The organism is Achromobacter aloeverae (assembly GCF_004121055.1).
Lineage (GTDB): Bacteria > Pseudomonadota > Gammaproteobacteria > Burkholderiales > Burkholderiaceae_B > Bordetella_C > Bordetella_C aloeverae.
The window spans coordinates 513,213-600,780 of record NZ_PYAL01000004.1 but is presented as its reverse complement, the minus strand read 5'-3'; the positions used below and the strand labels follow the sequence as shown (position 1 = coordinate 600,780).

Genomic DNA, 87,568 nt, shown 5'->3' with positions numbered 1-87,568 from the left:
CCTGGCCGCGCGCGGCGGCCGCAGCGCCGGCAGGGCCGGCCGGTCGCATGGCGGCGCCGGCCGTGCCGGGAGCGCCCGGCGACCCGGCGGAGGCCGGCGCGCCGGCCCCGTGCGCGGCAACCTGGGCCGCTTGGCCTGCCGGACCGCCCGGACCTCCCTGCCCACGTTGCATCCCCAGGTCCCGTCGGACCGCTTCAGCCTGGTCGGCCTGCGCCGATGCCGGCGCGCCAGCCGCCGTGGCCGGCATCCCGGCCGTCGCGGCGCCGCCCGCGGGCAATGGCGCGACCCGTCCGGCAGCGCCGGCAAGCATGCCACCCGTCGCCGAACGGCCGGCGGCCGCCTGCCCGGCGCCCGCCTCCAGCTCGCCCGCTTCCTGGCGCGCCCATACTTTCTCGATGCCGATCTCGCGCAGCCAGGCCCGTTGCAGGGCGTTGACGCGCAACGGCGCCGGCGCTCCGCCCGCTTCAGTCATTGCCTGCCTCTTCGTCATGCGCCAAGCGCTTCTGCATCACCACGGCGTCCTCGCGCTGTCCCTTGCCGGCGGGATAATAACCGCGCCGCACCCCTATCCTCAGAAAACCGTGCCGCTCGTAGAACGCCAGCGCGCGGGTATTGGTCGGCCGGACCTCCAGCAGCAGGCCGCCGATCCCGCGCGCCGCCGTACGGGCCTCGCACCAGCGCATCAGGTGCGAACCCAGGCCCTGGCCGTGCAGGGATTTCTCGACGGCGATCACCAGCAGATGGGAAACATCGGGGGCATGCATAAGGATGCAAAAGCCCACCAGGCGGCCGTCGCGGCGCACGCCGCAGGTGTCGTAGCCGGACGCCAGGGCGTCGGCGAAATTGCCGCGCGACCACGGGAAGGCCTGCACCGCGGCCTCGATGCGGGCCATCTCGTCCAGGTCATCGCTATGCAGGGGCCCCAGTTCGGCGGGCGCCCCCTCCGAGGTCCGCAGCGTCGGGGCCTCGGGCGCCGGCGGCAGATGCTGGGCCAGGGACGAGGCCGGCTCCGCCTTGGGATTGCCGCCCTGCCCCTGCATGCGCTCGGCCGTCGTGAACGCCACCTTGTCGCGCACGTACAGGGGCGCCGCCAGCTCCGCCGCCACCGCCTCGCCCCGGCGCCACGCCTGCGCGGCCAGCCGCGCCACCTGGCGCGCCTCGGGCCGGGTGGCATCGAAACGGGGCCAGTCCGCCGGGGGCGCCATGTGCGCGGCCAGCGTATCCCAGGCGTCGCCCGCGATCACCACCGACAAGGGCGCCCCGCAGCGGTCGCTCCAGCCGCCCAGCTGGGCCTCTGTCCAGGGCACCGCCTCCGCCGCGGCAATCAGCATGGGGGCCTGCAAGACTTCCCACCGGGTATCGTCGGCGGCGCCGTCCAGGCGCCTATAGACCGCCAGGTAGACTTCGTCCATCCGCGCATCCAAGGCCACCATCACCGCCTGGTCCGGACGCGCGGGCACCAAGGCCGCGACCGCCTGGTGCGACACCACGGGCAGCACGGGAATATCCCGCGCCAGGGCTATTCCCTGGGCCACGCCACACGCCACCCGCAAGCCGGTAAAGCCCCCGGGCCCCTGGCCGAAGGCCACCGCGTCCAGGTCCGCCACGTCCAGGCCGGCTTGCGCCAGCAGTTCGCGCGCCATGGGCAAGAGCCGCTCCGCGTGCTCCTGGGCGCCCTCATGCTCCCGGATGAGGATGTGGGGATTGCCGGCGTCGCCATGAAGAAGGGCGACGCCGCAGCGCGAAGAGGACGTTTCCAGAGCCAAAAGGGTGAGATTCATGGAGAAAGATTGTACGGAAAACCCGCATTTGCCTCGTTTGTAAGGGGGATTTCAACCGATATTCCCAATGTGTAATATCTTGTGAACGCCCACTAGCGGTCCAAAATCCCCGCTGTTACATTTGCCGCCATGAACACGCAAAACACTACCCCCACCCGTAAGGTCCTGGTCGTCGATGACGATCCCCGCTTGCGCGACCTGCTGCGGCGATACCTGTCCGAACAGGGATTCAACGTATTCGTGGCCGAGGACGCCAAGGAGATGGGCAAGCTCTGGCAGCGCGAACACTTCGACCTGCTGGTGCTGGACCTGATGCTGCCCGGCGAGGACGGATTATCCATCTGCCGCCGCCTGCGTGGGGGCCATGACAATACGCCCATCATCATGCTGACGGCGAAGGCGGAAGAAATCGACCGTATCGTCGGGCTGGAAATGGGCGCCGACGATTACCTGTCCAAGCCCTTCAATCCGCGAGAGCTGCTGGCCCGGATCAATGCGATCCTGCGCCGCCGCGGCACCGAAGAGCACCCGGGCGCGCCCAGCCAGGAAAACGAATCCATCGCGTTCGGGCCGTATGTCCTGAACCTGTCCACGCGCACCCTCACTCGCAACAACGAGCAAGTGCCCATCACGACCGGCGAATTCTCGGTCCTGAAGGTCTTTGCGCGTCATCCGAAAATCCCGTTGTCCCGCGACAAGTTGATGGAATTGGCGCGTGGCCGCGAGTACGAAGCCTTCGACCGTAGCCTGGACGTTCAGATTTCGCGCCTGCGCAAGCTGATCGAACCCAATCCATCGAAGCCGGTATTCATCCAGACCGTGTGGGGACTGGGTTACGTCTTCGTTCCGGACGGCGGCAGCTGATCCACTTTCCCGGTCCGGGGCATGAGGGGCGACGTCCCTGCCCCGCCCGCGCAGGATCCTCTCAAGCATGGCGTCGCGTATACGTCTAGGGCTGTTCGGCCGTACTTTTCTCCTGCTTGCCGCCTTGATGCTGGTCAGTCTGGGCGCCTGGCTGCAGGTGTTTTTCAGTATGGAGCTGGGACCGCGCGCCAATCAAATGGCGCAGCGGGTGATCACGGCCGTCAATATCACGCGTACGGCCTTGGTCTATTCCCAGGCCGACGAGCGCAGCAAGCTGCTGCTGGACCTGGCTACCAATGAAGGTATCCAGGTCTATCCGCGCGAGGTCACCGACTTCGCCGAACCCCTGCCCCACGACGATTACTGGCAGCGCGTGGCAGACCATATCCGTTCGCGCTTCGGTCCGGAGACGCAGATTTCCTGGGGCGTGAACCAGGTTCCCGGCTTCTGGGTCAGTTTCCAGATCGACCACGATCTTTATTGGCTGGTGTTCGAGCGCGAGCAGATAGGCCTGACCGGCGGCATCGAATGGCTGGGCTGGGGCGCGACCGCGCTGCTACTGTCCCTGGTGGGCGCAGCCGTCAGCGTGGGATTCGTGAACCGGCCGCTGTCGCGCCTGGCCAAGGCGGCGCAGATCCTGTCGCGGGGCGAAACGCCCGCCCCCCTGCCTGAAAACGGGCCAGCCGAAATCCGCGACCTGAACGCCTCCTTCAACCGCATGGCGAAGGACATCCGGCAGACCGAAGCGGACCGGGAACTGATGCTGGCCGGCATTTCGCACGACCTGCGCACGCCGCTGGCGCGCATGCGCCTGGAAATCGAGATGAGCGGCGTGTCGGAAGACGCGCGCCAGGCCATCGACGAGGACCTGGCCCAGATCGACCACAGCATCGGCCAACTGATGGAATATGCGCGGCCCGCCGGCACCCTGCCGCAGATGGCGACGGATATCTCCAGCGTGCTCACCGAACTGCTGGAGCGCGAGCGCAGCCATACCGCGTCCACGGGTGGCGAGTTGGAAGCCTTCATCACGCCGGGCCTGCGCGCCCGCATCACCGCGCTGGACCTCAAGCGCATCGTCAGCAACCTTATCGAAAACGCGCGCCGCTACGGCCGTTCCGGCGACGGCCAGGCGCACCTGGTCATGGCGGTGCAACCAGAGGGCAATATCATCGCCATCGAGGTTTCCGACCGTGGCCCGGGTATCGCCAGCGACGACGTCGAGCGGCTGCTGCGCCCCTTCTCGCGCGGCGAGGCGGCGCGCACGGGCGTCAGCGGCGCGGGATTGGGATTGGCTATCGTCGAGCGCCTGCTCAAGCACGTCGGCGGTTCGCTGAAGATGATGCCCCGGCAGGGCGGCGGGCTGACGGCGCGGATAGAATTGCCCAAAACAAAGATTAGGAATTATCAATTAGACAGTGAAAACCAATAGCGTAAAATTTAACGCTTACAAGGTTTCCCCAACCCAACAAACCAGGAGTTCACATGAAAACTGTTGGCGACAAGCTCGAGCCCTTCAAGGTTGCCGGCGTCAAGCCCGGCTTCAATCAGCACGAGGAAAACGGCGTCTCGGCCTTCGAAGACATCACCGAAAGCTCGTTTCCTGGCAAGTGGAAAGTGATCTACTTCTACCCGAAGGATTTCACGTTCGTGTGCCCGACCGAAATCGTTGGCTTCAACAAGCTGGCCAAGGACTTCGAGGATCGCGACGCCGTTCTGCTGGGTGGCTCCACCGATAACGAATTCGTCAAGCTGGCCTGGCGTCGTGAGCATCCGGACCTGAACAAGCTGGGTCATTACCAGTTCGGCGACACCACCGGCGCCCTGGTGGACCAGCTGGGCATCCGCGAAAAGTCGGCCGGCGTTGCGCTACGCGCGACCTTCATCGTCGATCCCGACAACGTCATCCAGCACGTGTCGGTGAACAACCTGAACGTGGGCCGCAACCCTGAAGAAGTGCTGCGCCTGCTGGACGGTCTGCAAACCGACGAGCTGTGCGCCTGCAACCGCTCGGTCGGCGGCGCGACGCTGTAATTCGCATGGGGGCCTGGCACTCCGATGGAGTACGCAGGCCGCTACCAGCCCGGTTCGCCGGGCTTTAACAGCCCTGGATTATAGGTAAAAACTATGGAATTCCTCCAAGCCATCAAGGAACTCGTGCCTGACTGGGCCAAGGACATCCGCCTGAATCTGGATTCGGTGATCGGCCGTTCCACCCTGCCCGCGGAAGATGCCGTCGGCGCCGCCCTGGCCGCCGCCTTCGCCGCGCGCAGCCCGGTGCTGGTCGAAGCCTTCAAGAAGGGCCTGTCCGAGACCGATGCGAACGGCGCGCTCACCGCGGCGTCGCTGATGGGCATGAACAATGTCTGGTACCCGTATGTCGAGATGTCGGGCGACGACCAGCTCAAGGGCCTGCCGGCGCAATTGCGCATGAACGCCTATGCGACCAGCGGCGGCGTGGAGAAAAAGCGCTTCGAGCTGTTTGCCCTGACCGCGTCCATCATCGGCAAGTGCCATTTCTGCATCCAGTCGCACTATGCCCTGCTGAAGCAGGAAGGCTACAGCACCGAACAGTTGCGCGACGTCGGCCGCATCGCGGCGGTCGTGAACGCCACCGCCCAGGTACTGGCGGCCCAGGGCAAGTAAGCGCCTGGCGATACGCCTTGCCCGAAAGCGCCGACGAAGCCCGTCGGCTCTTTTGGCCCTACCCCGCCCGAAAGCGCCGACGAAACCCGTCGGCTCTTTTGGCCCTACCCCGCCCGAAAGCGCCGACGAAGCCGTCGGCGCTTTTCACACGCGCGCCAGCAGCGTCACGACGGTCGCCGCGATGCCTTCCTTGCGCCCCAGGTATCCCAATCCTTCGTTCGTCTTGGCCTTGACGTTGACCGTGTCCGCCGCGATGCCCAGGTCCGCGGCGATATTGGCCACCATGGCGGCGGCATGGGGGCCGATCTTCGGCGCCTGGGCATGCACCGTCGCGTCCACGTTGACGACCTGCCAGCCGGCGTCCGCCACCTTCCCCATGGCGGCCCGCAGCAGCACGCGGCTGTCGGCGCCCTTGTAGGCCGCATCGGTGTCCGGGAAATGCCGTCCGATATCCCCCAGGCCCGCCGCGCCGAGCACGGCGTCGGTGACCGCGTGCAGCAGGACATCGGCATCGGAGTGGCCGAGCAGGCCATGGGTATGGGGTATGGTCACGCCGCCGATGACCAGCGGGCGGCCCTCCACCAGCGCGTGGACATCGAAGCCCTGTCCTACACGGAACGGGATAGTCATAGCCATTTTTCCATCAAGTCGAAATCATCGGGCCAGGTCACCTTGAAATTGCGCAAGGCGCCCGGCACCAGCAAAGGTGCGTGGCCGGCCGCTTCCAGGGCCGACGCCTCGTCGGTGACCGGCACGCCAGCCCGCGCGGCGGCGCGCAGGGCATCGGCGAGCATGCCGGCGCGGAACATCTGCGGCGTCTGGGCCAGCCAAAGGCCGTCACGGTCCAGCGTACGGGTAACACGCACCCGCGCGGGTGAGGCAGTGTCCAAGCGCCCGCCCTTGACCGTGTCGGCGACCGGCAAGGCCAGCAGCCCGCCCACCGCGTCGCCCAGGCAGGCATCGATCAGGCGCCCCAGGGCGTCGGCGGGCAGGCCGGGACGGGCGGCATCGTGCACCAGCACCCAGTCGTCGGCCGCCGCGCCGCTGTCGGCCAGGGCATGAGCCACGGTAGCCGCGCGCGTATCTCCGCCACAGTGGCTTACGACGGTGCGGGGCAGCCCGGCCAGCGCCTGGGCAGCCCAGGGATCATCGGGCGCCACGGCCACGCGCACCTCGCGGATGCGCGGGTCCGCCAGCAAGGCGAGCACCGCGTGGCGCAGCATGGGCTGGCCACGCAGCAGCCGATATTGTTTCGGCAGCGGGCCGGCAGGCGGGGCAACGGGCGCGGGCAAGGCGGTTGCGGAGGCAGCGTCCAGGCCGGATCGCGGCGCGGCCCCGGACCCGAGGGGCTCGAACCCAAGGGATCCAGACCGGAGGGGTTCAGACCGAAGGGGCTCGGCCTTGGAAGGCTGGGCGCGGGCGCCGACACCGGCGGCGGGAACGAGAGCAAGAAGAGACACGGACATAGGCCAGAGATTTTATAATCCTTCCACTCATGTCAGCTGAATCCTCCCCCACGATGGCGGCCGCAACGCCCCCCCTGGTCCCGGCGACCGCCCCCCTGCTTGCCGCACTCAAACCTGGCACCCGCTACGCGCATCCGCGCCCCCCGGGGTCCGGCGATGCGTGGCTGCTGGCCGACCTCGCCCGGCAGGCGGGCAAGCCCCTGGTCATCCTCACTGCCGACCCGCTGGAAGCCCAGCGCCTGGCCGAGGAAATCCATCTTTTCGCGCCCACCTTGCGCGTGCGCCAGCTGCCCGACTGGGAAACCCTGCCCTACGACGCCTTCTCGCCGCATCACGACCTGATCTCCCAGCGCCTGCAAACGCTGGACGCGCTGATGCATCGCGCGGTCGACGTGCTTACCGTGCCCATCACCACGGCCTTGTACCGGCTGCCGCCGCCAAGCTTCATGGCGGCCTATACGTTTTCGTTCAAGCAGCGCGACAAGCTGGACGAAGCCGGCCTGCGCGCCCAGTTGACCCTGGCCAACTACACCCACGTCACGCAGGTCACCGCGCCGGGCGAATTCTGCCTGCGCGGCGGCCTGATCGACCTGTTCCCCATGGGCTCGGTGGTGCCGTATCGCATCGACCTGTTCGACGACGAGATCGAATCGATCCGCGCGTTCGACGTCGATACGCAGCGCAGCCTGTACCCCGTCAACCAGGTACAGCTGCTGCCTGGCCGGGAATTTCCCATGGACGAGGACGCGCGCAACCGGTTCCGGGCGCGTTTTCGCGAAGTCTTCGAAGGCGATCCTTCGCGCGCCGTGCCCTACCGCGACATCGGCACCGGCATCGCCTTCGCCGGCGTGGAGTACTACCTGCCGTTGTTCTTCGAGGAAGTCGCCACGCTCTTCGATTACCTGGCGCCCGGCACCATCACCGTCACGCTGGGCGATATCGACGAGGCCATGCGCCGCTTCGGCCAGGATACGGCCAGCCGCTACGACTTTCTCAAGAGCGACCGCGAGCGTCCCGTGCTGCCGCCCGCCAGCCTGTTCCTGGACGGCGAAGACCTGTTCGGCCACCTCAAGGCCTTCGAGCGCCTGGCCTTGACGGCTGACGACAAGCATCCGGACATCGGCCCGGCGCCCGACGTGGCCGTCACGCGGCGCGCCGACGATCCGGTCAACCGCCTGCGCGCCGTGGTCGAAAGCGGCCGCTGGCGCGTGCTGCTGTGCGCGGACTCGGCCGGCCGGCGCGAGACGCTGAGCCAGATGCTGGGCGAGTTCGACCTGCGGCCCGACGCCGAGCCCGCGTCCATCGACGACTTCCGTGCGTCGAACAGCGAGCTGGCCCTGCTGGCCGCGCCGTTGACGACCGGCTTCAGCCTGCCCGGCGTACGCATCGCCTTCATCACGGAAAACGACCTTTACCCCGGCCAGACCACCACGGCCCGCCGCGGCCACCGCGCCCAGGAACGCGCCAGCAATGTCGAAGCCATGGTGCGCGACCTGTCGGAACTGCGCGAGGGCGACCCGGTGGTGCATGCCCAGCATGGCATCGGCCGCTACCACGGCCTGGTCAACATGGACATGGGCGAAGGCGAGATGGAATTCCTGCATCTCGAATACGCCAACGGCAGCACGCTGTACGTGCCGGTATCGCAGCTGCACGTGATCGCCCGCTATAGCGGCGCCGATCCCGAGGCCGCGCCGCTGCACCAGCTGGGCTCGGGGCAATGGGACAAGGCGCGCCGCAAGGCGGCGAAGCAGGTGCGCGACACCGCCGCCGAGCTGCTGGACCTCTACGCCAAGCGCGCCGCCCGCGAAGGCTATTCCTTCAAGCTGCCCTTGAACGACTACGAGGCCTTCGCCGAAGGCTTCGGCTTCGAGGAAACCGCCGACCAGGCGGCCGCCATCCAGGCCGTGATCCTGGACATGACCTCGGGCAAGCCCATGGACCGGCTGGTGTGCGGCGACGTCGGCTTCGGCAAGACCGAAGTCGCCTTGCGCGCGGCCTTCCTGGCGGTGGCCAACGGCAAGCAGGTGGCCTTGCTGTGCCCGACGACACTGCTGGCCGAGCAGCATGCGCAAACCTTCGCGGACCGCTTCGCCGACTGGCCGGTGCGCGTGGTGGAACTGTCGCGCTTCCGTTCGGCCAAGGAAATCTCGGCCGCCATCCAGGGCATCAACAGCGGCGGCGTCGATATCGTCATCGGCACCCACAAGATCCTCTCCAAGGATGTCCAGTTCAAGCAGCTGGGGCTGGTCATCATCGACGAGGAACACCGCTTCGGCGTGCGCCAGAAGGAAGCGCTGAAATCCCTGCGCGCCGAGGTCGACGTGCTGACACTGACGGCCACCCCCATCCCGCGCACACTGGGCATGTCGCTGGAGGGCATCCGCGACTTCTCCGTCATCGCCACCGCGCCGCAGAAACGCCTGGCCATCAAGACCTTCGTGCGGCGCGAGGACGGCAGCACCATACGCGAGGCCCTGCTGCGCGAACTCAAGCGCGGCGGCCAGGCCTATTTCCTGCACAACGAAGTGGAGACCATCCACAACCGCCGCGCGCGCCTGGAAGAGCTGGTCCCCGAGGCGCGCATCGCGGTGGCGCACGGCCAGATGGCCGAGCGCGAACTGGAACAGGTGATGAAGGGCTTCTACCAGCAGCGCTATAACGTGCTGCTGTGCACCACCATCATCGAAACCGGCATCGACGTGCCCAGCGCCAATACCATCGTCATCCATCGCGCCGACCGCTTCGGCCTGGCGCAGCTGCACCAGCTGCGCGGCCGGGTCGGTCGCTCGCACCACCAGGCCTATGCCTATCTGCTGACGCCGGGCGAGGACGCGATCACCAGCAACGCGAAGAAGCGGCTGGAGGCGATCCAGGCGATGGAGGAACTGGGTTCCGGCTTCTACCTGGCCATGCACGACCTGGAGATCCGCGGCACGGGAGAAGTGCTGGGCGAATCGCAGTCCGGCAATATCCAGGAGGTGGGCTTCTCCATGTACACCGAAATGCTCAACGAAGCCGTGCGTGCGCTCAAGGCAGGGGAAGAGCCCGACCTGGACGCCCCTTTCAATACGGCCTGCGAAGTCAATTTGCACACGCCTGCCCTGCTGCCATCGGACTATTGCGCCGACGTGCACGCGCGCCTGGCGGTCTACAAGCGCCTCTCGCACGCGGAGAACGACGACGAGGTCATCCGCATCCAGGAGGAATTGATAGACCGCTTCGGCAAGTTGCCCGAAGCCGCCACGACGCTGCTGGCCACGCACCGCCTGCGCCTGGCCGCGCTGGCGCTGGGCATCGTCAAGATCGATGCCAGCGAAAGCCAGGCCCTGGTCCAGTTTGGTCCCAAGCCCGCGGTGGACCCGATACGCATCATCGAACTGGTGCAGAAACAGCGCCACATCAAGCTGGCGGGCCAGGACAAGCTGCGCGTGGAGATCAAGGGCCAGCAGGTGCCGGCACGCGTCGACGCCGTGCGCACCGTGTTGCGCGCCCTGGCGTGACCGCAATGAAACGGCCGCCGCGAACCCGACCCTAATCCGGCCGCCGGCCCCGCCCCATGTTGCACCAGGGGCCGGGCCGGCGGCCATCATCGCATCCACATCCCTTCATAGCCATGACGATTCATCACCTGGTCCTGCAATCGCTTTCCCTCTCGTCCGAACAGGCCGAGCAAGTCGCCGCGCTGGCGCAGGCCCAGGGCCTGCAACGCCTCAGTGCCACCGCCGCGCGCCTGCTCGACGTACAGACCGACGCCGCCACCCGCGCCGAGGTCCGCGACTGGTGCGACCGCAACGGCATCGACCAGGCCTTCGTGCCCAAGGGCAGCCGCCTGTCCGACTGCAAGGTGCTGGTCATGGACATGGATTCGACGCTGATCAACATCGAGTGCATCGATGAAATCGCCGACATCGCGGGCGTCAAGCCCAAGGTGGCGGAGATCACCGAGGCCGCCATGCGCGGGGAAATCACCGATTTTTCCGAAAGCCTGCGCCGCCGCGTGGCGCTGTTGGCCGGCCTGCCGGCGCGCGCGCTGGAACAGGTCTACGAGGAACGCCTGCGCCTGAACCCGGGCGCCGAGCGGCTGATAGAGACCGCGCAGGCGGCGGGCATCAAGGTCATGCTGGTGTCGGGAGGCTTCACCTTCTTCACCGATCGTCTGCGCGAGCGGCTGAAGCTGGACAACGCCCAGGCCAATGATCTGGAAATCGAGAACGGCGTGCTGACCGGCAAGGTACGGGGTGAGATCATCGACGCCCAGGGCAAGGCCGCGCGCCTGCGCGAATTCGCCCGCCAGCACGGCGCGGCGCCGGAGCAGGTCATCGCCATGGGCGATGGCGCCAACGACCTGAAGATGCTGGGAGCCGCCGGCTGGTCCGTGGCCTATCACGCCAAGCCCATCGTGCGCGAGCAGACGCGCTATGCGTTGAATGTGTCGGGGCTGGATGGGGTGTTGAACTGGTTCGAGGGCTGAGGTATGGGAGGCACGGGCGATAGCCGCGCCGGCTCGGTCGCCGCGCTATCCGGCCGAGCCGCCTCGGAGGCAACGCTGTTCGGCCGCGCCTGCGCCCCCGCCCGCACGGCGACATCGAGCCGTTCCAACACGCCTCGCGCCGCCAGCAGGTCGGCCGAGGTCTGCACCACCGTGTAGGCGCCCAGGGCGATCTGCGCGGACCGCGACAGCATCAGGCGGGCGTCCGCAAGGTCGGCCGATGTCCCGGAAACCGTCATCGCCTGCATGGAGAGGTCCAGCGTCCGGGTTTCCAAGCGGGCGGCATATCCCCTCAACTCGGCGGCGGCCAAGGCCAGCGCCCGAGCGGCCTCCGGGATCGCGTTCGAGAAATCGGCTTGCGGAATATCGAAGACATGCGGGTCGATCAGCAACGGCGGCACCGGCGCGATGCCGGCAGGCATGGCGCCGGCCCACTCCGCGGGCTGTGGCTGCCCCGCTCTCATGCCAGGCGGCATGGGCATGGGGGAAAGCATAGGCATCGATAGTGGCATCGCCGGAGGTGCTGACGGAGGCACTTGCATTGATCGTGGCAGCGACGTCGACGCCGACCGGGACATCGGTATCTGCGGCGGCATTGCCGCCAACGCTGGTATTTGCGGCATTCGAGAACCGGCGCTGCCGAGCAGGCCCGTCATCATCTGGGCATACACGTCGAGCGTCATGGCGCCGCCCACTTGCGGGTTGGCGGCGTGGGTAGCGCGCCGTGCCTGGCTTTCCTGGGCCCGCACCGCACTCGGCTCGTAGGGGCCCGTATTCCTCCGCAAGGACAAGGTTTGCCTTCCGCGCGCGCGCTGGGCGCGCAGGCCATGGACGCCACGGCCGCTCGCCTGGGTAATCGGTAGCGCGGCCGCGGTCGCGGGACCGCCAGCGTCATTGGGAGCCGTGTTCGAAGATGAAACGAAGATAGCTGAGGGGTTGGCGGCGGGGATCATATTCCTTTCCTCACAATGTCCGAAGGCTTAAGCAGCACGCTCGAAGCCCGATGACCGGTGACCGGCGCTTGATGGCCAGCGCCCAGGTCCAAGCCCAAAAGCCCAAGTCCAAGCCTTGGTAGTGGGAAATCATCCGCCGCGGTTCCCTCGCGCCTGGCGTCCACGCCGTCTCGATACGCCCGCGGTTCAGCGCCGGGGCCCGGGGCCGAGCCGGCGCATCATGCCCCGACCATCAAACCTCCGTCCACTCCCGCAGCAGGTTGTGATAGTGATTCGTCAAGGCCAGCGTGTGCTCGGTCTCGCCGTGCTGCGCGCGCAGCGCCTGGATGGTCTGGTCCAGGTCGAACAGCATCTGCCGGCGGCCGTGCTCGCGCACCATGCTCTGGACCCAGAAGAAACAGGCACTGCGTTCCCCCTGCGTGACAGGCGTCACGCAATGCAGGCTGCTGGCGGGATACAGCACCATGTCGCCGGCGGGCAGCTTGACGGCATGCTCGCCATACGTGTCGCGGACGGTCAACTCCCCGCCTTCGTACTCGTCGGGATCGCAAAGGAACAACGTGGCCGACAGGTCGGTGCGCAGCCACCCCGGCGCACCGGGAAAGGTCCGCACCGCGCCATCCACATGGAAACCGTAGGTCTCGGCCGATGCGTACCGATTGAACAAGGGGCGTACCGTGCGCAAGGGCAAGGCCGCCGCGAAATAGGTAGGACTGCGGGCCAATGCGCGCAAGACGTATTCGCCCAGCGACTGCGCAAGCGGCGAGTTCTCGTCAAGCTGCCGGTTGCGCTTGACCGCGGCGCCCTGCCCCCCCACGGTCGCCCGTCCATCCACCCAGGGGCCGGCATCCAGCTGGCCGCGTACCTCCCGGACTTCATCGGGCTGCAGGATCTGGGGTATGTGCAGCATCATGTCGGTTGCCTCGTGTAGGGATAAGACGGACAGCGGGCGCGCGCCGTCGCGGAAAGCAACAGCCGCCGGCGCCAGGCTCGCGGGATATCTCCGCGAGCCTGGCGCCGGCGGCCGGCCCGGCCTGGCGTACGTCCGCTCAGAAGTGGATATTCGCCGTCAGCAGCACCGTGCGCGGCGCGCCCGGGAAGTAACGATATCCGCTCTTGTTGATCGCCGCCACATACTCCTTGTTGAACAGGTTATAGACGTTGAACTGGAAATCCAGGTTCTTGTTCACCGTGTAGCCCGCCATGGCGTCGAAGACCCAGTAGGACTGGACGTGGTCGGGCGTACCCACCGCCCCGTCGGTGCCGCGGTCCATGCTGCCTACGTAACGCGCGCCGCCGCCCAGGCGAAAGCCGTAGGGAAGTTGGTAGGTCGTCCACGCCGTGAAGGCATGCTTGGGCGTGTAGCTCAGGTTGTTGCCGCCGTTCTGGCTGACGGCGGGACCATTTTCCACCGTGGCGTTCTGGATCGTGTACCCGGCCGTGGCGGACCAGTTCTGCGTGATCTGGCCGCCCAGCCCCAGCTCCAGGCCTTGCACGCGCTTCTTCGCGGTTTGCGAGATGGTGCCGTCCGACTCGGTCTGCACGTCATTCTCGACGTCCGTGCGGAACAGCGCGGCGGTGGCCAGCAGGTTGCGGTCGAAGAACTCCCACTTGGTGCCCAGTTCCGCCGTCTTGGCCTTTTGCGGCTTGAAATCGGGGCTGTTGGCATTGGTGCCGTCGGCCGCCAGCGTGAAGGTCGCGCCGCCCGGGGGCTGCTGCGACACCGCGTAGTTGACATAGATGTTGCCATTGGGCGCCACGCGGAACAGGGTGCCCAGCTTCCAGTCGACCAGGTTGCCCGACTTCTTGGTGTCGATCGTGCCGATCGGCGATCCCGTCGGCGCGCCTGCGCACGGCACGGCATTGCGGCCCGTGCCGCCGCATGCGGTGGCGCTGTCATAGGTCGTGCGGTAGTGGTCCAGGCGGATGCCGCCGTTGACCTGCCACCAGTCGTTCATCTCGACGGTGTCGAAGATATAGGCGGCAACGGTATCCGTCTGCGCGTGCGCATCGGCGCCGTTGCTGTGGATGCCCTGCGCGCTGACGCTGCTGTCCGGGTTGTACAGGCTGACCGCCGGTTCCACCGCCGCGCTCAGTCCGTAGTTGTACTGGGTCTCGCGCGTCAGTTCGAAGCCGGCGCTGATGTCGTGCTTCAGGGACCCGGTGGAGAACTTGCTGGTGAGATTGGTCTGGTTGGTGAGGATGCGGTTGCTGACATTCTTCTGGTTGGGCGAACGCGCGACGTACCAGGTCGACGGGTCGGCCGCGTTGTAGCCCGGCTGCAGGCCCGACGTATAGGGCGACGCCGGCGCGGAAACCAGGAAGGACGTCAACAGGTAGTTTTCCTTGGTGCGCGCCCAGCGGGTGGTATTGCGCAGCGTCGTGTTGGCGTTGAAGTCGTGCTCCAGCCGCAGCGTCGCCATGTCGGTGGTCACGTAGTCGTGGTCCGAGGACGTGCCATAGAAATTATTGGTGTCGACCCGCGGGGCGTTGTTCATGAAGCCCAGCGCCGCGCTCGGCGCGCTGTAGCCGGGCAGGCCGATGGTGGGCACGCCGCCATCGGGCACATTGGTCTGCTTGATGTGCATGAAGTCGACATACACGCGATTTTCGGTGCCCAGGCCCCAGGCGAACGACGGGGCGACGCCCCAGCGGTTGTTCTCGATCTGGTTGCGGCCCGCCTGGTCGGAATCCAGTCCCATCAGGTTCAGGCGGAAGGCCGTCGTATCGCCCAGTTGGCGGTTCCAGTCCAGGGTGCTCCGCTTGTAGCGGGCGCTGCCGATACCGAAGCTGGCGTCGAAGCTGTCTTCCAGCTTGGGCTGCTTGGTATTCAGGTTGATTGAGCCGCTGGGCGCGCTGCGGCCATAGTCCGAGCCGGAAGGCCCCTTGATGACTTCGACCGAGTCGTAGTTGAACATGTCGCGCTTGACCGAGGCCGTGTCGCGGATGCCGTCGATATAAATGCTGTTCGAGGTATCGAAGCCGCGCAGGTAGATCGTATCGCCGGTGCTGGTCGCGCCGTTCTCTCCCGCGAAGAAGGTGCCGGCGCCGGCGACGTTGCGCATGGCATCCGTCAGCGTGGTGGCCTGCTGGTCCTTCATCATCTGCTTCGTGATGACCTGCACCGTCTGCGTCGTATCGACCAGGGGCTGGGTGAACTTGGGCGACTCCAGCCGGTCCGCCTTGTAGTCGTTACCGCGGTCGCCCGTGGTCTGGACCGGAGCGAGCGTGGTGACGCCGGACGTGCCGGCGCTTTGCGCCATCGCCGGCGCGGCCTGCCCCAGCATCACGGTGGCCAGGACGGAGGCGGCAGCCGTACCCACGGCGCTACCTTGGGCCAACGCCCTTGCCGGCGCGCCCTTGCGGTTTTTTATGTATGACATGGCTCTTTAAATAACGATAACGACAATGATTCTTGTTTTTGATTGATTTACGAATCATACATACCGTTAAAAGCCTGCACAATCTTCATAAAGACGCGCTGGAACTCATGTCGTCAAAACGCTACACGCTGATCAGCGGCCCATGACGGGCGACGACAATAAAAAATGCGGAATTCCCCCGGGGGGAATTCCGCCTTTTCCTGGCCTGTCCGAGCGTCCGGCAATCAAGCCGGGCGTATTGCCATCTCAGTCGCGGGTAGCGCGGCCATGCCTTTTATGTAGATAACGAATCACGAATCCCGGGTAGCCCAGCACCAGGAACAGGCACAGCCCGATTACGTAGAACTGCCAGCCTTGCGGGAACGGATTGCCCAGCGCCGATTCGAAAGCGAAACCGATCAGGCCCACGATCACGTAGAAGACCAGCACCTCGACCATGCGCAGCCAGAACGGCTTGGTCGCGGGCTCCCCTGCCCTGCGCCAGGCAAAGAGGGCGAACACGCGTTCATTCAGGAAGGGAAGATTGGCGCTGATCGCGGCTAGCGCGATCAGCAACCATACAGCCAGGGTCTGGTTCATGGAGGACCGGGGGACAAGTCGGCGGTCGCCGCTTGCCCCTGCCTACAGGCCCAGGGAGGTCTGGACGGCGCGGATGCAAGCCGCCATCAGGCCGCCGGGCACCAGGCCCAGGATCAACAGCAGGGCGCCGTTGATGGACATCAGGCCGCGCTGGGCGCAGGTCGCGCGCAGCGGCTGGCTCTCACCCACGGGCTCGTCGAAGTAGACGACCTTGACCACGCGCAGGTAGTAGAACGCGCCGATCAGCGAGAACAGCACCGCGATCACGGCGATGGTCACATGCCCCGCCTGGATCAGCGGTTGCAGCACGGCCAGCTTCGCGTAGAAGCCGACGGTGGGCGGCAGGCCGGTCAGCGAGACCATCAGCAGCAGCACGATGAACGCATGCCACGGGCTGCGACGGTTCAGGCCCTTCAGGTCGTCGATGTTCTCGCACTCGAAACCGTCGCGCGAGAGCAGCAGCACGATGCCGAAGCTGCCCAGCGTGGTCAGCACATAGGTGACCATGTAGAACAGCGCGGCGCCGTAGGCGCCGGCCGAACCTTCGCGGCCCGCGACCACGCCGGCGCTCAGGCCCAGCAGGACGAAGCCCATGTGCGAAATGGTCGAGTACGCCAGCATGCGCTTGAAGTTGGACTGGGCGATGGCGGTGATATTGCCGATGGCCAGCGACAGCACCGCCAGGATCAGCAGCATGGGCTGCCAGTCCGTGGCCAGGCCGTGCAAGGCTTCGATCAGCACGCGCAGCGTCATGGCGAATGCCGCCAGCTTGGGCGCGGCGCCCAACAGCAGGGTCACCGCGGTCGGCGAACCGTGATAGACGTCCGGCACCCACATATGGAAAGGCGCTGCGCCCAGCTTGAACGCCAGGCCGGCGACAATGAAGACCACGCCGAACACCAGCGCCAGCTTGTGGGCCTTGCCGGCGGCGATGACCGCGCCGACCTGCTGCAGGTCCAGATGGCCCGTCGAGCCGTAGATCATGGACATGCCGTACAGCAGGAAGCCCGATGCCAGCGCGCCCAGCACGAAGTACTTCATCGCGGCCTCGGTGGCCGTGGTGTCGTCGCGGCGCAGGGCGATCAGGGCATACAGGGCCAGCGACATCAGTTCCAGGCCCAGGTAGATCGACAGCAGGTTGCCCGCCGAGATCATCACCATCTGGCCCAGCAGGGCGAACAGCGCCAGCACATACAGCTCGCCGCCGCGCAGCATGTCGCGGCTTTGCGAATAGAGACGGCCGTACACCAGCGTGACGCCGACGGCGATGTAGGACGCGATCTTCAGCAGGTGGCTGAGGCCGTCGGTGACGAACAGGCCGTCGAACGTGCGCCCGGTCACGCCATTGCTCCACTGGAGCGCCGACACGATGGTCAACACCACCAGCGTCGCCAGCGACAGCAGGTAGGTGAAGAAGCGCGTCGGGTGATCGCTGACCGCATCGATCAGCAGGACGACCGCACCCATCACCAGCAGGATGATCTCAGGTGCCGCCAAGGCAAAGTCGATAGAGGTTTGCATAGGGGTCTAAGTCTTACAGTTTCGACACGGCGACGTGTTGCATCAGGGCCTGCACCGACGCGTGCATGACGTCGGTAAAGGGCTTGGGATAGATACCCATGTACAACACGGCAATGGCCATCACGCCCAGGATCAGGAATTCGCGGGGATTGATGTCGGTCAGTTGGCGCACATGATCGTTGGCGATTTCGCCGAAGGCCACGCGCTTGACCATCCACAGCGAGTACGACGCGCCCAGGATCAGGGCAGTGGCGGCCAGCAGGCCGACCCAGAAGTTGTGCTCGACCGCGCCCATGATCACCATGAATTCGCCGACGAAACCACTGGTGGCCGGCAGGCCGCTGTTGGCCATGGAGAACAGGACGAAGAAGGTCACGAAACGGGGCATGGTGTTCACCACGCCGCCGTAGTCGGCGATGCGGCGGCTGTGCACGCGGTCGTACAGCACGCCGATACACATGAACATGGCGCCCGAGACGAAGCCGTGCGAAATCATTTGCACGATCGCGCCTTCGATGCCGGCGGTGTTGAAGATGAAGAAACCCAGGGTGACGAAGCCCATGTGCGCCACGGACGAGTACGCCACCAGCTTCTTCATGTCTTCCTGGACGATCGCCACCAGGCCGATGTAGATCACGGCGATCAGCGACAGCGTGATCATCAGGCCGGCCAGGCTATGCGAGGCATCCGGCGCGATCGGCAGCGAGAAGCGCAGGAAACCGTACGCGCCCAGCTTCAGCATGATGGCGGCCAGCACGATCGAACCGCCGGTGGGCGCTTCCACGTGGGCATCCGGCAGCCAGGTGTGCACCGGCCACATCGGGACCTTGACGGCGAAGGCCGCCAGCAAGGCCACGAAGATCAGGATCTGCGGCGTCATGCCCAGCTTCAGGTTCTGCCAGGCGACGATGTCGAAGGAACCGCCCGACGCATTCCACAGGTAGATGAAGGCGATCAGGGTGAGCAGCGAGCCGAGCAGCGTGTACAGGAAGAACTTGAAGGCCGCGTAGACGCGGTTGGGGCCGCCCCACACGCCGACGATGATGTACATCGGGATCAGCGTGGCTTCGAAGAACACGTAGAACAACAGGCCGTCCAGCGCCACGAACACGCCGACCATCAAGCCGGAGAGGATCAGGAAGGCCCCCATGTACTGCGCCACGCGGCTGGTGATCACTTCCCAGCCGGCCAGCACCACGATGATGGTGATGAAGGCGGTCAGCAGCACGAACCACAGCGAGATGCCGTCGATGCCAAGGTGGTAGTTGACGTTGAAGGAGGAAATCCAGGAGGCCTTCTCGACGAACTGCATGGCCGCCGAGGACGACTGGAAGCCGGTGTACAGCGGAATCGTCACCAGGAAACCGACGATCGCGCCGATCAGCGACAGTCCGAGCGTCAGGCCGCGCTTGTTGTCACCGCCCACGGCCAGCACCAGCAGGCCGAAGACGATGGGCACAAAGACCGCGAGCGTAAGCCAGGGGAAAGTTTGGGATGCCATCTCGCTAGCCATTATTGGGGAATCAGTACGAAGAAGGTCACCAGGGCCAGGATGCCGATGATCATGGCGAAGGCGTAGTGGTAGATGTAGCCGGACTGCAGGTAGCGGCTGACACCCGCCACCCAGCCCACCAGCTTGGCGCTGCCGTTGATGATCACGCCGTCGATGAGGCCGCGGTCACCCGCCTGCCACAAGCCGCGGCCCAGGCAACGCGCGCCGCGCGCGATCACCTGCTCGTTGAACCAGTCGACGAAGTACTTGTTCTCGAGGATGCGGTTGATGCCGGACAGGCCGTTGTAGATCTTCGCCGGAACCTTCGGGTTGATCAGGTAGCAGTACCAGGCCAGGACCGCGCCGGCCACCACCAGCCAGAACGGCAGCGTGGTGAAGGCGTGCACGCCGAAGTCGACCCAGCCGTGCCATTCCTCGGCCAGCTCATGCATGGCCGGGTGTTGCGGCAGCACGGTGATGGCGCCGTTGAAGTACTTGCCGAACAGCATCGGATCGACCACCAGCGCGCCGATAATGACGGACGGGATGGCCAGCAGGATCAGGGGCAGCGTGACCACCCAGGGCGACTCGTGCGGTGGGCCGCCGTGGTGCCCGTGGCCGTGGTCGTCATGGCCGTGCGCGTGGTCGTCATGGCCATGGCCATGTGCGTCATGCGCGTGCGTGTCGAAGCGCGGCTTGCCGTGGAAGACCAGGAAATAGACCCGGAAGGAATACAGCGAGGTGACGAACACGCCGATCAGCGTGGCGTAGTGAGCAAAGCTCGCGCCCCAGACATCGGCGGCGCCGGCGGCCTCGATGATGTGTTCCTTCGAGTAGAAGCCCGAGAAGAACGGCGTGCCGACCAGGGCCAGCGTGCCGATCAGGAAGGTGATCCACGTAATGGGCATGTACTTGCGCAGGCCGCCCATGTTGCGGATGTCCTGGTCATGGTGCATGCCGATGATGACGGAGCCGGCGCCCAGGAACAGCAGGGCCTTGAAGAAGGCGTGGGTCATCAGGTGGAAGATCGCCACCGAGTAGGCCGAAGCGCCCAGCGCCACCGTCATGTAGCCTAGCTGCGACAGCGTCGAGTACGCGACCACGCGCTTGATGTCGTTCTGGATGATGCCCAGGATGCCCAGGAACAGCGCGCCGATCGCGCCGATCACGATGATGAAGGACAGCGCGGTATCCGAGTGCTCGAACAGGGGCGAGAAACGCGCCACCATGAAGATACCCGCGGTCACCATGGTCGCCGCGTGGATCAGCGCCGAGATCGGGGTCGGGCCTTCCATCGAGTCTGGCAGCCAGGCGTGCAGCGGCACTTGCGCCGACTTGCCCATGGCGCCGATGAACAGGCAGATGCACGCCACCGTGATCATCATCCAGTCGGTGCCGGGGAAGGTCAGGCCGGCCAGCTTGTCGGCTTGCGAGAACACGTCGCCGTACTGCATGGAGCCGGCGTAGTGGAACAGCAGGCCGATGCCCAGCACGAAACCGAAGTCCCCTACCCGGTTGATCAGGAAGGCCTTCATGTTGGCGAAGATGGCGGTCTTGCGCGTGTACCAGAAGCCGATCAGCAGATACGACACCAGGCCCACGGCCTCCCAGCCGAAGAACAGCTGCACCATGTTGTTCGACATCACCAGCATCAGCATGGAGAAGGTGAACAGCGAGATGTAGGCGAAGAAGCGCTGGTAGCCGGGATCGTCGGCCATGTAGCCGATGGTGTAGATGTGCACCATCAGCGATACCGACGTCACCACGACCATCATCATGGCCGACAGCGGGTCGATCAGGAAGCCGATGTTCAGCTGGGTGTTGCCGATCATGCTCCAGGTGTAGACCACGCCGTCGTAGCGATTGCCGTTGAGCACGTCGCCCAGCACCACGAAGGCGCCGATGGTGGAGATCAGGACACCGAGAATGGTGATCAGGTGCGCGCCGCGGCGTCCGATGGGACGGCCCAGGAAGCCGGTGCCGAACAGGCCGGCCAGGATGGCGCCTGCCAGCGGCGCCAGCGCGATGAGCAGGTACAGATTGGGTGAGCTAGACATTTTTTTCCCGGACTCCGTCAGCCCTTCAGGCGATCGAGTTCGTCAACGTTGATCGTGTTCAGGTTGCGGAACAGCAGCACCAGAATCGCCAGACCGATCGCCGCTTCCGCGGCTGCGACCGTGAGGATGAAGAACACGAAGACCTGGCCGGCGGTGTCGCCGCTCCACGTCGAAAACGCCACGAAGTTCATGTTGACGGCCAGCAGCACCAGCTCGATGGACATCAACAGGATGATCAGGTTGCGGCGGTTCAGGAAGATGCCGAAGATGCCGATGGCGAACAGGATCGCCCCCAGTATCAGGTAATGGGCCAGCGTCAGCGTCATTCTTGTTCTCCTTGGGCGGGGGCGGAGGCGGCCTTGCCGGCCTGGGCCCGCTCGCTCTGCGCCTGCATCTTCACGATGCGGAAGCGGTCCTGGGCGCGCACCTTGACGGCCGCGCTGGGGCTGAAGTACTTGACGTCGCGGCGGCGGCGCAGGGTCAGCGCGATGGCCGAGACCATGCCGACCAGCAGGATCACCGCGCCGACTTCGACGGCGTACACATATTGCGTGTACATGGCGGTGCCCAGCGCGCGCGCGTTGTTGTAGTCCGCGGCCACGGCGGCGGGACCGCCCGGCTGGTTCCAGGTGGAGCTCAGCACGAAGGCCATTTCCAGCACCAGGACCAGGCCGATGACCAGGCCCAGCGGCAGGTACTTCTTCAGGCCGGCGCGCAGGTCGCCCATGCGGATGTCCAGCATCATCACCACGAACAGGAACAGCACCATCACCGCGCCCACGTAGACGAGCACCAGCAGCAGGGCCAGGAACTCGGCGCCGAGCAGCATCCACAACAGGGCGGCGTTGAAGAAGACGAGGATCAGGTGCAGCACGGCGGTAACCGGACTGCGCGCCGTGATCACGCGGAAGGCGGCCACCACCAGGACGATGGCCAGCAGATAAAAGAGAACGGTCGTGAAAGTCATGGAGTCGTACCAGGCATCAACGGTATGGCGCGTCTTCGGCGCGACGACGGGCGATTTCGGGTTCGAACTGGTCTCCCACCGCCAGCAGCATGTCCTTGGTGAAGTACAGGTCGCCGCGTTTTTCGCCGTGATATTCGTGGATGTGCGTTTCCACGATGGAGTCCACCGGACAGCTTTCTTCGCAGAAGCCGCAGAAGATGCACTTGGTCAGGTCGATGTCGTAGCGCGAGGTGCGGCGCGTGCCGTCGTCGCGCACTTCCGACTCGATGGTGATGGCCAGCGCCGGACACACCGCTTCGCACAGCTTGCAGGCGATGCAGCGCTCTTCCCCATTGGGATAGCGGCGCAGCGCGTGCAGGCCCCGGAAACGCGGCGAAGCCGGCGTCTTTTCGTAGGGGTAACGCAGGGTCACCTTACGCTTGAAAAAATACTTACCCGTCAGGCGCAGGCCCTTGAGCAATTCGGTCAGCAACAGACTGCCGAAGAAATCCTTGATCGCTTCCATATCCAGCCTTTTCCTAATGCTCAGCGCCAAATATTCCAGGGCGTCTGCATCCAGATCGCCACCACCAGCAGCCACACGCCGGTCAGCGGGATGAAAATCTTCCAACCCAGACGCATGATCTGGTCGTAGCGGTAACGCGGGAACGATGCGCGGAACCACACGAACATCGAGACCACGACGAAGGTCTTCAGGCCCAGCCAGATCCAGCCGGGAATCCACGTCAGCGGCGCGACGTCGATCGGCGGCATCCAGCCACCCAGGAACATGATGGACGCCAGGGCCGACAACAGGATCATGTTGGCGTATTCACCCAGGAAGAACAGGGCGAAGGCCATGCCCGAGTACTCGACCATGTGGCCGGCCACGATTTCCGATTCGCCTTCCACCACGTCGAACGGGTGGCGGTTGGTTTCGGCGACCGCCGAAATCACGTAGATGACGAAGAGCGGCAGCAGCGGCAGCCAGTTCCAGGACAGGAAGCTCAGGCCGTGCGAAGCGAACCAGCCCTTGCTCTGTCCCAGCACGATTTCGCTCATGTTCAGGCTGCCGGACACCAGCAGCACCGTCACCAGCACGAAACCGATGGCCAGTTCGTACGACACCATCTGCGCGGCGGCGCGCAGGGCGCCCAGGAACGCATACTTGGAGTTCGAGGCCCAGCCGGCCACGATCACGCCGTACACGCCCACCGAGGTGATGGCCATGATGTACAGCAGGCCGGCGTTGACGTTGGCCAGCACCACCTGCGGGCCGAAGGGCACCACGGCCCAGGCGGCCAGGGCCGGCATCAGCGTGACCACGGGGGCCAGGATGAAGAGGACCCGGTTCGCCTCGGTCGGCAGCACCACTTCCTTGGTCAGCAGCTTGAACACGTCCGCGAACGGTTGCGCCAGGCCCTTGAAGCCCACGCGATTGGGGCCGAGGCGGATGTGCATGAAGCCGATCATCTTGCGTTCCCACAACGTGAGATAGGCCACGCAAAGAATGATGGGCACCGCGATGACGACGATCTTGACGAGCGTCCAGATGATCAGCCAGGGCGTCGCGCCCAACAAGGCCTGTCCCTGCGCTTCCAGGGTGTTGAGCCATTCCATCAGGCACGCTCCACGCTAATTTGACCAAAGGCGCCGCCGAGGGCGGCGGTTTTCTCGAAGCCGGCGGCGACGCGCACGGCGCGATCGGCAACGGCGTCGTCCTGCACGGTTTCCAGCTCGACGCTGCCCGTGGCGGTGGCGACCTTCACCTTGACGCCGGCGGTCAGGCCCAGGCCGGCCAGGGTGCGGCCGTTCATGCGCGCGGCCGGCGCGCGCGACGCGGGCGCCGCTTGCAGCGGTTCGGAGCGGCGCACGATGGCGTCGGTGCGGTAGATCGGCACATCGGCGACGCGCTCCAGGCCCGACAGCGCCTGGCCCACGCCGACGGCGGCCTCGATGCGGTTCGACAAGCGGCCTTCGATGCCGCCGGACAACACGGCGTCACGCACCGATTCCGAGGTCTCGTCATCGAAGCCGGGCAACTGCAGCACGTTGCCCAGCACGCGCAGCACCTTCCAGCCCGGGCGGCTTTCGCCGTGCGGGGCCACGGTGCCCTTGAAGCTCTGGGCCAGGCCCTGGGCATTGACGAAGGTACCCGAGGTTTCGGTGAAAGGCGCCACGGGCAGCATGACATCGGCCCAGTCGGCGGCGGCCGAGCGGTACGAGGTCAGCGCCACGGTGAATTGCGCGTCGCGCAGCGCGGCCACGGCTTGCGCGCCGTTGTCGGCGTCCAGCAGGGGCTCGGCATGCAGCACGACATAGGCCTTCAGCGGATCGGCCAGCATGGCGGCCGCGGTCTTGCCGCCCTTGCCCGGCACGGCGCCGGCCAGGTAGCCGCCGACGGTGTTGCCGCCGGAGGTCAGGAAACCGAAGCGCGCGCCAGCCAGGGTGGCGATGGCCTGGGCATTGGCGGCCAGCACCGAAGCCTGCGCGGATGCGACGGCCAGGTTGCCCAGGAACACGCCGGCATTGGCGCCGGAGGTCAGGCTGGCGGCGATCAGCTTGGCGTTTTCGCCCGGCGTCACCGAGGCGAATTCGGCGGGCGCGGCCTGGCCCTTGAGCTGGGCCAGCGCGACGGCGACTTCGGCCAGGGCGCGCGGCAGTTCCGACGGCGCCACCGTCAGGCGGCCGGCCACCGGCAGCAGCGGGTCATCGGCGGCGCTGTCGACCAGCAGCACCTGCGTGCCGCGCTTGGCGGCCTGGCGCAGGCGTTGCGCGAACAAGGGGTGGTCCTTGCGCAGGAAGGAACCGACGACCAGCACGCGGTCCAGCGCGTCGAGGTCGGCGATCGGCATGCCCAGCCACGGCGCGCCGGTCAGCGCGGCGTCGAAGGCCGGGTCGGTCTGGCGCAGGCGGAAGTCGATGTTTTCCGAACCCAGGGCGCGCACCAGGCGGCCCAGCAGCGCGTATTCCTCGGTGGTGGCGTACTCGGTCGCCAGCGCGCCGATCTGGCCGGCGCCGAAGCTGTCGCGCACGCGCGCCAGGCCCTGGCCCACGGCCTGCAGCGCATCGGCCCACGAGGCTTCGCGCCACGTGCCGTCGGCGTTGCGGATCATGGGCACGCCCAGGCGGTCTTCGCTGTTCAGGCCTTCATACGAGAAGCGGTCGCGGTCGCTGATCCAGCACTCGTTGACGGCTTCGTTCTCGAAGGGCACCACGCGCATGACGTGCTCGCCCTTGACTTGCACCACCAGGTTGGCGCCCACGCTGTCATGCGGGCTGACCGAACGGCGGCGCGCCAGCTCCCAGGTACGGGCGCTGTAGCGGAACGGCTTGGAGGTCAGCGCGCCGACGGGACAGAGATCGATCATGTTGCCGGACAGTTCCGACTCGATCGAACGGCCGACGAAGGTGGTGATTTCGGAATGCTCGCCGCGATTGAGCATGCCCAGTTCCATGACGCCGGCGATTTCCTGGCCGAAGCGCACGCAACGGGTGCAGTGGATGCAGCGGGTCATTTCCTCGGCCGACACCAGCGGGCCGAGATCCTTGTGGAACACCACGCGCTTTTCTTCGTGATAGCGCGAAGCCGAGCCGCCGTAGCCGACGGCCAGGTCCTGCAGCTGGCACTCGCCGCCCTGGTCGCAGATCGGGCAGTCCAGCGGGTGGTTGATCAGCAGGAACTCCATGACCGACTTTTGCGCGGCCTTGGCTTTTTCCGAATTGGTGAAGACCACCATGCCGTTGGTCACGGGGGTGGCGCAGGCCGGCAGGGCCTTGGGCGCCTTCTCCACTTCGACCAGGCACATGCGGCAGTTCGCCGCGATGGAGAGCTTCTTGTGGTAGCAGAAATGCGGCACGTACTGCCCGACTTTCTGGGCCGCATGCATCACCATGCTGCCTTCGGGCACTTCTACCTTGTTGCCGTCGACGGTTAGTTCAACCATTGCTGTTCCTGAGACCTACAGATATTGCGGGACCACACACGACTTGTGCTCGATGTGGTGCGCGAATTCGTCACGAAAATGCTTCAGAAAGCCTCTTACGGGCATGGCGGCCGCGTCGCCCAGGGCGCAGATGGTGCGGCCCATGATGTTGCCGGCGACGTTGTCCAGCAGGTCCAGGTCTTCCGGACGGCCGTGGCCGTGCTCGATGCGGTGGACCATGCGGTACAGCCAGCCCGTGCCTTCGCGGCAGGGCGTGCACTGGCCGCAGCTTTCCTCGAAGTAGAAATAGGACAGGCGCAGCAGCGACTTGACCATGCAGCGCGTATCGTCCATGACGATGACCGCGCCCGAACCCAGCATGGAGCCCGCCTTGGCGATGGCGTCATAGTCCATGGTGGTTTCCATCATGATGTTCGCGGGCAGCACCGGGGCGCTGGAGCCGCCGGGGATCACGGCCTTCAACTGGCGGCCGCCGCGCATGCCGCCGGCCAGTTCCAGCAGCTTGGAAAACGGCGTGCCCAGCGGGATCTCGTAGTTGCCGGGACGCTCCACGTCGCCGGTGATCGAAAAGATCTTGGTGCCGCCGTTATTGGGCTTGCCCACTTCCAGGTACTGCTGGCCGCCGTTGCGGATGATCCAGGGCACCGCCGCGAACGTCTCGGTGTTGTTGATCGTGGTGGGCTTGCCGTACAGGCCGAAGCTGGCGGGGAACGGCGGCTTGAAGCGCGGCTGGCCTTTCTTGCCTTCCAGCGATTCGAGCAGCGCGGTTTCCTCGCCGCAGATATAGGCGCCGTAGCCATGGAAGGCATGCAGCTGGAAGCTGAATTCCGACCCCAGCAGCTTGTCGCCCAGGAAGCCGGCGGCGCGCGCCTCTTCCAGCGCTTCCTCGAAGCGGTCATAGACCTCGAAGATTTCGCCGTGGATGTAGTTGTAGCCTACCGAGATGCCCATCGCGTAGGCGGCGATGGCCATGCCTTCGATGACGATGTGCGGGTTGAAGCGCAGGATGTCGCGGTCCTTGAACGTACCCGGCTCGCCCTCGTCCGAATTGCAGACGAGATACTTCTGGCCCGGGAACGTGCGCGGCATGAAGCTCCACTTCAGGCCGGTGGGGAAGCCGGCGCCGCCACGGCCGCGCAGGCCCGACGCCTTGACTTCGGCGATGACGTCCTCCGGCTTCATGCCGGTGGTCAGGATCTTGCGCAGGGCCTCGTAGCCGCCGCGCTTGACGTAGTCTTCCAGGCGCCAGTTCTGGCCGTCCAGCCCGTCCAGGATCTGCGGGCCGAGATGGCGGCCGTGCAGGCACATGGACTGCGACAGGTCGTGCAGGGGGTTGGGATCCAGGCCCTGCGAAAATTGACGATACAGGTCCGGCGCGTTCATGCCGACTCTCCTTGCGCCTTCAAACTGCTCACCAGCGCATCCAGCTTCTCTTCGGACATGCGCACGCACATGTGCTTGTTATTCACGATCAGCACCGGCGCGTCGCCACAGGCGCCCATGCACTCGCCTTCGACCAGGGTGAACAAGCCGTCGGCGGTGGTGCCGCGATAGTCGACGCCCAGCTTGCGCTTGAGGTATTCGCCGGCTTTTTCGCCATCGCGCAGCGCGCAAGGCAGGTTGGTGCAGACGCTGATCTTGTGCTTGCCGACCTTGCTCACGTCGAACATGTTGTAGAAGGTCGCGACCTCCTGCACGGCGATGGGCGGCACGCCAAGATAATTGGCCACGTCCTCGATGATCTCGGTCGACAACCAACCCTGCTCGTCCTGGGCGATCGCCAGGGAAGCCATGATGGCCGACTGCTTCTGATCAGCCGGGAACTTGGTCAGTTCCCGGTCGATTTTCTGGTAAGCCTGTTCGGAAAGCAGCATAAGTTTGAATCCGGATTGAGCGGGAGGCCCGTACGACTACGGCGTGGGCGGGTCTCTCGGTTCGGGTCTTTCTTCTAAGTCCTGGCGACGCCCTTAGCGGTCGATCTCGCCAAACACGATGTCCTGCGTGCCGATGATCGTGACGGCGTCGGCGATCATGTGGCCGCGCGACATCTCGTCCAGCGCATGCAAATGGGGGAAACCGGGCGCGCGGATCTTGAGGCGGTACGGCTTGTTGGCGCCGTCGGACACCAGGTAGATGCCGAATTCGCCCTTGGGATGCTCGACCGCGGAATACGCCTCGCCCGGCGGCACATGGAAACCTTCGGTGAAGAGCTTGAAGTGGTGAATCAACTCTTCCATGTTGGTCTTCATGGCGGTGCGCTTGGGCGGCGCCACCTTGTGGTTGTCTATCATCACCGGACCCGGGTTGTTGCGCAGCCACTCGACGCACTGGCGGATGATGCGGTTGCTCTGGCGCAACTCGTTCACGCGCACCAGGTAGCGGTCGTAGCAATCGCCGTTGACGCCGACGGGGATGTCGAAGTCCAGCAGGTCGTAGACCTCATATGGCTGGGTCTTGCGCAGGTCCCAGGCCACGCCCGAGCCGCGCAGCATCGGGCCGGTGAAGCCCAGCGCCTTGGCGCGGTCCGGATCGACGACGCCGATACCGACCAGGCGCTGCTTCCAGATGCGGTTGTCGGTGAGCAGGGTTTCGTACTCGTCGACGCAGGCCGGGAAGCGGTTGGTGAAATCCTCGATGAAATCCAGCAGCGAGCCCGAACGCGCCTCGTTCCACTGGCGCATTTCCTTCTCGCTGCGGTACTTGCTGCCGGCCTGCTGCGGCATGGTGTCCGGCAGGTCGCGGTACACGCCGCCCGGACGGTAGTAGGCCGCGTGCATGCGCGCGCCCGACACGGCTTCGTAGCAGTCCATCAGGTCTTCGCGCTCGCGGAAGGCGTACAGGAAGACCGCCATGGCGCCCACGTCCAGTGCGTGCGAACCCAGCGACATCAGGTGGTTCAGGATGCGGGTGATCTCGTCGAACATCACCCGGATGTATTGGGCGCGCAGCGGCGCCTCGACGCCCAGCAGCTTCTCGATGGCCATGACATAGGCGTGCTCGTTGCACATCATGGACACGTAGTCCAGGCGGTCCATGTAGGGCAGCGCCTGGATGAAGGTCTTGTGCTCGGCGAGCTTTTCCGTCGCGCGGTGCAGCAGGCCGATGTGCGGGTCGGCGCGCTGGATCACTTCGCCATCCAGCTCCAGAACCAGGCGCAGCACACCGTGCGCGGCCGGGTGCTGCGGACCGAAGTTGAGCGTGTAGTTCTTGATTTCAGCCATGATCAGCGACCGGCTCCGTAAGTATCTTCGCGCACGACGCGCGGCGTGATTTCACGCGGATCGATGGTGACCGGTTGGTAAATGACGCGGCGCTGCTCGGGGTCGTAGCGCATCTCCACGTTGCCGGACAGCGGGAAATCCTTGCGGAAGGGGTGGCCGATGAAGCCATAGTCCGTCAGGATGCGGCGCAGGTCGGGATGGCCTTCGAACACGATGCCGTAGAGATCGAACGCTTCGCGCTCGTACCAGTTCACGCCCGGCCAGCACTCGACCAGCGACGACACCATGGGGAAATCGTCCTGGGCGGCCCAGGTGCGCACGCGCAGGCGCCAGTTGTGCTCGATCGACAGCAGGTGCACGACGACCGCGTAGCGGTTGCCCTGGCTGCGGCCGGCCTTTTCGTCGGCCTGCTGGCGCGAGCCATTGCCCCACGTCAGATAGTCGACGCCGCAAAGGTCGATACAGGTTTCGAAGCGCAGCGTGGATTCGGTACGCAGCTTATTGCAGACCGACACCCATTGCGCCGGCGGGACTTCGAGGGTCAGTTCACCCAGGGCCTCGTTCAGCACGATTGCGTCGCCAAACGCGGCCAGCAGGTTGTTTTTCAGGGTTTCGAGCCTGGTCATCATCTTCAACGAGTAGGTGAGCCACGCAACACAGGTGCGCGGCCAAGGCCGCGCTCAGCGCGCGATGGTGTTGGTCCGACGGATCTTGTCCTGCATCTGCAGCAGACCGTAGACCAGCGCCTCCGCCGTGGGCGGGCAACCCGGCACATAAACATCGACCGGCACGATACGGTCGCAGCCACGCACGACCGAATACGAGTAGTGGTAGTAGCCGCCACCGTTGGCACAGGAGCCCATCGACACGACCCAGCGCGGTTCCGGCATCTGGTCATAGACCTTGCGCAGCGCCGGCGCCATCTTGTTGCACAGCGTGCCCGCGACGATCATCAAGTCGGACTGACGGGGACTGGGGCGGAAGATGATCCCGAACTGGTCCAGGTCATAGCGGGCGGCGCCCGCGTGCATCATCTCCACCGCGCAACAGGCCAGGCCGAACGTCATCGGCCACATCGAACCGGTCTTTGCCCAGTTGATGAACTTGTCGGCGCTGGTGGTGATAAAGCCTTGCTTGTGTAAGCCTTCTTCAATAGCCATATTCGTCTCAGCTAGCGTGATCGGGACGAGGGAGGATTACTCCCAGTCGAGCGCGCCCTTCTTCCATTCGTAAATGAAACCCACCGTCAGCACGGCCAGGAAAATCATGACTGTCCAGAAACCCACCATGCCGACCGCGCCGTGCGCGATGGCCCAGGGGAACAGGAAGGCGATCTCGAGGTCGAACAGGATGAAAAGGATGGCGACGAGGTAGTAACGCACGTCGAACTTCATGCGGGCGTCTTCGAAAGCCTCGAAGCCGCACTCGTAGGGAGCGAGTTTTTCCGCGTACGGGCGGCGGGGGCCAAGCAGCGAGCCTGCGGTGAGCAGCGCAAAGCCTATACCCGTCGCCACGACGATAAAGAGCAGAACGGGGAAATATTCTTGCAGGTTCATTTTGGCGCGTCCGTCATATGCACAAACCTTTGGATTGTAGCATTTTGACCGTTACTTCCGGCTGAACTCTGTAGCTCGTCTTATATAAGAGCGAGAGCCAGCCACGACGCTGCAAAACCGCTGCCCCCGCTGCGTATCTTGTAGCGCGGGCATTGTACCGCGCCGCGTGGTTCACAGCGGACGGGCGTCGCAAAGCGCCCGGATAAATGCGGCGAGGATATGGCGGGGAATGAATCGGCGAATACTGCCAGGGAAAAATCAGGAAAGGAAAAAGGCAATAAAAAAGCCATCCGCGAGGATGGCTTTCAAAGGCAGCGCTTGCACGCTGCCTGGCATTTCCTGGCGCGCCGGCAGGCCGGCGCGCCTCGAACAAGGACGGTTGCCCGTCTTGCGTTCGATTAGAAGCGGTGACGGATACCGACAACCGCCATGGTCGACTTCAGGCCGTCCACGAAGGCGTAGTCCTGAGCGTACGAAACCACACCGTACAGGTTGGTGCGCTTCGACAGGTCGTAGGTCGCGCCGATCGAGTACACGTTGGTGGTCTTGTCGTTGCCGTTGTCGGCAGCCAGGTAGTACTTGTCGCTGTTCGGGTCCATGCGCAGCCACGAACCGAAGACGCTGGTGGCGCCGCCGATCGGGGCCGACAGGCCGACCATGTACGAGTTGACCTTCAGGCCGTCACGATAGGCGTTGGTGGTCAGGTTGCCCGGCAGCGAGCGGCTGCTGTCCAGCGAGGTGCCGGAGAAGGGACCGAAGACCGACGAGGCCTGGATCCAGCCGTCGCGGGTTTGACCGTAGGCCAAGGACAGCTTCACAACTTCGAAGTCGTACGAACCACCGACCAACCAGGCGCGGATCTTGTCGCCGGTGCCGTTGGTGGCGCTATCAGCCACGCCGTTCGAACGGTTCAGCTGGTCGTAGGCGGCGGCGATGTTGATCGGGCCGTTGACGTAACGCACACCGGTGGTGATGCCACGTTGGTTGCGATCGGTTTCGAAGCCGGTCTGGGCGGTGTTGGTATCGTCCACGTTGAACGAGTAGCCGACGCCAGCCTGGAAGCCGCTGAACACGGGGGTTTGATACAGGATCAGGTTGTCGTAACGGGTGGTGTTCGACGAGCTGAAAGCCGTACCGATGTTGGCCATGTTGAAGCCTTCAGCGAACGGATCGATCGAGCCGAAGAACTTCGAAGCGACGTTGGTTTGGCGACCGAAGTCCAGTTGGCCCCAGGAGTTGCTGGCCAGACCGACGGTGGCTTGACGACCGAACAGGCGGCTGCCTTGGGCCGATTGGCCGTCAGCCGAGCTGAAGCCCGATTCCAGGTTGAACACAGCGCGCAGGCCGTCACCCAGGTCTTCGCTACCACGCAGACCCCAACGGGAGCCGTTTTGCACGCCATTGGCCAAGCCGAACTTGGAGGACTTATCGGCGCCGTTCAGACCCTTGATTTGTTGGTAGCCAATACCGGTGTCGAGGATCCCGTACAGGGTCACCGACGTTTCTGCCTGAGCAGCACCGGCAAAACCGGCGAGCAGGGCGGCAGCGAGCAGAGTCTTTTTCATTTGAAGAAATCTCCGTTGATTTGAGTGACAAGAGCAGCAATCCAGCAAACCAGCCTGCCGCCCCCCTAACTCCGCGAAGGGAAGTTGACGCTATTGCATCAAAAATCCGGGGGGCTGGCTACGCTCACCCCCTAAAAACGACGGGTTTGCACGACACCGTGTTGGGTACATACAACAACAACATGCCGTCAGGTTACATGCCCCCGGGCAAACCCTTGTCACGCTCTGGTACGAGCTGATCAATTGCTACGCAACCTGCGGAAGCCATTTGACGTGTTCCGCGCTGGCGTTGCAACATAACGCTGTTATTTCTTGATTTCGGCGTCATTTTCTCGCAACGCATCCTTGAGGCGCCCCGCCCCCCTCCCGCCCCGTCCTATGCCCGAATTACCTCCCGGACCCGCCCTGCAATCCGAAGGTGCTCGATCCAGCCATGCTGAACGGGTGGCGGCCGCCCGGCGCGCCTTGATCCTGGAGGCGGCGCAGCGGGTTTTCGCACGCGAAGGGCTGGCCCAGGCCAGCCTGCGCGCCATTGCGCGGGAGGCCGGTTGCACCACCGGCGCGATCTATCCCTGGTTCGGCAGCAAGGAAGCCTTGTATGCGGCCTTGCTGGAGGCATCGCTGGATACGCTGCGCGGCCATCTTGCCCAGGCGCTGGCCAGCGCGCCGGACGCCGGGGCCGCGCGCGCGGTGGCATGGGCGTTTTATGACTATTACGGCGCCCGGCCGGCCGAACTGTCGCTGGGCTTCTATCTTTTCCAGGGATTGGCGCCGCGCGGGCTGGGGGCGGAACTGGACCGCGGCCTGAATACGCGCCTGGCGGCGTGCGTGGCGCTCCTGGGCGACGGGCTGGCGCGGACACGGCCCGGCGCGGACGTCGCCCTGGGCCGCGTGCAGATGTTCACCTATTTGAGCGGCCTGTTGTTGCTGCGGCATACCGGGCGGCTGCGGTCGCTCGCGTCCCTGCCACCGGAGGAAGCGCCCGCGGGCGCTTCGCCAGCGGGGCACGCTGCGCCGACACCCGCCAGTTCCGCCAGTTCCGCCAGTTCCGCCAGTCCAGCCAGTCCAGCCGGTTCGGCCAGTCCGGCCAGGTCGCCTGGCTCCGCCGGTTCGGCTGGCTCTCACCGTTCCATCGCTCCGGTCTCTTACGCGGGGGCGGTTTCTTCCGCCGGTTCCGCCACGCCGGCTTCCACCGCGCCATGGGCGCGGACGCCTGAAGCCTTGCTCGACGACTATTGCCGCACCCTGGAGAAATCCTTATGAACCCTGCGCCCGCCACGGATCGCCCCGCCGCCATCGCCCTGCCGGACTTCCTTCAGTTGATGGCGTCGCACCATCCTTTTTCCGAGGTGCTGGGCATCCGCATCGAGGCGATCGGCCACGGGACGGCGCGCGCCGTCCTGCCGGAGAATCCGACGCACCAGCGTTTGGGCGGTATCGTGGCCGGCCCGATGCTGATGGCGCTGGCCGATGTCGCGCTGTATGCGGCGGTGGTGGGAGCCACCGGCAACAGCCGCGCGGTGACCGCCAGCCTGACCATCAACTTTCTGCGCGGGTGTCCGGGCGGCGAGGTCCTTGCCGACGCCCGGCTGCTGAAGACCGGCAGGCTGTGCGCCGGCGAAGTCCTGCTGTCGCCGCGCGGCGGCGACCCGGTGGCCCAGGTGGTCAGCACCTGGGCTTGCCCGCCGGGTGAAATGACGCGGGCACGGCCGCCCCGACACGACGGGTCGCGGCGTGAACCGTAACGGCGTGGGCCCGGGTCCTGGGTCCTGGGTCCTGGGTCCTGGGTCCTGGGTCCGGGGTCCGGGGTCCGGGGTCCGGGGTCCGGGGTCCTTGGGCCCGGGGCTGGGGCTGGGGCTGGGGCTGGGGCTGGGGCTGGGGCTGGGGGCTGGGGGCTGGGGGCTGGGGGCCGGGGCCGGAGGCCCTGGGGCCTAGGCCACAGACCGCAGACCCGTGAGCCAGCGCAGGCTTGGCCCGGGAGCCCCTCGCGGTCTCAGCGACCCGCGGCGTAGGCCTGCATCAGGCGCGGCGTCGCGGCGGCGTGCATGATGCCGTCCTCGTCCAGGGACGCGGCCGTCAAGCGGCCGACTGACCAGGCCGGCACTTCCTCGATGGCATGCCCGCGGGCGCGCAGGCCGTCTATCACTTCGCGGCCGAAGCTCTCCTCCAGCGCCAGGTGGCCCGGCTTGCGATCGCGCGGGTAGAACGAGCTGGGGAAATGGAGGGTATGGGACATCGGCATGTCGATGGCTTCCTGCAAGTTCAAGCCATGGTGCACGTGGCGCAGGAACAGCAGCAGCTGCCATTGCTCCTGCTGGTCGCCACCGGGCGTGCCGAACACCATGTACGGCCGGCCATCGCGCAGGGCCAGCGTGGGCGTCAGCGTGGTGCGCGGCCGCTTGCCGGGCGCCAATGTGCCGGGCAGACCCTCTTCCAGCCAGAACATCTGGGCCCGCGTGGTCAGGCCGAACCCCAGTTCGGGGATGACCGGCGACGACTGGAACCAGCCGCCCGACGGCGTGCACGACACCATGTTGCCCCAGCGATCGATCACATCCACATGGGTCGTGTCGCCGCGCTTGACCGTCCCGGCGGCGCGCATCTCCGCCAGCGTCGGCTCGTTGCCGGCAGCGCCGATCTCCGTGACGCGCGACAGGCGGTTCAAGGTATCCATGACCCGCGCCCGTTGCGCCTCGTAGCCCGGCACCGTGCCGGGCGACAGGTCCAGCGACGCGCGCTCGCCGATCAGGGCACGGCGCGGTCCGTTGTATGCCTCGGACAACAGCTGCGCCAACGGCACGTCGACGAAATCCGGATCGCCGTAGTAGGCCTCGCGATCGGCGAAGGCAAGCTTCATCGCCTCGGTCAGCCGGTGGACGAAGGCCGCGCTGTTCGGACCCTCGGCGGCCAGGTCCGCATGCTTGAGCAAGGCCAGCGTCTGCAGGAAAACCGGGCCCTGGCTCCAGGCGCCCGCCTTGGCGACCGTATAGCGATGCTCGCCCCCGCCGTAGTCCAAGGTGACGGGATCTTCGTAGCTGGCCGACCAGCGCGCCAGGTCATCGCCCGTGAGGATGCCGCGATGGGGCCGGCCGCTGGCGTCCATGACTTCGGCCTGGCGGGAATAACGGTCGATGGCGTCGGCCACGAAGCCCCGGTAGAAGGCGTCGCGCGCCGCCTGGATCTGGCGGTCGCGATCGCCGCCGACGGCTTCCGCCTGCGCCAGCACGCGGCGCCAGGTCTGCGCCAGCCGCGGGTTGCGGAAGAGCTTGCGCGCGGCGGGCACCTGTCCACCAGGCAGGTAGATTTCCGCCGTGGAAGGCCAGTGGGTCTCGAAGAAATCCTTCAGGCCGGCGATGGTATTGGAGATGCGCGGCATCAGGGCATGGCCGCTTTCGGCATGGAAGATGGCCGGTTCCAGCACATCGCGCAGGCGCATGGTGCCGTGGTCGCGCAGCATCAGCATCCAGGCGTCGAAAGCGCCCGGCACCACGGCGGGCAGCAGGCCATTGCCGGGAATCAGGTCCAGGCCCAGGGCGCGGAAATGCGCGATGGTGGCGGCGGCCGGCGCCACGCCCTGGCCGCACAAGACCTGGATCTTGCCGGTCTTTGCGGAATAGAACACGCCGGGCACCTCGCCCGCGGGGCCGACCAGGTGAGGCTCGACCACCTGCAGCACGAAGGCCGTGGCGACACAGGCGTCGAAGGCGTTGCCGCCGCGTTCCAGCATCGCCATGCCGGCGGCGGTGGCCAGGTAGTGCGTCGACGTGACGACGCCGAACGTGCCGAGGATTTCAGGACGGGTGGTAAACATCATGGCGGTCCACCTTCGGCGCGGCACGCGCGCCGGATCGGAATGAGAGAGGGACCGGGGAGGCCCGGCGCCGAAGCGACCGCATCAGGACCCGCGCCGCGCGCCCCTCCGGCAAGCAGGACGCCCCCCGGCCTGACCATGCCCAGGGACCACGTCGGTAAGGACCGCGCGGACCCGAAGGCGATTACTTCGCGGCCATCGTCACGCCCTTCAGGCGGATCAGGCCATCGGGATACGCCACGAAGCCCTGCACCTTCTTCTTGTGGGCGAAGGTCCACGGCAGGTAGTACAGGTAGATGATGGGGTCTTCGTCGCGCAGGATTTCCTGAGCCTGGCCGTACAGGACCTTGCGCTTGGCCGGATCGAATTCGGCGCGGGCCTCGGTCAGCAGCTTGTCCACCTGGGCGTTGCTGTAGCGGCCATCGTTCAGGTTGCCCTTGGTCGAGACGTATTGGAAGATGTTGCCGCTGGGATCGACGCGACCCGACCAACCGCTTTGGCCGGCCTCGAAATCGCCGCGCGCCAGCGCGGATTGCAGCGATGCGAACTCCACCGGCTTGAGCGAGATATCGAAGCCCGCCTCCGCGCCCATGGCCTGGATCAGTTCGTAGATCTGCTGGTTGGTGGTGTTGTTGCCGTAGGTGATTTCCAGCTTCACGCGGTCGTAGCCGGCCGCCTTCAGCAGTTCCTTGGCCTTGTTCACGTCGCGGCCCTTGCGCTCGAACTTCTTGTCGTAGGCGAAGCTGGCGGGCGGGAAGCCCTGGAAAGCCGGCTGGAACATGCCTTCGCCGACCACCTCGTTGATGGCGTCGCGGTCGATGGCCAGGTCCAGCGCCTGGCGCACGCGCTTGTCCTTGCCGGCGGGCTGGTTGGCGCGCGCGCCGTTGGCCAGGTTGATCGAGAACGACTGATAGCCCAGGCCCACGACCGGCGCCAGCACCAGGTTCTTGTCATCCTTCACGGCCTTGACGTCCGAGGGCGCCATGCGTTCGATGATGTCGAGGTCGCCCGCGCGCAGGTTGTTCACGCGCACGGTAGTGTCCGGGATGGGCGTGAAGACCACGCGGTCGAAGTGATAGTCGGCGGCGTCCCAGTACTGGGGGAATTTCTCCAGCACGATGCGGTCGTTCTGCACGCGCTCCTTGAAGCGGTAGGGACCGGAACAGACCGGCTTGGCGCCCGGGTCCTTGTCGAAGGAAGCCGGCGACATCATCATGCCCGCGCGATCCGACAACTGCGACAGCAGCGACGCGTCGGGCTCGGTCAGGTGGATCACCACGGTCTGCGCATCGGGCGCGTCGATGCTGGCCACCGTGGCCAGCTCGCTCTTGCGGTTGCTGTCGGGCAAGGTGCGGCCGCGATCCAGGTTGGCCTTGACCGAGGCGGCATCGATGGGCGTGCCGTCATGGTAGACGGCGCCCTTGCGCAGCTTCATGGTCAGGGTCTTGCCGTCAGCGCTGTTCGACCAGGATTCGGCCAGCTGCGGCACGATCTTCAGGTCGGGCGTGATATCGACCAGCTTGTCGCACAACGATGCGAACACGATGCGGCCGACGAAGGTACGGGCCCGCACCGGGTCCAGCACGTCGGGATCGTCCTGCAGGCCGATGCGCAGGGTCGATTGAGCCACGGCGGCGCCGCTGGCGAACAGGCCGGCAAGCGCCACGGCCACGCAGAGTTTACGCATGATGATTCTCCTGGAGAGCGATGCCGGCGGTACGCGCAAGATCCCCGCGCGCCGGCTTGCCGGGCCATGCCGGCCGGGCGACTTGCGGGGGATTGTATCGGAGGCCGATATATCGGACCTGAACTTTTATCGCCTGGCGTCATAAGGCCGGCCGACGGCCATGCCGCGGCCTACGTGTAGCCAACGCGTAGCCAACATGTGGCCACGGCATGGCCGCGCCACGGCGTCCGCCATGGCGCGCCGGCGCCGCCCGTTGGATAATCGCCCCTCCATCGCTCATCCGTCGCCCCCGTTGCTTCGCTGTCCATGACCGCCCTCGCCTCCTCCCGCCCCGCCGACCATCCCATCCTGCGCCGCGTGCTGCATGCCATCCACCTGGGACGGGAGCAAGGTTTCCATTTCCCCGGCAACTTCCTTGCGGTGTCCTTCGACCATGTGGCGCCGGCGGGCAGCATCACCACGATCAAGGGCGCGCCGCTGCGCGCGGACGGCGGCGCCGACCCGGTCGGGCTGAACGTGCTGGCCGACCTGGCGCTGGCCGCCAGCATCCGCGCGGCCTTGCAGCGGGACACCCGGCTGGCCACCGTCAATCTGCAACTGCAACTGACCGGCGCCGCCTGCGAGGGCCCCTTGCGGGCGGTGAGCCATTTCCATGGTTTCCTGCGCGATACGGCCGGGCAGCAGGCCATCGCCAGCGTCAGCATACGCAGCGGCGAGCGCGAAATCGCCCTGGGCAGCGGGACCTTCATGGTGCTGGACCTGCCCGCCGGCACCCGCGCGCCGGTGTTGCGCGCGATCGACTTGCCGGCCGATGCGGACTGGGCCGGCGTGGCGCTGCCCGAGCCCGGCGGCCTGGACGAAGGCGACGCCGCCATCTATGCCCAGGCGCTCAAGGCCCTGCACGCGGGCGGCATCGAGAATTTTTCGGAAGCCTTCTGGGGTTTCCGCACGCGGACGTCCGCGCAGGGCGCCAGCGGCACGCTGCGCAATGGCGCCCACCTGGGCAACCGGGTCGGCCATGTGCAGGGCGGCGTCCTGCTGGCCTTCGCCCAGGCGACGGCGCAGGCCGCCCTGCCGGGCGACTGGCCGGTCGGCAGCGTGACCGCGGGCTTCGTCAGCCCGGGCGAAGGAGAACAACTGCGCGCCCGCTCCCGCGTCATGCACCGTGGCCGCACCACGGCGGTGGTGCGCACGGAAATTACCGGCGTCGAGCGGCGGCGGGTGCTGGAGGTGCTGACGACCCATTCGCTGCGCAAGGGCGACACGGGGCGGAACTGACGGGCGCCACAGAACTGGCGGGGCGTCACAAGATAGGGACGCCGTCCGGGACGGGCGGGCTTTGTACCGCCATGTATTCATGGCGCGCGTCGCTGACACAGCGATACAAAACGCCCGGGTCCGGCAAACAGGCGAGATACATGGGGCCGGTCAAATGCGCTTCGTCGGCGCCGCGCAAGGCCCGCGGCCGGCAGGCGCGACACTCGTCCAACCCTTTATCGCAGAGTAGCCACCATGACCACCCAAGTGCTCTATACCGGCAAGACCCACACTACCGGCGGCCGCGACGGCGCGGCCCGCAGCAGCGACGGCAAGCTCGACGTGCAGCTTTCCCCACCGGGCTCCCATGGCGCCGGCACCAATCCCGAGCAACTCTTCGCCGCCGGCTGGTCCGCCTGCTTCATCGGCGCCATGGGCCGGGCTGCCGCCGCCCGGCAGGTGAAGCTGCCCGCCGATACGGCCGTCGATGCCGAAGTCGACCTGGCCAATACCGACGGCGCCTTTTTCCTGCAGGCCCGACTGAACGTCAGCCTGCCGGGCCTGGACCGCGAACTGGCCCAGGCCTTGATCGAGACCGCGCACCAGATCTGCCCGTACTCCAAGGCAACCCGCGACAACATCGGCGTCGAGCTGAATCTCGTCTGACCAGCCATCGCCCCCGGGTCACCGGGAACGATGCCGCGCACGCCATCCGGACAACTGCGATGCCGCCCGTTCCCCCTGGGAAACGGCCGCCTTGGGGGTGCCGCCGCCGGCGATCCGCACGTATCGGTTGATCCCTAAGGCGGGGTTACATCGAACAGGATCTGCGTATACAGTTGATCGACCCCGCAGTTGATCGACCCCGGCGCGATTTCCGCGCGGCCGGGCGCACGACGACGTCACTGATCCTTCCTCGGAGGCGCGCCATGGTTAGCCCGTCAGTCCTCGGCCCAAGCGACAAGGCTGGAACGCAACACTACGATGCCATCATCATCGGCGCGGGCCAGGCCGGTCCCTCGTTGGCCGGACGCCTGAGCGACGCCGGCATGCGGGTGGCGATGATAGAGCGCAAGCAGTTCGGCGGCACCTGCGTCAATACCGGCTGCATGCCCACCAAGACCCTGGTGGCCAGCGCCTACGCCGCCCACCTGGCGCGCCGCGCGGCCGACTACGGCGTGGCGCTGGAGGGACCGGTAGGCGTGGACATCGCGCGCGTCAAGGCACGCGCGGACAAGGTATCCAGCGATGCGCGAACAGGTGTCGAGAACTGGCTGCGCGGGATGGCCAACTGCACGGTCTACCAGGGCCATGCGCGATTCACCGGCCCCCACGACGTGGAAGTCGATGGGCACCGGCTGACGGCCGGGCGGATTTTCATCAACAGCGGCGCCCGCGCCCTCGTTCCCGACCTGCCGGGCGTGGACCGCGTGCGCATCCTGACCAATGTCGGCATGCGTGCCCTTGACGTCCTGCCGCGCCACCTCGTCGTCATCGGCGGCAGCTATATCGGCCTGGAGTTCGCGCAGATGTATCGCCGCTTCGGCAGCGAGGTCACGCTGGTGGAAAGAGGTCCGCGGCTGATCGCGCGCGAGGACGAGGACATTTCCGAAGCGATACGCGGCATCCTGGCGCGCGAGGGCATAGGGATGCGTCTCGACGCGGATGCCATCGCCTTCGCGCCCGCGCCAGGGGCGCAAGGGTCCGGAAGCCAGCAAGGACACCAAGGCGCCGGGCAGCCATTGGCGACCCAGGGGTCTTCGGACGAGATCGACGTATACACCCATGCCGGCCAGGCGCCCGTGCGGGCGACGCACGTGCTGGTCGCCACCGGCCGTCGGCCCAATACCGACGACCTGGGCCTGGATGCCGCCGGCATCGCCACGGACGCGCGCGGCTATATCGAAGTCGACGACAGCCTGTGCACCAGCGTGCCCGGCGTCTGGGCCCTGGGCGACTGCAACGGCCGGGGCGCATTCACGCACACCGCCTACAACGACTACGAAATCGTCGCCGCCAACCTGCTCGATGGCCAGACCCGCCGAGTGAGCGACCGCATTCCCGTCTATGCCCTGTACATCGACCCGCCACTGGGGCGTGTCGGGCTGACCGAGGCGCAGGTCCGGCGCACCGGCAAGCCTGCGCTGGTGGGCGTCCGGCCCATGACGCGTGTCGGCCGGGCGGTGGAAAAAGGCGAGACCCAGGGTTGCATGAAAGTGATCGTCGACGCCGAGAGCCGGCGGCTGCTCGGCGCGGCGATCCTGGGCACGGGTGGCGACGAAGCCGTGCACGGCCTGATCGACACCATGTCCGCCGGCGAGCCGTACACCACCCTGCGGGACACGATGCACATACATCCCACGGTCTCGGAGTTGATTCCCACGGTGCTGGGCGATCTCAAGCCGCTGGCGTGACAGGGCCGAGGCAGTCCGCGGCCGGCCTTGTCCCCGCCCTGCCCCGTCTTGCCCCGTCCTTGCGCCGTCCTTGCCCTGTCCTTGCCCCCGTATTACCCGCGATTTCCAGGAGCCTGCCTTGCCGCTGCCAGCCCCTTCCCGCCTTCCCCGACCTCCCGCACCGCTCTCGCCTCGTCAGCCGCCCGGCGCGCGGTGGCGCCGGCGCCTGGCCGGGGCGGCCCTCCTGGTCGCAACGCTGTGCGCCGCCAGCCTTGCCGCGCCGCCGCGCAATGAAGGCAGCCGTCCCTACGACAAGAGCCATCCCTTCACGGTGCGGTCCGTGGCGACCTTCGACCTGCCGTGGGCCCTCGCCTTCCTGCCCGACGGCCGCATGCTGGTCACGGAGAAGACCGGCCAGCTGTACGTGGTGACCGCGCAAGGCGCGAAGCGGCGGATCGCGGGCGTGCCGGCCGTGACCTATAGCGGCCAGAACGGCCTGCTGGATGTGGCGCTGAGTCCGGCATGGCGCGACGACCAGGCGATCTACCTGACGTACGTCGAGGCAGGCACGGGCGCCAACCTGGCGCTGGCGCGCGCGCGCCTGGACCTGGATGGCGCGGCCCTGCGCGACCTGCGCGTCATCTGGCGCGCAACGCCCGACGGCAACCCGCGCGGCGGCGGCAAGGGCGGACAACCCGGCGGCATCATCGCCTTCTCGCCCGACGGCCGCTATCTGTTCCTGACCTCGGGCGACCGCATGCGCCCGGAGACCGCGCAGGACAACGATCTACCCCTGGGCAAGGTGCTGCGCATGTTCCCGGATGGCGGCACGCCGCCCGACAATCCCTGGGCCGAGGCGGGCGGTGCGCGAGCGCTGATGTGGACCATGGGCCATCGCAATCCCTACGGCCTGGCCTATGCGCCCGATGGTCGCCTGTGGCTGCACGAAATGGGCCCCATGGGCGGCGACAAGCTCAGCGTGGAAGCGCCGGGTAAGAACCATGGATGGCCGGTGGTCTCCTACGGCGACAACTACAACGGCACGCCCATCCCGCGCCCACCCACCCATCCGGAATTCCAGGAACCGGTGTTGTACTGGACGCCGGTCATCGCGCCGGCGGGCATGATCTTCTACCGTGGAGACATGTTCCCCCAATGGCGGGGATCGGCGTTTATCGGCGCCCTGCGCGCGCAGGCCCTGGTGCGCGTGGCCTTCGACGGGCAAGGCGGCGCGCGCGAGGCGAACCGCTGGAACATGGGGGCCCGCATCCGGGCCGTCGCCGAAGGGCCGGACGGCGCCCTGTGGCTGCTGGAGGACAGCAGCGAGGGGCGGCTGCTGCGGCTCACGCCGGCGCAGGAGCAGTGATCGCGCCGCTCGGGGCACGCGGGCAGTGAGCCCGCCTATCGCGCCCGCACGCTCGCCGCCTGCCGGATCGCGGCTATCCGCGTGGCGGCGGCAGGTCGGACACAGGCGAACTCGGCGACACCCGCCCCCCCCCCCCCCGGGGAGACATCGGACCGGCAGGCGGTGGACGCGCCGGCGCGCAGGCACAGGGCGCCCGTACGCCCGTACGCCGGCGCGAATACGGATTTCCTGGCGCAGCGGCATCCCCGGTCGCATGGGAACGAGGCTTGCTCAGTGGCGCCCTTTTGCTGGCGCCATTTTTGCGCGCCGCTGCAGCGGCGGGAATCGCGCGCAGCCTCCGCTGCAGCGGCGCCAGCCCGCCCCTGCAAGGCCCCCCACGCCGCAGTCGCGGCATTCCCCCATTTCACCGCGCATGTTAATTATTCCGTTTCGTTTTCCATTCCGTTTCTCTCGCGGCCCAAGGATGCCCCCCATGACCTCACCCGCCATCGTCCTCCCCACCCGACGCCCGAGCCTGCGCGCACGCATGGCGCGCTCGGCCGGGCGGATGGTCCTGTCGATCGCCGTCCTGGGCGGCGCCCCCCTGCTGGCGCAGGCGGCGGGACCGATGAACGGATTGATGCCGGGAGCCTTGCATGCGACGCCCACGGCGGGCCATGCGGCGGCGTCCTCCGCGAATTCGAACGCGGCGGCGGCGAACGCAACAGGAACGGCCACGGCAACCGCGGGCGCTGCGCCCTCGTCCGCCAGCATCACGCCCGCCGATGCGCAGCGCGCCCTCCAGTTATTGCAGGACGACGCCACGAGGGCGAGGACGATACAGGCGCTCAAGGCCATCGCCGACACCGCGCCCGCCACGCCCGCCACGACCACTACGACCACTACGCCCGCCGCAGGCGCCGCAACGACGGCAACGTCGGCACCCGCGGCCGCTGCGCCCGCGCCGGCCGAGCCCCCGGCCGCCACCATCGTTCCCCTGGAAGCCAATGGCCTGACCGCGCGCATGCTGCGCAGCATCTCCGCCTGGGTGGACGGTATCGGTGCGCAATTGACCGAGGTCCGCGAAGGCATGAGAGCGCTGCCGGGGATGGTGGCCGTCGCCAACCGCAACCTGTCCACGGAGGAAGGCCATCGCCTGCTGCAACACGTGTTGACCGCGCTGCTCGCCGTCTTCGCGATCGGCTTGCTGCTGGAGTGGGCGCTGCAACGCGCGCTGCGCCAGCCGCGCCATGCGCTCGCCCAGTACGCGGACGAGGAGGACGTCATCGAGCGACGCCTGCGGCACGACCAGGAGCGGCAGCGCCTGGAGGCCGAGCGCCAGCGGGAAGAGGCCGCTCGCGTACAGGCGTCCGGCCAGCAGGAGGCCGAAGACGCGAGCTTGCGGTCGGCGCCGCCCGGCGTGGCCCTGGTGCAGACGACGCGCGACGGCATTGCGCGGGTCGAGGCGGTCCCCGTTCCCCTGGACGATGCCGCCGCGCCCCCCGACGCCGCCAGCGTCGAGGATGCCGCAAGGACGGGGCAAGCGCCGGCGGGGGACGCGGCGGCGGATGCGGCAGAAGATGGTAAAGCCGCCCGCAGGCACCCGCCAGGCGAAGACAAGGCCATTGGCACGCCGACGGTCGGCACTGGAAGGGCCGCGGGCGCGTTGCCGGCGCGGGGCGCCGCCACGGTCGGCATCCCGGCCACAGGCAGCGATACGGTGGCGGCGGGCGGCGCCGCGGGCGTCATCGCGAGCGATGCGACGCGGACCCGCGACAAAACCGCGGAACGAGCCAACCGCAACGCCGGTCGCCACTGGCACACCATCCGCCACCTGCCCTACGCCATCGCGTCGCTGGTGCTGGACCTGCTGCCGCTGGCGCTGTTCTTCGTCGCCGCCGGCTTGATGCTGCGCTGGCTGGACGGCGACGATGCGCGCGTCCATGAAGCCGTCAGCGGCTTCATCCACGCCTATGTGACGACCCGCATCAGCATGGCCGTGCTGCGCCTGCTGGTTTCGCCGGTGGGCCACGGCCTGCGCATCCTGCACGTATCCGATACCGTTTCGCACCGCCTGCAGAACGGCCTGCGCCGTATCATCGTGCTGGCGCTGTTCGGCCTTGCGCTTGCCGACGCGGCGCAGGTCCTGGGCGTGGGACCGCAGGCGCGCATGATCCTGCTCAAGGGCATCTCCCTGCTCGTGCACTGCCTGGCGATCGTCCTCATCCTGCGCATGCGCCGTCCGGTCGCGCGCATCCTGGCGGGCACGCCGGGCCAGACCGGACCGCTGGCCCAGGCGCGGTACTGGCTGGCGCATAGCTGGGCCATCATCGCGATCGTGCTGGTGGCCGGCCTCTGGGTGATCTGGGCCCTGGGGGTGGAAGACGGATTTCCCAAGCTGATGCACTTCGTCGTGGTCAGCGGCGGCATCATCATTGCAGGGCGCGTGGCCGCCATGCTCCTGCTGGGCGCGCTGGGCCGCCTGTTCGAACAGCACCAGACGGACGGCGACGGCAAGGACGAAGCGGGCCGCGGGGCGGCCCGGGAGCGGCTGGCCGGCCGCTACTTTCCCATCGTGCGGCGGCTGGTGAGCGTGCTGATCTTCATCGCCACCGTGCTCGTGCTGCTGCAGGCCTGGGGGGCGGACGTATGGGACTGGTTCGCGCGCGGCACGCTGGGCCGCAGCATCGCGTCGGCGCTGGCGACCATCGTGGCATCCATCATCATCGCCATCCTGGTCTGGGAAGCCGTGCTCTACAGCATCGAACGGCGCCTGCAACGCTGGAAGGACCAAGGCGACCTGCTACGCGCGGCGCGGCTGCGCACCCTGGTGCCGATGCTGCGCACGCTGCTGATGATCGCCGTCTTGCTGGTGGTCGGCCTGACCGCCTTGAACGAGATCGGCATCAACACCACGCCGCTGCTGGCCGGCGCCAGCATCATCGGCGTGGCCGTGGGCTTCGGTTCGCAAAAACTCGTGCAGGACTTCATCACCGGAATTTTCCTGTTGATGGAAAATGCGATGCAGGTGGGGGACTGGGTGACCGTCGCCGGCGTATCGGGCAGCGTGGAATACCTGTCCATCCGTACCGTACGGCTGCGAGGCGGCGATGGCTCGCTCTATATCGTGCCGTTCAGTTCCGTATCGACGGTCAACAACACCAACCGCGGGCTGGGCAATGCCGCCGTGCGCGTGAGCGTGGCCTACGACACCGACGTCGAGCAAGTGATCGCGGAGCTGAAGAAGCTGGGCGCGGAAATGCGCGAGGACCCGATCTACCGCAACGTCATCCTCAACGACATCGAAGTCTGGGGCGTGGACGCGGTGGACGGCTCCATGGTCACCGTGGCAGGCCAGATCCGTTGCAAGGACTCCGGCCGCTGGGGCGTGCAGCGGGAAATGAACCGGCGCATCCTCGACCGCTTCCGCGAGCTGGGCATCGCCATCGCGAACCCGCGCGCCAGCTTGCTGTTGACCGCGGATGAGGCCCCGGCGGAGACGCCTGGCCCGGCCGGGTCGCCGCCCCGCGCCGAATCCGGCAAGGCGCCGGAAACGCGGGGTTGAAGGCGCGCCGCGCGCGTGGCGCCCGCCACGCGCAAACCGGCGGGCAGCAATAATCCGCCGGTCCGGGACGCGGGGCTGCCTACTTGGCGACGCCGCAGATGATGCGCGCCCCGCCCCCGCCCAGCTTCTCGGGATGATCGCTGTGATTGTCGCCGCCGGCGTGGATCATCAGCGCATGCCCGCCGAGATCCGCCAGTTTCAAGCGCGGCGCCAGGACGGGGTAGGTCGCCTTGCCATCGGCGCCGACGTACAGGGCCGGCAGGTCGCCCTTGTGGCCGCTGTCGTCATAGGGCCCCTTGTGGGCGCCCGTCTTGTCCGGGTCCCAGTGACCGCCCGCCGCGCCGCCCGGGGCCGGCTTCCCGTCCACCGGCCCCACGCCGCAGGCCGGATTGGCGTGGACATGGAAGCCATGCACGCCCGGCGGCAGGCCATGCAGGTCCGGCGTGAGCAGGAGACCGTACTTGTTCTGCTCGGCCTTGATGGTGCCCGCCGAGCCTTGCACGCCGTTGGCGTCGACGAAGGACATCTGCACGGTAGTGGTCTGCGCCGTGGCGGCGCCGGCCACGGAGACGCCCATGAGGGCGACGAATAAGGGGACGCTCAAAGGGACGCTAAAAGGGACTCTCATCGTGACGCTCCTTTCCTGGTCGGAAGTTGACAGCACTGAACCCTAACCTGCCGGGATACACGATACCAGGAGAAAATTCCCGCTTCCCATTTTTCGGCAAGATACTGCCCGCGCGAGCGGCTCCAGGCGGGGCATTCCTAGGCCATGACGCTTACGTGCGCGGAAACCACGCGCCAGCCTTCGTCCGTGCGTATCCACGTCTGCGTCTGCCGGCCGATACGGTCGGACCCGACACGCCGGAATTCGATATGCGTGGTGGCCATGTCGTCGCCGTAGGTGACGATGTGGGTGCGCAGGACCGTACGGTCCAGGCCGGCCGGCGACCGGCCGGCGCGGAAGTCCCGGATGGCGTCGTATCCGTAGAGGTTCTCGCCGGCGCCATACCGCAAGGTCAGCGGAGAATTCCAGAAGAGCTCGTCCAGGACGGCGACATCGTTGCCGACCAGGGCTTTTTCATAGCGTGCGAACTGCTCGGTGACGGCGGCCACGACGGCCGGTTTATTGACTTCCAGCATGGGGACAAGACTCCTGGCTCAGGATGACGGGAAGCGCAAGTTAGAGCACCGCTCCCTGTTTGCGCAAGGCGGCGATGGTCTGCGCCGACAAACCGGCGCGCGCCAGCACCTGGTCGGTGTGCTGGCCGAAGGTCGGCGCGGCATAGGGGGTGGCGCAAGGCGTGCGGCCATACTTGATCGGCTTTTGCAGGCCGCGATAGCGCCCCACCACCGGATGCTCGAAGTCGGCGATCAGGTCCTCGGACCGGACCTGTTCGAAATCGAACATGTCCTCCACGGCGCGCGCCGCGGCGCAAGGCACCTCCTCGCCGAACAGCGCCTCCCACTCCAGGGCGCTGCGGGCCGCCAGGGCTTCGTGCAGGCGCGGCACGATTTCGTCGCGATGCTGGGCACGCTTGCGCACGCTGTCATAGCGCTCGTTCGCGGCCAGCGCCTGCAGGCCGGTCTTCTCGCACAAGGCTTGCCAGAAATGCGGCGTGTTGGCGGAGATGTAGAGATACCCGTCCCGCGTCGGATGCAGCCCCGTGATGCCGCCCGAGCGCATGTCGCGCCCCACGTCGCGCGGCTCGTCCTCGGCCCAGATCAGGCGCGCCGATTGCAGGGCCATCGCGCTGCGCAACAGCGAAACGCCCACATACTGGCCCTCGCCGCTGCGCTCGCGTTCATACAGGGCCGACGCCACGCTGCTCGCCACCATGGCCGCCGCGTAGTAGTCCACGATGGAGCCGTAGAGGATTTCCGGCGGCCCTTCGCTCTTGCCTTGCAAGGTGCACATGCCCGTCAAGGTCTGCAGCACCTGGTCGTAGCCGGCCTTTTCCTTCAACGGTCCGGTCTCGCCATAACCCGTCACGGCACAGTAGATCAGGCGCGGGTTGATGGCGCGCAACTGCTCATAGCCGATGCCCAGGCGGTCGGGCACGCTGGGACGGAAGTTGTGCACCAGCACGTCGGCCTGGCGCACCAGGTCCCGCAGCACTTCGCGCGCGGCCTCCTGCTTGAGGTCCAGGGCCAGCCCTTGCTTGCTGCGGTTCACGCCGAGAAAGGCGCGGCTTTCCGTGGTCAGGGTGGACGGATACTTGCGCAGGTTATCGCCCGCGGGCGGCTCGATCTTGATGACTTCGGCGCCCTGGTCGGCCAGCAGCGTGCAGCCGTACGGACCGGCGATGTAGGCGCTGAGATCCAGCACGCGAACGCCGGCCAGCGGGCCGCCGGCCACCGTGGGCAGGGAGACGGGAGGGGTAGACGTCATGACGGACTTCCTGAATGAATGATGCGGTACGAATTCGACGGATGACGGGTACGGGCGACGGCGCCAGGCTGCCTTCAGCCCGCGAGCAGGCCCAGGCGACGCGCCAGGTCGACGATGGCCTCGGCGCGACGCACGAAGGGACCGTCTATCATCTTGCCGTCGACGACATAGGCGCCTACGCCCCGCGCCCGTGCATCGGCGGCGGCCTCCACCACGCGGCGGGCATGGGCGATTTCCTCGTCGCTGGGACGGAAGGCCTGGTTGGCCAGGGCCACCTGCGAAGGATGGATGCAGCTCTTGCCCAGGAAGCCCAGGCGGCGCGCCATGGCCGCCTCGGCCAGATACCCGTCCTGGTCCTTGATGTCGGCGAACGCGGTGTCGTAGGCGAACACGCCCGCCTCGCCGGCGGCCAGTCGCAACTGGAACATGGCCAGGCGCACGGCCTCGGCATCGCGGCGCACGATGTTCAGCGGCTCGAACAGGTCTCCCAGGCCCAACTGCAGGCCGGCGACGCGCTCATGGGCGCCCGCCAGGTCGGCCGCCAGGCGCAGGCCGCGCGGGGACTCGATATTGAGCAAGAGGCGCACGGGTTCGACGACGCCGTTGGCGCGCTCGGCCTTGATCACCGCGTCGGCGGCGGCGACCACCTGTTCCACGCTGTCGACCTTGGGCACGTTGAGCAGGGCCAGGCCGGGTCGAACCACGGCTTGCACGTCGGCGTGGAAATGCGGGGTGTCCTGGGCGTTGACGCGCGCGATCAACACCTTGCCGCTGGCGATCGCCACATCCGACGACAGCAACTGGCCCAGCGCCTGGCGCGCCTCGTCCTTGCGGCTCTCGGACACGGAATCCTCCAGGTCGAAGGACAGGCCGTCCGCATCGCCGGCCAAGGCCTTGGGGAACAGTTCCGGCCGCGAGCCGGGCACGAACAACTTGCTGCGCATCAACATATCTGGGTCTCCTTCCCTGGCGGCGCCCCGGCGCTCCTGCTGAGCTTCCGGATGGGCCCCACCCGGTCCAGCGAGCATCTTACCGGCTCGCCTTTGGTGATATAAAGCGATGTTTCCTAATACGCCAGGTGAGAAATTCCAATGAAGCTGTCTGCCTTCCGCACCCTGAACGCGGTGCTGCGCGGGGGAAGTTTCGCGGCGGCCGCCGCCGACATGAACCTGTCCCCCAGCGCCATCAGCCTGCAGATGAAGCAGATGGAGGAATATTTCGGCCAGCCCTTGTTCGACCGCTCGGCGCTGCAAGTACGGCCGAATGCCTTCGCGGCGGAAATCGACAGCGTGTTGCAGGACGCCTTCACCCGCCTGGAAGCCCTGCGTCGACGCAGCTCACCGGTCGTGGAAGGCCGCGTGCGGCTGGGCACGATAGAGCCGCTACAGGTGAGCCTGCTGCCGCGCCTGCTGCGCCAGGCCCGCCAGCGCTACCCGCAGCTGGACGTGCGGCCGGTGCGCGGACGCGGGGTGGACCTGGTGGATCAATTGAAAAGCGGCGAACTCGATGCCGCCATCATCGTGCGGCCGGAAAGCGGCGGCTCCAGCCGCTTGAGCTGGACCCCGCTGTTCCGGGAAAAGCTGGTGCTCATCGCGCCGCCCGAATCGACGGAGACCGATATCGCGGAGCTTTTCCGCCAGTACGAATGGGTGCGTTTCGACAAGTCCACCATCGGTGGCCGCACCGCGGCCCGGTATGTGGCCGAGCATGCCCCCCACGCGCGCAGCCGCATCGACATGCCTTCGCTCGCGGCCCTGACGGCGCTGGTTTCCGAGGGACTGGGCGTGTCCATCCTGCCAGAGCCCGGCGAGCACCTGTACGCCGCGCATCCGGTCCGGGTGATCCAGCTGGGCCGCAACCCGCCCTATCGCCAGATCGCCTATGCCTGCCGCGCCACGGACCAGGACAACCGCCTGGTGCAGGCGGCGCTGGATTGCGCCCGCCCCGGGCCGGGCCCGGGGCAATAGCAGGCACTCGTCGGCAATAGCCGGCATCACCGGCATCAACCGGCATCACACGCATCAACCGGCATCAACCGGCACCGCCCGCACCAACCCGCACTAGACGGCACAACGAGGCCGGCGGCCTGGCTGGCTGGCGCCCTACAGGATGTCGTCCAGCAGGTCCGGGCCGAACACTTCCCGGTGCACGCGGCCGGCGGGCACGCCCGCCTCCAGCAAGGCCGCGCGCTGGGTTTGCATGAAAGGCAGCGGACCACACAGGTAATAATCCGCATCGGCCGGCGCCTGCTTGCCCAGCAGGCCGGGCAAGGCCATGCGGCCGGCATGCGTGGTGGCGCCGTCGACGGGCACCCCGTCATCGGCGGGCAGCGACTCCAGGAAATAATGCGCGGTCAGCGCCGGCATCCGCTGGCCGGCATCGGCGACGTCGTCCACGTGCGCCAGGCGGGCACGGTCGCGCGCCGCATGCGCGAACAGCACCGGACGCTCGGGATTGCGCCGCGCCATCGTGTTCAGGACAGAGATCATGGGCGTGATGCCCACGCCTGCCGACAGCAGCACGATGGGCGACTTGCCGTCCAGGGCGGGGGCAAAGTCCCCGTAAGGCCGGCTGACCATCAGCACATCGCCCACCTTGGCGTTGTCGTGCAGCCAGTTCGAGACCACGCCGGCGGGCGCGCCCTCCTCGGCTTCGCGCTTGACGGAAATGCGCCAGCTCGCGCCATTGGGCGCGTCGGACAGGCTGTACTGCCGCTGCTGGAACACGCCGGGACGCAACTCGACCACCACCGACACGTACTGGCCCGGCAGGAAATCCGGCAAGGCCGTGCCGTCCACCGGGGCCAGGGTCAGGGAGACGATTTCGCTGCCCTGCGCACGGCGCTCGGTGACGCGCAGCGGCAGGCGATGGTCCGGCCCGGCATTGCTGCGTTCGTACAGCCGCCCTTCCGCCGCGATCAGTTCGGCGGCCAGCAACCAATAGGCTTCGTCCCAGGCCGCGATCAGGTCCGGCGTGGCGGCGTCGCCCAGCACCTGCTTGATGGCGCCGAGCAGGTGCCGGCCGACGATGGTGTAATGCGACGGCTTGATGCCCACCGCCGCATGCTTGTGCACGATGCGGTCAAGCACGGGCGCCAGCACGTCCGCCCGATCGTAATTGGCGGCGTAGGCGAATACCGCCGAGGCCAGCGATTGCTGCTGCGCGCCGCTGGCCTGGTTACCCATGTTGAACAGATTGGTCAGGTCCGGGCGGTCGGCGAACATATTGCTGTAGAACGTCTTGGTGATCGTCAGGCCATGTTCGCGCAGCACGGGAACACTGGCGTCGATATAGGGCCGGGACTTCTGCGACAACATGGTGAACTCCTAAAGATATATTCTAAATACAACTTTAAAGACGGACCGGATCGGAACGGTCCGCCACCGGCGCCCTGGCGAGCTGGCCAGGAGGCCACGATACGAGACGAGAGGGGACGATACGGGACAGCGTCGTCATTCTATTTAAGTTGCATATTCAATGCAACTTAAAGGCCATTATCCCGTATCCACGTGCTAGACTTTTGACGCACATCAAGCCTGCCTTTATTCAAATTACCGGCGCGGACTTCGCCCGGTCACGCCATCCACTCTACGCGCCCATGCCATGCGACTTACCGATTACACGGACTACAGCCTGCGCGCGCTGATCTACGTGGCATCGCATCCCGACGAATCCGTCACCATCCAGCATATCGCCGATGCCTACGGCATTCCGCGCAACCACCTGATCAAGATCGTGCAGAAACTGGGGCAGGCGGGTTTCCTGCGAACGACGCGCGGCCGCGCCGGCGGCCTGCGGCTGGGGCGGCCGGCCGGAGAAATCCTGATCGGCGACGTGGTCAGGACCACGGAAAGCGACTTCGCCATGGTCGAGTGCTTCCACGACGACAACCGCTGCGTCATCACCCGCGCGTGCGTGCTCAAGGGCCTGCTGCAACGCGCGCTGCAAGCCTGGTTCGCCGTGCTGGACGGCGTCACGCTGCACGACCTGGTCGACAAGCCGGCCACGTTGAACCGCGCGTTCGCGCAGGCCCTCGCGCTGAACGATGTGCGAGATACCTTGCGCAAGGCGGCAGCGCCCGCGAAAGCGCTGACGCCGCCCGGCAAGGGCGGCGCACGGCGTCAGGCCGGGACCTGAATCCTGGTCAGCGGCACATGCTGCTGGCAGCCATATACATCCCGGTCCTGCAGGTCGCCCGAGCTGACGGGCCGCTTGATGGTGATCTTGAAAGCGCGCGCCGCGTCGAACGGCGTGCAGACCAGCACCTGCGCCGGCGCGATGGAAAACGCCCGCGCCACGCTCTCGACGTTGATCACGCCGCTCTTCTTTACATGCAGGTAGGGGGCGTCGGCATCGAACATGATGTCGAAGGTGAGTTCGAACGGCCCCGAATTCTTGCTGCGGATGACCTTGGCATAGGCCGTCATCGGCTGGGTCTTGCTGGAGGTCGTTTCAGCCATGGTCAGTTCCGGATGGTCTCGTAGTGGATGGGGAAACACTCGGTGGCGTCGGCCACCGGCATCAGGTGATAGACGGAAAAGCGATAGGCCGGTCCCACCGGCACGCCGAACGGGGAGAAGGGATAGGCCATGTTGCCCGCCGTTGTCAGGATGCCCGGATAGTCCGCGTGTTGCAGCACGCCGCGCGTGAACATGGCGACCGCCGTGGCAGTGTCCTGGTCCGGCGCCACGGCGTCGATGACCAGGCCGATCTCCTTGGGCACGTGGTCCAGGTCCGGCTCCAAGGCGCCCATCACGCCGTTCTTGCCGTACTGGCGGAACAGCAGGCTGATGCGATTCTCCCGCAGGCCGAAGCGTTCCTCGGCGCGTTCGCGCGCGTGCTCCAGCACGTGATCCAGCTGCTCTATCATCACGGCGTCGCGGATGCCGACCATCACGATGCTGCGATAGCCCAGTTGTTCGGCGCCCTCCAGCTTGACCCGGTAGTTGCTGTCGTGGATGTAGCGGCTGCCGCGCACCTGCACGATGCGCGGGTCGACCTGTTCGAACGTTGCATGCGTCAAGTCGTTGATGCCGCCCGGGCCCGCCTGCAAAAAGGGATCGCTGCGCTCGTAGAGCGAATGGCCCGCCACCGACACCGTGGTGCACCGGCTGTCCGGATTGCCGGGCTCCACCTCGAAATGGTCCTCGCGCACGCGGCCGATCATGGGTTCGCCCAGGTCGTAGGGCACCGCCGACAGGCCTGCGCATTCCAGGATCTTGCCGCAATGCAGCGACAGGCCGGGATCGAAGCCGCGCAGCACCGGCATGGCGGCGAAGACGGCGTCGTCGCACGCGCGGCCGGCGATGATGACTTCGGCGCCCGCGTCCAGCGCGCGCATGAAGGGCTCCATGCCCATCTGCGCCACGATGGGGCCCGCGGCGTCGACCATGCTCGCGGTCAGGCCGCTATCCGGGCCCAGGGCCTCCAGCGGGCCGAAGCGAGCGATCTTTTCCTTCAGGTAGCCCTTGTCGATTTCAGCGCCGATGATCGCCAGCTTGAACGACAGCTTCTGTTCCGCCGCCACTTCGCGGACCATGCGTATCATCAGCTCCAGCGTGGCGTTCGAACCGTTGGTGATGGCCGAGCCGATCAACAGCGGAATCCTGGCCGCGCGCGCGGCGGCCAGCATCACCGCCAGGTCGCGCCGGTAGGCCGACAACGGCAGGAAGGCCTTGTCGGCGCCGTGGTAGTAAGGCCCCATGTCGGTGGATCCCGCGTCCTGCCCGATGAAGTCGGGATTGGCCTGCATGGCGCGCTTGAACGACGCCAGGTTGTAGCCACTGCCCATCGAACCCGATGGCGCCACGCCGGTTACTTGTTTCATCTTCCTTCCTGCTTGAGGTGAGTTGATCTTGCCAGGTCGACGCATTGCCCTTGTCGCCGACGGGAATGTGGGAATGTGCCCTGCCCAGTGTGTCCCGATGAGTGCGTCCTTATGCGTGCGCCCTGATGCGTGCGTCCCGATAGATGCGTCCCGATGGATGCGTCCTAACGGGTGGATGCCAGGTCGACGGTCCTGGCCAGGTCGGTCCAGCGCCGGGCATCGGCGGCCATCATGGCCTGGAACGCCGCCACCGAGCCCCCCTTGGTCTCCATGTTGTTATCCGCCATGATCTTCTTGAAGTCGGGGTTCGCCAGGATGCCCGCGACGATGGTCGACAGCTTGCCGATGCGATCGGCGGGCGTGCCCTTGGGCGCCATCAAGCCTATCCATACCGAGGCCTGCACGTCGGGGTAGCCCAGCTCCGCGAAAGTGGGCACATCGGGCAGGCTTGCCAGCCGCTGCGTGGCGGCCACCGCCAGCGGGCGCACCATCCCGGATTGCGTGAGCGGCTTGGCCGACCCCACGAAGGTGAACAGCAGCGGCACCTGCCCGCCGGCCAGGTCCTGCAAGGCCGGCGCGGCGCCGCGATACGGCACGTGCGTGAAGCGAACGCCCATTTTCTGCGCCAGCAGCTCAAGCGCCAGATGGGAAATGCTGCCCGTGCCGGTGGACGCGAACTGCAATGGCTCCTGGCCATTCCTGGCGGCCGCGGCCACGTCGGCGAAGGTCTTGTACGGCGACTTGGCGCCGGCATAGAGCACCGCCGTCTGGTCCACCAGGTGCACGATGGGCACCAGGTCGGTCTGCGGATCGTAGGACATGTCCTTGTAGACCAGGGGTGCGATGGTTACCTGGCCATTGCTGGCGAGCAGCAGGGTATTGCCGTCGGCGGCCGCCTTGGCCACCTTGTTGGCGCCGATCAGGCCGCCGGCGCCGCCGACGTTCTCGATGATCATGCTCTGGCCGGTGGCTTTCTCGAACATCTGCGCCAGCGGCCGTCCGACGGCGTCTAGCGAGCCGCCGGGCGGATAAGGGGTGATCAGCGTGATCGGCCGGTCCGGAAACGTTGCCGCCGCCCGGGACGGCATCGGCGCGCTCAACAGCGCTCCCGCGATGGCAACGATACCGACGATGGCCGCGATGGCCCCCGGCCGCGGCCGGATATGCGTGGATGCGAGTTTCATGACCTGACCCCTTGTCTGATTGCGGACGCCTTCGCGGGCGGCCCGTCCGCCTTGAGCCGGCGGTTGCAAAAAATTCTAGGGAGAGGCTCGCGGAAAGTCGTATTCCGTTATGGAAAAAATCCATAACATGACGTTAAGAGCCCCGTGGACACTGGGCTCGCGGGCAGGCACCCCGCGCCTGCGGGTTTACGCTCAGGCCGCTACCAGCAGGGGATGCCGCAGCGCTTGCACTTCGTCGACGAAGGCCTGCACCACGGCCGACAGGGGCTCGTGGCGCGCGTAGCCCAGGCGCACCTGCAGGTCTATGGTGGGCGTCAGCTCGCGCACATGCAGGCCGGGCCACGCGCCACCCATCTGCGCCAGTTCGTCGACCAGCGCGATGCCCAGGCCCTGCTGCACCATGGCGCAGGCCACGTGGGTCTGCATGACCTCCGCCACCCAGCGCGGCGCGATGCGCGCGCCGTCGTAAAGGCGGCCGATGGCATGGGCCAGCGGCGTTTCGGCCCCGTAGCCGATGATGCGCTCGTTCTTCAGGTCCGCGACGCGCAGGCGCTTGCGCTCGGCCAGTTTGTGATCGGGCGGCAGTACCGCCACCACCCGGTTGCGGAAAAGCTTGTGGACCTGGATGCGAGGATGCTGGACAGGGACCATCGCCACCAGCACGTCGGCGCGCTGGGTCAGCACGGAGTCGATGAGGGCATCCGCCAGCATGCCGTCCAGGGTGACGCGCACGTCGGGGAAACGACGCGAAAACGCCGCGATGGCCATGGGCATCAAGGCATACGCCAGGCTGGGGCTGCAAGCCACCCGCAGCACGCCATCGGCCTGGTTGGCCATGTCGCCGGCCAGGCCGTTGATGCGCTGCACGCCCTGGTACAGCACCTCGACCTCGCTGAACAGCTTGTGCGCCTCGGGCGTCGGATGCAGGCGGCCACGCAGGCGCTGGAACAGGGCGAAGCCCAGGCGCGATTCGGTGTAGGAAATCAGCCGGCTGACGGCCGGCTGCGAGACATGCAGGAGTTGCGCGGCGCCGCTGACCGAACCGGCCAGCATGACGGCGCGAAAGACTTCGATCTGACGCAGATTCATCGTGACCCCGCGACGCCGTGCCGGCGCCGCTTGCCCCGGCCGTCCGTCCCGCCGGTCCGACGCGCCGGCCCCCCCGGCGCCGGATGAGTTCACCACGGGTGGCGGCGGACTGTCACTACTCGGATTCCCGGGGCGCAAGTAAAATCCTCGCACCGTCATGCAAGTGATTCTTGTTCCCCTCTTGTTCCGCACCAGTACCCATGCGCATCCTGATCATCGAAGACGACCCCGACATCCTCGGCAACATGGCCCATCACCTGGAGTCCCGTGGATATATCGTCGACTGCGCGAGCGACGGGATGCGCGGGTACCGCCTGGCCGAGCAGGACAACTTCGACCTGATCGTGCTGGACCTGATGCTGCCGCGCCTGGACGGCTACGACCTGTGCCGCAAGTTGCGCAAGGAGGCGGAGCTGGACACGCCCATCATCATGGTCACCGCCCGCGACACCCTGGATGATCGCCTGCATGGCTTCGACGCGGGGGCCGACGACTACCTGGTCAAGCCCTTCGCGCTGGCCGAACTGTCGGCGCGCATCAAGGCCCTGCTGCATCGTGCGCGCGGCGGCATGCAACACCGCGTCCTGCGCGTCGGCGACCTGGAACTGGACCTGGACACCCGGCGCCTGAGCCGCGCCGGCGAGGCCCTGCGGCTGCCGCCCGCGCCGCTGCAACTTCTGACCCTGCTGATGCGCGCGAGCCCGGCGGTCGTGCACCGGGCGCGGCTGGAGGAAGCGCTGTGGCGCGATTCGCCGCCGGACAGCGACAGCCTGCGCACGCACATCCACCAGATCCGCCAGGTCATCGACAAGCCCTACCCCGAGCCGCTGCTGCATACCGTCCACGGGATCGGCTACCAGATGCGGAGCACGGATGCCCGGTGAGCGTCGTCCGGCGCGCGCCCTGGCGCGGCATCTCTTTCTCACGTACCTGTTGCTGACCCTGGTGGCGACCGGCGCCATCGCCCTGCTCTCATTGTGGACCGTCGGCACGCTGGAAACCCACTTGCAGCGCATCGACATGGGCATGGCCGTGGAGCGCGTGCGCACGGAATACCTGGCGGGGGAGGATGTCGGGCGGCAAGACCGCTTCTTCCACGGCGAGCCGGGTGGTATCGCGTTTCCCGAATGGCTGCGGCACCTTCCGCCGGGTTTCCACAAGATCGAACGGGGCGGTCGCGTCTGGCACGTCATGGCCAGCGACCAGGACGGCGTGCGCTATATGCTGCTGCGCGACTACACCGACTATGAACAGGGCCTGCGCCGTTCGCACTGGCTGACGGTGGGCGCCGTGGCCGCCAGCCTGCTGCTGGCCTTCCTGCTCGGCACGCTGGCCACGCGCCGCGTGCTGCGGCCGCTGGCCCGCCTGGCCACGCAAATGAGCGGCCGGGCAGGCCTGCCGCCGCGCACGCGCCTGGCGCCGGATTATCCGCGCGACGAGGTGGGCCAGCTGGCGGCCGCTTTCGACGATACCTACAACCAGCTCGAACAGGCGCTGGAGCGGGAACAGCTTTTCACCGCCGATGTCAGCCATGAGTTGCGCACGCCGCTGATGGTGGTGTCCAGTTCCAGCGAGGTGCTGCTGGAAGGCGTCAACCTGGAAACCGGCCAGATCGCGCAATTGCGCCGCATCCAGGCCGCCGCCCACGATATGCGCCAGCACCTGGACGCCTATCTGATGCTGGCGCGCGGCCGCGCCGACGCCAGCGGTTTTCCGCGGGCCACGGTGCTTACGGTGGCCCGGGAGCAGGTCGCGCAATGGCACGCGCGGGCGCGGCGGCTGGACGTGGCGCTCTACTGCGAAGACATCGATGGTGTCGAAGGTGTCGGTGGTATCGAAGGTATCGAAGGCGTCAAGGACGCCGAAGCCCTTGATGCTGCCGGCGCCGTCGCTCTCGCACCCCGCCAGGCGAGCGCCCTGCCCGCCTATCCCGCGCCCTTGCTGCGTATCGTGTTATCCAATCTGATCCGCAACGCCTTGCAGCACGCCACCGGCGCGCGCCGCGTGACGGTGCGTGCCGGCCGCGACAGCATGGAGGTCCGCGACGACGGCGCGGGCATTCCGGCCGACAAGCAGGAAAGCGCGTTCGCGCCTTTCTTCCAAGGCCATAAGGGCGGCGCGGAGAACCTGGGCCTGGGCCTGTCCCTGGTCCAGCGCATCTGCCATCACCAGCACTGGCGCGTGACGCTGCACTCCATGCCCGGCCAGGGCAGCCGCTTCCATGTGGACCTGCGCCGGCAGTCGGACGCCGACTGAACGCACGAGACTGAGCGCACGAGACTGAACGCACGAGACTGAGCGGACGACATGGGGGGCCGGCGTCCACGCCGGCCTTGCCGTCCCCGGCGGCAGCGCGGGAATGCCTCCCGCGCGTGGCCGGCGGCTTGCGGGGCTCAGCGGCCCTGCCGCGCCTTCTGGTTGGACACGTAGATGTTCTCGCGCACGGGCGGTTCGCCGTTTTCCAGGATCGCCAGCCATTCGTCGGTGCTGAGCACCGCGGCGAAGGACGACTGCAGCACCACCGTGAAGACACGATGGATTTCCTCCGCCGTGGCGGCGCCCGCGCGGTTTTCGTAAGGCAGCGAACCGCTGGCGTCGTTCAGGAATTCCAGCGCCAGGCCGGCATGCCGGGCGTGCTTGATGGTGGAGTCGTCGCAGTTGTGCGTCATGTAGCCGACGATGGTCAGCGTATCGATGCCTTCCTTTTCGATCCATGCGCCCAATTCCGTACCGGCGAAGGCGCTGGCCATGGCCTTCTCCACCAACAGCGCGCGCGGCCGGCCCGCGATGGACGGATGCAGTTCGGCGCCGGCCGAACCGCGCGCGAAGATCGGCGACTGGGCAGGCGCCAGGTGTTGCACGATCACCACCGGAATGCCATGCGCCTCGGCGGCATCGACGGCGCGGTTGATGTTGGCCAGGGAAACGCCCGGATCCGGATACTCGATAGGCAGGTTGCCGGTGAAATACTCGTTCTGAACGTCGATGACGATAAGCGCGCGGCGAGGAGCAGGCATGGAAAACTCCGTAAGGTGAGGCAAGCAGTGTAAGGCTTGCGCGCCGGGACGCGGACGGGGATAGGGCCCAACCTCATGCGATGGGACTTCCCTATTTCGCGGGTCGGGAAGACCCCGCCGCCGCCGGCGCTGGTTATGATCGCGGCAAGTGGATCCTGCCCTCGACGCCACGCCTGCCCGCGACATCCCCGTGAATATCCTGCTCACCTCCGCGCTCTACGCCGTGACCGCGCTGGCCGAAATTGTCGGCTGCTACCTGCCCTGGCTCGTGCTCAAGCAAGGCCGCAGCCCGCTGCTGCTGTTTCCCGCCGCCCTGTCGCTGGCCTTGTTCGCGTGGCTGCTGACCTTGCATCCCAGCGCCGCGGGGCGGACCTATGCCGCCTACGGCGGCATGTATATCGCCATCGCCCTGGTCTGGCTGCGCGTCGTCGACGGCGTGGCGCTTACCCGCTGGGACATCGGCGGCGCGGCCATTGCCCTGGCGGGCATGGCGGTGATTGCCTTCCAGCCGTCCACCTGAATGGACCCCGGCCTGGATCGCCCCGGCCTGGATCAGCCCTGCCGGGGCGGCGCCGGCAACAGGCGATAGGCGATGCCAGCCAGCACCAGCAGCGCGGCGATGCTGCCCATCACCGGTCCGAACGGCTCCAGCCCCCACGCCTGGGCGTGCGTGGCGACCCACCCCGTGAACCACTGCATGGCGGCCACGCCCAGGAACATGGCCATGGTGAAGAGCGCCATCGCGCGGCCGGTGATGGCCGCCGGATAAGACGAACGCACGTCCGCGTACTGCAGGATGGCGAAACCCGAAAAGAAACCGATCGCCAGCGCGGCCAGGACATCGCCCCATGCGCCGAATTCGAAGGCGACGGCGGCGAACAGCGCGGCGAAGACGAATGCGCACCGCACCAGCCAGCGCCGCCGGCGCACGGGCCCGGGATCGAAACGGCCGAACACCATGGGGCCCGCCATGGCGGTCAACGACAAGGCCAGGGCCACGTTGCCGCTCTGCACCAGGGAAAATCCGTGGCGGCTGATCAACATCGGCCCCAGCCACAAGCCGCGCAGGGTGATGAAGGCGGCGTAGCAGAAGAAGCTCAATGTGACGATGCCCCAGGTGTGCGGCATCCGCAGCAGCGACCCGAAGCGCATCAGCGCCTCGCGCACCGATTCGCGCGGTCCGCCGGCGGTGCCCGGATTGCTCGCCAGGCGCTCCTCATGCACGCTGCGCCATACCCACAGCCAGGCCAGCAGCGACATGCCCGCCAGCACCCAGAAGCCCATGCGCCAGCCGCTTTTCTCGATCAGCCAGGCCAGCGGCGTCCCGGTGAACAGCATGCCCATGACGCCGATGGCCATGGCGATGCCGGACACCGCGGCGAATTTCTGCACGGGAAAGTAGCGGGCGATGAAGACCGTCGCGGCCAGGAAGGCCGGCGCGCAGCCCACGCCGATCAACGCCTGCCCCGCCACCAGCGCGCCATACCCGGGCGCCATTGCCGACAACAACGCGCCGATGATGGTCAGGGGCGCCGCCGCCAGTATCGTGCGGCGCACGCCCCACAGGTCTATGCCTATGCCCATGAACAACTGCATGGCGCCGAACATGAAATGGAAGCTGCCCGCGAAGGTTCCCAGCTGCTGCGGGGACAGGCCCATGTCCTGCGCCAGGGGCGGCGCCGTGATGGCGGCCACCGTGCGGTAGGCGTTGCTGAGGGCGAATCCGGAAGCCAGGGCGAACAGCATGGCCCAGGCTTGGGAAAGATGCGACTTCTTCGAGGTGGCGGTGGCGGACATGCTGCGGCAGTGGGAGGCGTGGCGGGGATTATACGTAGCCTGGAAACGCAGGCGAGGAAACGGAAGCAGGACGGGCAGGAACGGATATGAGACAAGCGAATGAAAAGAAGCCGCGAAAATTCCAGGCATGAAACTTGCCCTCGGCCAGTCCTCCCCTGAACGTACGCAGAGGCGCCATTGCAAAATCGCGGCATGCTCGACAAGAGGGTTCTATTGGAAACCGTTCCCGAGGCGTGCCATCGTCGGAGAGTGCGCGCCATCGCAGCCAGAGGGGATACCGTCTTGATAGACCGGTTTGATTTCATTCCCGACTACGGGGAAATGTCCCGCCGCATCCGGGACTTCGATTGGGACGCCACCCCTTTGGGCGGTCCCGAAAAATGGTCGCAAAGCCTGCGATCGGCGCTCAGTCTCTGCATCAGCTCCCGCTTTCCCGTCATCCTGTGGTTCGGCCCCGACTTCCGGGTGCTCTATAACGACGCCTACATTCCCTTCCTGGGCGCGGGCAAGCACCCGCATGCCCTGGGGTCGGCCGGCGCCGATTGCTGGCGCGAGATATGGCCCACCATAGGCCCCATGCTGGAAGGGGTCTATCGCACGGGCATGGCTACGTGGACGGAAAGCGGCCAGTTCTTCTTCGACCGGGACCTGACCCGCGAGGAAGTCTTCGTCACATTCACCTATGGCCCCATCCTGGCGGCGGACGGCAAGACGGTGGAAGGCAGTTTCTGCCCCTGCACGGAGACCACCGGCCAGGTCGTCAGCGCGCGGCGCCTGGAGACCTTGCGCGAACTTGGCGCCCTGCCGCTGGAAACGCGCAATGTGCAGGCCGCTTGCGGCAACGTCGCGGACGTGCTGGCCCGGAACCGCCTCGACCTGCCCTTTGCCCTCATCTACCGGCGCACCGGCGACGGAGGGGCCGATGAGCTGCTGGCGGCGACAGGCGTGGACGACGTATCCGCCCGGCAAGCCTCCGCATGGCCCCTGGACGACGTGGCGCGCACGGGCCGGCCGCTGAACGTCGACTTGGGCGAGCGCGGCCTGGCGCTATCGGGCGGCGCCTGGCCGGAAGCGGCGACCCACGCCCGGGTCGTTCCCTTGCAATGGTCCGGCGATGGCACGGTGTCCGGCACGATGGTGCTGGGCGCGAGCCCGCGCCGCCCCTTGAACGAGGACTACCGGACCTTCCTCGACCTGGTGGCGAAACATACCAGCACGGCGATCTCCAATGCGGTCGCCTACGAACAGGAAAGCCGGCGGGCGCAGGCGCTGGCGGAACTGGACCAGGCCAAGACAACCTTTTTCTCGAACGTCAGCCACGAATTCCGCACGCCGCTCACGCTGCTCCTGGGTCCGCTGGAGGACGCCTTGGCGCAGCCCGGCGCGCCCTGGCCCGCCGAGCGGACCGAAATGATGCACCGCAATGCCTTGCGCCTGCAGAAGATGGTCAACGGCCTGCTGGATTTCGCCCGCATCGAGGCGGGGCGCATGCAGGCCAGCTACGAGCCCGTGGACCTGGCCGCGGCCACCCGCGACCTGGCCAGCGTTTTCCGGTCCGCGATCGAAAAAGCCGGCCTGCGCCTGAACGTGGCGTGCCCACCGATAGGCGGGCCGGTCTACGTCGACCGCGACATGTATGAAAAGATGGTGCTGAACCTGCTGTCCAACGCCTTGAAATTCACGCTGCGGGGAGAGATCACGGTCCGGTTGCGGGAGACGGATGGCGAGGTGGAGCTGTCGGTGGAGGACACCGGCATCGGCATTGCGGCGGACCAACTGCCGCGTATCTTCGAACGCTTCCACCGGATCGAAGGCGCGGGCGGGCGCACGCAGGAAGGCTCCGGCATCGGGCTGGCCCTGGTGCGGGAGCTCGCGCGGCTGCATGGCGGACGCGCCGTCGCGCAAAGCACGGAAGGAAAGGGAAGCCGGTTCACCGTCAGTTTTCCCAAGGGCAAGGACCATCTGCCGGCCGACCGCATCGGCGCGACGCAAGCGCTTGCGTCGACGGCCTTGACCGCCAGGCACTATGTCGAGGAATCGCTGCTCTGGCAGTCCGTATGGGAGCCCGCTCGGGAGCCCGCTCGGCAGCCTGCTCGGCAGCCCCCGAGAGAACCCGACCTCGCACCTCCGCAAGCCCTTGCGGCCAACCCGCCCTCGACGCGCGCCCGCGTGCTGCTGGCCGACGACAATGCCGACATGCGGGACTACGTCGCGCGCCTCTTGTCGCCACACTATGACGTCGAAGCCGTCGGCGACGGCGAAGCCGCGCTGGCCTGCGCGCGCCGCCGGCGGCCGGACCTGGTCCTTTCCGACGTCATGATGCCGCGCCTGGACGGCTTCGGCCTCCTGCGGGCCCTGCGCGCGGACAGCCACACCCAGGACATTCCCATCATCCTGCTGTCGGCCCGGGCCGGCGAGGAAGCGCGGGTGGACGGCATGCACCATGGGGCCGACGACTATCTGATCAAGCCGTTCTCGGCTCGCGAACTGCGCGCCTATGTCGACGCCCACCTGAAGCTGGCGCGCATGCGCGCGCAAGCCACCGCGGCGCTGCGGGAAACCGACCGTCGCAAGGACGAGTTCCTGGCCACGCTGGCCCACGAGCTGCGCAACCCGCTGGCCCCGATCCGCAACGGGCTGGGCATGCTGCAGCGGGCGGGCGACGGCGGCCCGGCGGCCACTCGCATTCACGGCATGATGGACAGGCAGGTCAAGCATCTCGTCCGCCTGGTCGACGACCTGCTGGAGGTGTCCCGCATCACGGGCGGCAAGGTGGTGCTGCGCAGGGAAGCACTGGACCTTGCCGAGGTCCTGCGCAATGCCGTCGAGACCAGCCGCCCGATGATAGACGCGGGCGGCCATCGCCTGCACATCGCGCTGCCCCCGTCCCCCCTGCCCCTGGAAGCCGACCCGGTGCGGCTCGCCCAGGTCTTCGCCAACCTGTTGAACAACGCCGCCAAGTACACCGAACCCGGCGGCGAGATCCACCTGTGCGCGCGCCACGACGGCAACACCGCCCTCGTTTCGGTGCGCGACACGGGCATGGGCATCCCGCCCGCCATGCTGCCCAAGGTCTTCGACCTGTTTACCCAGGTCGAGCGTACCTACGACCGCGCCCAGGGCGGACTGGGTATCGGCCTGACACTGGTGCGCAGCCTGGTGATCATGCACGGCGGCCAGGTCGAGGCACGCAGCGATGGCCCGGGCCGCGGCAGTGAATTCATAGTGAGACTCCCCATGAGCCAGATACTTCCCGTCGCCCAGGACACGCGTAGCGATGACCTGTCCGCCACGACCGCGGCGCTCGGCCGCATCCTGGTGGTTGACGACAATCACGACGCCGGCGACAGCCTGGGCGCGCTGTTGGAGGTCATCGGCGCGGAAGTGCACGTCTGCCGCGACGGGCCGACGGCGCTGTCCATGCTGAAGACTTTTCGGCCTCACGTCATCCTGCTCGATATCGGCATGCCCGTCATGGATGGCCATGAGCTGGCCCGCCGCGTGCGCGAAGATGCCCGCAACGACGGCATCACGCTGATCGCCCTGAGCGGCTGGGGGCAGACGGAAGACCGGCGCAACTCCAAGAACGCCGGCATCGACCACCACCTGGTCAAGCCGGTCGACATCGACGCCCTGGAGCAGTTGCTCACCAGCTTGCGGGACAAGAAGCAGGCCGCCTGAACAGGGACCTGCCGTCCCCTCCCCGAGCCGTCACCCTCCCCCCCCGGTTGCAGGGCGTGAAATCACCGTGCAGTGGCTGCTCCAGGACATATCCCACGCCGTCTATCACGCGGGTGGCCCGCCGCCATGAAAAAAACCGTGGCCACCCTGAGGTGGCCGCGGTCTTGTGCTTGCCGCCGGCGGCGACGTTTCGGCAGCTCAGGCAGGGTTTGCCGGCACCGCGGGCTTGCCCCAGCCGGCCCACAGCTTGGCGATGGCGGCATAGTCGTCGCGGCCATGGCCAGCGGCTGCGGCCATCTCGTAGACACTGTGCGAGCCCTGGATGGCGAACAGGGGGACGCCGGCCGCCTGCGCCAGTTGCAGCGCCAGCACGGAGTCCTTGCGCGCGGCGTCCAGCGGCATGCCGCCGCTGTAGTCGCCGTTGACAATGCGCTCGGCGTAGCGATGCGTGAGCGGGCGGTGCAAGCCCATCTGCGGGTCCGACAACAGGCCGATCAGCTTGTCGCAACTGACGCCGGTGGCCGTGGCCATGGCGCCCGCCTCGGCCACCACCACCATCACGGCATGGGCCACGGCGTTGTTGATCACCTTGGCGGCGGCTCCGGTGCCCGTGCCGCCGAAATAGATCTGCCTGGGCGCGATGGCGTCCAGCACTTCCTGGCACGCGGCGATGTGCGCCGGGTCGCCGCCCATCAGCAGCATGGCCTTGCCGGCCGCCATCTGCGCCACGCCAGCCATGACGGACGCGTCGATGATGCCGATGCCGTAGGGTGCCAGCAGCCGCGCGCTGGCGTGCATATCGTCCGGATTGACCGTACTGGTTTCCACCACGATGCTGCCCTTGCGCAGCACCGGCGCCAGGTCGCGCAGGATGGCCTGTGAAATCGCCGGGCTGGGCAGCGACAGCACGACGATATCGGCGTCGGCCGCGTCTTGCGGCTGCCGCAGCGCGACGGCGCCGAACTCGGCCTGCGCCCGCGCGACCTGCGCGTCGTTCAGGTCGGCCACCTTCACCGGGAAGCGCGTGGCGATGCGCTGGGCGACGAGGTAGCCCATATTGCCCAGGCCGTAGACGGCGACGCTTTGCTTGTCCTTCATGCTTTACCTCTTGAAAAAATCAAATGCCCTTGCGCAGGCGCAGCGACATGACCAGGACGATGCCGACCAGCGAGCAGGCGGTCAGCCCCAGCAGCCCGGCCTGCAACGAACCGGTATGCTGCTTGATGGCGCCAACCGCGGTCGGCGCCACGAAACCGCCCAGGTTGCCGAGCGAATTGATCAACGCGATGCCCGAGGCCAGGATTTTGGGCTCCAGCGACATCGCGGTCATGGACCAGAAGACCGAGTTGCAGGACTTGTAGCCAATCGCCGCCAGCGTCAACGCGAACAGCGCGAACCAGGGGCTGCCCGTGGTGGCCAGCGCCATGCCCACGGCCTGCAGCAGCAAGGCGCAGCCGACCAGCAACTTTCGGTGGCCCTTGTCGTCGGTGAACCTGGCCAGGACGTACATGGCGATCACCGCGCCTATCCACGGGATCGAGGACAACAGCCCTACCTGGAAGTCATTGATGTCCTTTATCTGGCGCAGGATACCCGGCAGCCAGAATGTCACCGTATAGCCCGTCATCACGGAGATGAAGTAGATCGCGCACAGCGTGAGCACCGGTCGCTGCAACAGCAGGCGCCATTGCGGTTTCTGGCCCTGCACCGTCTTACGGCTGGCGATGTCGCGGTCCACCGCGCCTTGCAGCTCCCGCTTTTCCTCGGCGGTCAGCCACTTGGCCTCGCCGATGGACGACACCAGGTAGCGGATGCTGACCAGGCCCATCAGCATCGAGCCGCCGCCCTCGATCAGGAACATCCAGCGCCAGCCCGCGATGCCGGCCATGCCATGCATGGTCAACAGCGCGCCGCTGATGGGACCGGTGACGATATAGGCCAGGGCCGAGGCGCTGAGGAAAATCGCCACCGCGCGGCCGCGATGGGCGTCGGGCAGCCAGGTGGTCAGGTAGAAGATAACGCCTGGGAAGAAGCCGGCCTCCATCAGGCCCAGCATGAAGCGCAGGAAGTAGAACGTGTACTCGCCTTGCGTGAACGCCATCAGCAGCGTCACCAGGCCCCATGTGACCATGATGCGGGTCAGCCACAAGCGCGCGCCGTAGCGCTGCAGCAGGACGTTGCTGGGCACCTCGAACAAGGCGTAGCCGACGAAGAACAGCCCGGCGCCCAGGCCGAAGGCCGCCGCGCCCAGGCCCAGGTCGGCCTTCAACGCGTCCTGGATGAAACCCAGGTTGGTGCGGTCGACCTGGTTGACCAGCAACATGATGACGACCAGAGGCATCATGCGCACGTAGAATTTACGCACCGCCGATTTCAGCGCGGTGCTGTCCTCGGCAAGGCCGGTGACGGTGTGAGGGGTGGCGCTCATGATTCCTGACTATCTCCTTTGAGGATCGTTGTGTTTTGTGCGTGGCCGACACACGGCCACGGTCTCGCGCATGGGACCATGGCCCGGTCCATGTGCCGCCCGAGCGCGGGAACGGCGGGTAGCGACCCCTGCGTCGCCGTGCCGCGGTCGGTCCGGAGGGCACCAGCCGGCGCCGGCCGGCACCAGCGGGCACCCGCGGGGCATCGCGCCCGCGTGGCGGCCCGGGCCTACTTCGCCACGGCCAGCGGCTGCTCGTGCAGGCCGAAGTACATGCTCTTGACCTGGGCATACAGCCGCAGGCCATCTATGCCCTTCTCGCGGCCGATGCCGCTGTTCTTGAAGCCGCCGAACGGCGTGCTGGTCACCGACTGCTTGTAGGTATTGATCCAGACCGAGCCCGCCTCCAGCGCGCGGCCGATGCGCCAGGCGCGCTTGAAGCTCTCGGTCCAGATACCGCAGGCCAAGCCAAAGGCCGTGCCGTTGGCCTGGGCGATGAGGTCGGCCTCGTCCTTGAAGGGCAGCGCCACCAGTACGGGGCCGAAGGCCTCTTCCTGGCAGGACGCCGCGCGCGGCCCCAGCCCGTCTATCACGGTCGGCTCGAAGAACGCGCCCTTGTCGAAATCCGGCCCTTGCGGAATGCCGCCGCCGCAGAGGATGCGGCCGCCTTCCTGCCGCGCGCGCTCGACGAAGCGGATCACCCGTTCGCGATGGTGGAAGGACGCCAGCGGCCCCATCTCCACGCCCTCGGCATCGGGCAGCGCGACGCGCAGGCCCTTGGCCCGCGCCACCACGCGCTCGACCACTTCGTCATAGCGTTCGGCCTGCACGAACAGGCGCGAGCCGGCCACGCAGGATTGCCCCGCCGAACCGAAGATACCCGCGACCACGGCGGCCACGGCATGGTCCATGTCGGCGTCCGCAAAGACGACGTGCGGCGACTTGCCCCCCAGCTCCAGCGCCGCCGGCACCAGGCGCTCCCCGGCCACGCGGCCGATGGCGCTGCCGGACACGGTGCCGCCGGTGAAGGAGATCATGCGCACGCCGGGATGCGCCACCAGGGCGGCGCCTATTTCCGCGCCGCGCCCCTGCACCACTTGCAGCATGTCCGCGGGCAGGCCGGCGGCCAGCGCGATGCGCGCCAGTTCCGGCCCCAGCAGGGGCGAGTCCTCGGAGGGCTTGAGCAGCACGGCATTGCCGGCGGCCAGCGCCGGCGCCACCTTGGTGGCGTCATTCATGATGGGCGAATTCCAGGGCGTGATGGCCGCCACCACGCCGTAGGGTTCCAGCACGGTAAAGGACAGATAGTCGCCCCGGCTGGGCGTCACATCGGTCTCGATGGTTTCGCAAACCGCCGCGTAGTAGCGGAAAGTGCCGATGGCCGATTCGACCATGCCGCGGCATTCGCCCAGGGGCTTGCCGTTGTCGCGCATCTGCAGGTGCGCCAGCTTTTCCTTCTCGGCGGCCAGGCCGTCGGCGATGGCGTTGAGCACCAGCGCGCGGCGGTGCGGCAGCAGCGATTTCCAGCCGGAATGATGGAAGGCGTGCCAGGCCCGTTCGACGCAGCCGTCCAGTTCGGCGACGGAAGTGATGCGGACGCGGCCGACTTCTTCGCCGTTGGCCGGATTGGTGCTGATGAGGTATTCGGAAGATTGCGACATGTGCGACACCCAGTCTTGAAGTGCCGCCAGTCTGCGGGTCGCTTCCGGCCTTGGCAACGAGCACGTTGTCGCCATTTTTTCCAATGAAATTATCAATAACGCCGGCATTGACAAGGAGGGCGCGATGCTACACTCCGCGCAACTACCACCAGTCCCCTATGTCCCAGAAATCCGCCGCGGCCACGCATCGCGCCCCGTTCGAGACAGATCTGCCCGACCAGGTACGCACGGTGATCGAGGCCATCGAGACCGACATCATCCGTGGCCGCATCCTGCCTCGTACGCGCCTCATCGAAGACCACCTGATGGAGGACTACGAGGCCAAGCGCCACGTCGTGCGGGCGGCGCTGGTGGAACTGCAACGCCTGGGCGTGGTGGTCAAGCCGCCCCATGTGGGCGCGCAATTGCGCCGCTTCGACCTGCGCGAACTGGCCGATCTCTACCGGATGCGCAGCGTGCTGCACCATGCGGCCGTCGCCATGATGCCCATGCCGCTGGAAGGCGAGCGCCTGGCGGCCTTGACGCGGGCCATGCGGACCCATGCCGACGCGGCGGCGTCCGGGAACCTCATCGCCATCCACCGCAGCAACATGGCCTTTCATCGCGAGTTGTACGGGCTCTGCGACAACCCCTACCTGGCGGAATCCATCCGCCTGCACGACTGGCTGAGCTTCCCCGCTCGCGCCTATGGCGTCGCCGATGCCGGCGCGCTGGAGCAGGCCTGCCGCGAACACGCCGACATGGTGGACGCCCTGCGCACGGGCGACCGCGCCCGCCTGGACCAGCTTTCCCAGCGCCACATGGAACGCGCCCGCGACATCTACGTCGGTAAATTCCTCGACGCCTCCGCACCGCGCAGGGGATAGGGATACACTCTTGTCAGGCCGCCCCCACGGCTGACGGCAAGCTGATACGACGGGCGCATGACGGCCGGGCTGGGCAGCCTGCCGGATCCGCATGGCCCTGTCAGGGGCGCACAAGATACGGAACATGGGAGGGTAAGCATGGAACATCCGCGCGCACGGCCCGAGGTGCTGGTGCTGATGGGCGTCGCCGGCTGCGGCAAGACGACCGTCGCGGCGATATTGTCAGGCCGGCTGGATTGGCCTTTCGAGGAGGGCGACGCCCTGCATCCGCCGGCCAATGTGGAAAAAATGCGGTCCGGCCATCCGCTCAATGACGACGACCGCAAGCCCTGGCTGGAATCGGTGGCCACGTGGATCGAGCAATGCCTGGACAGCGGCTCCGATGGCCTGATCACCTGCTCCGCCCTGAAGCGTTCCTATCGGGAACTCATCAATCGGCGCGGCCATGGAGTCACCTTCGTCTACCTGCACGGCTCGCGCGACCTGATCGCCGAGCGCCTGGCCACCCGCCACGGCCATTTCATGCCGGCCAGCCTGCTTGACAGCCAGTTCGCCACCCTGGAGGAACCCGCGCCCGACGAGCCCGCCGTCCGCGTGGAAATCGGCGGGTCGCCATCCGCCATCGCCAACGACATCCTCAAGAAGCTCGGATTGCAAGCCAACACGGGAAAAAAGGAGACCCCATGAACCCGTCCACGGAGCTCAATCCGCACGACATCCAGGTATTGGTTGTCGCCGCGGCCGGTATTGCCCTGCTCGTCCTGCTTATCGTCTGGTTGAAGCTGCACGCCTTCCTGGCGCTGACCATCGGCGCCCTGTTCGTGGGCGTGGGCTCCGGCATTCCGCTGGAGAAGGTCACCACCTCCTATGAAAACGGCGTCGGCGGGGTGCTGGGTTACGTCGGCGTGCTGATCGCCTTGGGGGCCATGCTGGGCAAATTACTGGCCGACTCCGGCGGGGCCGATATCCTGGTCGACCGGATGCTGCGCGGCCGCCCCGCCACGCTACCCTGGAAAATGGCGCTGGTGGCCAGCATCATCGGCATCCCGATGTTCTTCGAGATCGGCCTGGTGCTGCTCATCCCCGTGGTCATGCTGGCCGTGCACCGGTCCAAGGGCCCGGCCATGCGCCTGGGCATCCCGGCCCTGGCCGGCTTGTCGGTGCTGCACGGCTTCATTCCGCCGCACCCCGGCCCCCTGGCGGCCATCGCCATCCTGCACGCCGATGTCGGCCTGACGCTGGGGCTGGGCCTGCTCATCGCGATACCGACCGTCATCGTGGGCGGTCCGCTGTTCGGCGCGCTCGCCGCCCGCATGGTGCCGGTGGGCGCGGCCGGCGCCGCCTACGCCGTCACGGCGTCGGGCAAGGCCGAGGCAGGGGCCGAGACCGCTGCCAACGGCGACGATCCCAAGCCCAGCCGGCAGCCGTCCTTCGGCGCGACGCTGATCACCCTGCTCTCTCCCATCATCCTGATGCTGGCCAAGGCGGCGTCGGATATCTGGCTGGACAAGGCGTCGTCCTTGCGGCACCTGTTCGACTTCATCGGCGACCCCGTGTTCGCGCTGCTGTTCGCCGTGCTGCTGGCCATGGTCACCTTCGGCACCGCCGTCGGCTTCTCGGTCCCCGTGCTGGCGAAGAAGATCGGCAACAGCCTGATGCCCGTGGTGGGCGTGATGCTGATCGTCGGCGCCGGCGGCGGTTTCAAGCAATCGCTGGTGGACGGCGGCGCCGGCCAAGCCATTGCCAAGATCGCCCTGTCCACCGGCATGTCGGTCCTGGTCCTGGCATGGATCGTGGCGGTGCTGATCCGCCTGGCCACCGGCTCCGCGACCGTGGCCACGGTGACGGCCGCCGGCATCATCGAAAAGCTCGCCGTCGGCATGCCGCAGACCCACCTGTCGCTGGTGGTGCTGGCCATCGGCGCCGGCTCGGTGTTCTTCTCGCATGTCAACGACGCCGGGTTCTGGCTGGTGAAGGAATATTTCGGCCTCAGCATAGGGCAGACCATCAAGACCTGGTCGTTCATGGAAACGATACTGGCGGTGATGGGGCTGATCCTGACCTACGCGCTGTGGCAGTTCATTTAGCCTGGCAGGCAGTTGATCCAAAAAAAGGGAACCCGGTGGGTTCCCTTTTTTTTCCGTGCCCGTGCCCTTGCTTTCCATGATCCGCGACCAGACCGCGCGCACGACGACCCGTCGCCGAAGGTCGCACGCCGCTACATGCGCATCGCGCATTAGAAAAAAAGAAATGCGTATAGAGGCCACGCGCCGGGCTGCCTTACCATCGACTGCCTCGACGCCAGCGCCACGTAGGCGTCATCGCAAGCACACCCACGAGAGGCCTCATGTCCATGAACCAAGCGCGGCACGTCGTCATCGTCGGCGGCGGATTCGCGGGCACCGTCACCGGCATCAAGCTGGCACGCGCCACGCCGTCCCCGCTGCGCATCAGCATCGTAGAAAGCCGCAACGAAATCGGTCGCGGCATCGCCTACGGCACGCGGCTGCCCGTCCACCTGGTCAATGGCCCAGCGAAGAACTTCACGCTGTATGCCGACCAGCCCGAGCACCTCGCCAACTGGTTGCGGGAACAGGCGGCGCGCGACGGCTGGACGCCGCCGACCGGCGTGGCCTGGAGCGATGCCTTCCCGCCGCGATACCTCTATGGCGATTACGTGCAGGCCGAACTGGAGACGGCGCTGGCCCAGGCCCCGCACCCGATCGAATTCCGCCACGTCGTCGATCGCGCCATCGACCTGGAACGCGCCGGTGACGGACGCTGGACCGTGCGCCTGGTGTCCGGCCGCAGCCTGCAGGCCGATCGTGTCGTGCTGGCGACCGGCTTGTTCACCGCCACGCTGGGCCGCGGCGATGTCGAGGTCGACCCGGACCTCATCGCCGAAGGACGCGTGGTCGACGACATCTGGACCAGCCCCTCCGCCGATCTGTCGGATGCGCGCGACGCCGTCGTCATCGGCAACGGCCTGTCCGCGCTCGATGCCATGCTCAGCGCGGACGCCCAGGGTTTCCGGGGCCATTTCCACGGCATCTCGCGCCGCGGCCTGCTGGTCGCGCGCCGCCTGGACGTCACGCCCTGGCCGCCCTTCCTCGATGCGCAGGCCCTGCCCGCCACCTTGCGACAGCTGGTGCGCCAGGTGCTCGCCACGCACGCCGCCATCCGCGACGCCGGCGAAAACTGGCAACGCCTCACCGGCGCGGTGCGACCCCATGTGCCGGCCTTGTGGAACCAGGCCAGCAACGCCGAGCGCAAGCGCTTTATCCGCCACTTGCGGGCCTATTGGGAAATCAGCCTGCACAAGGCCGCGCCGGCGTCGGCGACATGGCTGGAGGGTTTGCAGCAGGCCAGCCGCTACAGCAAGCTCACAGGACGGGTCCGCCGCATCGCACGCGCCGGCAGCGGCCGCATCGCGGTCACCTGGCAAGCGCGCGGCGAGGCGAAAACCCGCACATTGGAGGCGGACCGCGTGTTCAACTCACGCGGTTTCGATTTCGACTGGACCCGCATCGACGATCCGCTGCTGCGCCAGCTGGTGGCACGCGCCTATGTCGTGCCGCACAGCACCGGCTTCGGCATCGACGCGGTCTCGCAAACCGGGGCCGTACGCTCCAGGACCCTGGACACCACGGGACTCTATGCCGTCGGCCACCCCATGCGCGGCGTGAATTGGGAGTCCAACGCCATCGGCGAACAAGTGGCCGGCGCCACCGCCACCGCGCAAGCCCTGGCCCACTCACTGCAGACGGCGCTGGCAACGGCGGCTTGACCGGCAAGAAGATAGGGCAAGGCTGACGAACAAGGGGGTCGCCGAGTAATACGGCCGCCCGCCGCCTTACTCGCTGCGCTCAGGCCTTTGTCGCGCCGCGCGCCGCCGTCTTGCGCGACTCCGCCAGGGTTTCCTGGGCATGCGCGGTCAGCACGTCCAGCGCGCGATCCAGCACCGCCCGCTCTTCCTCGCTGAGCACCGCGAGCAGTTGCTCGTTCCGCTTGACGGCGCGCGGAAAGACCTTGCGGTAGAGCGCCTTGCCCTGCGCGGTCAGGCTCAGCCGCACGCCGCGACCGTCGCTCTCGTCCGCGCCCCGTTGCAACAGGCCACGCTCGATCATGTCCGAAACCGTGCGGCTGGCCTGGCTCTTGTCCAGGTTCACCTCGCGCGCCAGGCCTTGCAGGGACATCGGCGCATCAGCGCCCAACATGCCGATGATGCGCCACTCGCGTGGATCCACGCCGAACTCGCGCTGATTGGTTTCGGCGGCGAGGCGGCTCCAGGTGCTCGCCAGCATGTTCAGGCGAAAGGAGATCAACTCCTTGAAACTGCGCGGGCGCGCGTCCGCCGTCCCGCGGACGGAGGAGGAGGCCGGCGACGACGTTTTGCTTACGTTGGCGGGAGCTATGGTCATGATCTGGAGTTGTCCTGGAGATAAGCCATGCCGCCCCCTCACGCGGAGCGAGGAGCGGCAACGGCGGCCGCGCCCGCATTGCGCAAGGGATTCAGGCCGCTACGGGCGACGCGCCCATGCAAGGGCCTGCCCAGCGCCCCTTCGCACTCTTCCACGGTGGACAGCAGCCGGTCCATGTCGATGCCGGTGCTTATGCCCATGTTCTCGAACAGGTCCACCAGGTCTTCCGTGCATACGTTGCCGGTATGGCCGCCGCCGTACTTGACCTTGGCTGGGTGGCCGCCGACGCCGCCAAAGGCGCAGTCGAAATGCCGCACGCCCGACTCCAGCGCCGCGACATAGTTCGCCAGGCCGGTGCCGCGCGTATCGTGGAAGTGGGCGATGGGCACCACGTCGGGATACTCGGCCATCATGCGGCGAAAGAGCGCGCGCGTGGTGACCGGCGTCGCGGTGCCGGTGGTGTCGCCGAGCGTCACATGGCGCACCCCGCAATCGCGCATCCGGCCCACGTCCTCGATCACGGTCGCCGGGTCGACATGGCCTTCGAATGAACAGCCGAACGCCATGGAGATCGTGCCGACCAGGCGAAACCGGCCATCCGCCACGGCAGCCATCTGGCGGATATTGGCCCACTGGTCCGAACGGCTGCGGGCCAGGTTCTTCATCGAATGCGTTTCCGTGGCCGACACCAGCAGGCTGATCTCGTTGGCGCCGAATCCCGCACTTGCATCGGCCACCGCGCGCTCGACCGCGCGCCCATTGGCGCACGTCGCCTTGTAGTAGACCCCCGCGCGGCGCGGCAGCGCGCGCAGCAGGTCGCTGGCGTCGGCGAATTGCGGCACGACCTTGGGGTTGCTGTACGAAGTCGCCTCCACCCGGGCGAACCCGATATCCGCAAAGCGTTGCACCAGCGCCGCCTTGGTGGCGGTGGGCAGGAAGTCCGGCTCGTGCTGCAAGCCGTCGCGGGCGAAGCACTCGCACAGCACGACGTTGCGGCCGTCCTGTTCCAGCGGCGATCCCGCGCTCGTGTGATGGACGTCGCTCATTTGGCTACCGTATCCCGTTCGATTTTCCAGAGTTCAACCGCGTAGTCACGCAGCTTGTTCTTTTGCACCTTGCTGCTGCCGGTCATGCCGATATGCTCGAACGTGTCGACCAGCGCCATGTAGCGCGGCACCTTGAAGTTGGCGCAGCGCGCCTTGCACCAGGCGATCAGTTCCTCGCAACTGCTCTGCTGCCCGGGCTTCAACAGGACGAAGGCGCCCGCGACCTCGCCCAGGCGGGCGTCCGGCACCCCGACCACCTGCGCCATCCGCACCGCCGGATGACCGTGCAGGACTTCCTCCACTTCCGCGGGCGCGACGTTCTCCCCGCCGACGCGGAAGAGGTCCTTGAGCCGGCCGACCATGCGCATGCGGCCGTCCGCGCGCTGGTCGCCCATGTCGCCGGTACGCAGCCAGCCGTCGGGGGTGAAGGCGCGGGCGCTGGCTTCGGGCAGGTTGTAGTAGCCCCGCATGACGTTCCACCCGCGCACCTGGATTTCCCCGCGGCCCGCGCCAGGCGGAACGATGGCGCCGGTCTCCGCGTCCGCCAGCCGCACCTCCACGCCCGGATGGGGCAGCATGTAGCCGTCGCGGCGCAGCTCGAACGCATCCTCGCGGTCGCTCACCAGCACATTGGGCGACGCCTCGGACTGTCCGTAGGCGTTGCACACGTAAGGCACCCGCATCACGTCGCGGATTTTCTGCATGACCTCGGGGCCCGCCGCGGCCCAGCCGCCCTTCAGGGACAGGCGGCCGGGATCGAAGTCGGCGTGCCCCATCATCATCAGGAAAATCGTGTCGTTGCCCGAGGTCAGCGTGCAGCGCTCTTGCTCCAGGACCGCCAGCGTTTGCGCGACATCGAACTTGGGCAGGCTCAGCAGGCAGCAGCCCGTGACCAGGCTCACCAGCACCGACAAGGTGCTGCCCGCGACATGGAAGAAAGGCCGGATGCTGAAATAGCGGTCGTCCGCCGTCACCCCCATGCGGCGCGCGACCGAGGCCGCGTCGCCCAGCATGTTGTAGTGGCTAAGCATGACGCCCTTGGGAAAGGAGGTCGTGCCGGACGTGTATTGCATCAACAGCACATCGTCGGGCGTCACCTCGCCGGCCAGCCGGTCCAGCTCCTCGCCGGAAACATCCGTGCCCGCCGCCAGGAAGTCCGCCAGGGTCCAGGCTCCCCCCGGCGCCTGGCCCTCGCCCACCATGACGGCGGCGACCAGGCGGGGCAGCGCGTCACCGGGGAGGCGCCGGTCGATCGCCGGCTCGACCTGGCGCAGCAGGTCCGTGAAGTCGATGCCAAGAAAGCGGTCGGCGTAGAGCAGCAGCTTGACGTCGGCCTGCTTCAGGCAGAACTGCAATTCCTCGGCCTTGAAGCGCGTGTTCACCGGGACGGTGACCGCGCCCAGTGACGCGCACGCGAAGAATGCGGCGATCCACAGCCCCGAATTGCCCAGCATCACGCCGACGTGATCGCCCCTGCGGATGCCGGCCTTGTGCAAGGCGGCCGCCACTTGCCGGCTTTGCGCGCGCAAGGCGGTCCAGGTCAGGCGCTCACCCGGCCCCACATAGGCTTCCCGGTCCGCCCGCTCCCCTGCCGTCGCCCGCAGGACTTGCGGCAGGGTCACCGGAACGGGAACGCCCCCGTCGTCAAGAAGCCGCATCGCGCTTCTCCTTGCCAAAGCCCGCTATCGCCTGCCGCCAATCGCTGTGCCTGAGATTGCGCTGGATGGCAAGCAGCTCTATCGCCATAGCGCCTTCGCGCGTGGTGTCCAGCCCATCGTCGATGCTCTGCTTGGTCAACTGGACGGTAAGCGGGTTGGCGGCGGCAATGCGTTCGACCATGCCGGCCACGGCGGCATCGAAGGCCTCGGGTTCGTACACATGGTTGACCAATCCCAATTGCAGCGCCTCTTGCGCATCGATGGTCCGGCCGGTGAACAACAGCTCCTTCGCCATGCGGCGGCCGACGATGCGCGGCAGGCGCTGCGTCGCGCCGACGGTGCCCCAACCGACTTCCGGATACTTGAACGCCGCCTGCGTCGTCGCGAGAACGAAGTCGCACGCCCCGGCGATTTCACAGCCGGACCCGAAGGCCGCGCCGTGCACCGCGGCGACCAGGGGCTTGGACAAGGCCTCCAGCGCGGCATAGGCGGTAAAACCGTCCACCCGGCGGGCCACCATGTCGGCCGCGCTCATGCCCTGGCGCTCCTTCAGGTCCGCCCCCGCGCAGAACGCCACGCCGCGCGCCCGCAGGACGACTACCCGCACGGCGTCGTTGGCGTCCAGCGCCTCGCAGGCCGCGGTCAGCTCATGGCACATGCGCAGGTTCAGCGCATTGCGGCTGTCCGGGCGATTCAACCATAGCGTGGCGATCCCGCCCGCCAGTTCGAGCTCCAGCGTTTCGTATACCGGTAACGTACTCATTCCCGTTCCTCAATCCTGTAGTTTCATGCCGGTGGCCTTCACCAGCTCGGCGAGCCTCTCGCCGTCCGTGCGTATGTATTCGGTGGCCTGCTGCTTCTGCTGCGGCATCGCGATGGCATTCTGCGCCGCCAGTATCTTCTTGAATTCGGGCTGCTCCTGAGTCCTCTTCAACGCCTGCGCCAGTTTGTCCACGACCGCCGCCGGCGTGCCGGCCGGCACGGCCAGGCTGTACCAGGACCCCGACACCATGTCGGGCAGGCCGGACTCGGCGAACGTGGGGACGTGGGGCAGGTCCGGCGACCGCTCCTTGTTCGCGTACGCCAGCGCCCGCAACCTGCCGGACTTGATGAAGGGCAGCACGGCGGAAATATTGAGCAATCCCACCGGCACGGTGCCCGCCACCAGGTCGTTCGCGGCCGGCGCCGCTCCCTTGTAGGGCACATGGACCAGGTCTATCCTGGCGTAGTACTTGAACATCTCGGCCGCGATATGGGGCGAGCTGCCCATGCCCGCCGATGCGTAGTTGAGCTTGCCAGGCTCCGACCTGGCCAGGGCGATGAAGGCCTTCAGATCCTGCGCGGGGAGCGACGGATGGACGGTCAGGATATTCGGTACATTCGCCACCATGCCGACGAAAGCGAAATCGTCGATGCCCTTGTAGGGCACTTTGGTCGCCGCGGGCGTCACCGTGTGCGCGGCGGCGGTCCCCAGCAGCAGGGTGTAGCCGTCCGGCGCGGCCTTGGCCACATAGGCAGCGCCTATGCTGGCGCCGCCGCCGGGCTTGTTCTCGACGATGACCGATTGCCCCAGGATCTCGCCCAGTTCTTTCGCCAGCGCGCGCCCCAGCAGGTCCGCGGGACCGCCCACCGCGTAGGGGTTGACCAGCACGAGAGGATGGGAAGGATAGGCATCGGCGGCCATGGCGCGCGGCAATATCATGCATAGCGCCAACGCCAGCCCACTGCGACGCAAGCTGTTCATCGATAGTCTCCTTTGGCGTGATCGGCCCGCGGTATTGCGAGCTCGTGTGCTACACCGCCCCCACCTCACGCAGGCGCGTGATCTCCGTCGTGTCCAGGCCCAGCTTTTCCCGCAGGACTTCTTCGGTGTGCTCGCCCAGCAGCGGCGGACGACCCACCCGCGGATCGTCCATGCCGTCGAACCGCAGCGGCACGCGCAAGCCCTTGAAGCCGCCGACCAGCGGGTGCTCGAAATCCACCACCATGCCCCGCGCCGCAACGTGCTCGTTGGCCAGCACCTCGTCGACCTGGAGGATGGGACCGGCGGGCACGCCCGCGGCATCGCAGCGGCGGCATAGCTCGTCCCTGTCCAGGCGCCCTATCGCCCGCTGCAGGCCGGCCATGATCTCCTCGCGGCGCGGCAGGCGGTCGGCATTGCGGGCCAGGGTCGGGTCGGCGCCCCAGGCTTCCAGCCCCAGCAGGTTGCACAAGGGCGTCCAGTGCTGGTCGCTGCCGGTAATCTGCACCCACTTGCCGTCCGCGCACAGGAAGGCGGCCGACGGGATGCGGCCGGGATGCTCGGTGCCCAGGCGTTCGGGCACCTCGCCCAGGGCGAACCAGCGGGCCGCGGCGAGCGACAACAGGCCCACCTGTCCGTCGAACATCGAGAAATCCACGTGGCACCCGCGGCCGGTCTTGTCGCGGCCGGCGAGGGCGGACAGGATGGCGATGCAGACCCACAAGCCGGAACTCAGGTCCGCGACCGGAAGGCCGGGCTTGACCGGGCCGCCGCCCCGCTCGCCGGTCAGGCTCATGATGCCGCACATGGCCTGGAACACCGTGTCGTAACCCTTGCGCCTGGCGTAGGGGCCGGTCATGCCGAAACCGGTGCAGCTGACGTGGACCAGTTTTTCGTTCAGGCCGGATAGCGTCGCGTAGTCCAGGCCGTATTTCTTCATCGTGCCGACGGGGAAATTCTCCAGCAGCACATCGGCCTGGGCCGCCAGGCGGCGCACGATATCCTGGCCGTCGGCCGCGCGCAGGTTCACCGTGATCGACCGCTTGCCGCGGTTGAAGGCCATGTAGTAGGCGGAGACATCGCCCGCGTCGCCCTTCACCACCGGTTCGAAATCGCGCGTCTCATCGCCCGTCCCGGGCTGCTCGACCTTGACCACCTCGGCGCCCAGTTCCGCCAGGATCATGGAGGCGAAGGGGCAGGCCAGCACCCGCGACAGGTCCAGGATGGTGATGCCTTCCAGCGGTCTCATGCCTTGTCCTTGCGAAAGCCGCGCATCATGACGTTGGCGTCGCGCCCCACCTCCAGGGCTTGCGCCAGGCCCAGGTCGGCGGCGCGATGGAAGGCGCGCTTGGTCGTCGCCATGGCGATCGGGCTCCATTGCGCCACCTTGCGCGCCAGTTCCAGGGCGGCGTCCAACACCTGCTCGTCCGGCACGACACGATTGCACAGGCCCCATGCCTTGGCGGCGTGGCCATCCAGGGGCTCGGCCAGGGCGACCAGCTCGAAAGCCTGCTTGCGGCCCACCTGGCGCACCAGGTTGGCCATCACCACGGCGGCGACGATCCCGTGCTTGAGTTCCGGATAGCCGTAGCGCACGGTCTCCGACATCACGCACAGGTCGCAGGCGATGGCCAGGCCGGCGCCACCGCCCAGCGCGTTGCCCCGGACCGCCGACACCACCGGCTTGTTCATTTGGGAGAAGACCAGGTGCAGGCGGGTCGTCAGGTCCGCGCGGGCGCTCACTGCCTGCGGATCCTGCGGCGTCAGGGCGGAAAACTCCGTCGTGTCGGCGCCCGCGCAAAAGGACTTGCCGGCGCCGGTCAGGACCACGGCGTTGATGTCCGCGGCGTGGTCCGCCTCGCGCAGGCCGTCGAGCAATTCCTGCGTCAGGCGCGTATTCAGCGCATTGTGCTTTTCGGGCCGGTTCAGCGTCAGGATGCGGACAGCGTCGCGGTCTTCAATCAGCAGGTGTTCCATCTTGGTTTCGTCCATCCGTCGGAGGGGTCTTGGAGTGTCAGCCGGCCATCGCCCGCAGCCGGTCGGTCACTTGCGCCAGTTCGCTCACCAGCCGCGCCATGACGGCGGCGGCCGGCTCTATGCGCGAGACCAGTCCGGCGGACTGGCCCAGTTCAACCTTGCCCCACTCGACGTCGCCGTCCAGCGCGGCCTGCTTGAGCGTGCTTTTCTTGAACAGGGCCACGTAGTCCTCTTGCGGCAACTGGTCCCGTTCGGCATCGAAGACCGCACGGGCAAAGGCATTGCGCAGGCCGCGTATGGGCAGGTCGCGGCGTCCCACCAGGGCGGTGTCCTGGACGTCCGCGGCCAGGACGGCGGCCTTGTAGTTGGCATGGACGGTGGCTTCCTCGGTCAGCAGGAAGCGGGTGCCCAGCTGCACGGCGTCCGCGCCCAGCGCCAGCAAGGCGGCGATGCCCCAGCCATCGGCCACCCCGCCGCCGGCGATGACGGGAACGGACACCTCCTGCAAGACGCGCCGCACCGTCACCAGGGTCGTGACCTCGCTGGCCGGCGGATGGCCGCCCGCCTCGGCGCCCACCACCACCAGGGCATCGACGCCCGCGTCGGCCGCCTTGCAGGCGTGCTCCAGCGTGGCGACGACCTGTATCCAGATCGCACCGATTCCGCGAAAGCGCGCCAGGTGCGCTTTCGGACTGCCCTGCGAGGCGATCACCACGGGAACCCGGCGCGCATGCATGGCGTCCAGGATGTCGGCCGCGCCGGGGCGGTATAGCGGGATGTTCACTGCGTATGGCCTGCCGGTCGCGGTCGCCAGCTGGCCCAGGACATGTTCGAAATCGTCCGGTCGCAGCGGTCCCGCCGCGAGCACGCCCAGCCCGCCCGCGTTCGACACCGCGGCCGGCAGGGCCGCGCTGGATGAAGCCCAGCTCATCCCGGCCTGCACGATGGGATGGTCGATGCCGAGCATGGTGGTGATACGCGTGCGCATGGCCGGTGGCTGCCTATCCTTGTTAGATAGTTGATAAATTAAACTATCTAGTGGATGAAATCAACTATCTGTGGACAGCGTGAAAATCGGCCCCGCCCCGGCGATCTACACCCCGGCGACTTGCGCCAGCATGCAGGACTGGTCGCGCTTGTAGGGAAACACGCGTGCGCACAGGAAATCGACCAGGGCCCTGACCTTGGGCGAGGGATGCTTGCTGGCTGGCCACAGGACGTTGAATTCGCCGGTCCATTCGACTTCGTCATCGAGCACCGTGCGCAGGTGCCCGGCATCCAGCAATGCGTGCACCGAAAAATCAGGCAGGCAGGCGATCCCGCGCCCTTGCAGCGCGAAGCACAGCCGCGTCTCGATGTTGTTGCAGATCATCGAGACCGGCAGGGCCAGTTCGGGCTCGCCGGCCGCGCGGCGCAGCGGCCAGGGCTCCAGCTTGCCGCTGGTCGAATAGCGATAATGCAGGCAGGCGTGTTCCAGCAGATCGGCCGCCCGGCGCGGCGTGCCCCGCCGTTGCAGGTATTCAGGCGACGCCACCAGCAGGCGCGTGAACGTCCCCAGCCGGCGCGCGGACAGACGCGAATCCACCGGCGCCCCGGTCCGGACGACAGCGTCGAACCCTTCCTCGATGACATCGACCAGCCGATCGGAGAAATCCAGGTCCAGCTCGATCTCCGGATAGGCCTGCATGAACTCGCCCAGCACCGGCAGCACAAGCGCGCTGACCAGCGGCAGGCTCACGCGCAGGCGTCCCCTTGGCGCGCCGGTGGCCTGCGACAGTTCCAGTTCCGCCGCCTCGATCTCGGAAAGAATGCGGCGGCTGCGCTCCAGGAACAGCGAGCCTTCGGCGGTCAAGGTAATGCTGCGGGTGCTGCGATGAAACAGGCGCACGCCCAGCCTGTCTTCCAGCCGCGCCACGCTCTTGCCCACGGCCGACGCCGATACGCCCAGCAGCCGCCCCGCGGCCACGAAACTGCGCGTCTCGGCGACCTGCACGAACACCATGAAACCGTTCAGGCTGTCCATCCCGTCCACCCCTGCCCCAATTACGGACAAAAACGTCCGTAGAAATCGGAACTGTACCCCGCTTTTTCTTTAATACGGGACTTCCTAAGCTGCCGGCATGGTTTATGAAACGAAGGATGCCACCTTGACCTCCCTGCCCCAGCCGAACGGGGAATGCGCACTGCGCGCTTCCACGGTCCGTCTCGCCACCACCACTACCGTCGCCGACACCCGCGCGACCGCCACGCCGCCCCACGCCGACAACGCGTTGCCCTGGCCCGCCTTGCTGGCGCTCGCCATGGCGGCCTTTATCACCATCCTGACCGAAGCGCTGCCCGCGGGACTGCTGCCGCAGATGGGCGTAGGCCTCGGCGTCTCGGAAGCGCTGGTGGGCCAGCTGGTGACGGTCTATGCGCTGGGGTCGCTGCTCACGGCCATCCCGCTGACCGCCCTCACGCAAGGCTGGCGCCGGCGTCTCCTGCTGCTGGCCGCCATCGGCGGCTTCGTGCTCGCCAACACCGTCACGACGCTATCGGAGAGCTATGCATGGATCCTTGCCGCCCGGTTCGTCGCGGGTGTCTCCGCGGGACTGTTGTGGGCCCTGCTGGCAGGCTATGCCGCCCGCATGGTGCCCGGCCACCTGCAAGGCCGCGCCATCGCCATCGCCATGGTGGGCACGCCCCTGGCCTTGTCCCTCGGCGTGCCCGCGGGCACCTGGCTGGGTAGCTGGCTGGGATGGCGCGCATGCTTCGGCGCAATGAGCCTGCTGGCCCTGGCCTTGATGGCGCTGGTGCGGGCGCGCGTGCCCGACTTCCCCGGCCAGGCGCGCGGCGAGCGGCGGCCGCTGGCGCGGGTCTTCACCCTGCCGGGCATCCGGCCCGTGCTCTTCGTGGTGTTGACCTACGTACTGGCCCACAACATCCTCTACACCTATATCGCGCCCTATCTCGCCGCGGCGGGCATGGCGCGGCGCACGGACCTGGTGCTGCTGGATTTCGGCATCGCTTCGCTCGCGGGCATCTGGGTCACCGGCGTCCTGATCGATCGCCATCTGCGCGTCCTGTCCCTGCTTGCCACGATACTGTTCGGCGCGGCCGCGCTCTGGCTAGGCCTGGCGGGCGGCCACCCCACGGCCATCTACCTGGCCACCGCCATCTGGGGGCTGTCCTTCGGCGGCGCGGCATCGTTGTTCCAGGCGGCATTGGCCAAGACCGCGGGGGCGGCCGCCGACATCGCGCAATCGATGCTCGTCACCACGTGGAACCTGGCCATTGCCGGCGGAGGCCTGATCGGCGGCGTGCTGGTCGATCGGTTCGGCACGGACGCGTTCACCCCCATCCTGCTGGCCTTGCTGGCCGCGACGCTGGCCACGCTGCTGCGGGCACGACGCCACGGCTTTACGCCGCCGTAGGTCTCAGGCAGCGCCGTCCAGGACCCGGTCCACGGCGGCCACCAGGTCGCGGAGATCGAAAGGCTTGGCCAGGAAGGCCGAATAGTGGGCGCCGCAGGCGTCCGACACGACGTCCTCCGACAAGCCGCTCATCACGATGCAGGGCACATCATGCAGATAGGCGTTGTCCCGCATCGCGACCAGCAGGGACGCGCCGCCCATGCCCGGCATCATGACGTCGGAGACGACCAGGTCGGGCTTCAGTTCGATCATGCGCGACAGCGCCGTCAGTCCATCCGTTTCCATATAGACGCGATGCCCTGCATTACCCAGGGCATCCCGCACCACGCTTGCGAGGGTGGCCTCGTCATCGACCACCATGATCTTTGCCATATTTACTCCATCGCGCCACGCGCGACCGCCGTATCCGAACCTGGCCGCGCTGCGCGGCCATTCAGGGCGCCCCGGGGACGAGGCGCGAGGCGCGATGGTAGCAAGTAACGTTCCCGGGCTTCGGCCGGCCCTGACGTCCCGCCGTGGCGTCGCGGGCGCATCAGGACCTGGGCAAGGTCAGCCCTCGCCCGCCGTGCCCGCGTCGTCGCACGCCACCGGCCATTGCCGGAACAGGCAATCCGGCCCCAGCGCCGAGATGCTGTTCAAACCCAGCATCGCCAGGTTGCGCGACACTTCCTCGTGCAGCAGGGTCAGGGCATGGTCCACGCCCGCGCGGCCGCCCACCGCCGCCGCGTACATGAAGGGCCGGCCCGCGAACACGCAGGCGGCGCCCAGCGCCAGGGCCTTGAGCACGTCGCCGCCCCGGCGCACGCCGCCGTCCATCATCACCGTCATGCGTCCGCCGACCGCGTCGACGATGCGCGGCAAGGCGCGCAACGGCGCCACGGCGCCGTCGAGCTGCCGGCCGCCGTGGTTGGACACGATGATGCCGTCCGCGCCGCAGTCGAGCGCCTTCAAGGCATCGCCCTCGTGCAGCAGGCCCTTGATCACCAGGTTGCCCCGCCATTGCTTGCGGATGGCGCGTACGTGGGACCAGTTCAGATGCTCGCGGCCGGTCGTGTCGCGCAAGGCGCTCAGGGACAACATGGGCGCGCCGCGGGTCGCGAAGGAGTTCTCGAAATGCGGCATGCCGTGGCGCAGCAGGGTGCGCGCGAACGTGCCCAGCAGCCAGCGCGGCCGGATCATGCCATCCCAGGCCAGGCGCAGGCTGGGCCGCAAGGGCATGGAGAAGCCGGTGCGGACATTGTTCTCCCGGTTCGCCCACACGGGCAGGTCCACGGTCAGCACCAGGGTCTCGAAACCGGCGGCGGCGACGCGCGCGACCAGGCCCTCGATGCGGGAAGTATCGCCGGGCAGATAGGCCTGGAACCAGGTTCCCGGCGCCGCCTCGCGCACTTCTTCCATGCGGATCAGCGACGTGCCGCTCATGATGGCGGGAACGCCGGCCGCCTGCGCGGCCTGCGCCAGCACGATGTCGCCGCGATAGGCGGAAATCGCGCTGATCCCCACCGGCGCGATGCCGAAGGGAGACCGGTAGTCCTGGCCGAAAAGGCGCACCCCGGTGTCGCGTCCGCTGACATCCACCATGACCTGGGGGCGGAAACGGTAATCGTCGTACTGCAGGCGATTATCGCGATAGGAACGGTTGGTTTCCGCCGCGCCGACGATATAGCCGAATAGCGGACGCGGCAGATGGCCGCGGGCGGCCGCTTCGAAGTCGTCCAGGCACAGCAAGGGACGCAGGCGGCGCGGCAGGGATGTCAGCGGCGCATAGGCGGCGCGGGCGGGCGGGGACGTAGGCGAGGACGAGGACATGGCCAGGAAGTAATCGGATGGAAAGGACGATGACGCGGGTGGCGGCGCGCCGGACTGCGCGGCCGGACCGCGGGCAACAGCGTAGCCCCAACCTATTAGACGAAAAAAGTGAATAATTTAAAACCTGTCTATTCGCTTTTATCGAAAATTATTCCCCGGTGCCACGATGACCCTCAAACAACTGGAAGCCTTCTACTGGGCCGCGACATGCGCCAGCTTCGCCATCGCCGCCGAACGCCTGCATCTTTCCGTCTCGTCGCTGTCCAAGCGCATCAGCGAGCTGGAGAGCGGCCTGGCCCAGCCGCTGTTCGACCGGCGCTCCCAGCGGGCGCGCCTGACGCCGGCGGGGGAAAGACTGCTGCCGCGCGCCCAGGCCTTGCTGCAACAAGCCCAGGACTTGCGCGCGGCGATGGCCCGCCCCGCCGAAATCGAAGGCGTCTGCCGCTTCGGCGTGGGCGAGCTGACGGCGCTTACCTGGCTGCCCAAGCTGGTGGCGGCAGCGCGCAAGCACTACCCGCGCCTGCGCATGGAGCCCTACGTCGACGTGGGCGGAGAATTGCGGCGGCGCTTGCAGAACGGCGCGCTGGACTTCGCCGTCATCGCGGGCGACCCGGCGTCGCCATCGATACGCCCGTTAGGGGCGGCCCGCTATACCTGGTGCGCGGCGCCATCGCTGGCGGCGGATGCATCGCGCCTCGCGCCCGACCTGCTGCGGCGCCATCCCTTGATTACCCTGCCGCGCGAAGCCGGCACCACCCGCATCCTGGACAATTGGCTGACCCGCAACGGCCTCGCCACGGTCCAGTCGCTGACCTGCAATAGCTGGGGCGCCGTGGCTGGCCTGCTGCTGGAAGGCATGGGCATCGGTTTCCTGCCGGTCAGCTGGGCGACGGCGCTATCGCAGCGGGGCGCGTTGCGCATCCTGCGCGCGCGCCCCGCCCTGTCGGACCTGCCCTATGCATACAGCCACCGTGACGACGATACGCGGCCGTTGATCGACGCCATGTACGCCCTGGCGCGCCGCACGGTGGATTTCA

74 protein-coding genes and 2 pseudogenes (1 of these 76 running past the window's edge) are annotated in these 87,568 nt (G+C 67.2%); 26 read left to right on the top strand and 50 right to left on the bottom strand.

The genetic code is table 11. The features are described from left to right. Positions 1-472, bottom strand: a pseudogene (locus tag C7R54_RS29255) (hypothetical protein); the annotation flags it as partial. After that, a complete protein-coding gene (tsaB, locus tag C7R54_RS16750; RefSeq protein ID WP_129151551.1) occupies positions 465-1,781 on the bottom strand; it encodes a tRNA (adenosine(37)-N6)-threonylcarbamoyltransferase complex dimerization subunit type 1 TsaB in 1,317 nt (438 codons plus the stop codon). The gene tsaB and the pseudogene C7R54_RS29255, both read right to left, overlap by 8 nt. Before the next feature lie 129 nt (positions 1,782-1,910). Between tsaB and risA the strand changes: the two genes are divergently transcribed. From risA to C7R54_RS16730, 4 genes are all read left to right on the top strand, one after another. Continuing rightward, the gene (risA, locus tag C7R54_RS16745; protein ID WP_066639002.1) at positions 1,911-2,645 is read left to right on the top strand and encodes a response regulator transcription factor RisA; all 735 of its coding nucleotides are present in this window, start codon (positions 1,911-1,913) and stop codon (positions 2,643-2,645) included. Positions 2,646-2,712: 67 nt separating this feature from the next. Next, the gene (risS, locus tag C7R54_RS16740; RefSeq protein WP_129151550.1) at positions 2,713-4,077 is read left to right on the top strand and encodes a sensor histidine kinase RisS; all 1,365 of its coding nucleotides are present in this window, start codon (positions 2,713-2,715) and stop codon (positions 4,075-4,077) included. A 53-nt stretch (positions 4,078-4,130) separates the two neighbouring features. Then, a complete protein-coding gene (locus C7R54_RS16735; protein ID WP_094852399.1) occupies positions 4,131-4,679 on the top strand; it encodes a peroxiredoxin in 549 nt (182 codons plus the stop codon). Between the two features lie 93 nt (positions 4,680-4,772). Further along, positions 4,773-5,291 (top strand): carboxymuconolactone decarboxylase family protein, encoded by a 519-nt coding sequence (locus C7R54_RS16730; protein WP_129151549.1) that lies wholly within the window; start codon positions 4,773-4,775, stop codon positions 5,289-5,291. Between the two features lie 144 nt (positions 5,292-5,435). On the opposite strand, the gene ispF is transcribed toward C7R54_RS16730, so the two are convergent. After that, positions 5,436-5,921, bottom strand: coding sequence for a 2-C-methyl-D-erythritol 2,4-cyclodiphosphate synthase (ispF, locus tag C7R54_RS16725; RefSeq protein WP_129151548.1), 486 nt, complete (start codon positions 5,919-5,921; stop codon positions 5,436-5,438). Continuing rightward, positions 5,918-6,757 carry an IspD/TarI family cytidylyltransferase gene (locus C7R54_RS16720; RefSeq protein WP_129151547.1) on the bottom strand — a complete coding sequence of 280 codons (840 nt, stop codon included), beginning with the start codon at positions 6,755-6,757 and terminating at the stop codon, positions 5,918-5,920. The genes ispF and C7R54_RS16720 overlap by 4 nt, the downstream gene beginning before the upstream one ends. A gap of 53 nt (positions 6,758-6,810) precedes the next feature. On the opposite strand from C7R54_RS16720, the gene mfd reads away from it, so the two are divergent. Continuing rightward, the gene (gene mfd, locus C7R54_RS16715) at positions 6,811-10,260 is read left to right on the top strand and encodes a transcription-repair coupling factor (RefSeq protein ID WP_129151602.1); all 3,450 of its coding nucleotides are present in this window, start codon (positions 6,811-6,813) and stop codon (positions 10,258-10,260) included. Positions 10,261-10,373: 113 nt separating this feature from the next. Next, positions 10,374-11,231: a phosphoserine phosphatase SerB gene (serB, locus tag C7R54_RS16710; RefSeq protein ID WP_129151546.1), complete on the top strand. Its 858-nt coding sequence runs from the start codon at positions 10,374-10,376 to the stop codon at positions 11,229-11,231. Here serB and C7R54_RS16705 read toward each other — a convergent pair. From C7R54_RS16705 to C7R54_RS16620, 18 genes are all read right to left on the bottom strand, one after another. Next, positions 11,177-11,671, bottom strand: coding sequence for a hypothetical protein (locus C7R54_RS16705; protein WP_129151545.1), 495 nt, complete (start codon positions 11,669-11,671; stop codon positions 11,177-11,179). The genes serB and C7R54_RS16705 overlap by 55 nt on opposite strands. A 763-nt stretch (positions 11,672-12,434) precedes the next feature. Next, positions 12,435-13,115, bottom strand: coding sequence for a Fe2+-dependent dioxygenase (locus C7R54_RS16700; protein ID WP_129151544.1), 681 nt, complete (start codon positions 13,113-13,115; stop codon positions 12,435-12,437). Positions 13,116-13,251: 136 nt separating this feature from the next. Beyond that, the gene (locus C7R54_RS16695) at positions 13,252-15,585 is read right to left on the bottom strand and encodes a catecholate siderophore receptor Fiu (protein ID WP_129151543.1); all 2,334 of its coding nucleotides are present in this window, start codon (positions 15,583-15,585) and stop codon (positions 13,252-13,254) included. A 246-nt stretch (positions 15,586-15,831) separates the two neighbouring features. Further along, positions 15,832-16,164, bottom strand: a complete 333-nt coding sequence (locus tag C7R54_RS16690; protein ID WP_129151542.1) for a DUF2818 family protein — start codon at positions 16,162-16,164, stop codon at positions 15,832-15,834. A gap of 42 nt (positions 16,165-16,206) precedes the next feature. After that, positions 16,207-17,685 (bottom strand): NADH-quinone oxidoreductase subunit NuoN, encoded by a 1,479-nt coding sequence (nuoN, locus tag C7R54_RS16685; RefSeq protein ID WP_129151541.1) that lies wholly within the window; start codon positions 17,683-17,685, stop codon positions 16,207-16,209. A gap of 13 nt (positions 17,686-17,698) precedes the next feature. Beyond that, a complete protein-coding gene (locus tag C7R54_RS16680) occupies positions 17,699-19,201 on the bottom strand; it encodes an NADH-quinone oxidoreductase subunit M (RefSeq protein WP_129151540.1) in 1,503 nt (500 codons plus the stop codon). Then, complete coding sequence (nuoL, locus tag C7R54_RS16675; protein WP_129151539.1) at positions 19,198-21,234, bottom strand: NADH-quinone oxidoreductase subunit L; 2,037 nt, start codon at positions 21,232-21,234, stop codon at positions 19,198-19,200. Before nuoL ends, C7R54_RS16680 begins: the two co-directional genes overlap by 4 nt. A gap of 17 nt (positions 21,235-21,251) precedes the next feature. Continuing rightward, on the bottom strand, positions 21,252-21,560 hold the full coding sequence (gene nuoK / locus C7R54_RS16670; protein ID WP_129151538.1) for an NADH-quinone oxidoreductase subunit NuoK: 309 nt from the start codon (positions 21,558-21,560) through the stop codon (positions 21,252-21,254). Beyond that, complete coding sequence (locus tag C7R54_RS16665) at positions 21,557-22,201, bottom strand: NADH-quinone oxidoreductase subunit J (RefSeq protein ID WP_129151537.1); 645 nt, start codon at positions 22,199-22,201, stop codon at positions 21,557-21,559. Before C7R54_RS16665 ends, nuoK begins: the two co-directional genes overlap by 4 nt. 16 nt (positions 22,202-22,217) lie before the next feature. Next, a complete protein-coding gene (nuoI, locus tag C7R54_RS16660; protein WP_129151536.1) occupies positions 22,218-22,706 on the bottom strand; it encodes an NADH-quinone oxidoreductase subunit NuoI in 489 nt (162 codons plus the stop codon). Positions 22,707-22,726: 20 nt separating this feature from the next. Then, positions 22,727-23,800, bottom strand: a complete 1,074-nt coding sequence (gene nuoH, locus C7R54_RS16655; protein WP_129151535.1) for an NADH-quinone oxidoreductase subunit NuoH — start codon at positions 23,798-23,800, stop codon at positions 22,727-22,729. Further along, positions 23,800-26,127 carry an NADH-quinone oxidoreductase subunit NuoG gene (gene nuoG / locus C7R54_RS16650; protein WP_129151534.1) on the bottom strand — a complete coding sequence of 776 codons (2,328 nt, stop codon included), beginning with the start codon at positions 26,125-26,127 and terminating at the stop codon, positions 23,800-23,802. Before nuoG ends, nuoH begins: the two co-directional genes overlap by 1 nt. A 15-nt stretch (positions 26,128-26,142) precedes the next feature. Further along, positions 26,143-27,510, bottom strand: a complete 1,368-nt coding sequence (gene nuoF / locus C7R54_RS16645) for an NADH-quinone oxidoreductase subunit NuoF (RefSeq protein ID WP_129151533.1) — start codon at positions 27,508-27,510, stop codon at positions 26,143-26,145. Continuing rightward, positions 27,507-28,001, bottom strand: a complete 495-nt coding sequence (gene nuoE, locus C7R54_RS16640; RefSeq protein ID WP_129151532.1) for an NADH-quinone oxidoreductase subunit NuoE — start codon at positions 27,999-28,001, stop codon at positions 27,507-27,509. The genes nuoF and nuoE overlap by 4 nt, the downstream gene beginning before the upstream one ends. 93 nt (positions 28,002-28,094) lie before the next feature. Continuing rightward, positions 28,095-29,348, bottom strand: coding sequence for an NADH-quinone oxidoreductase subunit D (locus tag C7R54_RS16635; protein WP_129151531.1), 1,254 nt, complete (start codon positions 29,346-29,348; stop codon positions 28,095-28,097). Between the two features lie 2 nt (positions 29,349-29,350). Then, the gene (locus C7R54_RS16630) at positions 29,351-29,977 is read right to left on the bottom strand and encodes an NADH-quinone oxidoreductase subunit C (RefSeq protein ID WP_129151530.1); all 627 of its coding nucleotides are present in this window, start codon (positions 29,975-29,977) and stop codon (positions 29,351-29,353) included. Positions 29,978-30,028: 51 nt separating this feature from the next. Next, on the bottom strand, positions 30,029-30,508 hold the full coding sequence (locus C7R54_RS16625; protein ID WP_094852380.1) for a NuoB/complex I 20 kDa subunit family protein: 480 nt from the start codon (positions 30,506-30,508) through the stop codon (positions 30,029-30,031). 36 nt (positions 30,509-30,544) lie between these two features. Then, positions 30,545-30,904, bottom strand: a complete 360-nt coding sequence (locus tag C7R54_RS16620; protein WP_094852379.1) for an NADH-quinone oxidoreductase subunit A — start codon at positions 30,902-30,904, stop codon at positions 30,545-30,547. Positions 30,905-31,123: 219 nt separating this feature from the next. On the opposite strand from C7R54_RS16620, the gene C7R54_RS28965 reads away from it, so the two are divergent. After that, positions 31,124-31,306: a hypothetical protein gene (locus C7R54_RS28965; protein ID WP_129151529.1), complete on the top strand. Its 183-nt coding sequence runs from the start codon at positions 31,124-31,126 to the stop codon at positions 31,304-31,306. On the opposite strand, the gene C7R54_RS16610 is transcribed toward C7R54_RS28965, so the two are convergent. Then, complete coding sequence (locus tag C7R54_RS16610) at positions 31,303-32,469, bottom strand: porin (protein ID WP_129151528.1); 1,167 nt, start codon at positions 32,467-32,469, stop codon at positions 31,303-31,305. The genes C7R54_RS28965 and C7R54_RS16610 overlap by 4 nt on opposite strands. Before the next feature lie 465 nt (positions 32,470-32,934). Between C7R54_RS16610 and C7R54_RS16605 the strand changes: the two are divergent. Continuing rightward, positions 32,935-33,426: pseudogene (locus tag C7R54_RS16605) on the top strand (TetR/AcrR family transcriptional regulator); the annotation flags it as partial. Positions 33,427-33,728: 302 nt separating this feature from the next. Continuing rightward, a complete protein-coding gene (locus C7R54_RS16600; RefSeq protein WP_129151527.1) occupies positions 33,729-34,214 on the top strand; it encodes a PaaI family thioesterase in 486 nt (161 codons plus the stop codon). Between the two features lie 248 nt (positions 34,215-34,462). Here the strand turns inward: C7R54_RS16600 and C7R54_RS16595 are convergent, their stop codons facing one another. Together C7R54_RS16595 and C7R54_RS16590 are read right to left on the bottom strand one after the other, a co-directional pair. Further along, entirely contained in the window at positions 34,463-36,280 is a 1,818-nt protein-coding gene (locus C7R54_RS16595; RefSeq protein ID WP_129151601.1) for a gamma-glutamyltransferase family protein, read from the bottom strand. A 184-nt stretch (positions 36,281-36,464) separates the two neighbouring features. Continuing rightward, the gene (locus C7R54_RS16590) at positions 36,465-37,967 is read right to left on the bottom strand and encodes an ABC transporter substrate-binding protein (RefSeq protein WP_129151526.1); all 1,503 of its coding nucleotides are present in this window, start codon (positions 37,965-37,967) and stop codon (positions 36,465-36,467) included. A 306-nt stretch (positions 37,968-38,273) separates the two neighbouring features. On the opposite strand from C7R54_RS16590, the gene C7R54_RS16585 reads away from it, so the two are divergent. The 5 genes from C7R54_RS16585 (at position 38,274) to C7R54_RS16565 (ending at position 46,527) form a co-directional block, all read left to right on the top strand. Then, positions 38,274-39,245, top strand: a complete 972-nt coding sequence (locus C7R54_RS16585) for an acyl-CoA thioesterase domain-containing protein (RefSeq protein ID WP_129151525.1) — start codon at positions 38,274-38,276, stop codon at positions 39,243-39,245. Positions 39,246-39,479: 234 nt separating this feature from the next. After that, on the top strand, positions 39,480-39,890 hold the full coding sequence (locus tag C7R54_RS16580; RefSeq protein WP_129151524.1) for an organic hydroperoxide resistance protein: 411 nt from the start codon (positions 39,480-39,482) through the stop codon (positions 39,888-39,890). Positions 39,891-40,153: 263 nt separating this feature from the next. Further along, a complete protein-coding gene (locus C7R54_RS16575; RefSeq protein WP_129151523.1) occupies positions 40,154-41,638 on the top strand; it encodes an FAD-containing oxidoreductase in 1,485 nt (494 codons plus the stop codon). 118 nt (positions 41,639-41,756) lie between these two features. Then, positions 41,757-42,983: a PQQ-dependent sugar dehydrogenase gene (locus C7R54_RS16570; protein ID WP_204524347.1), complete on the top strand. Its 1,227-nt coding sequence runs from the start codon at positions 41,757-41,759 to the stop codon at positions 42,981-42,983. 472 nt (positions 42,984-43,455) lie between these two features. Continuing rightward, entirely contained in the window at positions 43,456-46,527 is a 3,072-nt protein-coding gene (locus tag C7R54_RS16565; RefSeq protein WP_204524346.1) for a mechanosensitive ion channel domain-containing protein, read from the top strand. Between the two features lie 79 nt (positions 46,528-46,606). Here C7R54_RS16565 and sodC read toward each other — a convergent pair whose 3' ends face one another. From sodC to C7R54_RS16545, 4 genes are all read right to left on the bottom strand, one after another. Further along, positions 46,607-47,104, bottom strand: a complete 498-nt coding sequence (gene sodC, locus C7R54_RS16560) for a superoxide dismutase [Cu-Zn] SodC (RefSeq protein WP_240039568.1) — start codon at positions 47,102-47,104, stop codon at positions 46,607-46,609. A 188-nt stretch (positions 47,105-47,292) separates the two neighbouring features. Further along, positions 47,293-47,670 (bottom strand): oxalurate catabolism protein HpxZ, encoded by a 378-nt coding sequence (gene hpxZ, locus C7R54_RS16555; RefSeq protein ID WP_377813855.1) that lies wholly within the window; start codon positions 47,668-47,670, stop codon positions 47,293-47,295. Positions 47,671-47,710: 40 nt separating this feature from the next. Continuing rightward, positions 47,711-48,919 (bottom strand): CaiB/BaiF CoA transferase family protein, encoded by a 1,209-nt coding sequence (locus C7R54_RS16550; RefSeq protein ID WP_129151521.1) that lies wholly within the window; start codon positions 48,917-48,919, stop codon positions 47,711-47,713. A gap of 74 nt (positions 48,920-48,993) precedes the next feature. Continuing rightward, positions 48,994-49,863 carry an HpcH/HpaI aldolase/citrate lyase family protein gene (locus C7R54_RS16545; RefSeq protein WP_129151597.1) on the bottom strand — a complete coding sequence of 290 codons (870 nt, stop codon included), beginning with the start codon at positions 49,861-49,863 and terminating at the stop codon, positions 48,994-48,996. A 147-nt stretch (positions 49,864-50,010) separates the two neighbouring features. Here C7R54_RS16545 and C7R54_RS16540 point away from each other — a divergent pair, with 147 nt between their 5' ends. After that, positions 50,011-50,886, top strand: coding sequence for a LysR family transcriptional regulator (locus C7R54_RS16540; protein WP_129151520.1), 876 nt, complete (start codon positions 50,011-50,013; stop codon positions 50,884-50,886). A 135-nt stretch (positions 50,887-51,021) separates the two neighbouring features. Here the strand turns inward: C7R54_RS16540 and C7R54_RS16535 are convergent, their stop codons facing one another. Next, positions 51,022-52,236, bottom strand: a complete 1,215-nt coding sequence (locus tag C7R54_RS16535; RefSeq protein ID WP_129151519.1) for a globin domain-containing protein — start codon at positions 52,234-52,236, stop codon at positions 51,022-51,024. A gap of 286 nt (positions 52,237-52,522) precedes the next feature. On the opposite strand from C7R54_RS16535, the gene C7R54_RS16530 reads away from it, so the two are divergent. Then, on the top strand, positions 52,523-53,056 hold the full coding sequence (locus tag C7R54_RS16530; RefSeq protein ID WP_129151518.1) for an RrF2 family transcriptional regulator: 534 nt from the start codon (positions 52,523-52,525) through the stop codon (positions 53,054-53,056). Here the strand turns inward: C7R54_RS16530 and C7R54_RS16525 are convergent. From C7R54_RS16525 to C7R54_RS16510, 4 genes are all read right to left on the bottom strand, one after another. After that, complete coding sequence (locus tag C7R54_RS16525) at positions 53,041-53,379, bottom strand: DUF4387 domain-containing protein (protein ID WP_240039557.1); 339 nt, start codon at positions 53,377-53,379, stop codon at positions 53,041-53,043. The genes C7R54_RS16530 and C7R54_RS16525 overlap by 16 nt on opposite strands. A gap of 2 nt (positions 53,380-53,381) precedes the next feature. Next, entirely contained in the window at positions 53,382-54,746 is a 1,365-nt protein-coding gene (locus C7R54_RS16520) for an acyclic terpene utilization AtuA family protein (protein WP_158021227.1), read from the bottom strand. 164 nt (positions 54,747-54,910) lie between these two features. After that, positions 54,911-55,930, bottom strand: coding sequence for a Bug family tripartite tricarboxylate transporter substrate binding protein (locus C7R54_RS16515; protein ID WP_129151516.1), 1,020 nt, complete (start codon positions 55,928-55,930; stop codon positions 54,911-54,913). Between the two features lie 192 nt (positions 55,931-56,122). Then, positions 56,123-57,019: a LysR substrate-binding domain-containing protein gene (locus C7R54_RS16510; RefSeq protein WP_129151515.1), complete on the bottom strand. Its 897-nt coding sequence runs from the start codon at positions 57,017-57,019 to the stop codon at positions 56,123-56,125. A 200-nt stretch (positions 57,020-57,219) separates the two neighbouring features. On the opposite strand from C7R54_RS16510, the gene C7R54_RS16505 reads away from it, so the two are divergent. Together C7R54_RS16505 and C7R54_RS16500 are read left to right on the top strand one after the other, a co-directional pair. Next, positions 57,220-57,903 carry a response regulator transcription factor gene (locus C7R54_RS16505; protein WP_129151514.1) on the top strand — a complete coding sequence of 228 codons (684 nt, stop codon included), beginning with the start codon at positions 57,220-57,222 and terminating at the stop codon, positions 57,901-57,903. Then, positions 57,893-59,275: a sensor histidine kinase gene (locus C7R54_RS16500; protein ID WP_129151513.1), complete on the top strand. Its 1,383-nt coding sequence runs from the start codon at positions 57,893-57,895 to the stop codon at positions 59,273-59,275. Before C7R54_RS16505 ends, C7R54_RS16500 begins: the two co-directional genes overlap by 11 nt. A gap of 137 nt (positions 59,276-59,412) precedes the next feature. On the opposite strand, the gene C7R54_RS16495 is transcribed toward C7R54_RS16500, so the two are convergent. Next, positions 59,413-60,036: a cysteine hydrolase family protein gene (locus C7R54_RS16495; RefSeq protein ID WP_129151512.1), complete on the bottom strand. Its 624-nt coding sequence runs from the start codon at positions 60,034-60,036 to the stop codon at positions 59,413-59,415. 190 nt (positions 60,037-60,226) lie between these two features. On the opposite strand from C7R54_RS16495, the gene C7R54_RS16490 reads away from it, so the two are divergent. After that, positions 60,227-60,556 (top strand): YnfA family protein, encoded by a 330-nt coding sequence (locus C7R54_RS16490; RefSeq protein WP_129151595.1) that lies wholly within the window; start codon positions 60,227-60,229, stop codon positions 60,554-60,556. A gap of 32 nt (positions 60,557-60,588) precedes the next feature. Here C7R54_RS16490 and C7R54_RS16485 read toward each other — a convergent pair whose 3' ends face one another. Then, positions 60,589-61,833, bottom strand: a complete 1,245-nt coding sequence (locus tag C7R54_RS16485) for an MFS transporter (RefSeq protein ID WP_240039556.1) — start codon at positions 61,831-61,833, stop codon at positions 60,589-60,591. 282 nt (positions 61,834-62,115) lie between these two features. Between C7R54_RS16485 and C7R54_RS16480 the strand changes: the two genes are divergently transcribed. Continuing rightward, on the top strand, positions 62,116-65,514 hold the full coding sequence (locus tag C7R54_RS16480) for an ATP-binding protein (protein WP_338026187.1): 3,399 nt from the start codon (positions 62,116-62,118) through the stop codon (positions 65,512-65,514). Positions 65,515-65,712: 198 nt separating this feature from the next. Here C7R54_RS16480 and C7R54_RS16475 read toward each other — a convergent pair whose 3' ends face one another. The 3 genes from C7R54_RS16475 to C7R54_RS16465 form a co-directional block, all read right to left on the bottom strand. Continuing rightward, positions 65,713-66,612, bottom strand: a complete 900-nt coding sequence (locus tag C7R54_RS16475; protein ID WP_129151511.1) for an NAD(P)-dependent oxidoreductase — start codon at positions 66,610-66,612, stop codon at positions 65,713-65,715. A 19-nt stretch (positions 66,613-66,631) separates the two neighbouring features. Then, positions 66,632-67,942 (bottom strand): MFS transporter, encoded by a 1,311-nt coding sequence (locus C7R54_RS16470; RefSeq protein ID WP_129151510.1) that lies wholly within the window; start codon positions 67,940-67,942, stop codon positions 66,632-66,634. Positions 67,943-68,169: 227 nt separating this feature from the next. After that, positions 68,170-69,600, bottom strand: coding sequence for an aldehyde dehydrogenase (locus C7R54_RS16465; protein ID WP_129151509.1), 1,431 nt, complete (start codon positions 69,598-69,600; stop codon positions 68,170-68,172). Positions 69,601-69,758: 158 nt separating this feature from the next. Between C7R54_RS16465 and C7R54_RS16460 the strand changes: the two genes are divergently transcribed. The 4 genes from C7R54_RS16460 (at position 69,759) to C7R54_RS16445 (ending at position 74,253) form a co-directional block, all read left to right on the top strand. Further along, positions 69,759-70,466, top strand: coding sequence for a GntR family transcriptional regulator (locus tag C7R54_RS16460; RefSeq protein WP_192903674.1), 708 nt, complete (start codon positions 69,759-69,761; stop codon positions 70,464-70,466). Between the two features lie 138 nt (positions 70,467-70,604). Then, entirely contained in the window at positions 70,605-71,153 is a 549-nt protein-coding gene (locus tag C7R54_RS16455; RefSeq protein ID WP_129151507.1) for a gluconokinase, read from the top strand. Continuing rightward, a complete protein-coding gene (locus C7R54_RS16450; RefSeq protein ID WP_129151506.1) occupies positions 71,150-72,553 on the top strand; it encodes a GntT/GntP/DsdX family permease in 1,404 nt (467 codons plus the stop codon). The genes C7R54_RS16455 and C7R54_RS16450 overlap by 4 nt, the downstream gene beginning before the upstream one ends. Before the next feature lie 260 nt (positions 72,554-72,813). Then, positions 72,814-74,253 (top strand): FAD/NAD(P)-binding protein, encoded by a 1,440-nt coding sequence (locus tag C7R54_RS16445; protein ID WP_129151505.1) that lies wholly within the window; start codon positions 72,814-72,816, stop codon positions 74,251-74,253. Positions 74,254-74,332: 79 nt separating this feature from the next. Here the strand turns inward: C7R54_RS16445 and C7R54_RS16440 are convergent, their stop codons facing one another. From C7R54_RS16440 to C7R54_RS16400, 9 genes are all read right to left on the bottom strand, one after another. Beyond that, on the bottom strand, positions 74,333-74,887 hold the full coding sequence (locus C7R54_RS16440) for a MarR family winged helix-turn-helix transcriptional regulator (protein WP_129151504.1): 555 nt from the start codon (positions 74,885-74,887) through the stop codon (positions 74,333-74,335). Between the two features lie 38 nt (positions 74,888-74,925). Beyond that, entirely contained in the window at positions 74,926-75,933 is a 1,008-nt protein-coding gene (locus C7R54_RS16435; RefSeq protein WP_129151503.1) for a hydroxymethylglutaryl-CoA lyase, read from the bottom strand. Continuing rightward, complete coding sequence (locus tag C7R54_RS16430; protein ID WP_129151502.1) at positions 75,930-77,591, bottom strand: AMP-binding protein; 1,662 nt, start codon at positions 77,589-77,591, stop codon at positions 75,930-75,932. Before C7R54_RS16430 ends, C7R54_RS16435 begins: the two co-directional genes overlap by 4 nt. Beyond that, the gene (locus tag C7R54_RS16425) at positions 77,578-78,354 is read right to left on the bottom strand and encodes an enoyl-CoA hydratase/isomerase family protein (protein WP_129151501.1); all 777 of its coding nucleotides are present in this window, start codon (positions 78,352-78,354) and stop codon (positions 77,578-77,580) included. Before C7R54_RS16425 ends, C7R54_RS16430 begins: the two co-directional genes overlap by 14 nt. A 9-nt stretch (positions 78,355-78,363) precedes the next feature. After that, positions 78,364-79,335, bottom strand: coding sequence for a Bug family tripartite tricarboxylate transporter substrate binding protein (locus C7R54_RS16420; RefSeq protein ID WP_129151500.1), 972 nt, complete (start codon positions 79,333-79,335; stop codon positions 78,364-78,366). A gap of 49 nt (positions 79,336-79,384) precedes the next feature. Then, complete coding sequence (locus C7R54_RS16415; RefSeq protein WP_129151499.1) at positions 79,385-80,581, bottom strand: CaiB/BaiF CoA transferase family protein; 1,197 nt, start codon at positions 80,579-80,581, stop codon at positions 79,385-79,387. Next, positions 80,578-81,309 carry an enoyl-CoA hydratase/isomerase family protein gene (locus C7R54_RS16410; protein WP_129151498.1) on the bottom strand — a complete coding sequence of 244 codons (732 nt, stop codon included), beginning with the start codon at positions 81,307-81,309 and terminating at the stop codon, positions 80,578-80,580. Before C7R54_RS16410 ends, C7R54_RS16415 begins: the two co-directional genes overlap by 4 nt. Before the next feature lie 37 nt (positions 81,310-81,346). Next, positions 81,347-82,297, bottom strand: a complete 951-nt coding sequence (locus C7R54_RS16405; RefSeq protein ID WP_129151497.1) for an NAD(P)H-dependent flavin oxidoreductase — start codon at positions 82,295-82,297, stop codon at positions 81,347-81,349. 105 nt (positions 82,298-82,402) lie between these two features. Continuing rightward, positions 82,403-83,332, bottom strand: coding sequence for a LysR family transcriptional regulator (locus tag C7R54_RS16400; RefSeq protein WP_129151496.1), 930 nt, complete (start codon positions 83,330-83,332; stop codon positions 82,403-82,405). A gap of 277 nt (positions 83,333-83,609) precedes the next feature. On the opposite strand from C7R54_RS16400, the gene C7R54_RS16395 reads away from it, so the two are divergent. Then, complete coding sequence (locus C7R54_RS16395; RefSeq protein WP_240039567.1) at positions 83,610-84,722, top strand: MFS transporter; 1,113 nt, start codon at positions 83,610-83,612, stop codon at positions 84,720-84,722. A gap of 3 nt (positions 84,723-84,725) precedes the next feature. Here C7R54_RS16395 and C7R54_RS16390 read toward each other — a convergent pair whose 3' ends face one another. After that, entirely contained in the window at positions 84,726-85,094 is a 369-nt protein-coding gene (locus tag C7R54_RS16390; protein ID WP_129151494.1) for a response regulator transcription factor, read from the bottom strand. Positions 85,095-85,271: 177 nt separating this feature from the next. Further along, positions 85,272-86,531: an alpha-hydroxy acid oxidase gene (locus C7R54_RS16385; RefSeq protein ID WP_129151493.1), complete on the bottom strand. Its 1,260-nt coding sequence runs from the start codon at positions 86,529-86,531 to the stop codon at positions 85,272-85,274. A 166-nt stretch (positions 86,532-86,697) separates the two neighbouring features. Here C7R54_RS16385 and C7R54_RS16380 point away from each other — a divergent pair, with 166 nt between their 5' ends. Continuing rightward, positions 86,698-87,568, top strand: partial view of a LysR family transcriptional regulator gene (locus C7R54_RS16380; protein WP_129151492.1) — the 5' portion only. It continues 23 nt past the right edge of the window; 871 of the gene's 894 nt are visible here — the first part of the coding sequence; the start codon lies at positions 86,698-86,700; the stop codon falls past the right edge of the window.

Excerpts from the sequence above, each read along its gene's own strand:
- tsaB (WP_129151551.1), bottom strand. The coding sequence starts at position 1,781 with ATGAATCTCACCCTTTTGGCTCTGGAAACGTCCTCTTCGCGCTGCGGC.
- risA (WP_066639002.1), top strand. The coding sequence starts at position 1,911 with ATGAACACGCAAAACACTACCCCCACCCGTAAGGTCCTGGTCGTCGAT.
- risS (WP_129151550.1), top strand. The coding sequence starts at position 2,713 with ATGGCGTCGCGTATACGTCTAGGGCTGTTCGGCCGTACTTTTCTCCTG.
- C7R54_RS16735 (WP_094852399.1), top strand. The coding sequence starts at position 4,131 with ATGAAAACTGTTGGCGACAAGCTCGAGCCCTTCAAGGTTGCCGGCGTC.
- C7R54_RS16730 (WP_129151549.1), top strand. The coding sequence starts at position 4,773 with ATGGAATTCCTCCAAGCCATCAAGGAACTCGTGCCTGACTGGGCCAAG.
- ispF (WP_129151548.1), bottom strand. The coding sequence starts at position 5,921 with ATGACTATCCCGTTCCGTGTAGGACAGGGCTTCGATGTCCACGCGCTG.
- C7R54_RS16720 (WP_129151547.1), bottom strand. The coding sequence starts at position 6,757 with ATGTCCGTGTCTCTTCTTGCTCTCGTTCCCGCCGCCGGTGTCGGCGCC.
- mfd (WP_129151602.1), top strand. The coding sequence starts at position 6,811 with ATGGCGGCCGCAACGCCCCCCCTGGTCCCGGCGACCGCCCCCCTGCTT.
- serB (WP_129151546.1), top strand. The coding sequence starts at position 10,374 with ATGACGATTCATCACCTGGTCCTGCAATCGCTTTCCCTCTCGTCCGAA.
- C7R54_RS16705 (WP_129151545.1), bottom strand. The coding sequence starts at position 11,671 with ATGCCTGCCGGCATCGCGCCGGTGCCGCCGTTGCTGATCGACCCGCAT.
- C7R54_RS16700 (WP_129151544.1), bottom strand. The coding sequence starts at position 13,115 with ATGATGCTGCACATACCCCAGATCCTGCAGCCCGATGAAGTCCGGGAG.
- C7R54_RS16695 (WP_129151543.1), bottom strand. The coding sequence starts at position 15,585 with ATGTCATACATAAAAAACCGCAAGGGCGCGCCGGCAAGGGCGTTGGCC.
- C7R54_RS16690 (WP_129151542.1), bottom strand. The coding sequence starts at position 16,164 with ATGAACCAGACCCTGGCTGTATGGTTGCTGATCGCGCTAGCCGCGATC.
- nuoN (WP_129151541.1), bottom strand. The coding sequence starts at position 17,685 with ATGCAAACCTCTATCGACTTTGCCTTGGCGGCACCTGAGATCATCCTG.
- nuoL (WP_129151539.1), bottom strand. The coding sequence starts at position 21,234 with ATGTCTAGCTCACCCAATCTGTACCTGCTCATCGCGCTGGCGCCGCTG.
- nuoK (WP_129151538.1), bottom strand. The coding sequence starts at position 21,560 with ATGACGCTGACGCTGGCCCATTACCTGATACTGGGGGCGATCCTGTTC.
- C7R54_RS16665 (WP_129151537.1), bottom strand. The coding sequence starts at position 22,201 with ATGACTTTCACGACCGTTCTCTTTTATCTGCTGGCCATCGTCCTGGTG.
- nuoI (WP_129151536.1), bottom strand. The coding sequence starts at position 22,706 with ATGGAAGCGATCAAGGATTTCTTCGGCAGTCTGTTGCTGACCGAATTG.
- nuoH (WP_129151535.1), bottom strand. The coding sequence starts at position 23,800 with ATGGAATGGCTCAACACCCTGGAAGCGCAGGGACAGGCCTTGTTGGGC.
- nuoG (WP_129151534.1), bottom strand. The coding sequence starts at position 26,127 with ATGGTTGAACTAACCGTCGACGGCAACAAGGTAGAAGTGCCCGAAGGC.
- nuoF (WP_129151533.1), bottom strand. The coding sequence starts at position 27,510 with ATGAACGCGCCGGACCTGTATCGTCAATTTTCGCAGGGCCTGGATCCC.
- nuoE (WP_129151532.1), bottom strand. The coding sequence starts at position 28,001 with ATGCTGCTTTCCGAACAGGCTTACCAGAAAATCGACCGGGAACTGACC.
- C7R54_RS16635 (WP_129151531.1), bottom strand. The coding sequence starts at position 29,348 with ATGGCTGAAATCAAGAACTACACGCTCAACTTCGGTCCGCAGCACCCG.
- C7R54_RS16630 (WP_129151530.1), bottom strand. The coding sequence starts at position 29,977 with ATGATGACCAGGCTCGAAACCCTGAAAAACAACCTGCTGGCCGCGTTT.
- C7R54_RS16625 (WP_094852380.1), bottom strand. The coding sequence starts at position 30,508 with ATGGCTATTGAAGAAGGCTTACACAAGCAAGGCTTTATCACCACCAGC.
- C7R54_RS16620 (WP_094852379.1), bottom strand. The coding sequence starts at position 30,904 with ATGAACCTGCAAGAATATTTCCCCGTTCTGCTCTTTATCGTCGTGGCG.
- C7R54_RS28965 (WP_129151529.1), top strand. The coding sequence starts at position 31,124 with ATGGCGGGGAATGAATCGGCGAATACTGCCAGGGAAAAATCAGGAAAG.
- C7R54_RS16610 (WP_129151528.1), bottom strand. The coding sequence starts at position 32,469 with ATGAAAAAGACTCTGCTCGCTGCCGCCCTGCTCGCCGGTTTTGCCGGT.
- C7R54_RS16600 (WP_129151527.1), top strand. The coding sequence starts at position 33,729 with ATGAACCCTGCGCCCGCCACGGATCGCCCCGCCGCCATCGCCCTGCCG.
- C7R54_RS16595 (WP_129151601.1), bottom strand. The coding sequence starts at position 36,280 with ATGTTTACCACCCGTCCTGAAATCCTCGGCACGTTCGGCGTCGTCACG.
- C7R54_RS16590 (WP_129151526.1), bottom strand. The coding sequence starts at position 37,967 with ATGCGTAAACTCTGCGTGGCCGTGGCGCTTGCCGGCCTGTTCGCCAGC.
- C7R54_RS16585 (WP_129151525.1), top strand. The coding sequence starts at position 38,274 with ATGACCGCCCTCGCCTCCTCCCGCCCCGCCGACCATCCCATCCTGCGC.
- C7R54_RS16580 (WP_129151524.1), top strand. The coding sequence starts at position 39,480 with ATGACCACCCAAGTGCTCTATACCGGCAAGACCCACACTACCGGCGGC.
- C7R54_RS16575 (WP_129151523.1), top strand. The coding sequence starts at position 40,154 with ATGGTTAGCCCGTCAGTCCTCGGCCCAAGCGACAAGGCTGGAACGCAA.
- C7R54_RS16565 (WP_204524346.1), top strand. The coding sequence starts at position 43,456 with ATGACCTCACCCGCCATCGTCCTCCCCACCCGACGCCCGAGCCTGCGC.
- sodC (WP_240039568.1), bottom strand. The coding sequence starts at position 47,104 with ATGGGCGTCTCCGTGGCCGGCGCCGCCACGGCGCAGACCACTACCGTG.
- hpxZ (WP_377813855.1), bottom strand. The coding sequence starts at position 47,670 with ATGCTGGAAGTCAATAAACCGGCCGTCGTGGCCGCCGTCACCGAGCAG.
- C7R54_RS16550 (WP_129151521.1), bottom strand. The coding sequence starts at position 48,919 with ATGACGTCTACCCCTCCCGTCTCCCTGCCCACGGTGGCCGGCGGCCCG.
- C7R54_RS16545 (WP_129151597.1), bottom strand. The coding sequence starts at position 49,863 with ATGCGCAGCAAGTTGTTCGTGCCCGGCTCGCGGCCGGAACTGTTCCCC.
- C7R54_RS16540 (WP_129151520.1), top strand. The coding sequence starts at position 50,011 with ATGAAGCTGTCTGCCTTCCGCACCCTGAACGCGGTGCTGCGCGGGGGA.
- C7R54_RS16535 (WP_129151519.1), bottom strand. The coding sequence starts at position 52,236 with ATGTTGTCGCAGAAGTCCCGGCCCTATATCGACGCCAGTGTTCCCGTG.
- C7R54_RS16530 (WP_129151518.1), top strand. The coding sequence starts at position 52,523 with ATGCGACTTACCGATTACACGGACTACAGCCTGCGCGCGCTGATCTAC.
- C7R54_RS16525 (WP_240039557.1), bottom strand. The coding sequence starts at position 53,379 with ATGGCTGAAACGACCTCCAGCAAGACCCAGCCGATGACGGCCTATGCC.
- C7R54_RS16520 (WP_158021227.1), bottom strand. The coding sequence starts at position 54,746 with ATGAAACAAGTAACCGGCGTGGCGCCATCGGGTTCGATGGGCAGTGGC.
- C7R54_RS16515 (WP_129151516.1), bottom strand. The coding sequence starts at position 55,930 with ATGAAACTCGCATCCACGCATATCCGGCCGCGGCCGGGGGCCATCGCG.
- C7R54_RS16510 (WP_129151515.1), bottom strand. The coding sequence starts at position 57,019 with ATGAATCTGCGTCAGATCGAAGTCTTTCGCGCCGTCATGCTGGCCGGT.
- C7R54_RS16505 (WP_129151514.1), top strand. The coding sequence starts at position 57,220 with ATGCGCATCCTGATCATCGAAGACGACCCCGACATCCTCGGCAACATG.
- C7R54_RS16500 (WP_129151513.1), top strand. The coding sequence starts at position 57,893 with ATGCCCGGTGAGCGTCGTCCGGCGCGCGCCCTGGCGCGGCATCTCTTT.
- C7R54_RS16495 (WP_129151512.1), bottom strand. The coding sequence starts at position 60,036 with ATGCCTGCTCCTCGCCGCGCGCTTATCGTCATCGACGTTCAGAACGAG.
- C7R54_RS16485 (WP_240039556.1), bottom strand. The coding sequence starts at position 61,833 with ATGTCCGCCACCGCCACCTCGAAGAAGTCGCATCTTTCCCAAGCCTGG.
- C7R54_RS16475 (WP_129151511.1), bottom strand. The coding sequence starts at position 66,612 with ATGAAGGACAAGCAAAGCGTCGCCGTCTACGGCCTGGGCAATATGGGC.
- C7R54_RS16470 (WP_129151510.1), bottom strand. The coding sequence starts at position 67,942 with ATGAGCGCCACCCCTCACACCGTCACCGGCCTTGCCGAGGACAGCACC.
- C7R54_RS16465 (WP_129151509.1), bottom strand. The coding sequence starts at position 69,600 with ATGTCGCAATCTTCCGAATACCTCATCAGCACCAATCCGGCCAACGGC.
- C7R54_RS16460 (WP_192903674.1), top strand. The coding sequence starts at position 69,759 with ATGTCCCAGAAATCCGCCGCGGCCACGCATCGCGCCCCGTTCGAGACA.
- C7R54_RS16455 (WP_129151507.1), top strand. The coding sequence starts at position 70,605 with ATGGAACATCCGCGCGCACGGCCCGAGGTGCTGGTGCTGATGGGCGTC.
- C7R54_RS16450 (WP_129151506.1), top strand. The coding sequence starts at position 71,150 with ATGAACCCGTCCACGGAGCTCAATCCGCACGACATCCAGGTATTGGTT.
- C7R54_RS16445 (WP_129151505.1), top strand. The coding sequence starts at position 72,814 with ATGTCCATGAACCAAGCGCGGCACGTCGTCATCGTCGGCGGCGGATTC.
- C7R54_RS16440 (WP_129151504.1), bottom strand. The coding sequence starts at position 74,887 with ATGACCATAGCTCCCGCCAACGTAAGCAAAACGTCGTCGCCGGCCTCC.
- C7R54_RS16435 (WP_129151503.1), bottom strand. The coding sequence starts at position 75,933 with ATGAGCGACGTCCATCACACGAGCGCGGGATCGCCGCTGGAACAGGAC.
- C7R54_RS16430 (WP_129151502.1), bottom strand. The coding sequence starts at position 77,591 with ATGCGGCTTCTTGACGACGGGGGCGTTCCCGTTCCGGTGACCCTGCCG.
- C7R54_RS16425 (WP_129151501.1), bottom strand. The coding sequence starts at position 78,354 with ATGAGTACGTTACCGGTATACGAAACGCTGGAGCTCGAACTGGCGGGC.
- C7R54_RS16420 (WP_129151500.1), bottom strand. The coding sequence starts at position 79,335 with ATGAACAGCTTGCGTCGCAGTGGGCTGGCGTTGGCGCTATGCATGATA.
- C7R54_RS16415 (WP_129151499.1), bottom strand. The coding sequence starts at position 80,581 with ATGAGACCGCTGGAAGGCATCACCATCCTGGACCTGTCGCGGGTGCTG.
- C7R54_RS16410 (WP_129151498.1), bottom strand. The coding sequence starts at position 81,309 with ATGGAACACCTGCTGATTGAAGACCGCGACGCTGTCCGCATCCTGACG.
- C7R54_RS16405 (WP_129151497.1), bottom strand. The coding sequence starts at position 82,297 with ATGCGCACGCGTATCACCACCATGCTCGGCATCGACCATCCCATCGTG.
- C7R54_RS16400 (WP_129151496.1), bottom strand. The coding sequence starts at position 83,332 with ATGGACAGCCTGAACGGTTTCATGGTGTTCGTGCAGGTCGCCGAGACG.
- C7R54_RS16395 (WP_240039567.1), top strand. The coding sequence starts at position 83,610 with ATGGCGGCCTTTATCACCATCCTGACCGAAGCGCTGCCCGCGGGACTG.
- C7R54_RS16390 (WP_129151494.1), bottom strand. The coding sequence starts at position 85,094 with ATGGCAAAGATCATGGTGGTCGATGACGAGGCCACCCTCGCAAGCGTG.
- C7R54_RS16385 (WP_129151493.1), bottom strand. The coding sequence starts at position 86,531 with ATGTCCTCGTCCTCGCCTACGTCCCCGCCCGCCCGCGCCGCCTATGCG.